This window comes from Janthinobacterium sp. UMAB-60, from assembly GCF_900095235.1.
In the GTDB taxonomy this organism is placed as follows: domain Bacteria; phylum Pseudomonadota; class Gammaproteobacteria; order Burkholderiales; family Burkholderiaceae_D; genus Janthinobacterium.
This window is the reverse complement of the sequence record NZ_LT607492.1, coordinates 22,119-134,280: the sequence shown is the minus strand read 5'-3', so window position 1 is coordinate 134,280 and position 112,162 is coordinate 22,119. Positions and strand designations below refer to the sequence as shown.

The following is a 112,162-nucleotide window of genomic DNA, read 5'->3' as shown; positions in this document are numbered from 1 at the left end:
TTGAATTTATTGCAATGGAGCTTCCGCTTCTGTTCGCTATTTCACTTTGCGCCATGAATGGGAGCGCAGAGGGGGAAGTGCAGTGCTTTTAGATGTCATTTTGAGATGCCGCGAGAGAAAGAATTCACTAGGGCAATATTTTTCACTTTCTTGCTTCTAATGTTCGTTAACGCACAGACCAGGGAAGAGCAGGGTGGCATTCTATGTCCAGACGCTCAGGATTCGTGGTGTTCTGGTATAAAAATTGCCAAGAACTTAACAATCCGGGCTACCGGCAATCGTTTAAAAGGAGTATTCAAATGCATGCAATGACTCAGTCTCACGTGAAGAGCGAATTAAAGGCAGCGCACCAGGAACTTCGTAGCCCCGAAAAAGGCTCGCAAATGGTAGAGCGCGCAGCACCCATCCCCCCGGAGCGCCTGAATCCCATTTCCATGGCACCGATCGAGCGCGTGCGTTCGACGTCGGCCACCCTGCGCCGCATCGAAAACATGCAAAAACTGATCGGCGAATTGTCGCTGCACGAGATGCTGGCCGATGAAATCGCCTGGTTCCTCAAGTTTTCGCCATCGGGCGCCCGCAAATACATCCGCGACTTGCGCGAAGCGGGCGTGATCGAATTGGCTCGCTACATCGAAGGCACCGCCACCTACCTGGGCAAGGCAGTGTACCAGCTGACGCCGGACCCTGAGCGCGTGCGCGCCTTCCTGGCCGCCATCGTCCAGCCGAAACGCGAAGGCGCGCCACCGCGCAAGGACCGTCCCGGCCTGCGCGAGCAAAGCATGGCAGGCAGCGGTCGTCACTTCCACATCCTGGCCGATGACACGCATTACGCCATCCGCGTCAACCGCGGTCCCGTGACGCGCGATCCGCTGGTGGCGGCATTGTTTGGCGCGCCGCAGCAAAAATCGGCCGAGTAAAACCTATCGGTTTTGTCAGGCGTTGTGACGTTGTAATGAAAGCCGGGTTACGCCCCGGCTTTTGGCGTTGAAGCTCGCCCTTTGATCCTGGCGGATTGAAAAGATGTTAATCAACCCCATGTGGGCTGGACTGCCCGCCCGTTCCGATGCGGGTTCATTCGAAGGAGCTTGTCCTTGTCTGCCTACACCGTCTCCCTTGGCCTGATTGCCATCGCTGTCCTGAAACGGGCCGCCGCATGAATCCGCTGCTGTGGATCGCCCTCGTCACGGCCGCCATCGTCTTGTCGCTGTGGTTTCCCCGCTGGCGCTTGAAGCGGGCCTTGGCCCGGCCCTTGCCGGCCGAAGGCCTGGCCGTGCTGGAAAAGAATATTCCCGTGTATCCCCGCATGCCGGCCCCGCTGCAGGAGCAGTTGCGTCGTCTCGTCGTGCAATTCCTGTACCAGAAGAAATTTGTCGGCTGCGGCGGCCTGGAGATCACGGACGAGATGCGCTATACCATCGCCGGCCAGGCCTGTTTGCTGCTGCTCAATCGCCAGACGCAGGTGTATCCCGAACTCGACACCATCCTCGTGTATCCCACGGAATTCATCGTCACGCGCAATGAAGTGGGACCGGGCGGCGTGGTCACGCCATCGGCCAACGGTTTATTGGGCGAGTCCTGGGGCGACGGCCGCGTGGTGCTGGCCTGGGATCACGTGCAGCGGGGCGCGGCCGACTGGACCGATGGCCACAATGTGGTGCTGCATGAATTCGCCCACCAGCTCGACAGCGAATCGGGCGCCGCGAATGGCGCGCCGTACCTGCCCAGCGTGTCGAGCTACCGCAGCTGGGCCACCGTGCTGTCGCGCGACTTCGACAACCTGCGCCATGACGCCATGCTCCAGCAGCAAAGCGTGATGGACCATTACGGCGCCACGAATCCCGCCGAATTCTTTGCCGTGGCCACGGAAACCTTCTTTGAAAAGCCATACCAGATGGCCGAGCACCACGCAGAACTGTATGCGCAATTCTTGCAGTACTACAAGGTCGACCCGCGCGACTGGATGGCGCCACCGGTGGAACCCGAACACATGGCCTCGCCATTTCCCAACTTTGCCCGGCACTGGTAAGCGGGGACTTCAGCCCAGCAGCCGTTGTTTCAGCGCGGGATAGCTGCTGCGCGAGACGGGGATGCCCGTGCTGGTCTGCGTGTCGAGCGCGTATTTGCCGCCCGCGCCGATCTGCAGCCGCTTGAAGCCCAGGCTGTTGACGATGTAGGAGCGGTGCACGCGCAGGAAGTGGGGCGGCAGCAGGGCCATGAGCTTGTCGATAGGCAAGTCATGAAAGCACTGTTCGCCGCTGCGCAGCACGATGTTGCTGTAGTGGCCATCGGCTTGCACGTAGTCGATCTCGGCCATGGTGATCCATTCCAGCGCGCCCCGTTTCTTGACGGCCAGCGAGGCCGCTTGCGTCTGTCGTTCCGTATAGCGCTGCAGCGCCTTGTGCAGCCGTTCGCGGCTGAAAGGCTTGGCAACGAAGTCGAGCACGCCAAACTCGAAGGCCGTGATCGAGCGTTCCGCATGGGCCGAGATGATGATGGTCTGCAACGGGGCCTTTTTGACCAGGCGCAGCAGGTCATAGCCGTCCGCGCCGTGCAAATTCAAATCCAGCAGCAGCAAGTGGACCTGCTCTTGGCCCTGCTCCTGCGCCAGGGCGGCCAGGGCTTGCGGCACATTGTCATGCAGCGCCAGCGCCGTCAGGCGCGCGCCGAAATGTGCGCGCACCTCGCGTTCCAGGCCTTGCGCGATCAACGGTTCATCTTCCAGTATCAACACATTCATGGCGCCGCCGGCAAGGTAAAGGTGAGACGCCAGCCTGCCTGATGCTGTTCGCTGGCATAGTGGGCCGCATCGCCGAACACGGCGTGCAGGCTGGCGCGGATGTACTGTTCGCCCACGCCGCCGCCCGCATGGGCGCGCGCTTCGCCTTCGGGCAGGACCAGGGTGAGCACTTGCGTTTGCGCAAGCCTGGCGCTGTGCAGCACGAAGTGGGCGCCGTGGCGGTAGCGGTTGTGGCTGAACGCATTTTCCAGTGCCGTCAGCAGGATGGCAGGCGGAACGGTGACGCCCGCCGCCTCGCCATCGAGCTGCAAACGGCACGGCTGCTGCAGCCGCGTGCTCATGATGCTCAGGTAATTCTCGCACAGGGCCAGTTCCTGCGTCAGGGCAATGCTCGGTTGTTGCGCAAACTCGTTGAGCATGCGCAACTCGGTGCCCAGTGCCTCGACGAAGGTTTCGGCCGCCTGCGGCGATTGCGCATTGAGTTCGCCGATCAGGCTGAGGGAATTCATCAGGAAATGCGGCTGCATGCTTTTGCGCAAGAGCTGGGTTTCCAGCTGCCGGGCGCGCGCCGCCTTGCCGCGTTCGCTCAACAGCTGCGCCAGCAGTTGCGCGCACAGGGGCAGCAGCAAGAAGCACACGACGAGGGCGAAACCGCCTTCGGCAAACTGGCTGCCCGTCAGCAGGAACAGGGCGCACGAAGCCAGCGCGATCAAGGTGCCGCCGCGGCTGCCCGGCAAGCGGCGCCACAGGGCGCCCAGGTTCAGCAGCAGGCTCGCTGCCAGGCCCGTTAAAAACATCAGCCAGCAGCGCGTGTCGAAATGCGCGGGCAGCGCGCCGGCCAGCGCGACGCACGCCAGCAACACCACCGCCGCCAGCGGCCAGCGGGGCAGGCGCCAGGCCGTATAAAAATACAGGGGCAGCAGGGCGGAAAACAGCCAGGTCAGGGCGCTGACGGCGTACAGGCGCGGCAAGTGCCAGGGGTAGGCGTAGCCGGTCACGCTGCGCCAGAGTTCCACCACCAGCAGCAGCGCCGCCACCAGGCACAGCGCGGCAAACATGGCCCAGTGCCGCTGCCGCTGATACAGCACCGTCAAGGCGAGGAAGAGCAGGGCGACGGCGCCCAGCGCCCCGGCCAGCAGCAGCGGCGGCAGCCGGTGCCAGGCCAGCGCCGCGCGGTAGTCTTGCCGGTCGACCAGATACAGCGCATAGAATGGCGACGCCAGGCGGGCCGGCGCCTGCTGCGTCGACAGCAGCAGACGCAGATGGTGCTTGCCGACGGTCAATTGCTGTGGCGTCAGGTGGATGGCGAAATCGATGTCGCCCGCGCGCTCCCCGCTGGCCTGGCGGGCCGGTTGGCCATTACTGCCGATCAAGTGGCCATCCAGCCACAGCTCGCTGGAAGCCAGCGCCGACAGCACCAGCAGCTGCGTCGACGTCGGCGTGGCGGCCAGGGTGACAGCGCGCTCGACGCACAGCAGCTGTCCCGGCCGGAGCAACTGGTGCAGCGCGGCGGCGGGCGCGGCGGCACTGGCGCCGCAGGCGCGCCAGCCCTCGTCCAGCGATAGCCGGTCCATGCCCATGGCGAAACAGGGCAAGGCCAGGCAGCAAGCGAGGCAGTACCGCAGCAGGTAGCGGAAGAGGGAGGACATGGCGGGCATTGTAGCTGCTCATTTGCCAACCCTTTGCAACATTTTCATCAACTTCGGTGCCATTCGTGCGAGCCACGTGCATTTCGTGCACGGCCCGCCAAAAGTGTGTAAAAGACACTTACCATGCGTCAGCGCCGTGCTGTGCACATGGCCCTTACCATGGAATAATGACTATGCAAAGCAGCAAATACTACGCTTTCGCCGGCGCGCTGGCGCTGTTCTGCGGCGCGGCGCAGGCCGCCTCCGCTCCCGCTGTTGTTCCCGCTCCTGCGCTGGCCGCGCGCCTGGCGGACTTCGACGGCTGGGTTGCCCGGCGCATGGGCACGCAGCGCATCCCGGGCGTCACCATCGGTTTCAGCCAGGGCGAGGTGGAATGGGTAAAAGGCTATGGCTATGCGGACCTGGAAAACCGCGTGCCGGCCACGGCCCGCTCCAGCTACCGGCTGGCGTCCGTTACCAAGCCCATGACGGCGGTGGCCATTTTGCAACTGGTGGAACAGGGCAAGGTCGACCTCGACGCGCCCGTGCAAACCTATGTGCCGTATTTCCCCGTCAAAGCGTTTCCCGTGACGGTGCGCCAGCTGCTGGGCCACCTGGGCGGCATCGATGCCTACCGCGACAGCAAGGCGGAACAGCATTTCAAGGAGCACAAGGATACGCGCCAGTCCATCGCCGTCTTCGAGCAGTTCGACCTGATCGCCGAACCGGGCACGCGCTTCCGCTACACCAGCTATGGCTATAACCTGCTGGGCGCCGTCATCGAGGGCGTTTCTGGTGAAAGCTATGGCGGCTACATGCGGCGCCACGTATGGGGGCCGCTGGGCATGGACACCATCGTGATGGACGACCCGGACGCCGTGATCGCCCACCGCGTGCGCGGCTACCGGCTCGACGGCCAGACCTTGAAAAACGCGGAATTCGTCGACATCAGCAGCCGCTTTTCCGCCGGCGGTACGCGCGCCAGCGTGCCCGACATGCTGGCGTTCGGCAGGGGCGTCCATGCAGGCAAGATACTGTCGGCGGCCAGCGTGGCCGCCATGGTGCAGCCGATGGCCACGCGCGCGGGCCGCTTGACGGACTATGGCATGGGCTGGGAAGTCCTCCCGACGGGCGGGCGCTATGCCATCGCCCATAGCGGCCAGCAGCCGGAAACCGTCACCTATCTGTATAGCTTTCCCTCGCGCAAACTGACCCTTGCCGTCGCCGCCAATCTCGAGCGCATCAATCCGGAAGCGTTCGTGCAGCGCCTGTTCGAAGTGGTCACGGGCGAGCCGTGGCAGTTGCACACGTATATCGCCGATGCGGGCGCGCAGCGCGCTTACCAGGTGGCGCAAGGCATGTTCGAGGAGGGCAGGGCCTATGCCGAGCGCACGGATCAAACGTATGCCGATGCGGCGGCCACGCGAGTAGCCTTTACCCAAATCAACGGGCAAGCGCTGACGCCCGATGCCACGGCGGCGCGCGCCTACATCGAAGCGGCCCGCCATCCCGCAGGCGGCCGCGTTTTCCTGGCGGCCGGCGCCAGCATGGCCGGGGCGCTGCGCCGGTCGGGCGTCGACCTGAACACTTACTCGCGCGGCGGTGCGCTGGCGTTTGCGCGCGACTATATTCTGTTGTCACAAGGCACAAAGGCGGGCGCCTTGCCCCGCTTCGCCCCCGCCTTCGAGCAAGCCATCGTGACCCTGGCCGCCAGCTGGGACCACACGGTCGCCATCGCCTGGCCGATGGGGCCTGTGCGCATTCCTGAGCTGGATAGGAAGCTGCGCGCCGCTTTCCTCGGCCAGCGCGCGTATCCCGATTTCGTGTCCGAGCTGCAGGAGCTGGCGCAAGCGTCGGCCGCGCGCGGCGAGACCGAGGCGGCGCTGGCGGCCAGCCGCCTGGCCGTGGAACTGTATCCGCTCAGCGACGGCGCGCATGCGCTGCAAGGCTTGACCTTGCTGCGCGCCGGCAAGACGGAGCCTGCCCTTGCCGCCCTGCGCCTAGCGCTGGCCCGCGATCCGCTGGGCGCGGCCAGTCCGGCGGCGCTGAACCTGGAAGCCTACCGTTTGAAAGGCAGCGGCGCCGTGGCGCAAGGCATGGCCGTGCTGCAGGCGGCCGTGAGCCTGCATCCGCAGAACGCGAATCTGCACGATAGTCTGGCCGAGTTTTATGTGGAGCAAGGCTTGCGTCCGCAGGCGGTGGCAGCCTATCGCCAGGCGCTGCAGCTCGACCCCAGCTATCCGGGCGCCGAGGGGGCCAAGGCGGCGATCATCCGCCTTAGATGAATTCTTTATAAGCAAGGCTGAAAAGATTCCTTTTTGGAAATATGGGCGCTGCGGTCTAATGGCGGCATTCATTATCCACCAGAGGAATCCCATGCAGACCCGCCTTTATTTCGCCGCCCTGTTATTGACCAGCATCGCTTTCACGCAGGTGGCGCAAGCGGACCAGCTGGCAGCCATCAAGGCGAAAGGCGAGCTGGTCTGCGGCACCCTGGGCACGGACGAACCAAACAGTTTCATCGACGCCAAGTCGCGCCAGCTGGTCGGCTATGAAGTGGACCTGTGCCGCGCCATCGCCCAGGGCCTGGGCGTCAAACCAGTCGTGAAACAGCTGGCCGTGGCTGCCCGCATTCCCGAACTGCAGCAGGGCCGCATCGATATCCTGACGGCATCCTTGACGCACAACAAGGAGCGCGAAGCGCTGATCGATTTCTCGCTGTCCACGTTCTACACGGGCCAGCGCGTGCTGGTCAAAAAAAGCAGCAATATCACGACGGTCGCCGGCCTGGCCGGCAAGAAAGTGCTGACCGTCAAGGGCGGCACGCAGGAACCGAATCTCCGCAAGGCCGTGCCCGGCGTGGAGGTGGTGACGTTCGAGACGGCGGGCCAGGCGTATCTGGGCTTGCAGCAAGGCAAGGGCATTGGCTATGTCGACGATGAGGTCTCGCTGCTGAACAACTACGCCAAGCTGGGCGCCGCGCAAAACGATTACCTTGTGCTGCCGCAAAACATCAGCCAGGAAGTATTTGCCTTCGGCATCCGCAAGGGCGAGACGGGCGTGAAAACGGCCGTCGACCAGGTGCTGCGTGGACTGGAAAAATCGGGCGAGGCGGAAAAACTGTTTTTCAAATGGTATGGCCCGACGAGCAATGTGAAGTTCCAGAAACGCACATTTAAAATTGAATCGGACAAGATCGACGCCTGAACCTTGCCTGACGCTTCCACATGTTTGATCTGAACTTTTTGCTGTCCGGCGACTACCGTGACTGGCTGGTCTCCGGCTTGCTGCTGTCCCTGCAACTGATGGGCATCACCTTGTTGCTGGCTTTGCCGCTGGCGTGCGGCGTGGCCATGCTGCGCCTCGCGCCGTCGCGCCTGCTCAACGGCCTGGGCGCCGCGTACGTCGAGCTGATCCGCAACGTGCCCTTGCTGGCCCACTTCCTGTTCTGGTATTTCGGCGCGCCCGAACTGTTGCCCGACTCTTGGAAGGAGCGCTTGTATGCCGGCAATATCGAAGCGGCCAGCGCCATCGCGGCCCTGACTTTATATACGGCCGCCTACATGGCGGAAGACATCCGCAGTGGCATCCGCGCCATTCCCGCACAGCAATTCGAGGCGGGCCGGGCGCTGGGTTTGAGTTTTCTCGCCACCATGCGCCTGTGCATCGTGCCGCAGGCGCTGCGGCTGGCCGCGCCGCCGCTGCTGTCGCAAACCCTGACCCTGTGGCAAAACACCAGCATCGCCACCGTCATCGGCGTGGCCGAGCTGATGTACCAGACGCAACGCGTGGAAGCGGCCTCGTTCCGCAGCGTCGAGGCGTTCGTCTTCGCCAGCGCGGCTTACCTGGCCGTCTCGCTGCTGATCGCCGGCCTGGCGGCCGTGCTGCAAAGGAAGGTGTCCTGATGCTGGAACTCCTCCACGATTACTGGCTGTATTTTCTTGTGGGCCGCTATCCCGAGGGACCGCTGGGCGGCCTGGCGCTGACGGTCGTGCTGGCCAGCCTGGCGCTGGTGCTCAGCCTGCCGTTCGGCTTGCTGCTGGGGCTGGCGCGCCTGAGTCCCTGGCGCCTGCTGCGCTGGCCCGTCGCCGCGCTGATCCACGTGGTGCGGGGCATCCCCTTGCTGCTCGTCATCTTCTGGGCGTATTTCTTCTTGCCCAGCATCACCGGGCATGAAAGCGGGCAATTCGGCACCATGCTGACGGCCCTCGTCATCTTCGACGGCATTTATCTGGCCGAGATCGTGCGCGCCGGCGTGCAAGCCGTGCCCACGGGCCAGGTGGAGGCGGCCCGTTCGCTGGGCTTGAACTATCTGGACAGCATGCGCTCAGTGGTGCTGCCGCAGGCGCTGCGCCACATGCTGCCGTCCTTGGTGAACCAGTTCGTCTCGACCATCAAGGAAACCTCGCTCGGTTATATCATCGGCCTGGCCGAAGTGTCGTTCATCGCCTCGCAAGTCAATGGCCTGGTGCTGACCAAGCCCGTGCAAGTGTATTTTTTGCTGGGCATGACGTACTTTGTTTTATGTTTCAGCCTGTCGCGCGCTGCCTTCTGGCTTGAGCGGCGCCAGGCGCGTCTTTTGAAAGCGGCAGCATGATCACCTTTGACAACGTCAACAAATACTATGGCGACTATCACGCCTTGAGCGGCATCAATGAACACGTCGCCAAGGGCGAGGTGCTGGTCGTGTGCGGGCCGTCCGGTTCCGGCAAGTCGACCCTGATCCGCACCATCAACCGCCTGGAGGCGATCGCTTCGGGCCGCATCACGGTGGCGGGCCAGGATATTTATGCGCCGGGGCTGGAAGTGAATGCCTTCCGCTCGCACATCGGTTTTGTATTCCAGCAATTCAACCTGTTTCCCCATTTATCGGTGCTGGACAATTGTGCGCTGGCGCCGCAGCGCTTGCGCGGCCTGACCCGGCGCGAAGCCGAGGAACGGGCGCTGGCCCTGCTGGAACGGGTGGGGCTGGCGCACAAGGCGCGCGCCATGCCGGCGGCCTTGTCGGGCGGCCAGCAGCAGCGCGTGGCGATCGCCCGCGCGCTGGCCATGCAGCCGCCGCTGATGCTGTTCGACGAGCCGACCAGCGCACTGGACCCGGAAATGGTGGGCGAGGTGCTGCAAGTGATGCGCGACCTGGCGCAGGGCGGCATGACGATGGTGTGCGTGACGCACGAGATGGGCTTTGCGCGCGAAGTGGCGGACCGCGTCTGGTTCATGGATCACGGCCACGTGCTGGAGCGGGCCACGCCCGAGGATTTCTTTGCGCGGCCGCAACATGCGCGCGCACAACAATTCCTGTCCGATATACGCAGCCCGTTTGGCGTATCCGCATGATTGAGCACATGAGTGGGCGTGAGTGAGCGGCTGTGTGCGTAATCGAACGGTATTTCGCGGTGCTCAGGCGCACGCTGGAACGGTGGCGCACGGTGCGCCCGCAGCCGACCAGGAGGGCCGTATCATGTCACGCATCATCGCAGGTCATTTTCAGTTGCAGGAACAGATAGACGCCGCGCGCGCCGCCCTGAACCAGGCGGGTTTTTCCGACAGCCGCATCAGCGCCTTCTTTGTCAACCAGCCGGGGCAGCACGACTTGCACGCGCTCGGCGGCGACCGCGACATCTCGCCCGGCGCCAAAGAGACGCCGGAAGGCGTGGTGGAAGGCGTGGCCGTCGGGGCCGCCGTGGGTGCGGGCATCGGCGCGGCCACCACCCTGGCGACGGGGCCGCTCGGTCCCGTCGTCGGCGCGCTGGTGGGCGCCCACGTGGGCTCGCTCTACAGTTTCAATAAAATGAAGGAGGCGGGCGAGTCCGAAAAACATGGCGAAAACAATGGCGAAAACCGCCGCCAGCCACGCCATCCTGGCATGCTGATCGCCGTCGCGCTGGGCGGCCTCGACGAGCGCGAACGGGCGCTCGAGGCGCTGCACCGGCTGGGCGCCGAGCATATCGAGGAAGCGGAAGGCACGATCGCCAATGGCGACTGGCATGATTTCGACCCGCTCAGCATTCCCGTGCTGGTGGCGTGAACCGGCGCGCCCGCCGCGCAACATGCATAAATGCCGCGCTGCATGCAATTTTAGGTATGATACTTGTTAGTATTGGTAATTATTGGTAAACAATGCCGACAGGGATAGTTTCCGCGCGCCCGTAGTGACACTGGACCAAGGTGACTGCCTGTAGTACTTGCCTCGCATGCTAACGAGTATGAATAGGAGGGCGCGTCATGACACAGGCATGGTTCATTCTGACACGGGCCGATGGGCGCGACATCTGCGCGCCCTCGCCGGCACAGCTGGCCGATGCGCTGGCCGAGGTCTACCGCGGCGCCACACCGGACGGCAGCCCGGCCGCCGTCTTGTTGCGCTTTGGCTACGACGACGGCTTGATGTATCAGGTCGAGGTCGCTAGCGGAGGCGAAGTCACTTTCGAGGAATGGTCGGACCGCGATTGCGAAATCGCCCTGGCCAGTCCGCGCCATATGTCGGCCCTGCCGCAGGGCGACGCGCTGCAGCTGTGGCAGTGGCTGGCGCAGCGCCAGGTGGCGAAGATCCGCAGCCAGCCCTGGCAGGGCGGCTAGTCCGCCGTTCGCAACAGGCCTTAGTGCGCCATCAGCACGGGAATCGTCATGCTCTGCAAAATCGTGCGCGTGACGCCGCCCAGGATGGTTTCGCGCAGGCGCGAATGGCCATACGCTCCCATCACCAGCAAGTCGGCCGACAGGTCGGCGGCCTGCGACAGCAGCGCTTCGCCGATATCGCCGCGCCGCACGCCGCCGCCATCGAGCAGATGCAGCCGCGCTTCCACGCCGTGGCGCGCCAGGTAGTGCGTCAGCTCGGCGCCCGGCTGTTCGCCGTGCTCGGCGGCATGCACCTGGGCATCGAAGATGGCGACGTGGACTTGTCCGGCGCGCTGCAGCAGAGGCAGGGCGGCGCTCACGGCGCGGCTCGCTTCCTTGCTGGCGTTCCAGGAAATGAGCACATTGCGCGCGGCCGCCGGCGGCGACAGCAGGGGCAGCGGCGGCGCATATGGCACGATCAGCACGGGGCGGCCAGAATGCAGCAGCACATAGGCGGGAAAGTCGCGCATCACGGACGGCGATTTATCCTTGGCATTGTATTGGCTGATGACGACCAGGTCCGCATAGCGGGCCAGCAGGCTGATGCCGCCCGCCGCCTCGTCGTCGAGCACGCGCTGTTCGAACGAGGCGACGCCGGCCGCGCGCACCTGTTGCTCGAAACCGTCGAGAGCGCGCGTCGCCCGTTCGCGCAGGAAGTTCAGATGCAAGCTCAGGTTCGGGTCGGCATCGAGGTCGGGCTGGTTCTGGTACAGCAGGCGCGACACGCCCGTCAGCGCCACGCCCGTCAGGTGGCCGCCGCATGCCTGGGCGATGCTGGCTGCCGCTTCGATGCGGGCGGCGCGCCCGGCGCTGTCGTCGATGTGGAGCAATACGGTTTTATATGTCATGGCCTGTCCTCTCGCTGTGCGGTAGCGGCCATTCTGGCACAGTCCGGGGTGCCGGGCGCGCACGACTGCATCAGGCTGAGCGCTTGATCTGGCGCAAAGCCGACAAGAAAAACTGCTCCTACACTTGATCCCACGCAGAACAACCATAACAAGCGGGGAGAGACAGCAATGAAGGAACAAAAGGTAGCACTGGTCACGGGCGGCATGGGCGGCCTGGGCACGGCCTTGTGCCGCCGCCTGCATGCGGCGGGCTTTGCCGTCGTGGCGGCGCATACGCCGGGCAATGCGCGCGTGGCCAGCTGGCTCGACGAGCAACAGGCGCAGCAGTATTATTTTCACCCGCTGGCCATCGACGTGAGCGATTTCGCTGCCTGCAGCGAAGCCGTGGCAAGCGTGCTGGCGCAGTTCGGCCGCATCGACGTGCTGGTCAACAATGCCGGCATCACGCGCGACCAGAGCATGCGGAAGATGGAATTGGCGCACTGGGCCGAGGTCATGCGCACCAATCTCGACAGCCTGTTCAACATGAGCAAGCAGGTGCTGGAACCCATGCTGGAAAAAAAATGGGGTCGCATCATCAATATCTCGTCCGTGAATGGCCAGAAGGGTGCGTTTGGCCAGTGCAACTATGCGGCCGCCAAGGCGGGCGTGCATGGCTTCAGCAAGGCGCTGGCGCTGGAAGTGGCCCGCCACGGCATCACCGTCAACACGGTCTCGCCCGGCTACCTGCGCACGCAGATGGTGACGGCCGTGCCGGCCGATATCCTGGAAACGAAGATCCTGCCGCAGATTCCCCTGGGCCGCCTGGGCGAGCCGGACGAGGTAGCGGCCCTGGTGGCTTACCTGGCGTCCGACGAGGCGGCGTTCGTCACGGGCGCGAACATCGCCATCAATGGCGGACAGCACATGAGCTAACCAAGGTACAGCTGGACACTTGAAGCAGGGCAATGGCAGTAGAGGAGACCCGTCCACCCAGCCGGCACGCACGATGCTGGCGGAGGACGACAGGCAACATGGTAGTCACGCTGGAAAACAGGGGGCAGGGCAGCGATGCCTTGCCCTTTGTTGTTGCGCCGCCGTCATGCTCGCGTCATGCCGCGCCGCGCCGGGCTTTTTCCAGCCGCGTCTGGCAATCGATGCACAGGCGCGCTTCGGGGCGCGCGTTCAGGCGCGACAGGCCGATGGCTTCGCCGCAGTTGTCGCACAGGCCGTAGCTGCCATCGGCAAACTTGGCCAGCGCGTGCCGGATGATGGCCAGCTGCGCCAGGTTGTGCTCGGCCGCTTCGCTGACGAGGGCGTTCAAGGTGCGCACGCTGGCGTTGTCGGCCGGCGAGGCTTCGATTTCATTGAGCAGCGAGGCGCGCGCATCGGCTTCGGCCGACTCGTTCTCGATCTGTTCCTGCAGCGCCAGTTTGCGTTGCTCCAGCACGCCTTGCAGGCGTTGCAGCTGGTCTTGCGGCAATCCATTCATGGTTGTCACCCGGTAGAGGTTACTTCCATTATGGTAGTCCAAGATTGGCCACTCTGCTTGCGCTACTACCCGCGCCGCGTTTGACGCGGCGCAGGCAGGCATGGGCCGTTCTATGCTGGCTCCTTCAGGCAGTTGACCATCCAGGCGACGCCGAACTGGTCTTTCAGCATGCCAAAGCGCTTGGCCCAGAACGTTTCTTCCAGGGGCATCTGGATATTGCCGTCACGCGCCAGCGCGTCGAAGGCCCGTTCCGCTTCCTCCGGCGTGTCGAGGGTCAGGCAGACCGAGCTGCCGCTCATGCCCTTGGCGCCATCTTCCTGGCAGCCGCCGTCCGAGCCCATCAGCATGGTGGGGCCCAACTGCACGGAGCCGTGCATGATCTTGTCGTACCAGTCTTCCTTGACCTGCTGCTGGCCCGGCGAGCCACGAAACGGCATCAGGCACAGGTCCGTGCCATGCAGGTGCTGGCGATAGTATTCCAGCGCTTGCGCGCAATTTCCATTGAATTGCAAATACGGTTCGATACGCATATTGGCCTCCTCTGGTGGTCCCGCGGGCACGATTGCCATGCGGGGACGTCCCAGTATAGGCGCTCGCCGGCCAAATTCAATCAGTCCGGCGCCATCTCTTGCAGCCGCTCACGCACCTTACCCAGGGTGCTGAGAATGCGCTCGGGATTGCGGGCGAGGACGGCGCTGCCCAGGTGCAACAAGCTCGTCGCCAGGCTGATCCAGTGCCGCACGTCGTCGTTGCGGGCGATGCGCAGGCGCACCGTGTCGAGCAGGCCACTGAGCTGGCGTTGCGCCGTTTCCAGGCCGGCGACCGTATGCCCGGCGGCATCGGCATACAGCTGGTTGGCTTGCTGGCGCAAGGCCACTTCCAGGGCGAAGACGGCTTGCGCCTGACTGTGGCTGATACCGTTTTCTCCCTGGCTGGCGCGCTTGCGGATGGCGCGCATGACGGCGCCGTGCAGGGTGATGGCTGCCTGCGACAGGCTGTCGGCCAGTTGCTCCACGCGCATGGCGCTGCTGAGAGCTGCTTCGCGGCGTTCGCTGCCTACCGATCCGTCCATCTTGCCTCCGTGGTGGTGAGGGTGGCAGCGAGCTGGGCGTGTTCACGCCCCAGTGCCGCCAGTTGCCGGCGCGCCAGGGTATGGCGCAATCCAAGCAGCCGATATTCCTCGGTTTTGCTTTGTTGCATGTTTTTCGCCAGCACGGCCAGCAGGCGCTGTTGCGGCGTGTCCGCATAGGCGATTTCCACGTCCAGCAAGCCGAGCACCATGTCGCGCTCGTTGTCGCCGCTCTTGTCGTACAGCGCCAGCAAGCTGTCGAGTGCGGCCAGCAGGGCTTGCAGCGGCGCATCGCCGTCGTGCAGTACCTGCGCCAGGTGCGCCTGCTGGCTGGCCGCGCCGCCCAGGCGTGAGAGTTGCTGCAGCAGCAAGGTGTAGGCGCTGACATGCCGGTCATCGATGCCGCTGCCCGGCCAGGCGCGGATGGCGACGCCGGCACTGGCCAGTTCGGGCTGCACGTCGTATGCATCGGCTTGCGCCAGCCGGCCCAGCGCCTGCAGGTACAGGCGCACGGCTTGCGCCAGGCGCGCGACGTCCGCTTGCGCGGCACGGCGCTGGGCATCGAGCAGGCGTTCGCGCGCGTCTTCGGCCGGCGACAGATAGGGACGCGCGCGCTGGTAGCTGTCCACGTGGCGCTGCGCCAGTTCGCTGAAGGCGTTCAAGGCATCGCTGCCGGCGGCCAGGGCGCGCACCTGCGCCAGGTCGGTGCGTGGAGTGGCGCAGCCGCACAGCACGGCAGCCAGGAAGAGGCTCAGGTGCAGGTTCAGGCCAAGGGCGCGGCCATGGCGGGCGGGCAGGGCGGACACGTCACCTCTCGACAGGAAGTACTGTATGGAAAGGTATTGTCGTGCCGGCCTGCGCTGTCCGCCTTGTGCGGGCGCAAGCGTGCTGCGATCAGGCGCCCGTCAATTGATCGCGCCAGCCCAGTCCGGCCACGGTATCGCCCTTGGGACGGTATTCGCAGCCGACCCAGCCTGCGTAGCCGACCTGGTCCAGCAGCTTGAACAGATGGCGGTAGTTGATTTCGCCCGTGCCCGGTTCGTGGCGGCCCGGCGTGTCGGCGATCTGGATGTGGCGGATCAGGGGCAGCAGGGCGCGGATGGTGTTGCTCAGTTCGCCCTCCATGCGCTGCATGTGATAAATGTCGTATTGCAGGAAGATATTGCTGCGCTGGCAGTCGGCGATGATGTCGGCCGCCTGCTGGCTATGGTTCAAAAAGTAACCGGGCATGTCGTAGCGGTTGATGGGCTCGATCAGCACGTGGATGCCGTGCGGACGGCAGGCGTCGGCCGCATATTGCAGGTTGCCGATCAGGCTTTGCCGCGCCCGTTCCAGGCTCATGCCGGGTGGCACGATGCCGGACATGCAATGCAGCTGTTTTGCGCCCAGCGCCAGCGCGTAGTTGAGCGCCAGTTGCACGTTGCTGCGGAATTCTTCGCCCCGGCGCGGATCGCAGGCGATGCCCCGTTCGCCGTGTTCCCAGTTGCCGGGCGGAAAATTGAAGACGGCCAGCTGCAGATGGTGGCGTTCCAGCCGCATGGCGATCTGGCGCGCCTCGACGACATAGGGAAACAGGAATTCGACGGCATCGAAGCCCGCTTCCCTGGCGGCGGCAAAGCGGTCGAGGAAGGGCAGTTCGGTAAACATCATGCTGAGGTTGGCAGCGAAGTTCGGCATGGCGGCACGCAGGTGAGGATGATGGACACTATCCTAGCCCAAATCGGCAATCGGTGGCGTGCATGAAAAAACCGTTCCAGAAACAAGTCCTGGAACGGTTTTTAGCGTTGCGATACGCGCTTGCCAGCGTGTATTAGCGGCCGCGGCCGCCAGATCTGTGGTTGGCTGCCGAACGCGGCGCATTGCCGGAACGGTTGCCGCCGCCGCCACCGCCGCCCGCCGGGCCGGCGCTGCGTGGCTTGGCGCCGCTGCCGCCGGTTTTCACGCGCACCACAGCGCCCGCTGGCGCGCGGCTGTTGTTGCGGTGACCGCCGGTGCCGCTGCGCAATTGCACAGGCTGGGCGCGGGCGTTCAGGTCCGGCTCGAAGCCTTCGATGACTTCGCGCGGCAGGGTTTGCTTGATCAGCTTTTCGATGTCTTTCAACATTTCGTGCTCATCCACGCAGACCAGCGACACGGCTTCGCCCTTGGCGCCGGCACGACCCGTACGGCCGATACGGTGCACATAGTCTTCCGGGATGTTCGGCAAGTCGTAGTTGACGACGTGCGGCAACTGGTCGATATCGATGCCGCGCGCGGCGATGTCGGTGGCGACCAGCACTTGCAGGGTGCCATCCTTGAACTCGGACAGGGCGCGCGTGCGCGCCGACTGGCTCTTGTTGCCGTGGATGGCCAGAGCGCCAATGCCGTCCGCGCCCAGTTGCTCGACCAGTTTATTGGCGCCATGCTTGGTGCGCGTAAATACCAGTACTTGCGTCCAGTTGTTCGACTTGATCAGGTAGGACAGCATCGGGTGCTTCTTGTCGCGGTCGACCGGATGGATCTTTTGCTGGATCACTTCCACGGTCGAATTGCGGCGCGCTACTTCGATCATGGCTGGCTTGTTCAGCAAGCCGTCGGCCAGGGCCTTGATCTCTTCCGAGAACGTGGCCGAGAACAGCAGGTTCTGGCGTTTCGGCGGCAGCACGGCCAGCACTTTCTTGATGTCGCGGATGAAGCCCATGTCGAGCATGCGGTCGGCTTCGTCGAGAATCAGGATTTCCACTTTCGACAGGTCAACCGTGCCCTGGCCCATGTGGTCCAGCAGGCGGCCCGGCGTGGCGACGAGCACGTCGACGCCGTGTTTGAGCTGCTTGATTTGCGGGTTGATGCCGACGCCGCCGAAGATCACGGTGGAGTTCAGCTTGGTGTATTTGCCGTAGGTGCGCACGCTTTCCTCGACCTGCGCGGCGAGTTCGCGCGTCGGTGCCAGGATCAGCGCGCGGATCGGGCGCGTGGACGTGTTGCTGGTGATGGCTGCGCCATTCGCGTCAGTCGACAGGCGGTGCAGCAAGGGCAGGGTGAAGCCGGCCGTCTTGCCGGTACCGGTTTGTGCGCCGGCCAGCAAATCGCCGCCAGCCAGCACGGCGGGAATCGCCTGCGTCTGGATGGGGGTCGGCACGGTGTAGCCGTGTTCGGTAACGGCACGTACGATAGCGTCGGACAATCCGAGGGAGGAAAAGGACATGGTAACTTTATTGTGAGATCGGCCTGTCGCCATCGGGGGGCGCCAGTCGCAGGCAATCAGATTAGGGGTCGAAAGACAGCGGCAAGGGGACTGGTCATATGTGCCGCACACGCGAAGTATAACAGCATGGCAAAAAAGCGCCGGGTTTGTTTCAGGTACGCAATGCCACAGGTAAAGGAAATGCGTGGCTAGGGCGCGCTCCGGATTGGCGTTATTCACTACTATTGCCTGTAGCACTCCATGCGCGGGACTCACCGTGGCGCCGGGGTGTTCATTCCTGGAGGAATATCATGCGTATCGCCGATCTTCGCATCGCCACCCGCCTGTATGGCGGTTTCGGCACCATCGTCCTGTTGCTGGCCGCCCTGGTCACCGTCGCCACGCTGAATGTCTCGCGGCTGGCCGACGCCAATGCCATCAATACCCACACTTACCAGGTGCTCGCTGAAAACAGCGCGCTCCTGGAAAGCCTGATCAACGTGGAAACGGGCCAGCGCGGCTACGTGATCACGGGCGCGGAGGCGTCGCTGGAACCGTACAAGGCGGGGCAGGCCGCGTTTGGCACGCACCTTGCAGCTGCGCGCGGCTTGACCAGCGATAACCCTGCCCAGCAGGAGCGCCTGACGAAGCTCGATGCTGCCAAGCAAGCCTGGTTGGCTGGTGCGCTCGATCCCGTGATCGCCATGCGGCGCGCCGTGGCGCAGGGCACGGCGGCCATCGAGCCCGTGCTGGCGCTGGAGAAGGAAGGCCGGGGCAAGCAGGGCATGGATGCCATGCGGGCACTGCTGGGCGAGATCGGCCAGGCGGAAACGGTGCTGCTGGCCCGGCGCTCGGAAGCGGCGGCGGCCTTGCAGGCGCGCACGCACTGGACCTTGCTGGGCGGCGGCGCGGCTGCGCTGATCCTGGCCGCCCTGATCGCCTGGTGGCTCGCCCACAACATTTCCGGCCCGCTGCGCGCGGCGATCGACGTGGCCAGGCAGGTGGCGCACGGCGACTTGACGGTGCAGGTGGACGTGCGCTCGAAGGATGAGACGGGCGAGCTGATGCAGGCATTGAAAGACATGACGGCCAACCTGCTGCGCATCGTCACCGAAGTGCGCGGCGGCACGCAGGCCATCGCCACGGCCTCGCGCCAGATTGCCTCGGGCAATATCGACCTGTCCGCGCGCACGGAACAGCAGGCCAGTTCGCTGGAAGAGACGGCGTCCTCGATGGAGGAACTGACCAGCACGGTACAGCGCAATGCGCAGAATGCCAGCGAGGCCAACGGCCTGGCGGCGTCGGCCTCCGCCGTGGCCGGCAAGGGCGGCGCAGTGGTGGCGCAAGTGGTCGACACCATGGGCTCGATCAACGACTCGTCGCGCAAGATCGTCGACATCATCGGTGTGATCGACGGCATCGCCTTCCAGACGAATATCCTGGCCCTGAATGCGGCCGTGGAGGCGGCCCGGGCGGGCGAGCAGGGGCGCGGCTTCGCCGTCGTCGCCACGGAAGTGCGTAATCTGGCCCAAAGATCGGCTGGCGCAGCGAAGGAAATCAAGGCCCTCATCAACGACTCGGTGGCGCAGGTGGAGAGCGGCGCGCGCCTGGTTGACGAGGCGGGCCACACCATGCGCGAGATCGTCGACAGCGTGCACAAGGTCAGCAGCATTGTCGGACAGATCTCGGCCGCCAGCGACGAGCAGCGGGCCGGCATCGAGCAAGTCAACCAGGCGATCGGCGAAATGGACCAGGTGACCCAGCAAAACGCCGCACTGGTGGAAGAGGCTGCCGCAGCGGCGGAATCCATGCAGGAGCAGGCCGCCCGGCTGGCCGATGCGGTGAGCGTGTTCAGGACCGCGCAGGTGGATGCCATTCCGGCACTCGCGTCCCGGCCCGCCGCGCGCCGGCCGGTGCCGCTCAAGGTGGCGCACGCGCCTGCCCGCGTGAGTGGCAAGCCGGTGGTGCGCCATGCGCCGCAAGTTCCGGCCGGCAAACAGCGCTCGGGGGAAGATGAGTGGGAAGAGTTTTAAAACGGGCGTTTTAATGCATGCGACAGATGTCGCGCGTAGTGCTTGCGTTCGTGTGACTGTTGTCGCATAATTGTGTCAACAGTCACTGAAAGGAATCTCCATGAGCACGCCCTCCGTCACCGAACTATCGTTATTGAAAGCCTTGTGGAAAGACCATCCGCTGTCCGCGCGTGAATTGCACGCCAGGGTGGAAGACGAGCTGGGATGGTCGTTTTCGTCCACGCGCAAGACGCTCGAACGCATGCTGGACAAGGGCATGCTGCTGCAGCGCAGCGTGCATGGCGTGCTCGTGTATGAGGCGAACGTGGACAAGGTGGCCACCCTGGCCGCGTTTGCCCACGACTTTGGCCGGCGTGTGATGGAAATCGACAGTCCCTTGCCGGTCAGTATGTTTACGGGCAGCAAACTGGTGGACCAGCAGGAACTGGCGGCGCTGGAACAGCTGCTGCAGGACTGGCCGCTCGAGGGAAAGGAATAAGCGATGCTGCTGTTTTCTCTCACGCTGTTGCAGGCCAGCGCCGCCTGTCTCGTGACCGGCCCACTGCTGTGGGCAATGCTGAGCCTGGCGCAGCGGCGCTGGCCCGCGCTGGCGGCGCAGCGCAGCGTGTGGCTCGGCGCCCAGCTGGTGCTGGCCGCCGTGTTTGTGCTGCCGCTGCTGCCAGATACGCGGCAGCTGAGCTTGGTGCCCGAGGTGAGCGTGCCCGTTTTCCTGGCCAGCGCAGCACCCGACGCGCCAATGGCCATGGCTGCGCCAACTGCCGGGCTGCCATCCGCTGCTTCGTGGCTGGCCCTGGTGTCCTCCGCCTGGGGCCTGATCTATCTGCTGGGCGTTGCTTGCGCTGTCTGGCGCTGGCAGCGTGGCCACGCCATGTTGCGGACCTTGCTGCAGCTGGCGCGGCGTCGCCGGCTGCATGGCATGGATGTGCTGGAAGTGGATGCGCCGATTTCGCCGATGCTGGTGGGCGTGTGGCGGCCGCGTTTGCTGTTGCCGGTGCACCTGGCGCAATTTACGCCGGAACAGCGGCAGTTGGTGATCGCCCATGAGCTGACCCATGCACGCCGGCGCGACCCCTTGCTGCTGCTGCTGGCCAGCATGCTGCAGGCGCTGCTGTGGTTCAATCCGGCCGCGCGCTGGCTGGCCGGCAAGCTGGCTTGGGCGCAAGAGCTCGGTTGCGACCGCCAGGTCCTGGCCCGCCGCGCTCCGCGCCAGCGCCAGCAATATGCGGTGGCCCTGGTCAAGCAGCTGGGGCTGCAGACGCAGGCGCTGCCTGGGCTGGCCTTTGGCGGTGGCCGTATGGCCGAGCGCCTGCTGTGCATGCGTGATGGGCAGCGACGCCCACCTCGGGCCTTGCGGGTGCTGATGGCGCTGCTGCTGTGCGCGATCGGCGCGGCCAGCCTGGCGCTGCAGCCGGCACTGGCGTGGGCTGTGGCAGCCACGCCGGCAGCCACGCCGGTAGCTGCGCTCACTGGGCCGGCGACGGCGCCAGCTACCTGGCGCAATCCTTTGGACAGCATGCGTGTGACCGGCTTCTTTGGCGTGGTACGCCAGATGACGCCACAAGGTCATAGCGGCATCGATCTGGGTGCCAGGCGCGGTACGCCCGTGCATGCGGCGGCCGACGGCATCGCCAGCGTCAGCGAAGATGCGCGCCTTGGCAAGGCCGTCCGCATCGACCATGGCGCTGGCATCGAGTCGCTGTATGCCCATCTCGATCGGGTCACGCTTACTACCGGCATGGCCGTCACGACAGGGCAGGCCATCGGCACGGTGGGGGCCACAGGTCTGGCGACGGGGCCGCATTTGCATTTCGAGGTCACCCGCGACGGGCGCTTGCAGGATCCGCGACAGTGGCTGGCCGGCCTCGATGCCACCGCCACCGCGCGCGCCCTGCGCCTGCGCAAGGAACAATTCGGCCATTAGCGTGAGCCGACCGCAAGCCGACACCACCACAGACCTTTCAGGATTCCCCATGCGATTGAGTATTCTATTGTGCAGCCTTGCGCTGCCGTTGACGGCGCACGTCCATGCCGCAGACGTCCTCCCTTCCGTGACGGTCAATGCCGGCAAAGTGGATCAGCGCCGCAACGACACCGTCGCCGCCATCGTCGTCGGTCACGAGGAACTGATACGCCAGGGCGACCGCGTCCTGGCCGATGCTTTGAAGCGCTTGCCCGGCATTTCCATCGGTGCGCCAGCCGGCACGGCTTCGGGCACGACTGGCGGGCAAATCCAGCTGCGCGGGCTGGGCCAGGGTTATACCCTCATCATGCTCGACGGCGTACCCGTGCCGCCCGGTTTTTCGCTCGACTCTCTGGATCCGGAACTGGTCGAGCGCGTGGAAATCATGCGCGCCGCCACGGCGCAATTTTCCGCCCAGGCGATCGCCGGCTCCATTAATATCGTGCTGAAAAAATCGGGCAAGCGGCGCGAGCGCACCTTCAAGCTGGGGGCGTCCGGCAGCCATGGCATGCCCGCCGGCAGCGCCACCGTGCAGTGGGCGGACAAGGACGGCCGCCTGTCTTACGCGCTGGCCGGCACGCTCGCGCACACGGGGCGCCAGGGCTTGCTCGATGAATGGAACCGCGCATACGATGCGGATGGCAGACCCACGGTGGTGCGCCATATGCCGCTGACGGAACGCGTGACGAGCGCTACGTTGGAGCTGGCGCCCCGTTTGCAATGGGCGCTGGCGGGCGAAGACAGCCTGGCCTGGCAAAGCCTGGTCACCTGGCGCCGCCTGGCCAGCCGCCGCCAGGTGGTGGAAACGTCTTACCTGGGCGGCCATACCGACTATCCGGACAATGACGCCACCTTCAGGCAGGACAGCGGCACCGTGCGCAGCGATCTGCACTGGCTGCGCAAGCTCGGACAGGGGGCCAGCCTCGAAATGAAACTGGGCCTCGATGTCAACCACCGCGGCAGCGATTATCTGTTCCAGGGTGTCGGCGCCGCGCCCGGGCCGGCGAATGTGCGCCGGGTCGATGCGGGCGTGGACGAGGTGGGCGTGCAGACCAGCGGCACCTATCGGCGGACGCTGGGCGAGGGGCACGCACTGGCGGCGGGCTGGGATGCGGGGCACCGGCGGCGCGCGGAATTTCGCCGCGAGCGCCAGCTGTCGCCGGGCGGGCCGCCTGTGCTGCCGGACGAAGACTATGCGATCACGGTGCGGCGCCTGGCCCTGTTCGCGCAGGATGAATGGGAGCTCTCCGCGCGCTGGTCGCTGTATCTGGGGCTGCGCTGGGAAAGCTGGCGCACGGCCAGCGCCACCGGTGGCGCCGGCCCCGTCGACGTGCGCGCGCAGGTATGGAGTCCCGTGCTGCAAAGCCTGTGGAAGCTGGCCGGCAAGGATCAGCTGCGCCTGGCCGTCACGCGTACTTACAAGGCGCCGCAGATTTTCCAGCTGATCCCGCGCCCCTACCTCAACGACAACGGCAATAGCCCCGTGAACCCCGACAACCAGGGCAACCCGGCGCTGCGTCCGGAACTGGCGTGGGGCCTGGACGCGGCCTACGAATACTATCCTGCGGAAGGCGCCATGCTGGGCGCCAGCGCCTCGCTGCGGCGCATCGGCGACGTGATGCTGGACCGGCTGTATCAGGACAAGGGGCGCTGGGTGGCCACGCCCGTCAATCAGGGCAGGGCGCAGGTGCGCGGCATCGAACTGGAAGCGAAGCTGCCGTTGGCGGCGCTGTGGGCGGGCGCCCCCGCGCTGGACCTGCGGGCGAACGTGGCGCGCAACTGGTCGACGGTGGACGCCGTCGCCGGCCCGGACAACCGCCTCGATGGCCAGCTGCCGTGGAGCGCCAACCTGGGCGCCGATTACCGGCTGGCCAGCAGGCCGTTGACCCTGGGCGGCAATCTGCATTACCAGGGCGGTGGACCGTCGCGCGAGTCAAACCAGCTGCTGGCCTGGCAGGGCGCCCGGCGCGAACTGGATCTGTACGCGTTGTGGAAGTTCAGCGACCAGCTGCGCTTGCGCGTGTCGGGCGCCAATCTGCTGCGCCAGCTTGAGCGCACGCGCAGCCTGTATGCGGATGGCGCCGGCAGCCTGCTGCGCACGGTCGATGCGGGCAGCTACCGCACGCTGCGCGTCATGCTCGAAGGCTCCCTGTAGGCTCCATTTAGTCGTCGATCTCTTCGACGGCGTAGCGCACGCCCTGGGCATCGAGCCAGGCATGCAGGGCGGCCAGGCCGTGCCAGGGATCCGGGCGCAGGTGCTGGCATATATACAGGCCGGCGTCCGTCAGCCTGGCTTCGGTATCGGGCCTGGCGCTGCCGGGCGGGCGCGGCGCCGGCGCCGCCAACTCTGGCAGTTGTGCAAGGTGCTGGCGCTGTTCCTGCGTCAGGCTGGCCGTGATCCTGAATTCAAATCCCATGTTTTCTCCTTGATGTGCGGGTTGCTGTTGCGTATATTTCGTATCATCGAAAAAATTGCATATAGCTTGGCATTCTTTCCGTTTTTGTTTTCAAAGTATCTCGTTCATACTGCATAGCACTGGCCCGGCACACACAACGTGAGGCAAGGGAAACAGCAGAAACACCGTACAACGACATCCTTTTTTATATTCAATTATTTTCACTAAGGAAAACATCATGCCTGTCGCTACCGCCCAAGCCGCACAAAAACTGCTGACCCCGAACGATCATACCCTGATCATGATCGACCACCAGTCGCAGATGGCGTTCGCCACCCGTTCCATCGACCTTGCCCTGCTGCGCAACAATGCGGCCCTGGTGGCCAAGGCGGCGTTTGAATTCAAGGTGCCGACGATTTTGACGACGGTGGCCGCCAAATCGTTCTCCGGTCCGATCTTCGATGAAATCCAGTCCGTCTTCCCCGAGCAGGCGCCGATCGACCGCACCAGCATGAACACCTGGGAAGATGCGCGCATCGCCGACAAGGTGAATGGCTACGGCAAGGGCAAGATCGTGCTGGCTGGCCTGTGGACATCCGTCTGCATCGTCGGCCCCGCGCTGTCGGCGCTGGAGCAGGGCTTCGAGGTCTACGTGATTGCCGACGCCAGCGGCGACGTCTCCGACGAAGCCCATGCGATGGCCATGCAGCGCATGATACAGGCGGGCGCGCAGCCGCTGACGTCCGTGCAATACTTGCTGGAATTGCAGCGCGACTGGGCCCGTGGCGAAACCTACAACGAGACGGTGGCGACGGCCGTGGCGCACGGCGGCGGCTATGGCCTGGGCCTGATCTACGCCAAATCCATGTTCAACGCTAGCGAAGGCCATTGATTTTCTACTGATACCCCGGCTCCGCCGCCCGCCGGCGGGGCTGTGTTTTCATTCGATTCGGGAGTTTCCATGCACGCACACACGATCTTGCTCAATGGCCGTTTTCACACGGTCGACCGGACGCAGCCGCTGGCGTCCGCCGTCGCCATCGCCGATGGCAGATTCCTCGCCGTGGGCGACGTTGAAGACGTGATGCGCCATCGTGGTCCCGCCACGCAGTTGATTGACCTGGCTGGCCGCACGGTCATTCCCGGCCTGAACGACTCGCACCTGCACCTGATTCGGGGCGGCTTGAACTACAACCTGGAATTGCGCTGGGAAGGCGTGCCCTCGCTGGCCGACGCCTTGCGCATGCTGAAAGAACAGGCGCTGCGCACGCCGAATCCGCAATGGGTGCGCGTGGTGGGCGGCTGGACGGAGTTCCAGTTTGCGGAAAAACGCATGCCCACGCTCGATGAAATCAACGCGGCCGCGCCCGATACCCCTGTCTTCATCCTGCACCTGTACGACCGTGCCCTGCTGAACCGCGCCGCCCTGCGCGCCGTCGGCTACGATAAAAATACGCCGAACCCGCCGGGCGGAGAAATCGTGCGCGATGCGGCCGGCAACCCCACCGGCTTGCTGATCGCCCGGCCGAACGCCATGCTCTTGTATGCGACCCTGGCGCAAGGCCCGAAGCTGCCGCTCGACTTGCAACTCAATTCCACGCGCCAGTTCATGCGCGAACTGAACCGGCTCGGCATCACCAGCGCCATCGACGCGGGCGGCGGCTTCCAGAATTATCCCGAGGATTACTCCGTCGTCGACGAGCTGGCGCAAAAAGAGCAGCTGACCATCCGCATCGCCTACAACCTGTTCACGCAAAACAAGGGCGCGGAACTGCAGGACTTCCAGAAGTGGACCGGCATGATCAAGCCCGGCGACGGCACGGATTACTATCGGCATAACGGCGCCGGCGAAATGCTGGTGTTCTCGGCCGCCGACTTCGAGGATTTCCTCGAGCCGCGCCCGGAGCTGGCGGCCGGCATGGAGGATGAACTGGAAAAGGTCGTGCGCCACCTGGTCGAGCAACGCTGGCCGTTCCGCCTGCACGCCACCTATGACGAATCGATCAGCCGCATGCTCGACGTGTTCGAAAAGGTCAACCGCGACACGCCGTTCGCCGGCTTGCACTGGCTGTTCGACCACGCGGAAACCATCAGCCCGAAAAATATCGACCGCGTCAGGGCGCTGGGCGGCGGCATCGCCATCCAGCACCGCATGGCCTTCCAGGGCGAATATTTTGTCGAGCGCTATGGCGCCGATGCAGCCAAGGCCACGCCGCCCGTGCAGCGCATGCTGGACGCGGGCGTACCTGTCGGCGGCGGCACGGATGCCACCAGGGTGGCCAGCTACAACCCGTGGACGGCGCTGTACTGGCTGGTTTCGGGACGCACCGTGGGCGGCCTGGCCCTGACGGAGGCGGCGGGTAGATTGTCGCGCGACACGGCACTGGAGTTGTGGACGGCGGGCAGCGCCTGGTTTTCCAGCGAGCAAGGCAAGAAGGGGCGCATCCGCGAGGGCATGCTGGCCGATCTTGCCGTGTTGTCGGCCGATTATTTCGCCGTGCCGGAAGAGGCGATCAAGTCCATCGACTCCGTGCTGACCATGGTGGGTGGCAAGATCGTCTACGGCCAGGGGCCATTTTCCGCCCTGGCGCCGCCCCCGATTCCCGTGCTGCCCGAGTGGTCGCCCGTGCGCGCGGTGCCCGGCCACTACCGGCCCGCGGCCAGGCCGGCGCAAGCCTTGCTGCCGCACCAGTGCGCGGGCGCCTGCGGCGTGCACGCCCACGCCCACGACCGGGCGCGCAAGTCGGCCGTGCCGATCAGCGATTTTTCCGGTTTCTGGGGCACCTTGGGCTGCAGCTGCTTTGCCTTCTAGCCGATGGCCATGCCTTATTTGGAAATGCGCAGGATGGCCGAGGCGAGCCGCGTGAAGCAGGGGCTCAGGTCGCTTTCGGTGGCCGCGTAGCAGTACAGGCCCATGGGTTCGGCCGGCTTGCGGCAACGCGTAGGCGCATCGCTCGTATTGGCCATGCAGCGCAGCAAGTCTGCGCCCAGTTCATTATCCGGCCCCTCCGGCGTGATCAGCGATGCGCCCATGCCCAAGGTGAAGACGAAAATGCCTTCCTGGCGCGACTTGGCTGCGATGGCTTCGGCCAGGTTGCGCGAGGCGCGGTGCACATTGCTCCACTGGTCCTGCGACGAGGATACGGATGCCGTCACGGGGCGCGGCGTACTGGTCACGATGGGAAATTCGCGTGCATTCGGATCGTTGGGCAGGGTCTCCAGGTTGTTCGCGTTATACCAGAGGGGGAGGGAAGTAATCGTGCCGGAGTCGCAAATACTTTTCAACAGAGTGTTGGTGGTGCGCATCTGGTACAGGCCGGCCAGCGCGTCCGATTGAAATTTGGTGTAGGTGGCGAGTCCGCCGGCGATCGTGCATTTATTGCCCGAGTTCGGAAAGTACCCGGAAAAGGCGGCCGGCGAACCATCGGAAAAAAACACGATGACGCGCAGGCTGGAGCGGTTGAGCGGGCTGATGTCTTTCAGCTGCTTGCGCGCCTGCCACATGCCTTCGGCCGAATTGGTGCCGCCTTCAAAGGAAAAACTCTTGATCGCCGCCGTGGTCGTGGTGCGGTTGAAGCCGCGCGTAATGGGATTGATGGCCAGATCGACTTGCGCATCCGAGGCGAAATGCAGCAGGCCTACGCGGTCCACGCTGGAATTGAATTTATTCAGGAAGGAGTTGCCTGCCGCCCGCACGGCAGTGGCATTGCCAGACAGCGAACCCGAGGTATCCATCACCAGCACCATGTCGAGGTCCTTGCGGATGGTTTGCGCGGCGGCTGCCACGTTCAGGGTCTTGAAGCCGAGTATGCCCATCAGCGAGACGGGCAGGGAGGCGGTGGCGGAGACGTCGATGGTGACGGTGCCCTTGTCGAAGGTCACACCGACGGGGTTGAGTACGGGCGTGGAGAGCAGGAATTTGTCGGGATAGTTGATGTCAAAAAATTCCTTGGCCGATTGGCGCGCGTTGGCCGCCTGCGCTGCCTGTGTATCGCCCAGGGTCACGCCGCGCGCCGCCGCCAGGCTGGCCGAATCGACTGCCGCGTTGAGCTTGGCCTTGACGAAATAGCCGAGCGCCGAATCGATGGCCAGGCCCGCCGAGGCGATCAGGACGACGGCCGACAGCGCCACCATGATCAGCACTTGGCCGCTTTGTCGCTTGTGTGGAATGCGCATCAGAATACCGTCATCGAATAAAGGTTGGGGCCGAGGACAGGCGTCGTGCTGTCGCCAATTTTTAACGTGCCAAACAGCATGTCGAAATTATAGAAAGTCTCCACGGCATAAATCAGTTCGCCATCGGACAGCTGGCCCGACATCAGTGACACTGCGGGGGCACTTTCGGCCTGGGCGATATTGGTGCACGTGCCATTGCTCCAGCTACCGCATTGCCACACCTGGCTGGCGGGCAGGTAGCCGCTGGCCTTCGCGCCGGCGTCCCAGCGGTACTGTTCCAGCACGATATTGCGCAAGCCGCTCTTCGCCGTGTAGCCCATGATCTTGGTAATGTAGATCATGCCGCGCTTGTTCATGTCCAGCGGCGGCGTGCTGGCGGCCAGCGCATTCATGATGGTCTGGCTCGATCCGCTCAGGTCGGTGGTCGAGCGCGAGGCCAGGTTGGCGCCTTCGCGGCTGATGTTGAGCAGGATGATCTTGGCCTGGATGGCGCGCGACAGGTCGACCACCATGAACAGCAGCAGGGCCAGCAGCGGCAGCACGATGGCAAATTCCACGGCGGCGATGCCGCGCGCGGCGCGCCGCGCAGGAGAGTGGGAACGCATCATAGACCGCCAAAGCTTTCATTGCGCATGGTGGCGGCCACCACGTAGGGCGCCTTGCCGTCCTTGTAGAAGGCGGCCATCATCGGCGTGGCGAATGTCCAGTTGTATGCGACGGAGATCACGACGATATCGCCCGCGTTGCCGAACATGCCGGCACTGGTGCCGCTGACGCCGTTCACCGTGATGACGGGATTGACCTTGTCGTAGATACCCATCGAACTATCCTTCATTTTTTGAATGACGGCCTGGTAGCGCTGCTGGTTGCTGCTGGCGGGATCGAGATCGCTGTTGCCCGTCACGGCATAGCGCGCCCCCTCACGCACCGCATGCTGCATGGTGAGATTGGCGAAATATGCCATGCTCAGTTCGATGATGCCTATCATGAACAGCAGGAAGACCGGTGCGATGATGGCGAACTCGACGATGGCGGAGCCGCATTGCCTGAATTTGCCTTGCGGGGACCGGAAGGGTGTGGCCTGGTTGAGCATCATGTCTGGTATCCGTATCAAGGCTCGCGCCGGCATCGGTGTGATGGCGGGCCTGTTGCCCATGGGTCACTCTTCATTGTATCTCGCTTCGAGTGCGCAAGGGTGGCACCAAAGTGCATATAAATCAAGTTTCTTGCAATAAATGTAGTTAATTGATTACTCCATACCCCTGAGTAACGTTCCTGAGAGTAAGATGCGGAGGCTTAATAAATTAAAGAATAATCAACCATTGTCCTGGTGATCCAGCCGATGGTGTTTTTGAAAAGTGAATAAATCAGCATGCCGCAACAGCAACAACTGCAAGAGGAACCAAATGCCGATACGGCATTGCCAATGGTCGATCATGCAGACTTGATCATGATCTCTGGCATGCGCCTGCTGCTGTCGGTGACGGCCTTATTAACGCTGATCATCAACCCGGGCAAGCTGGGTGTGCCGAATCAGCTGGCCTGGTTGATCCTGTGTTCATACGTTCTGCATAGCGCAGTGCTGTTTGTTTTTCTTTATTTCAAGCATCCGGTAGTGCATGGCAAGGTGATATGCTGGCTCGACGTGCTGTGGTGCGGCCTGATCGTGTATGGTACCGGCGGCGCCGAAAGCTATTTTTTCCCTTTCTTTTTCTTCGTTATCCTGGCGGCGTCGTTTCAGCGCGGACTCGATGAAGGCGCGCGCATCACGCTTGCCTCCTGTGTTCTGCTGGTGCTGGCATCGGTGGCGTCGACCCCTGAGCTGATCATTTCGCACCTGTTGCTGCGCACCACCTTTGTCATGGCGCTCGGCTACATGATTGCGTACTGGGGCGGCCTGGGGCTGTTGCAGAAGCGCCGCCTGGCGTTGTTGCGCGAGGTCAGCCAGCAATCGAATCCCCGCTTTGGCGTCGACCACACGGTGGCGTCGGTCTTGCAGAAAGCGCGTGCCTTTTTTGACGCCAGCAGCTGTATCCTCGTCATGCGCGAGGGCGATGGGGCGCAGTGGCAGTTGCGCACGGCGCTCGAAGAGAGAGGCGGACACGCGGGGCGTGTCAGCCAGCTGAGCGAAGCCGCGGTGGCGCCGCTGATGGTGTTCGGTGCCAGCCAGAGCGTGCTGTACGCGCCGTCGTTGCGCGCGCGCCTGGGACTGGCGAGCGTGCTCACGGGAGTCGAACGCGGCAGTGCGAAGTGGCAGCGGCTCGATGCGCATGGGCCGCAGGGCACGGCGCTGGCCGAACTGCTCGATGCGCGCTCCTTCATCAGCGTGCCCCTTCCTTTGCATAAGGGACTGGGCCGCATCTACGTGATCTCCGCGAAGAACCGGCTGACCCGGGCCGACGCCAGATTCCTGCTGCATATCGTGGCGCAAGTGTTCCCCCTGATTGAAAACATCGCCATTCTCGACAAGCTGGCCTCCGGCGCGGCGTACCGCGAGCGGCAAAAGATTGCGCGCGACTTGCACGATTCGACCATCCAGCCGTATATCGGCCTGCGCCATGGCTTGAGCGCCTTGCGCGCCAAGGCGGCTGCCGACAGCCCCTTGCTGGCCGATCTCGACCAGCTGATCGACATGAGTGGCCAGGTGATTGGCGACCTGCGCCGGATGGCGCAGACGGTGCGCGGCGGCGCGGAGCGGGAACAGGTGACCTTGCTGGTGGCGTTGCGGCGCCAGGCGGAGCAGTTGAAGAAGTTTTTTGGCATCACGATCGAGATCGTCTCGGACAGCGCGTTTGATCTCAGCGACCGGCTGGCAGCCGAAGTATTCCAGATCGTAAATGAAGGCATGAGCAATATCCGCAAGCACACCACCGCCCGCGAGGGCCGCGTGACACTCGTCTGCGATGCGCATGCCTTGTCGATATCGATAGAGAATGCCGGCGAAACGTCGTCCCGCGTCGAGTTCATGCCTGCCTCCATTGCTGAACGCGTCATGGCGCTGGGCGGTCGGGTGCAGGTCAGCCAGGGCGCTGATGGCGCCACCACCGTGCATATTGAAATTCCAGTCTGACGGCAAGAGCGTCACGGCTGCCCCGTTAAAGGCCATCGTATGTCAAGTCTGCATCCCATCCGCGTCATGCTGGTTGATGATCATAAAACCATGTTGTGGGGACTGGAAAAACTGCTGGAAGAGGCGCAACCGGCGATGCAGGTGGTCGCCAGCACCAGTACGATAGGCCGCGCGCTGGAGCTTGCCGAGAGCTTGCGCCCCGATATTGTCGTGCTGGACGTGGACCTCGCCGGCGTGTGTTCCGTCGATTTCATCCCCGCGCTGTTGGCCAATGGCGTCACGCGGGCGGTGATGTTCAGCGGCACGCGCGACCAGGAGGTGCTGGGCCGCGCCGTGCGCAGCGGCGCGCGCGGCGTGATCGGCAAGGAGGCGGCGGGGGAGCAGGTGATCGATACCATTGCCAGGGTACATCGCGGCGAATTGTGCCTGGACCAGGCCTTGCTGGGCAGTCTGCTGGGAGCGCTGATCAAGCCGGCGCCAGCACCGGCGCCGCCCGATCCCGAAATGGCGCGCATTGCCCAGCTGACCCTCAAGGAGCGCAAGATAGTCGCCATGATGGTCGAAGGCAATGGGGCACTCAACAAGACCATCGCGCAGCGCGCCTTCATTTCCGAACAAACCTTGCGCAATCACTTGACATCGATTTACAGCAAGCTGGACGTTGCCAACCGCCTGGAACTGTATGTATACGCGGTGAAGAACGGGCTGGCGGCGCCCCAGGAATGCTGATGCCATTACAAATGTACTGATGCCGTGTAGGAAAATAGGCTCTTTTGTACTGGCAATAAAATGACTTTTGTCTGATTAGTATCAATGTGTCTTTCCATACAATACCGTTATCAGCAATCGGTGATTGTCGCTGAGTTAGCCAGACTGAAAATGCGAACGGTGACAGGAGCTGGAAATGCGCTTGAACGATGGTGGGACGGGTGAGCTTGCGTATTTCTTGCAAGATCAAAGTGGTAACTCATTTTTCGAACATGCTTTGCTGCTGTCGCTGATGGCCGTAGTGTTCCTGCTTGCGCTGCTGGCTATATGCAAGGGTTCATAAGTGAGCAATTTACTGCTTGCATCAGCAGTCCCACATGACGTTGTTAACACTTACTCTGAATGGATTAATCATGAATTTCATCAAAAATTTTATCGCTGAAGAAGATGGCGTTACCGCAATCGAATACGGCCTGATCGCTGCGCTGATCGCTGCCGTGATCGTTTTGTCCGTGACTTCGATCGGCACCAACCTCTCGACCGTGTTTACCAATATTGCCAAAAAGATTGCCGGAACTCCTTAAGCATATGCATCAGGGCAAGCCGCACGCCAAGCGTGTACTTGCCACTGTGATGGCCCGGATCATATTGCATGGCGCCGGGCCATTTTTGTTTGTACCGAGTCCTTGTCCTTCCTGTGCCGGATAATTCATGTACACCGATCTTTTCCTGAGCTGGTTGCCGGCAGTCCTGCTGGCCGTTCTGCTGCTGCTGGCCGTGTACCACGACGTGCGCAGCCGCCGCATTCCGAACCGCCTGGTGTTGGCCGGTGCGCTGGCCGGACTCTTGCTCAATACGCTGTTGCCGCCCGGTGCAGGACTGTTGACGGCCGCGCCCGGCGCGCTCGGCTTCTGGCCGGCCCTGGGTGGCCTGGCCCTGGGCCTGGCGCTGCTGATGCCGATGTACGCGCTCAAGGCGCTGGGCGCCGGCGACGTGAAACTGATGGCGATGGTGGGCGCTTTTGTCGGCCCGCACAGCGTCTTCTTTTGCCTGCTGAGCAGCCTGCTCGCGGGCGGCGTGCTGGCGCTGGCCGTGGCGGCGTTCCACGGCACGCTGCGCCAGGTTGCGAGCAACAGCTATTACCTGGTATTGAATAGCCTGATGCGCGCCATCGCTACGCAACGGCCCGATATCGATGCGCCTGCCAAGCCCAGCGGCCAGTTGCCCTATGCCATCGCCATCGCCAGCGGCACCTCGCTCTACCTGCTGCTGGCCGCCAGCGGCCAGCTGGGAAGGTTCGCATGATCCATGGCGTCTTCTGTACCTGTGCCCATGCCTGCTGATCTGCTTGCCGCGCCAGCGGCCCAGCGTGCCCCGCGCACCGTCGAAGAGACAGGCTTGCCCTTCTTTTTCCTGGTCGAACTGCTGGTGAAGGTGCTGTTCCAGCGGGGACAGCTGCACCTGCCCGAGTTGGCCAGCTACGTCAAGCTGGGCCTGGGCGTACTCGATCCCGTGATCGTTTTCATGCGGCAGGAAAAAATGTGCGAGGTCATGCGTCGCGGCGCCAGCGGCACGGATGCCGACATCCACTACCAGTTGACGGACAGCGGCCGCCAGCGCGCCCTCGAGTGCCTGGCGCGCAATGCCTATGCGGGCCCATGTCCCGTGCCGCTGGCCGCCTACAACGCGCAGGTGGCGGCGCAAAGCGTGGCCAACATGCATGTCACGCGCCCGCAGGTACAGGCCAGCTTCGACGGCGTGGTCGTTAATCCTGCCGTGCTCGACCAGTTGGGCGCGGCCATGAATTCCGGGCGCGCCATTTTCATCTACGGTGCCGCCGGCAGCGGCAAGACGTATCTGGCCGAACGCCTGCAAGACTTGCTGCAAGGGGCCATTGCCCTGCCTTACGCCATCATGGTCGATGGCGAAGTCGTGCCCTTTTATGACCCGGTGCTGCATCTGCCGGCGGCGCAGCAGCAGGAAGCGCCGGCCGGCATCGAGCGCGCCGTGCAGCTCGACGCGCGCTGGGTACGCGGCGTGCGCCGTCCGGCCGTGCTCACCGGCGGTGAGCTGACCCTGGAAATGCTGGACCTGCGCTTCGACAGCGTGACGCGTTTGTACCGCGCGCCGCCGCACCTGAAGGCCAACAACGGCATTTTCATCATCGACGACCTGGGGCGCCAGCGCTGTTCGCCGCTGGAACTGATGAACCGCTGGATCGTGCCGATGGACCGCGCCATCGATTACCTGTCGCTGCACAACGGCCACACCTTCCAGGTGCCGTTCGACGTGGTGGTGGTGTTTTCCTCGAATTTTCTGCCCGAGCGCCTGTCGGATGCGGCCTTCCTGCGCCGCCTGGGCTACAAGATCGAAGTGCCGGCGCTCAGCGCAGCGCATTACGAAACCGTATTTCGCCAGACCTGTGCCGCCTACGGCATGGAGTTCGATGCGGCCGCCTTTGCCTTCCTGCTGCAGCGCCATGCGCGCGGCGCGACGCCCTTGCTGGCCTGCTATCCGCGCGACCTGCTGCGCCAGGTACGCGACCTGGCCCGCTACGAGGGCACGGCGGCGCAACTGAACGAGCAGGTGCTGGACTGGGCCTGGAACAATTATTTTGCCGGCGCGAATCAGCGCCAGGGCGCCGATGACATGGCCGTGCAAGAGCGGCGTGAACCGAAATCAAGCTGAAGTCAGAGGAAAAACGATGCGAAATACCCGTGCTTTACTCATGTTGCTGCTGGCCCTGGTGCTGGCTGGTGCCGCCGTGCTGACGGCGGCGATCTGGATGGGCGGCCAGAGTACGCCGTCGAACCAGAAGATCGTCGTGGCCCTGGTCGATATCGGCGTGGGCACGAAGATCACTCCGCTCATGTTGCGCAGCATGGACTGGCCCGCCGGCGCGCAGCCGCCCGGTGCCTTTGCCGACAGCAAGGCGCTCGACGGGCGCATCACGCGCACGGCCATCAGCCTGGGTGAACCGGTGCTGGAAAGCAAACTTGCACCGCCGGGCACGAGCGGTGGCCTGTCGTCCATCGTGGCAGACGGCAAGCGCGCCATGACCGTACGCGTCAACGATGTGGTGGGGGTGGCGGGCTTTGCCTTGCCTGGCAACTTTGTCGACATCCTCGTCAATACCCAGGACGACCGCGCCAAGGCCAGCGGTGGCGCCGAACTGGCCATTTCCAAGATCGTGCTCGAACGCATCCTGGTGCTGGCCGTGGCGCAGGAATCGAACCGCGATGACAACAAGCCCAAGGTGGTCAATGCGGTGACCCTGGAATTGACGCCGGACCAGGTGGAAAAGCTCGATCTGGCGCGCAGCGTGGGCACCTTGTCGCTGGTGCTGCGCAACCAGATCGATCCGGCGCCCGTCAACACGGGCGGCGCCACCAAGGAATCGCTGCTGGGACTCAAGCCGCTGGTGCCGGTCGCCGCGCCGCGCGCGGCTGCGCCAGCGCCAGTGCGGCAGGCGCCGCGTGCTCCCGCACCACCGGCCGAGAGCGTCAAAGTGATCACGGGCATGGACACGCGTGTCCAGCAATTTTAAAAATTTCAGAACCAGGGATAGTTGATGACCTCATTTCGTACCCGTATCGTCAGGCCCCGCTTGACCTTGGCCCTGGCCCTGAGTGGCTTGACGGCGAGCTTGCTGTGGCAGCCCGGCGCCAGCGCCGCGCCCGCCGTGCGCAAGGTGGACGCCGTCAGCCAGGCGGCCCCGTTGTCGCTGGGGGCCGATATCGCCCGGCTGGGTCCGCCGATCCGCTTGTCCGTCGGCAAGTCGACCTTGCGCAGCCTGACGCGTGCCGTCTCGCAGATCGCCGTCAATGATCCGAAGGTGGCGGGCGCCAGGCTGCTGGGCAGTTCCAGCGAGCTGTATATCTGGGGCCTGGCACCGGGCAGCACCAATCTGATTCTGTGGGACAAGGATCACCGTCCCGTGATCGTCGATATCGAAGTCGGTGTCGATGCCGACGGCTTGCAGGCGCAACTGGCGCTTGTGTTCCCGCGTGAAACAGATCTCAAGGCCAGCTCGGCCGGCGGCGCGATCGTGCTGACGGGCATGGTATCGGATGCCGTCAAGGCCAGCCAGATCATGGCCATGGCCACTGCGTTCGCACAGCGGGGCGCCGGCGAAGCGGCGGCGCCCGTTGCGACAGCGGGTGTGATGCCAGCGCCCGCTGCCGCTGCTGGCGGTGCCGCCGGTGCTGGCGCGGGCGCCGCGGGCGTGAGCGTGATCAATATGCTGACCATCGCCGCGCCGCAGCAGGTGATGCTGGAAGTAAAAATTGCCGAGGTCTCGAAAACCCTCGTCGACCAGCTGGGCGCCAGCATCGGCGCGCGCGCCAGCAGCGGCAACTGGACCTACAGTTTCCTGTCGAACTTGTTGAGTGGCAATCCCAGCATGATCGATGGCTTCAACGGCAAAAACGGCAATTTCCTCACGCTCGATGCGCAAAAGCGCGACGGCCTCGTGAAAGTGCTGGCCGAACCGAACATCATGGCCATCAGCGGCCAGGAAGCCAGCTTCCTTGCCGGCGGCAAGATCTACATTCCCGTCTCGCAAGACAGCGCCACCAACAAGATCACCCTGGAAGAAAAGGAATTCGGTATCGCCGTCAAGTTCACGCCCACCGTGCTCGATGGCGGGCGCATCAACCTGAAGGTGGCGCCGGAAGTGTCGGAACTGAACAAGGACGGCATCGGCATCACCACGGGCGGCACCGCCGGCAGCGCCATCCTGCCGGCGTTTACCACGCGGCGCGCCACCACCACGGTGCAATTGTTCGACGGCCAGAGCTTCGCCATCGGCGGCTTGATCAAGAACAACGTGACCACGAATATCAAGGCGCTGCCGATGCTGGGCGAGATTCCCGTGCTGGGCGCCTTGTTCCGCAGCAGCGATTTCCAGACCGACCGCACCGAACTGGTGTTCATCATCACGCCGCACCTGGTCAAGCCGCTGGCCGGCGACTACGTGCTGCCGACCGATGCCTATGTGGCGCCCAGCCGCGCGCAATTCTTCCTGCAAGGGAAGATGGAAGGCAATCCCAAGGCGCCGCCAGCGGCCGACAAACAACCGGGCGCCGCAGCGGCGACCGGCTTCGACCTTCAATAGGAGAGTGAGCATGCAGCGTCCTCCATTCCTTCCCCTGCTGTGCGTGCTGCTGGCGTCGTTTGCCGCCAGCGGCTGCACCACCACGCCGCACTTCGACCGCAACTTTGGCCGCAGCGTCGATTTGCTGCGTGCCCAGCAAGTGATCAACCCGCAGGCGGGACTGAACCGCGACCCGGTGACTGGCCTCGATGGCAAGGCGGCGGTGGCGGGCTATAACGCGTACCAGAAGTCGTTCAGCGCGCCGGTGCCGCAATCGGGCGCCATGACGATCAGCCTCGGACGCCAATGAACATGTCACCGTTACCACAGAACAGGCAAGGCATATCGTGAAAATCGCCATCATATCCCGCGACGAAAAAGCATTGGCCGAGCTGGGCCGCCTGGTCGGCAACCGCAATCCGGCGGACGACGTCGATGCCCGCAGCGGACCGCTGGAGCAACTGTATTCGGCGCAAGAGCTGCCCGATGTGCTGATGTTCGACCGGCCCGGCAACGATGGCGCCGACCTGGCCGCCATCGAGCGCCTGAGCAATCAGTTTCCGCGCCTGGCCGTCATCCTGCTGTGTCCGCAGCATTCGCCCGAATTCCTGCTGCAAGCCATGCGTGCCGGCGTGCGCGAAGTGTTGCCATCGCCGGCCGCCGCCGCCAGCATTTACCCGGCGCTCGAGCGCATCGAGGAAAAACTCGAGCGGCGCGACAATGGCAATGGCAAGGTGCTGGCCTTCATTTCCTGCAAGGGCGGCAGTGGCGCCACCTTCATCGCCACCAACCTCGGCTATGCCTTGGCAGCCAGCGGCCACAAGCGTGTTGCCCTGCTGGACCTGAACCTGCACTTCGGCGATGCCTCGCTGTTTGTCTCCGAGAGCAAGCCGCTGGCCACCCTGTCCGACGTGACGCGCGACATCCACCGCCTGGACCCGTCGTTCCTCGCTTCGAGCATGCTCAATGTGCTGCCCAATTTCAGCGTCCTGGCGGCACCGGAAGACCCGGCCCACGCCAGCGAAGTGCTGCCTGAACATATCGACGCCATCATCAAGCTGGCGCGGCGCCAGTACGACTTCGTGGTGCTCGACGTGGGGCGCAACCTCGATGCGGTCAGCGTGCGCGCGCTCGACCACGCGGACCTGATTTTCCCCATCCTGCAAACGACCTTGCCATACATCCGCGATGGCAAGCGCCTGCTGGGCATGTTCCGTTCGCTGGAATACGACAAGGACAAGGTGCGCCTGATCGTCAACCGGCACGACAAGGGCGGCGAAATCCGCTTGCAGGACCTGGAGGCGGCGTATGGCACCACGATCGACCGCACGGTGCCGAATCATTATGCGTCGGCCGCCGCATCGGTCAACCAGGGCATGCCGATCTTGCAGCTGGATAAGAACAGCCCCATCACGCGCTCGCTGCAGGAGTTTGCCGCCAGCCTGACGGGCGTCAGCGTCGAAGCCGTGCCGCAAGGCTGGCTGAGCCGTATGCTGCGGCGCGCCTAACACCACTCGAACAGGAATTCTTTTATGGCAACTTCTCCCGCCCCCAGCCTGTCGATCCGCGAGCGTCTCGGTAACGGCAAGATCGCTACCCTGACGCCGCAGCGCGCGCCGGCCATCGACAACCGCAGTTACCGCGAGCTGAAACAGCGCATTCACGCGCTGCTGCTTGAGCGCGTCGATCTGGAAAGCATGCAGCGGCTGACGCAGGAACAGATCCGCGACGAGTTGCGCGGCCTGGTCGAGCGCCTGCTCGACGAAGAAGCCGTGGTCATCAATGATGTCGAGCGCAAGAACCTGACGCGCGACATTCGCAACGAGATGCTCGGTTTTGGTCCGCTGGAAACCTTGTTGTCGGACCCGACCGTGTCGGATATCCTCGTCAATGGCCACAAGCAAGTGTATGTCGAGCGGCGCGGCAAGCTGGAATTGACCGATGTCGTGTTCAATGACGATGCCCATCTGATGAAAATCATCGACAAGATCGTCTCGCGCGTGGGCCGCCGCATCGACGAATCGAGCCCCATGGTCGATGCGCGCCTGCCCGATGGGTCGCGCGTCAACGCCATCATCCCGCCGCTGGCCATCGACGGACCCGTGATGTCGATCCGGCGTTTTTCCGTCGATCCCCTGCGCCTGGCCGACCTGGTCGCCTACACCAGCATGACGGCCGAGATGGCCGAGGTGCTGCAGGGCCTGGGCAAGGCGAAGATGAATATCCTCATTTCCGGCGGCACGGGTAGCGGCAAGACCACCATGCTGAACGTGATTTCCGGCTTTATCGGCCATACCGAACGCATCGTCACGGTGGAAGACGCGGCCGAGCTGCAATTGCAGCAGCCGCACGTGGTGCGCCTGGAAACGCGCCCGCCGAATATCGAAGGCAAGGGGGAAGTGTCGCAGCGCGCGCTGGTGCGCAATGCCCTGCGGATGCGTCCCGACCGCATCATCCTGGGCGAGGTGCGCGGCGCCGAAGCGCTCGACATGCTCGGTGCGATGAACACGGGCCATGAAGGCTCGATGGCCACCATCCACGCCAACACTCCGCGCGACGCCATTACGCGACTGGAAAACATGATCAGCATGGCGGCCGCCAACCTGCCAAGCAAAGCCATCCGCCAGCAGATCAGCTCGGCCATATCGGTGGTGGTGCAAGTGTCGCGCCTGATCGACGGCAAGCGCAAGGTCACGTCGATCCAGGAAATCACGGGCATGGAGGGCGATGTCATCACGATGCAGGAGATCTTCAGTTTCAAGCAGACGGGGGTGGGGGAGAGCGGGGCGGTCGTCGGGTATTTCTCGGCCAGCGGCATCCGTCCCCATTTCCTGGAACGCCTGAAGAGTTTTGGCATCGGCATTTCCAGCGCGGTCTTCGAGCCGACCGGCAGCGGGCGCTGACGCGGCATGGGCTATCTCTCGTATCTGGTGTATCTGCTGATCTTCCTGGCGGTCATGCTGCTGGTCGGCGCCGTTTACTTCAACCTGCAGTCGCGCGGCGCCGGCGCCGGGCGCGTGGCGCGCCGCTTGCTGGCGATGAATACGGCCAGCGACGACGCGCAGAAAACCGTGTCGATCACCAAGAACCGGCAGCTCAGTTCGCATGCGGGCGTACAGGGCTTGCTGGAGGCACTGCCCGGCGTGCAATGGCTGGACCGCTTGCTGCTGCAGTCGGGTAAGAACTGGAACGTGGGCAAGCTGCTCGGCTATTGCCTGTTGGGCTTGCTATTCGGGCTGCTGCTGGGCAGCCTCAGCCCCTTGCCCTGGTATCTGCGTCTGCTGCTGAGCCTTGCCTGTGCGGCGCTGCCGTTCTTGCTCGTGATGCGCGCCAAGGCCAGCCGGCTGGTGCGCATCGAGCAGCAGTTGCCCGACGCCCTGGACATGATGAGCCGTGCCATGCGTGCCGGCCACGCCTTTCCCACGGCCCTGAAAATGGTCGGCGACGAGATGACGGGTCCCCTGGCCGATGAATTCCGCGCCGTGTTTGACGAAGTCAATTTCGGCGTGGCGATGTCCGATGCCCTGTCGGGGCTGGCGGCGCGCGTGCCCAGTACGGACCTGCGCTATTTCGTCATCGCCGTGCTGATCCAGCGTGAAACGGGCGGCAACCTGACGGAGTTGCTGAACAGTATCAGCGCCATCATCCGCGACCGCCTTAAATTGATGGGCCAGGTGCGCGTGCTGTCGGCTGAAGGGCGCATGTCGGCCTGGGTGCTCGGTTCGCTGCCCTTCGTCGCCGCGCTGATGATGCAGGTGATTAACCCGGATTTCCTCGCCGTGTTGTATACGGACAGCGGCGGTCGCAAGATGGTCGGGGGCGCCTTTGGCATGCTGGTAGCGGGCGTCTTTGTGATTCGCAAGATTATCCGCATTCGCGTGTGAGGCCATGAGATGAGGCAGTTGACTATACGGAAGGTGGCGCGATGAGCGGCATGCAGATAGGCTTGTTGGTGGTGCTGTTCCTGATCGTGTTCGGTATCGTCCTGGTGCTGGCGCGTTTGTTTGCGGGCAACGCGGTGCAAATGCGCCTCGATACCCTGGACGTGCAGAAAATAGATACCGGCAAGGCCGGCCGGATGAACCAGCGCTGGCTGGGACACCTGATCAGTCTGACCCGTCCGCTGGTCAAGCTATCCTTGCCTGAAGAGGGTTGGGAAGTGTCGCCCATCCGCATCCGCTTCATCAATGCGGGCTGGCGCAAGAGTACCGCACCAGCGCTGTTTTATGCGGCCAAGACGGGGCTGACCCTGCTGTTTCCGCTGCTGGCATATCTGCTGCTGCGCCATGGCGACCACCAGCTGTTCCTGTGGCTGGTGCTGGCCGCCGCCCTCGGCTATTACCTGCCCGACTTCTGGCTCAAGCATTGCCTGCAAGAGCGGCAGCGCGAAATCTTCGAAACCTTTCCCGATGCGCTGGACTTGATGACCGTCTGCGTCGAGGCGGGCCTGGCGATGGATGCGGCGCTGGCACGCGTGGCGCAGGAAATCGGCATGAAAAGTGAGATCCTGGCCGAGGAGTTGCAGCTGGTGACGCTGGAGCTGCGCGCCGGCAGCGCCAAGGACAAGGCCTTGCGCAACCTGGCCCTGCGCACGGGCGTGGAAGACGTCGATGCGCTGGTGACCCTGCTGATACAGGCGGAGCGTTTCGGTACCAGCATCGCCGCCTCCTTGCGCGTGCAATCGGACCAGCTGCGCACCAAACGGCGCCAGCGCGCCGAGGAAACGGCGGCGAAGATTGCGCTCAAGCTGCTGTTCCCCCTGATTTTCTTCATTTTCCCGTCCTTGCTGGTGGTGCTCATGGGGCCTGCCCTGCTGCAGATCCGCCGCGCCCTGCTGCCAGCGATGGGGGCGGTATGAGGCTGCCATTCAGCCGGTTTGGGATGGCAGGCTTGTATATGCTTGCATTCCTGCTGTTGTCGGGCTGCACAGCCAGCCATGCTCCGCCGCAGTGGCAAGTCCAGGGCGTGCAGCGCATCAGTCATTCCGCCGGCCAGAATGCCGCCACGTATTTTGAACTGGGCAAGTTTTACCAGGAGCGGGGCCAGCTTGCGCTTGCCGCCGAAGCCTTTGCCGCCTCGATCGCCCTTGATCCGCAGCAGCTGGGCGCACGTAATGCGCTGGCCGTGCTCGACGCGCGCCAGGGCCGGCTTGAACAGGCTGCCACGGCGCTGCTGGCGCTGGTGCGCGACTTCCCTGCGGCTGCCCAGCCCCTGAATAATCTCGGCTATGTGTATTACCTGCAAGGGGAGCTGGCGCAAGCGTCCAGCATGCTCGAGCAGGCCATGGCGTGCGATGGCGGCACGGCACTGGCGCGCAATAACTTGCAACTGGTGCAGGCGGCGCAGCTGGCGTTGGTGCCGGCCGCGCCAGCCGCGCCAGCCGTGGCCGTCGCGCCGGAGGCGCCGGCCGAGATCGAAATCATCAATGGCAATGGCATACGCGGCATGGCGGCGCAGATGCGCTTGCGCGTGCAGGCGCGGGGCATGGCGGTCAGCCGGCTGCGCAATCAGCCCGGTTTTCGCCAGGAGCGCAGTCAGATCCTGTACGCGCCCGGCCACGCACGCCAGGCCGATGCCTTGCGGCAAGCCCTGGCGCAGCGGGGGGAGGCCATGCCACTGGTGGCCGTCGCCAGCCTGGGGCGCGGCGCCGGCATCCGCCTGATCCTGGGGCGCGACCAGGCTTGAACAAGATAGCAGTAACACATGATCAGCAGCAAAATAACAGGGAGAAGTACATGTCTGGATTGATGAGTAGCGGTGTGTCGGCGCGCTGGGCGCTGTGTCTGGCTGCCGGCACGGCAGTGACGTTGCTGGCCGGCTGTGGTGGGGGCGGTTCCGGCAGCAGCGATTGCAGCACCTTGGACCCGAGCCGCAATCCGAACCTGCCCGGCTGCGTGGTGCCGCCCGTCACGCCGGTGGTTCCCGTGACACCCGTCGTGCCGTTGCCGGCGACCCTGGCGCTGAGCCTGAAAGACGGGGCCGGCAAGGCGACCACCTCGGTCAGCCCCGGCAACAGCGCCACCGTGCAAGCCGTCGTGAAGGATGGCAGTGGCGCCGTGCTGCCGGGCGTCTTGCTGATCTTGAACAGCAGCGACAAGAGCGCCAGCTTCACCCCGGGCGCGGCCAGCGCCCTGACGGATGCGAACGGCGTGGCCAGCATCGTCATCGCTGCCGGCAGCCAGAGCGGCGCTTTTGCGCTGACGGCCAGCGCCACGGTGAATGGCAGCGTGTTGACGTCGAATATCAATTACACGGTGGTTTACCCGACCCTGACACTGGGCGGCGTGGGCGTCGTGCCGGCGACCCTGTCGGCGGGCGGCACGGCCGGCCTGAGCGTGACGGTGATGAATGGCGCGGCCGTGTATGCGCCGGTGCAGTCGGTCGTCTTCAGCTCGCCTTGCGCCAGCGCCGGCAAGGCGGTCATCAGCAGCCCCGTGAATACGGTCAATGGCGTGGCCAGCACCTCGTACATCGACAAGGGCTGCGGCGCGCCGGACGTGATCACGGCCAGCACCGTCTTCAATGCCACCACCTTGAGCCAGGCGGGCACCCTGACGGTGCAGACGGCCGCTGCCGGCCAGATCGGCTTTGTCTCGGCGCTGCCGCAAAACATCGCCCTGAAAGGCACGGGCGGTGCGGGCCGGCAAGAGTCATCCATCGTCACCTTCAAGGTGCTCGACAGGAATGGCAATCCCGTCAGTGGCCATGTGGTTGACTTTTCGCTGAACACCACGGCTGGTGGCCTGAGTCTCAATCCGGCGCAATCGACCAGCGGCGCCGATGGCAGCGTCAGCACCACGGTGGCCTCCGGCACCGTGAACACGCCGATCCGCGTCACGGCCACCTTGCAAGGCACCAGCCTGTCGACGGTGTCGGACCAGCTGGTGGTGTCCACCGGCGTGCCCGAGCAGGACAGCTTTACCTTGAGCACGTCCATGTTCAATACGGAAGGCCGGGATTATGCCGGCTGCACCGCGCCGACGGGGGCTACCATCACGGCGCGCCTGGGCGACCACTTCCACAATCCCGTGCCCGATGGCACGGCCGTCAGCTTCACGGCCGAAGGCGGCACCGTCGATGCTTCCTGCCTGACGGGCCTGGTCAACACTACCCTGACGGACGGTACGGTGATCACGCAGAAGGGCATACCGGGTTCGTGCAGCGTGCGTTTCTGCCCCGGCAACCCGCGTCCGCTTGACGGCCGCGTGACCATCCTGGCATACGCCTTGGGCGAGGAAAGTTTCGCTGATACGAATGGCAATAATCTGTTCGACAGCGGCGAGACGTATGTCGACCTGGGCGAGCCGTTCCGCAATGACCGCGCCATCGTTGGCAACAATGCCAATTTCAAGGATGACGCCTACAGCACGGGCAATGCCGTGCGCGCCGATGGCGAACCCATTATCGATTCGAACGGCAACGGAAAATGGGACGCGACGGGCGACAAGCAGTACAACGGCGTGCTGCGGTCGGCCTCCAGCGTCAACACCACGGCGGCCAATACCGTGCATATACGTCAGGCACTGGTGCAGGTGCTGTCGGGCAGCACAGCGCGTTTCACGCCGCTGGGCGCTGCCACCATTGATCTGGACAAGTGCGTCGATGGCACTGTGTTCGAGAACAAGGTTCACACCTTCCAGCTCGCCATCCGCGACGACAATGACACCGTGTTTGTGATCAATGGCAAGGATGTCACCAAGCGGGCGTTTGACTTGCCTGGCAATCCGCTGCCGGCCGGCACGACGATCAGCTTCTCGGCGAGCAATGGCAGCATCGTCAGCGGCGCCAGCTTCGTCGTGCCGAGCATGGACAGCGCCAGTTCCGCCAACTGGATCTATCCCGTGCAGATGATCAGCGACGTGACCCAGATCGGCACCGCGTGCCAGCCGAACAGCGTGCGCAACGGCCTGTTGACGGTGACGGTACGTACGCCGAATGGCATCCTGACGTCGGCGTCGTATGCCGTCAGCGACTGATCGCTATACCTGCGGGCAATAAAAAAGCTGCCGGAGTTTCCTCCGGCAGCTTTTTTTACATCAGAGCGCGTCTGGCGATCAGGCGAAAGGCGTCAGCAGGGTGATCATCTGGCCAAAGATCTTCGGGCTGGCGGCGATGACGTCGCCCTTGTACAGGTAGTCCGATTCGCCGGAAAATTCACCGACGATGCCGCCCGATTCCGTGATCATCAGGGCGCCGGCGGCGATATCCCAGGGCTTCAGGCCTTTTTCGTAGAAGCCGTCCAGGCGGCCGCAAGCGACGTAGGCCAGGTCCAGCGCGGCCGAGCCGGCGCGACGCACGCCCTGGCTGCGTTCGCCCATGATCGCGTACATCTTCAGGTATTCGTCCAGCGCGCGGGCGCTGCCGGCCACGTAGCCGGTGCCCAGCAGGGCGTTCGAGATGCGATCGAGCTTGGTGACGCGGATGCGTTTTTCGTTCAGGTAGGCGCCGGCGCCCTTGGTGGCCGTGAACAGGTCGTTGCGTACCGGATCGTAGATGACGGCTTGCGTGACGACGCCGCGATGCGCGAGCGCGATCGAGATGCAGTACTGCGGGAAGCCGTGGATAAAGTTGGTGGTGCCATCGATCGGGTCGATGATCCACTGATATTCATTCTCGTCGTGCGAGTTGGCGGAAGCTCCCGATTCCTCAGCCAGGAACGCGTGGTCCGGGTAGGCTTTGGACAGCACCTCGATGATGGCTTGTTCGGCCGCCTGGTCGACGTCGGTGACGAAATCGTTATGTTGTTTTTCCGTGACGACGACGCGGTCGAGGTCAAAAGAGGCGCGATTGATGACGGCGGCGCCGCGGCGGGCGGCTTTGATCGCCGTGTTGAGCATTGGGTGCATGTGAGCTTCCGTTAAAAGCACGCGACCGCCCATGGCCGCCTTGCGGCGCCGGTACGATAGAGTGCAAGAATGAATTAAAGAGCGGAGCGGTGCCGAAGTGGTTAAAATCCCGGCCTGGCGTCAGCGTTTTGTGACTCCGTTTCCCGAAATTTCCTGTATCGATACCGCGCAATAGCGCTATTTTAAATGAATCTGCCCGAAATCAACACGTCTCTTTTCACACGCTTGCGATTTATTCTTGTCGAAACTAGTCGTCCTGGCAACATTGGCGGCGTCGCGCGCGCCATGAAAACGATGGGGTTTTCCGATCTGGTGCTGGTCAACCCCCGCTTCCCCGATGCCTTGACGGATGCGGAAGCGGTGGCCTTTGCCAGCGGCGCGCAGGATATTCTGTCCGGCGCGCGCATCGTCGGCTCGATCGCCGAGGCGCTCGAAGGCTGCAATTACGCGGCGGCCGTGTCGGCCCGTCTGCGCGAATTCTCGCCGCCCGTCACGGCCCCGCGCGCCATCGCGGCCCAGCTGGCGGCCGGCGAAGACTTGCACGCGGCCGTCATCTTCGGCAACGAGCGCTTCGGCTTGCCCAACGAAATCGTCGAGCAGTGCAATGTGCTGATCAACATCCCCGCCAATCCCGCGTATTCGTCGCTGAACCTGTCGCAGGCGGCGCAGGTCGTGGCCTATGAATGCCGCGTGGCGGCCCTCGGCGATGGGCAGCTCGCCAGCCCCGTCGGTTTCCATGGCGACGCGGCCAGCCTGGCGCAGGTCGACGGCATGTACGATCACTTGCAGCAGGCGCTGGTCGCCATCGATTTCCTCGATGCCGACAACCCGAAAAAGCTGATGCCGCGCTTAAAACGCCTGTTTTCGCGCACGGGGCTGGAGACGGAAGAAGTCAACATCTTGCGCGGCATCGCGCGCCATATCCTGGCGGTCGCCAAAAAAGGCCCATGATCGAGACGCGGCTGCTGCGCCAGTTCATCGCCGTCGCCGAGGAACTGAACTTCCGGCGCGCGGCCGAACGGCTGCACATGGCGCAGCCGCCGCTGTCGCAGGCGATTTTGCGGCTGGAAGACTTGCTGGGCTACCCCGTATTCGAGCGCACGAACCGCAAGGTCAGCCTGACGCCGGCAGGGGATGCTTTCCTGGCCACGGCGCGCCAGGTGCTGGCCAGCCTGGAAGAGGGCGTGGCCGCCACGCGCCGTGTGGCGCAGGGCATCGAGGGGCACTTGCGCCTGAGTTTCATCCACATCACGCCGTATGCCCACGTATTGCATGCCTTGCGCGCCTTCCGCGCCGCCTCGCCCGCCGTGCAATTTACCTTGCGCGAAGCGTCGACGCAGCAGCAGGTCGAGTGGCTGGAAAAAGGCGAGGTCGATATCGCCCTGCTGCGCGCGCCGGGCCGCAGCACGCCGGGCTTGCGCTTCGAGCGCCTGTCCGGCGAAGACATCGTGATCGCGCTGCCGTTCAACCACCGCTGCGCGGGCCAGGCGCGGGTGGACCTGCTTGACCTGGCCGATGACGATTTCGTCGCCTCGCCGCGCGACCTGGGCCAGGGTTTCCACGACCAGCTGGCCAGCCTGTGCCTGCATGCGGGCTTCGTGCCGCGCGTGGCGCAGCAGGCGCGCCGATTGCAAACGGTGCTGGGCCTGGTGGCGGCCGGTTTCGGCGTGGCCCTGCTGCCGGCCAGCCTCGCCGCCTGCGCGCCAGCCGGTGTCGTCATGCTGCCGCTGCACAGCGATGCGCCCGAGGCGCTGCGCCAGCTCGACCTGTACATGGCGTGGGACCCGCAGCGCACGTCTCCCGTGCGCGAGCGTCTGCTGGCGCAGCTGCGGCTGTCCGCCACTCAATGGGACTTAAATTGAGACGTCAAGCGTCTCGTTTCAAGATAAATAAGATATTTTACAGATGACGGCCCAAGGGCCAGCATGGCGTTTTTGATTGTCGGGAATTGCCATGTCCATCGTTTCATCGCGCAGCCGTGCGCTGCCTCCCTCTATTTATTGGCTGTCGCTGTGCAGCTTTGCCTTCGGCCTGTGCGAATTCATTGCCGCCGGCCTCTTGACTCCCATGGCGCGCGACTTGCACGCCAGCGTGGCGGCGGCTGGTGGCGCCATCGCCGCGTATGCGCTGGGGGCGGCCATCGGCGCGCCCGTGTTGACGGCCCTGCTGGCGCGCCGCCCCACGCGCCAGATCCTGGTGGCCACCATGCTCGTGCTGGCGGCCGGCAGCGTGGCCATGGCGGGGGCGCCGGCACTGGGCGCGCTGCTGTGTGTGCGCTTTGCCGTCGGTCTGGCGCATGGTGTGTTCATGGCCGTCGCTTCGCACGCGGCCACCAGCCTGGTCGACCCGTCCCGCGCGGGCAGGGCGCTATCCATCGTCTGGCTGGGCCTGACCCTGGCGCTGGCCGGCGGCGTGCCGCTGGGGACGTGGCTGGGCGCCGTCTCGTCGTGGCGCTGGGTGTTTACGGCCATCGGCGTGCTGGCCCTGTGCGGCGGCGCCGGCTTGCGCTGCGCCATGCCGGCCGCGCGCCAGCCGGCCGCCGCCACGCCGGCCCTGGCCAGCCTGCGCGCCATCCTGCAGCCGCCCCTGCTGCTGGCGGCCGGGGTGGCGGCGCTGGTCAGCGTGGCCACCTTCAGCTTTTTCACGTATGTGTCGCCCTTCCTGCTGCAAGTGGGCGGGCTCAATGCGGGCTGGCTGAGTGCCGCCATGCTGTGCTTTGGCGCGTGCGCCATCGGCGGCAACCTGCTGGGCGGCTGGTGCGCGGATCGCCCTTCCGCGTTGCGCGCCACCGTGCTGGCCATGGCCGCGCTGGCGCTCAACCTGCTGGGCTTTTATGTGCTGCGCACGCATCCGTTTGCCATGCTGGCCCTGTGCGGCACTTTGGGCATGCTGTTCTTTGCCCTCGTGACCCTGTCGACCATGCGCCTCCTGCGCCTGGCGCAGCGGCATTGCCCGGGCAGCGACGCGGTGGCGGCGGGCCTGAATATCGCCGCCTTCAATGCGGGCACGGCCACCGGCGGTGCGCTGGGCGGTGTGCTGATCGTCGCCTTCGGCTTGCCCGGCATCGCCATCGGCGGCGCGCTGGCGGCGCTGCTGGCCATGCTGCTGCTGTGCTTCCAGTCGCGCAAACTAGACGCGCCGCTCTAGTTTTTGCGTTCAAATGCCCACTGCCTTTGGCGTACACTGGCCTGCAAAAGGCCGTACAAAACAAGGGGACACATGGGATTGCAACGCAGATCGTTTCTGAAACTGGGCGTGCTGGGCGCCTGTGCGCTGGCCGCCGGCGGCGCCGCCTACCGCGCCGTACGTGGGCCGGCGCCGCCGGGTCGCTTCGTGCTCGATGGCGCGGCGCGCGCGGCGCTGGCGGCCATCGTGCCGGCCATGCTGGGCGAGGCCTTGCCGCACGGGGGCGATGCGCGCAGCAAGGCCCTCGACGGCGCCATCGCTGGCGTGGACACGGCCATCCATGGCTTGCCCCTGGCGGCGCAGCAGGAAGTGCAGGATTTGTTTGGCTTGCTGGCGCTGGCGCCTGCGCGGCGCTTCGTCGCCGGTGTAAAAGATGGCTGGCGCGAAGCCGATCCCGTCCAGGTGGCCGCCTTTCTGCAGGCATGGCGCACCCACCGCCTGGCCACCCTGCAGACGGCCTACCTGGCCCTGCACGACCTGATCCTCGGCGCCTGGTACGCCGATGCCGCCCACTGGGCAGCCATCGGCTATCCGGGACCGCTGCCCGAACTGAGCGCATAAGGCATCCATGAGCACATCCCCCATACCCGATCCCATCGCCATCGGCGTGGCCAGCGGCTGGAACGTCACCGACGCCAGCACCCTGGCCGCCGACCGCAGCTTCGAGGCGGACGTCGTCGTCATCGGCAGCGGCGCCGGCGGCGGCGTGACGGCGGAAATCCTCGCGCTGGCCGGCCTGAAAGTCTTGATCGTCGAGGAGGGCGGCCTGAAGTCCTCGAAAGACTTCAAGATGCGCGAAGCGCAGGCCTATCCCGCGCTGTACCAGGAATCGGCCGCGCGCAAGACGCGCGACAAGGCGATCAACATCCTGCAGGGGCGCACCGTCGGCGGCTCGACCACCGTCAACTGGACCTCGAGCTTTCGCACGCCGCCCGGCACCCTGGAATACTGGCGCCAGCATTTTGGTTTGTCCGGCTATTCCGTGGACGCCATGGCGCCGTGGTTCGCCATGATGGAAAAACGCCTGCACGTGAGCGACTGGGCCGCGCCGCCCAACGAAAACAACGATTTGCTGCGCCGTGGCGCCACGGCGCTGGGCATCCCCACCGCCGCCATCCGGCGCAATGTGAACGGCTGCTGGAACCTCGGTTACTGCGGCATGGGTTGCCCGACCAACGCCAAGCAGTCGATGCTGGTGACGACGATCCCCTCGGCGCTGGCGCTGGGCGCGGGCCTGCTCGTGCATGCGCGCGCCGAGCGTTTCACCTTCAAGGGCGAGCGCATCGACAGCCTGCAGGTGACGGCGCTGGACGCTGCCGGGCAAGTACCCACAGGCGTGCGCCTCACCTTGCGCGCCAAACACTTTGTGCTGGCCGGCGGCGCCATCAACTCGCCGGCGCTGTTGCTGCGCTCGCAGGCGCCCGACCCGCACGGTTTGCTGGGCCGGCGCACCTTTTTGCACCCGACGGTGATCTCGGCCGGTCTGTTTTCCCAGCGCGTCGATGCCTATGCGGGCGCGCCGCAAACGATTTATTCCGACCATTTCCTGCACACGGCGCCCATCGATGGCCCCATCGGCTACAAGCTTGAGGCGCCGCCTTTGCACCCGCTGCTGATGGCCACCACCATGGGCGGCTTCGGCGATGAACATGCGCGCACCATGCGCGAATTCCCCCATGCGCACGGTTTGCTGGCGCTGCTGCGCGACGGCTTTCACCATGAGGCGGCGGGCGGCAGCGTGTCCATCGACAGTTTCGGCGCGCCCGTGCTCGACTATCCGCTCACGCCCTTCATCTGGGATGGCGCGCGGCGCGCGCTGCTGTCGATGGCGGAAATCCAGTTCGCCGCCGGCGCGAACAGCGTGTATCCCGTACACGAGCTGGCCAGCCACTACACCAGCTGGGCGCAGGCGAAACAGGCCATCGGCGCGCTGCCGATGAAGGCGCTGCTGGCGCGCGTGGTGTCGGCCCACGTGATGGGCGGCTGCGCCATGTCGGACGATGTGCGCCTGGGCGTGACGGGGGCCAATGGCCGCTACCACGGCGTGCGCAACCTGTCCGTGCACGACGGCTCGCTGTTCCCCACCTCGATCGGCGCCAATCCGCAACTGACCTTGTATGCGCTGGCCGCGCGCCTGGCCAGCGGCCTGGCGCAGCAGTTGACGGGCAAGCCGGCCCCCGTGCCCGCCCCGGCCACTGCATGATCGCGCGCATCCTCAAGTGGCTGATGCTGCTGCAGGTGCTGGCCGTGCTGGGCGTGGCGTACCTGGCCATGCAGGCGTGGGGCGTCGCCTCGCCGGTGCTGGCCGTGCTGCTGGCGCTGGCCATGTTGCTGGCCGTGCGCGCGCTGATCGTGGCGCGCAATTTTTGGGAAAGCCGGCGCCTGGGCAACCCGGTACCGCTTGAATATCAACTGGGCGCCATGGGCGCCGCGCGGCTGTTTTTCGGCGAACTGCGCGCCACCCTGTGGACCTCGTCGTGGGGCATGCTGCGTCCGCGCCTGCATGCGGCCGATACCATCATTGGCCAGGGGCTGCCGGTGCTGCTGGTGCACGGCTATGTGTGCAACCGCGGCTACTGGACGCAGCTGAGCCGGCAACTGGCGCAAGCCGGCATCGCGCACGACGGCGTCGACCTGGAGCCGATAGGTGCCGACATCGAGGACTTCGTGCCGCAGGTCGAGCAAGCCATCACCGAGCTTTGCGCCCGCACGGGCAGCGACCGCGTGATTCTCGTCGCGCACAGCATGGGCGGCCTGGTGGCGCGCGCCTGGCTGCGCCATTACGGCGCGGCCCGCGTGGCGCGCATCATCACCATCGGCACGCCGCACCACGGCACGGCGCTGGCCAACCTGGCTGCGGGGACAAATGCGCACCAGATGAGCCGTATCGGTGGCGCGCCCAGCGGCTGGCTGGCGCAGCTGGCCGCCAGCGAGGCACCTGAAACGCGCGCCCTGATCACCTCGATCTATTCGCACCACGATAATATTGTCGCGCCGCAATGTTCCGCGCACTTGCCCGGCGCGCGCAATATTGCCTTCGGCGCCATCGGCCACGTGGCGCTGGCCAGCGATGCGCGCGTGCTGCGCCAGCTGCTGGCGGAAATCACTATCAAGTACGAAGTCGCCCAGTCCCCGTCTGGCCTCCATTTTTCCTGAATTCTGTTGTGTTTTATCAGCATGGCAAGACTGTCTCTTTTGACTCTGCTGTTGCCCATGTTTAACAGGTGCTGGCCCAGAAAATGCTGTTTTCCACTGGCGTACTGTATTAAGCTAGCATCACGAAGGTGACGGTCAGCAATGATTGCCGAGACCGTAGATGGCGCGCCACGGCGATCCGCATGCGAGATATTTGCGGGGATGCAGGGCAGGATGTCGTAGGATTAGCATGTTGCCGCGCAAGCGGAAAGATGAGTGCAGGCAAAAAATGAGTTTATGCAGTTTTCATGGGGGTGCTAATTGTCCGCACGTATCCTGATTATCGAAGATAACGCCACCAATATGGAATTGATGGTGTACCTGTTACGTGCCTTTGGGTACACGCCGTTGGCCGCCTATGACGGCGAAGAGGGCGTGCGCATGGCGCGCAGCGAATTGCCGGACTTGATCATCTGCGACGTGCATTTGCCCAAGCTCGATGGCTATGGCGTGGTGGCCGAGCTGAAGAAAGACCCGCTGCTGCGCAAGATTCCGGCCCTGGCCGTGACGGCGCTGGCCATGGTGGGTGACCGCGAACGCCTGCTCGAAGCGGGTTTCAATGGCTATATCGGCAAGCCGATCGAGCCGGACCTGTTCGTGGCGGAGCTGGAATCTTTTTTACCCGGGGCGCCGTCGACGCCAGTTAAAAACGACATAGCTACCATCTTGATCGTTGACGATCATGTGCTGAACCGCGAATTCCTGACCGCACTGCTGGGCTACGGCGGCCACCGCCTGCTGGAGGCGGCCAATGGCGCCGACGCGCTGGAAGTGCTGCGCACCGAGCGGCCGGACCTGATCATCTCCGACATCCTCATGCCGAACATGGACGGCTACGAATTCGTCACGCGCGTGCATGCCGATCCCGCGCTGACCGACGTGCCCATCATTTTTTATACGGCCACCTACCGCGAGCAGGAAGCGATCTTGCTGGCGCAGGCATGCGGCGTGCGCTGGGTGTTGCCCAAGCCGTCCGATCCCGAAGTCATCGTGCGCACGGTCAACGAGGCGCTGGGACTGATGCCGGCGGCCGTCCAGGCGTCCGTTCTGCCGGGCGCGGGCGGTGCTGCGGGCCTTCCCGCCACTGGCAAGCTGGCCGCCATCGATCACCAGGTCAGCGGCTACCTCGACGAAGTCGAGTCCAGCAGCCAGCAGATTTCGCAGCTGGCCAGCCAGCGCGAAGGCCATGCCGCCATGCCCGAAGACCTGGGCATCATGACGGAGCGTTTGTCGCGCTCTCTGTCGAGCCTGCAAGCGGTGAGCCTGCGCCTGACGGCCCTGATCGAGCTCGGTATAGAGCTGGGCGCCGAACGCGATCCGCGCGCCTTGATCGAAGCGGGCTGCAAGGTGGCGCAGAATATCTGCGTCTCCAGGTACGCCTGCATCGGCGTGCTGGAAGAGGGCGCCGAAAAGCTCAGTTATTTTTCCTCCTGCGGCGCCGAGAAAGACCTCGAGCGCATTGCCAGCGCGCCGCGCACGGGCATCCTGAACCGCTTGCTGGAACAGCGCCAGCCCTACCGTGTCAATGGCTTGAAGGGCGACCCCGGCGCGCTGGGCCTGCCCGACACGCACCCGCCCGTGCACTCCTTCCTGGGCGTCGCCATCGCTTCGCGCGAGCGCAGCCACGGCTGGCTGTACCTGGTCGACAAGCTGGGGGCGAACGAGTTTTCCGAAGTCGACGAGCGGGTCGCCGCCACAGTGGCGGCGCAGATCGCCGTCGCCTACGACAACCTGCTGCTGTACGACGAGATCAAGCGCCACCACGAGCAGCTGACCCTGGACATGGCGGCGCGCATCCGTCTCGATGAAGACTTGCGCCGCTTCCGCCTGGCGATGGATGCCACGGCTGACGCGATTTTCCTCGTCGACCGCGCCGGCATGTGCTTCGTCGACGTCAACCAGACTGCCTGCCGCATGCTGGGCTTTGAACGCGAGGATTTCCTGCGCGTGGGGCCGGGGCGCGCGAGCGAGGGCGAGACCCAGCTGGAAGAACTGTACAACAAGCTGCTGGCCGGCGATCAGGGTGGCCCGATGACGGAATTGCAGCTGCAGCGCAAGGACGGCTCGCCGCTGTCGGTGGAAGTGCAGCGGCGCACCCTGCGCTCGGGCCAGAGCTGGATCCTGGTGGCCGTGGCGCGCGACATCACCGAGCGCAAGGATGCCGAGCAGCGCCTGATGAAGCTGGCCCATTTCGATACCTTGACCGGCTTGCCGAACCGCAGCCAGTTTTACGCCTCGCTGACCCATTCGCTGTCCCAGGCGGCCGAACATCAGTGGGCCGTGGCCGTGCTGTTCATGGACATCGACCGCTTCAAGAATATCAACGACACCCTGGGCCACACCCTCGGCGACGACCTGCTGCGCCAGTTTTCCAGCCGCCTCGTCGATTGCCTGCGCGTGCGCGATACCATCGGCCGCTTCGGCGGCGATGAATTCGCCACCATCCTGGTGCTGCCGGAAGGCATCCAGCATGCCGTGGGCGTGGTCGACAAGATCCGCGAAGCGATGCGCAAGCCCTTCGATTTGCAGGGCCACGAGGTGACGGTGACGGTCAGCATCGGTATTTCCGTGTTCCCCGAAGACGGCCTCGATGCGGACACCCTGATTCAGTATGCCGACACGGCCATGTACCGTGCCAAGGAGGCCGGACGCGATGCCTTCCGCTTCTTCACGGCGGAAATGAACGCGCAATCGATGGCGCGGCTGGACATGGAAAATGCCCTGCGGCGTGCCATCGACAACGAGGAATTCGTGCTGTTCTTCCAGCCCAAGGTGAATATCATCTCGGGACGCATCAGCGGCGCCGAGGCGCTGATACGCTGGCGCCGCCCCGGCCACGGCATGGTCTCGCCGGCCGTGTTCATCCCCCTGCTGGAAGAAACGGGGTTGATCGTGCGCGTCGGTAACTGGGTGCTGGACGAAGCCTGCAAGAAGATCAGCGAGTGGGGCGCCAGCAGCATCGGCCCCGTGCACCTGTCGGTGAATGTGTCGGGCATCCAGTTTTTCGTCGGCGGCCTGGAAGAAGAGGTGCTCAAGGCGATCAGCAAGCACGATATCGCGCCCGACCTGCTGGAACTGGAGCTGACGGAAAGCTCGCTGATGTCGAATGCCGAGGAAACCATCGCCGTGCTGCGCAACCTGAAGGCGCTGGGCATCCAGATTTCCATCGACGATTTCGGCACCGGTTATTCCAGCCTGGCCTACTTGAAGCGCTTCCCCATCGACAAGCTGAAGATCGACATCGCCTTCGTGCGCGAAGTGACCAGCAATCCCGATGACGCGGCCATCGTGCTGGCCATCATCAGCATGGCACACAGCATGAAGCTGGAAGTGATCGCCGAAGGCGTGGAAAACGATGCGCAGCTGGCTTATTTGCGGCGCCACGGCTGCGACGAGATGCAGGGCTATTATTTCAGCCGCCCCGTGCCGCAGGAAGAATTCGAGCAGATGCTGATGGCGGGCAAGCTGCTGCAGGCGCCGCACGATGATGGCAGCGAAGAGCAGCAAACCTTGCTGATCGTCGACGACGATGTCTTCATGCTCGACGTGCTCAGCGACTTCCTGGCGCAGGACGGCTACCGCATCCTGACGGCGCAGACGGCCGCCGAGGGCTTCGACATCCTGGCGCGCCACAAGGTGCAGGTGATCCTGTGCGACCAGTGCATGCCGCTCATGAGCGGCACTGAATTCATGGAACGGGTCAAGCACCTGTGCCCCGACACTTTCCGCATCATGTTGTCGGCTTTTGCCGACCTGACGCCCATCATGGCGGCCATCAACCGCGGCGCCGTCGACCGCTTCTATACCAAACCGTGGAAAGGCGCCGTGCTGCGCGAGAACATCCGCGAAGGCTTCCGCCTGCACAAGCTGCTGCATGGCCCGGTGAAAGCGGCCGCCTAGGCGCTTGCCATGCCGGTCGCTGTGTGCGCTGGCGCACGTTGAGAAGCAGCTTTCCATCGAATTAGACTCCCGTCTCTAGTTTTGCTCTCTAGAATAAAAAGCATCCATGAAGTGGCATGGCCTTTCATATGACGGGAGCGGGCGATGGTGAAGAAATTGAAGGAGTTGGCGGAAGACAATGAATTGGCGAGCGCCGTGCGCTCGTCCGCGCAGCAGATCTGGCAAGCGGGCCTCGGTGCCTTCGCCAAGGCGCAGGAAGAGGGCGGGCGCGTGTTTTCCAAGCTCGTCAAGGAAGGCACGGAATTCCAGAAGCGCGCCGAAGACAAGGTGGCCGATGTCGGCGACAGCGTCGGCAAGCTGGCCGATGGCGTGGGCAAGCAGGCCAGCGGCTCCTGGGACAAGCTGGAACAGGTGTTTGAAGAGCGCGTGGCGCGTGCCCTGGCCACCATCGGCGTGCCGATGCAAAACGATATCGCCGCGCTGCACGCCAAAATCGATGCCTTGAGCTTGCAGGTGGCGGCGCTGTCCGCCAAGGCCGCGCCGGCGGCCAAGCCGAAGGCGGCACCGAAAGCCGCACCGAAGGCGGCCGTCGCCAAGGCCCCGGCCAAGCCGGCAGCCAGGGCCGCGCCGCGCGCCGCAGCCAAGCCAATAAGCAAGCCAATAAGCAAGCCGGTGAGCAAGCCAGTGAGCAAGCCCGCCGCCAGGCCGGCGGCGAAGAAAAAAGCGCCGGCCGCTTGAGCTGGCGCAACATCCCTCCAGCCTGCTCGCGCAGGCTTTTTTTTGCCTGCGCTTTTCGCCGGTGCCGTGGGGCGTAGTGTTTCATTACGGCTATCTTAGGTGGTATGCTTGAGGCAGAACACAGAGAGATTGCCCGCCATGCTACAAAAAGCACCACGCCGTACCCGCGAACGCATCCTGGAGTTGTCGCTGCGCCTGTTCAATGAGTTTGGTGAGCCGAATATCACGACGACCGTGATTGCGGAAGAGATGAATATTTCGCCGGGAAACCTGTATTACCACTTCCGTAACAAGGATGACATCGTCAACTCGATTTTCGTCCAGTTCGAGGCGGAAATCGAACGCATCCTGACCGTGCCTGACGGACGCCGTTCGAATATCGAGGATGTCTGGCTGTATTTGCACCTGATGTTCGAACTGATCTGGCGCTACCGCTTTTTCTATCGCGACCTCAATGATTTGCTGTCGCGCAACCGCAAGCTGGAACTGCACTTCAAGCTGATCCTGGCGCACAAAATCAAGGTGGCCACGCAGCTGTGCGAAGATTTGCGCAGCGAGCAGTCTTTGGAAGCGTCGGACATGGAAGTGGCCGCGATGGCGACGAATATGGTGGTCGTCGCCACCTACTGGCTGTCGTACGAATATGTGCGCAATCCGCGCAAGTACAGCGAGCAGCAATCGATGTCCGATGCGCTGGCACGCGGCTGCTACCAGGTGTTGTCGCTGATCGGGCCTTATTTGCGCAATGAAACACATTTGCTGTTTCGTAAACTGTCGGAAGAGTATGTGACCAAACTCAAGAACGACTGACGCGGCTGCTGGCGCCACGTCGTCATTTACAGGAGAGAGAGATGGCTTGGAAACAATTCCCCTATCCGGACGCAGCCTATGTCTATACGCCGCAGACCCTGGAAGCGGCCTGGGCGCGCCTGCATGCGGGCGATGTGGAACCGTTTCCCACGCACCCGGCGCTGGTGCAAGCCTGGCTGGCCTTCCACGCGGGCGACTTCGAACGCGCCGTGAAGCTGGGCCTGGCCGTCGGCGTGCCCGGCTATGCGGTGGCGCACAAGGCGACCTGCATCTATGCCACGCACCTGGAAGTGGACGACCGCCAGAAACTCGATATGTACGAGGAAGTGGCGGAGCGCTGCGAGCGCCAGCAGAGCGAACAGCCGGACAACCCGGCCGGCTACTACTGGCATGCCTATAGCCTGGGCCGCTACGCGCTGGGCACCTCCGTCGTCAAGGCCCTGGCGCAAGGCATGGGGGCGCGCGTGCGCAACAGCCTGGACCGCACGATGACGGTGGCGCCCATGCATGCGGAAGCGCATATTGCGTTTGGGATTTATCATACGGAAATTATCGACAAGGTCGGCGCCATGATCGGCGGCCTGACCTACGGCGCCAACAAGGAAGATGGCTATCAGCACTTCAAGACGGCGCTGGCCCTGACGCCGTATTCGGCGCTGGCGCACAGCGAATATGCGCGCGCATTGAATATGCTTGACGGAAAGAAAAAGCTGGCGGAAGCGCTGGCACTGTATGAAAAGGCGGCCGACTGCGCGGCACTGGACGCCAAGGAACGCCTCGAGGTCGAGGCGGCGATCGATGAATTGAAAGGGTAGGGATTACTGTGATCAAGGCTTTATGTGTGTACTGCGGCGCCAACGCGGGCGTCTCGCCCGACTATGCGGTGGCGGCGCGCGAACTGGCGCGCGTGCTGGTGGCGGAAAATATTTCGCTGGTGTATGGCGGCGGCAAGGTCGGCCTGATGGGCGTGATCGCCGATGAAGTGCTGCGCCTGGGCGGCGAGGTGACGGGCGTGATTCCCACCCAACTGGTTGAACGCGAAGTGGGCCACATGGGCTTGACGCGCCAGTTCATCGTGAAGGACATGCATGAGCGCAAGGCGATGATGGCCAGCCTGTCCGACGCCTTCATCGCCATGCCCGGCGGCTATGGCACCCTGGAAGAGCTGTTCGAGATGCTCACATGGGCCCAGCTGGGCTTGCACGCCAAGCCCATCGGCTTGCTCAATGTCGACCGTTTCTATGATGGCTTGATTGCTTTCGTGCAAAACGGCAAGGAACAGGGCTTCATCCGCCCGCAGCACGCGGCCTTCCTCAATGCCGACGCCGATCCCGCAGCGCTGGTGCAACGCCTGAAGGAGTGCGCGCCGTAGGCTCTGGTAAGTGCTTGAGCGCCGCGCCTCACGACCACAGGCGCTGGCCTGACAGGTCGAGCTGGGTCAGGTACAGGCGCACGTCGAATTCGTACTGGTGGTATTGCGGTTCCATATACGTGCACAGCTTGTAGAACGGCTTGTCGTGCTGCTTTTCTTTTACATGCGCCAGTTCGTGCACGGCGATCATGCGCAGAAATTCCAGCGGCACTTCCTTGAACATGGTGGCCACGCGGATTTCATGCTTGGCCTTGAGCTTGCCGCCCTGCACGCGCGAGATCGAGGTATGCAAGCCCAGCGCATGCTGGATCACGTGGATCTTGCTGTCGAACGCCACTTTGTTGATGGGTTCGGCATTGCGCAGGAATTCATTCTTCAAGTCTTGCACGTACTGGTACAACGCCTTGTCGTTGCGCACATCGTGCGCATGCGGGTAGCGTTTTAACAGGACTTCGCCCAGCTTGTCCTGCGCGATCAGTTGTTGTACTTGCGCTTGCGTTTGTTCGGAATAGGCGCTCAGGTATTTCAGGGATGGCTGCATGCGGGGAAGGGCGGGGCGGGGCGCGAATGTGTCAGTAAGGCGAGAATACCATACCGCCGCGCCCCACGCTGTGCCAGCCCCGGCACGGGGCTGCCAGGGCCGCCCCGCGCCGTCGTCAAGCCGCGTGCCAGATCAGCCAGGTCAGCCCTTGTCGTCTTCGTCCTTGTTGCCCTGCCGGCCAGCCTTCGACTGTTGTTGCTCGGCGCCGCCGCCGCGTGCCGCCGTGCTGCCGCGGCTTTCATTGGCGCGCTGGGCCGATTGCCGGCTTTCGCCGCCCTTGCGGCCGATTTCGGCCATGTGTTCGCGGTTACGGCTGACGGCTTCGCCGCCTTTCTGTCCGGCCCGGCGTGCTTCTTCCGAGTCGAATTCATGCGCCGTGCCCTTTTGATGGGCTGCCTGACCGCCCTTGCTGGCGATTTCGCGTTGCTGCTCTTCGTTCATGGCGGCGAAACCGCGCTTGCTCGTGCCTTTGGCGCTGCCCGCTTCGCCGGCTTTCTGGCTGCTGCCAGCGCCCTTGCCCTGTTCATTACCTTGATTGCTAGCCATGTCGCTCTCCTTGCTGTCGAGTGGGGGTGTTCAATGTGCCTGATCGGATTGCCGGCTGCTCTCGCGACCGCGGGCTACACCGTCGCTGCGGCCCGTGGCGTGCATTTTTTCGATCATGTCACGCTGGCGCTGCGTGGCTTTTTCTGTTTCTTCGGCCGTCTTGCGCACTACTTCGTCAGCGAAGGCCACGGCCGTGCGGCTCGTTTCGGGCAGGTGGTTCTCTGCCGTGCGGTTCATCTCGACATTGGCGCTGGCGACGAGATTGCCGAGTTGCTGCTGGTATTGGTGCAGCTTGTTGCTGCCCGGCTGCAACTGGGCGGCGGCCAGCGACATGAACTCGCCCGTGTCGCGCGCGGACAGCAGTTGCTGGCTGGCGTTGCTCCATTCCTGCAGCAAGTCTTGCGCCAGCCGCAGATGCAGCTCGCTCAGTTGCTGCGCCGTATCGAACAGCTTGCGCGATAGTTCTGTGGCGAAATTGCACTGGGCCTCCAGGTGGGACTTCAGGGCGGGGCTGAGACTGGGGGAAATACTGTTTGTGAACATGTTCTACCTCAATGAAAATCTGGTCCGAGAAACACCCGGTGTACCGGATGCGACGTGTGCTGAAACAAGCAAAGAGATAGACGCCGGACGGCGTGCCAGGTTCCACGCGGGAGGCGGGTTTGGCGCGAGAATGGCGCCTGGCAGATGGAAAAACGCGATGGCTTTGTGCCAGATCAAAGGAACGTCAATCAGCTTGCCGCTGCGGGCAGCCACGCTGCTTGTGTGGAAAATGCAGGTTTACAGGCCCGGCCGTGCGACAATAGCCGGCTCGCGGCAGCGCAGCCGATGGCCGGCGCGCGTGGCTGAGCCGAGCATAGCCCTATTTTTTGCCTTATTCCGCGACCATGACGCATCCCGAATACATCCTGACCCTGTCCTGCCTGGACCAGCGCGGCATCGTGCACCGCGTGTCCGGCTTTCTGGCCGAACACGGCTGCAACATCCTCGATTCCGCCCAGTTCGGCGACCAGGAATCCCAGCTGTTCTTCATGCGCGTACATTTCGCGCTGGAAGACGGCGCCGTCAGCGACGCCCAGTTGCGCAGCGACTTCGCCGACCTGTCGCAAGTCATGCAGCTCAATGGCCAATTCCATGGCCAATTGCACGATGCACGCGTCAAGCCGCGCGTCATGCTGATGGTGTCGAAGATCGGCCATTGCCTGAACGATTTGCTGTTCCGCTACAAGAGCGGCTTGCTGAACGTGGAAATCCCCGCCATCGTCTCGAACCACATGGAGTTCTACCAGCTGGCGGCCAGCTACAATATTCCCTTCCACCACCTGCCGCTGGCGGCCGGCGCGCCGGAAGCGGCCAAGCTGGCGCAGGAAGCGAAGATCATCGAGCTGATGGACACGCACAAGATCGACCTAGTGGTGCTGGCGCGCTACATGCAAATCCTGTCGCCCGGCCTGTGCCAGGCGCTCGACGGCCGCGCCATCAATATTCACCATTCATTCCTGCCCAGCTTCAAGGGCGCCAAGCCGTATGCGCAGGCGCACCACCGCGGCGTCAAGCTGATCGGCGCGACGGCCCATTTCGTCACGGGCGACCTGGACGAAGGCCCGATCATCGAGCAGGATGTCGAGCGCGTCGACCATGCGATGGATGCCGACACCCTGACGGCCATCGGCCGCGACGTCGAGTGCGTGGTGCTGGCGCGCGCCGTGAAATGGTTCGTTGAGCACCGCATCCTGAAAAATGGCGACAAGACGGTGGTTTTCCGCTGATACCGACTTCACTATTCACTTTACCGAGACAGAAACACGATGGCCCTCAAAGCAACAATTTTCAAAGCCGATCTGCAGATCGCCGACATGGACCGCAATTACTACCAGGATCACGCGCTGACCCTGGCGCGCCACCCGTCCGAAACGGATGAGCGCATGATGGTGCGCCTGCTGGCGTTCGCCATCCACGCCGACGAGGCGCTGACCTTCACCAAGGGCTTGTTCGACACGGAAGAGCCCGACCTGTGGCAGAAGGACCTGACGGGCGCCATCCAGCTGTGGATCGAAGTGGGCCAGCCCGACGAAAAGCGCATCCTGAAGGCGTGCGGGCGTTCGGAACAGGTCATCGTGTATAGCTACGGCGCAACCAGCCACATCTGGTGGAAGCAGATCGCCAACAAGCTGGAACGGGCGAAGAACTTGACCGTCATCAACCTGCCATCCGAGGCGGCGCAAGACATGAGCAAGCTGGCACAGCGCAACATGCAGCTGCAATGCACGATCCAGGATGGCCAGATCTGGCTGACCGACAGCGTCAACACGGTCTTGATCGACCGCGAACCGGTGAAGCCGGCGCGCTGATGTTGACTGTTTGAAACGCAAAAAGCCCGGAGCGCTCCGGGCTTTTTGCGTTGCGGCACCGCTTTTATGGGGCCGCGTCTTCGTCGTTGCTGACGATCACCAGCAACTGCGCCTGCTGTGCGCCGATGCTGCGCGTGCGATGCGGAATCAGGGCGTTGAAATACACGGAGTCGCCCGTGTGCAACTGCACGGTTTCCTGGGGAAATTCGATTTCAATCGTGCCCTGGTGCACGAACAGGAATTCCTCGCCGGCATGTTCCTTGAAGGCGGAGGCGACGAAATCGGGCGCCGGATAGACCATGAAGGGCAGCATTTTCTTCGGTGCCACGCCGGCCGCGATGCTGGCGAAATGCGGCAGCGGCGGCATCGCGCCCGCGCTGGCCGGATCGCCGGCGCGCGTGATGGTGACGGCCGCCTGCCGGTGGCTGTCGCTGAACAGCTGCTCCACATCCACCTGCATCGCGTGCGACAGTTTCAGCGCCACGGCGATCGAGGGCACGCTCAGGCCCCGCTCCACCTTGGACAGGTAACTCTTCGTCAAGCCGCTTTTTTCCGCCAGCTGTTCCAGGGTCCAGCCCTTGTGTTTTCTCAGCAGTTTCAGACGCATAGCCATGGTTGCATCGGTCGATTTAAAAAAACTATTGTACCTCATGACACAAAGTGTCCTAAAATACACTCAGTTTCCTTGGATTGGGTTGCGCGGCCACTGCCGTGCATGCCGGGAAGCGTAGTCAGCATGAGTGAAGGATCAACGATGCAGCAAAATACTCCGTATGAAGTGGCCGCCCCGGGCGCCAGCCTGGCCTTGTCGAAAGACGCACTGGTGGCCATCGCCGAGCGGCGTCTGGCCAGCGTCACGCAGGACAGCCCGTGGTCGGCGCGGCAAACCCTGGCGCTGGCCTGCCGCATCCTGTTCGATGGCGGGCATGATTCCGGCCTGGCAGGGCAGATCAGCTGCCGTGGCGGCCAGGACGGCACGTTTTACACGCAACAGCTGGGCCTGGGCTTCGATGAAATCACGGCCAGCAACCTGATCGAGGTCGACCACGACCTGCGCGTGGTGCACGGCGAGGGCATTCCCAACCCGGCCAACCGTTTCCACAGCTGGATCTACCGCCAGCGCCCGGACGTGGCCTGCATCATCCACACGCATCCCACGCACGTGGCGGCGCTGTCGATGCTGGAGCAGCCGCTGATCGTGTCGCACATGGATACCTGCCCCCTGTTCGACGATTGCGCCTTCCTGCCCTCGTGGCCGGGCGTGCCGGTAGGAAATGAAGAGGGCGAGATCATCGCCAGCGCCCTGGGCGACAAGCGCGCCATCCTGCTGGCCCATCACGGCCAGCTGGTGGTGGGCCGCACGGTGGAAGAGGCGTGCATGCTGGCCTTGCTGATGGAACGGGCAGCCCGCCTGCAATTGCTGGCCATGGCCGCCGGCACCATCCTGCCGCTGCCGCCGGCCCTGGCGCGCGAGGCGCACGACTGGATTTCCACGGCGCGGCGCGACAGCGTGACCTTCGCCTATTACGCGCGGCGCGCCCTGCGCCAGCATGCCGATTGCCTGGCTTAACGACATTCACTGGAGGACACCACATCATGCAAACCTTATTTCAAGGCATCATTGCCTACCCTGTCACCCCATTCACGGCCGACGGCGGCGACGTTGACTTGCCGCGCCTGCGGCAATTGATCGAGCGCCTGATCGCCGACGGCGTGCACAGCATCGCCCCGCTGGGCAGCACGGGCGAGAGCGCCTACCTGCAGGACGGGGAATGGGATGCCGTCGCCGCCACCTCGCTGGCCGCCGTCGCCAGGCGCGTGTCCACGGTGGTGGGCATTTCCGACCTGACCACGGCGGGCGCCATGCGCCGCGCCCGCTTTGCGGAAAAGCAGGGCGCCGACGCCGTGATGGTCTTGCCGGTGTCGTACTGGAAACTGAGCGAGGAAGAAATCGTGCGCCACGTGGCGCGCATCGGCGCTGCCGTGGGTATTCCGATCATGCTGTACAACAATCCGGCCACCAGCGGTATCGACATGTCGCCCGAGTTGATCGTGCGCATCTGGCGCGAGGTGCCGAATGTGACGATGGTCAAGGAAAGCACGGGCGACATCCAGCGCATGCACCGGCTGGCGCAGCTGAGCGGGGGCGAGTTGCCGTTCTATAACGGCAGCAACACCCTGGCCTTCGCCGCGCTGGCGGCCGGCGCCCGCGGCTGGTGCACGGCCGCGCCCAACCTGCATGCGGGCTTGCCGCTGGCCCTGTATGCGGCCGTGCAGGCGGGCGACTTGCCACAGGCGCGCGAACTGTTCTTCCGGCAATTGCCATTGCTGCAATGCCTGATGAAAGGGGGCTTGCCGCCCACCGTCAAGGCGGGGCTGGCGCTGCGGGGCTTTGATGTGGGTACGCCGCGAGCGCCGCTGCAGCCGCTGGGCGAGGCGGCCACGCGCGAGCTGGCCGCCGTGCTGGACAGCCTGACGGCCTAATTCGGCGCGCCACCCAGGCGCTTGATGCTGCTTGAGCGCTGCATGCTGCGGCTGATGCGCGGGTCGCCGTAGTAGCTCACTTCGCCCGAGCCGCCGATGCTGATGCTCAGGTCTTCCTTGGCCCATACTTGCGCCTCGCCCGAGCCGCCGATGCTCACCTGCACCTCGCGCGCGGCCAGGCGGCCTGCCTGGATATTGCCCGAGCCGCCGATCGACGCCGTCAGCTGCTCCGTCTTGCCGCTGGCCTTGAAGTTGCCGCTGCCGCCGATGGCCACAGCCACCTGGCGGCTGTCGAGCTCGCGCGCATCGATGGAGCCGGAACCGCCCACGTCGAAGCGCAGCTTCTCGGCGCGCAAGCCCGTTGCCGTGATGCTGCCCGAGCCGCCCACGCTGATGCGTTCCACCTGGCGCGCCTGGATGACGATGGTCAGGTTGCTCTGGCGGAAAAACGTATTGCGCCTGGCGGGGCGGATGCGCAGGGTACCGTTTTCCACCACCGTCTCGATCAGCGGCAGGATATTGTCGTCGGCCTCGATGGTGATGCTGTCCGTGTTGCCAATACGCAATTCGACCGTGCCCGGCACATTCAGCGCCACGCCATGGAAGCTGCCCACTTCGCGCGTCTGTTTTTGCAGCTTGCCGCTGCCCTGGATGCCGTTGCTGGAGATCCAGTCGAGCGGCGACGCCAGCGCCGGCGCGGCCGGGATGGCCAGGGCGCAAACGGCCAGCAGCAGGGCGGTGGCGGCGCCAGCGTGGCGGCGGTGGCACGGGTGGAAAAGTGGCTGTGTCATTCTTGCTCCCTGTTTTGAATTGGACTGCAGGCATGGTATGCCAGCCGGTGGCGCCCGCGGACCGCGCTGCGACAGACTGCGCCGGCAGCGGCATGGAATGCAGGAGGATGCGACAGGATGGCATGAGGTATCATGCCGGTATTGGACATACGACGAGCGGTACGCGCCGCTCACACTACTGGAATTACATGCTGATCATCACCATCAAACAGGGCAAGGAAAAGAGCTTGCTGGGCCAATCGTGGATTTACGCGTCCGCGATTGAAAAAGTCGAAGGCAAGCCGCAGGAAAAAATGAAGCCTGGCTCGACGGCCATCGTGCAGAGTTCTTCGAAGCAATTCATCGCCCGCGCCGCCTACAATTCGAAGTCGCAGATCCGCGCGCGCATCTGGAGCTTCAAGGAAGACGAACCGGTCGACCACGCGCTGATCAAGCGCCGCGTCAAGGCCGCCATCGAGAAAAAACTGCCGGCCATCAAGAAGGCGGGCGAAAACCAGCTGCTGACCCTGATCAAGGGCGAAGACGAGGGCTTGCCGGGCCTGGTGGTACAGCTGTTCGGCGGCGTGCAAGGCTATCTGATCTGCGAATTCAACGCCGGCGGCGTCGACGCGTGGAAAGTGGCCATCGTGCAATCGCTGATGGCTTCCACGGGCTGTGCGAACGTGTATGAGCGCTGCGACGACCTGATGCGCAAGGGCGAAGGCTTGCCCCTGATCGACGGCGCCCTGGCCGGCGAGGAGCCGCCCGATGAAGTCATGCTGACGGACAACGGCGTGCGCTATGCGCTGGATCTGAAAACGGGACATAAAAGCAAGTTCCGTTGAGAACGACTGCCTGACAAGAAAAAAGCCGGCGCGAGCCGGCTTTTTCATGTCTGCTACTCCAGCGGCACGCTGCGGTACTTGTTTACCTCCAGCGCCGACACCGCCGGAGCATCATTGCCCCACGACGCGCGCAGATACGTCACCACGGCCGCCACTTCCGCGTCATCCATGACGGGGCCGAACGGCGGCATGCCGTAGGGGCGCGGGTTGCCGCTGGTGCCGGGCGCAAAGCCGCCGTTGAGCACGAGGCGGATGGCGTTCACGGCCGAGTCCGTCGTCAGCGCGCGGTTGCCGGCCAGCGGCGGGTAGCCGGGCGGCACGCCCTTGCCGTCGGCCTGGTGGCAGCTCGCGCATTGCGCCTCATACAATTTCGCGCCCAGCGCCAGTTGCTGCCGAACTTGCTCCGAGGTGTCGCGCGGCACCTTTTTCGCCGCTTGCGCAGGGCCGGGCAGGCTTTTCAGGTACACGGCCATCGCCTGCACGTCGGTGGTGCCCATGTGCTGCAAGCTTTGCCGCACCACCTCGGCCATCGGGCCGAAGACGGTGGCGCGCGGCGAGACGCCCGTTTGCAGCAATTCCACGATATGCGCCGTGTCCCAGTCGCCCAGGCCCGCTTCCGCGTCCGACGTCAGCGAGGGCGCATACCAGCCCAGCACGGGGATCAGGCCGCCGGACAGGCCGTCGTCGCTGCCGCCCAGGGTGGTGCGGCTGCTATGGCAGGCGCTGCAGTGGCCCAGGCCCTGCACCAGGTAGGCGCCGCGGTTCCACTCCATGCTTTTACTGGTGAGCGGCTGGTATACGCCCGGCTTGAAATACAGCGCGCGCCAGGCGGCCAGCGCGAGTTGCTGGTTGTAGGGAAAGCGCAGCGCGTGCGGCGCGTTCGCTTGCCGGTGCGGCGGCACGCTCTGGAAATACGCGTACAGGGCGTCGCTGTCCTCGCGCTGCACCTTGGTGTAGCTGGTGTACGGAAAGGCCGGATACAGCAGGCGGCCATCCTTCGACTTGCCGTTGTGGATGGCGCGCCAGAAATCGTCGGCCGTCCAGCTGCCGATGCCCGTTTCCCTGTCGGCCGTGAGGTTGGGCGAGAGCACCTTGCCGAACGGCGTCTGCAAGGCCCGTCCGCCCGCGTAGGGCACGCCGCCGCGCGTCGTGTGGCACGCCATGCAATCGCCCGCCTTGGCCAGGTAGGCGCCGCGCGCGACCAGCTGTTGCTGGCTCAGGGTGCTGGCAACGGCGGGCGGGCCGATGTCGTCGTCCGGGTACAGCAGGAACTTGGAGCCGCCGGCGATCAGCACCAGGCCGGCCGCGATCATCCATTTCTTCATGGCGCCACCTGCGCGGCAGAACCCGGCACGCCGCCGCAGTGCAGCGGCAGGGGCAGGGCGATGTCGCTGGCGGGGCGCGCGTCGGCGCTGGCCACTTGCGTGCCCAGCCAGGCCGAGACGGCGCCCACGTCCGCGTCCGACAGGCGCTGCGCCACTTGCGCCATGCAGTCGGGCGCATGGGCGCGGCGGATGCCGTTCTTCCAGGCGCCCAGTTGGGCGTTGATGTAGTCGCGCGGCAAGCCCAGCAAGCCGGGGATGGCGGGCGCCACGCCGGCCAGCTTCTCGCCATGGCAGGCGATGCAGGCGGGAATCTTTTTCCCGCTGTCCCCGTGCAGCACCAGCTGTTTGCCGCGCGCCAGGGCTGTCGTGCCGGCGTTGCTGGGCTGGCCCGGCGGCGGGGCGGGGTGCTGCGCCGCAAAATACTCGGCGATTTCGCGCAGGTAATCGTCCGGCAAGTGCTCGACCATGTAGTTCATCATCGGATACTGGCGCCTTCCCTCGCGGAAATTGAGCAACTGGTTGTACAGGTAGCCGGCCGGCTTGCCGGCGATGCGGGGGAAGAAGGCGTCGTGGCGTTCCTTGGGCGCATGGCAGGCCGTGCACGCCTTGATGCGCTGTTCCAGGCTGTCGTGGCCGGCTGGCACGCTGGCCGGTGCGGCCAGCGCCATGCCGGGCAAGGCGCAAGCCAGGGCCAGCACCAGTACGAGGGGGGAATGCGGTAGCATGGAGAGTTGCATGGGAAAGTAACCTGTCTCGTCGGTCGGTGGCATGCCGGTGTTGCTGCCCGGATGTTGTTACCCTAGCATATAACGGGCGCTGTCACTGTGACAGGATCAGTTGTGCAATAAAAATACGGATCAGTTTGAGGAGCAAGGTTGAAACGATATGAGGAATTGGCGGAAGAAGTCGCCGCCATGATCAGCACGCAGCTGTTGCTGCCTGGTGATAAGTTGCCTTCCGTGCGCCAGCAGCATGCGCGGCGCGGCGTGAGCCCGTCGACGGTGTTCCAGGCGTATTATTTGCTCGAAGCGCGCGGCATGATCGTCTCGCGGCCCCGCTCCGGCTATTACGTGGCGCCGCAGCGCGCCGCGCTGGCGCCCGAGCCGGACAGTTCGCGCCCGCTCGACGCCAGCACCACCGTCGACGTCAGCGACCTCGTGTTCGAGGTGCTGGGCGCCGTGGGCGCGCGCGATATCGTACCGTTCGGCTCGGCCTTTCCCAGCCCGCATCTGTTCCCGATGGAACGGCTGGCGCGGGCCGTGTCGGCCAGCATGCGCCGCCTCGATCCGTGGAGCACGGTCACGGATTTATCCCTGGGCAATGCGGAATTGCGCCGCCAGATCGCGCTGCGCTACCAGCTCGACGGCGTGCTTGTTTCCAGCGACGACATCGTCATCACGAATGGCGCGCTGGAAGCGCTGAACCTGTGCCTGCAAGCCGTCACGCGGCCCGGCGACACGGTGCTGATCGAGTCGCCCAGCTTCTATGCCTGCCTGCAGGCGCTGGAGCGGCTGGAACTCAAGGCCGTCGAGATCGCCACCAGCCCGCGCGACGGCGTCGACCTGGCGGCGCTGGAAGAGTTGCTGCAACGCCACCAGCCCAAGGCGTGCTGGCTGATGACGAGTTTCCAGAATCCGCTGGGCAGCCTGATGCCGCCGGAAAAGAAGCGCGCATTGGTGGAACTGCTGGCGCGCCATGGCGTGCCGCTGATCGAAGATGATGTGTATGGCGAGCTGTATTTCGGCAAGCAGCGCCCCGGCCTGACGAAAAGCCATGACAGCGCGGGCATGGTCATGCATTGCAGCTCGTTTTCCAAGACCCTGGCGCCCGGTTTCCGCCTGGGCTGGGCCGTGGCGGGCCGCCATGCGCGCCAGGTCGAGCGCCTGAAGCTGACGACGAGCCTCTCGGCGCCGATACCGCTGCAGATGGCGCTGGCCGATTACCTGGCGCACGGCGGCTACGACCGCCATTTGCGCCAGTTGCGGCTGACCCTGGCGGCGCAGCAAAACACCATGCTGCAAGCCATCGCCGTGCATTTTCCGCCCGGCACGCGGGTCACGCGGCCGCAGGGCGGCTATTTCGTCTGGGTGGAAATGCCGGTGGGCATCGATGCGCTGGCCTTGCACCGCAGCGCGCTGGCGGCCGGCATCAGCATCGCGCCCGGTCCCATCTTTTCCGCCACGCGCGCGTTTCGCCATTGCATCCGTCTCAATTACGGCCACCCGTGGAGTCCGCAGCTGGAAGAAGCCATCGCCACGCTGGGGCGGCTGGCGTTGGCGGCGGCAAGCGCCGCATGAAAAAAGTCCCTTGCGGCAGCAAGTGTTTCATTTCAAAAAGAAATATTACTGTTATATTGATGTATCTATAACTAATGATGGGAATGATAATGGATAACACGCAGCCGGAAGTGGGTCGTACGCAAGATACGACGATCGCCATCCTGTCCCATATTGGCGGCCTGTTCACCAGCTGGGTGGCGCCGCTGATCATTTATTTGATCAAGAAGGATGATGCGGATAAATTTTCGGCTGAGAACGCCCGCGAAGCGCTGAATTTCCAGATCACCCTGATCATCTGGTACGTCGTCTGCTTTATCCTGACTTTCGTCATCATCGGCATTTTTATGTTCTGGCTGGTGGCGCTGGGCAATCTGGTGTTTTCCATCATTGCCGCCGTCAAGGCCAGCAATGGCATCACTTACCGTTATCCCTTGACCTTGCGCCTCGTCAAATAAGCTTGCGTCGGCCGCCGTGTTTCATCCCGGACGGCCGGGCAGGACCAGGAAGGCGGCAAAGTCGGGCGCCACCGTGCTGGTGGCGCCTGTTTCGTGCGACCACAGCACGACCACCGGTTCACCGGTGGGCCCCGTTTGCGCATAATCAAAACAATAGTAATCGCCTGTGCCGAACTGGGCAAAGGGCAGCAGGGAAGCGGCATCGCTGTCGTTCGCGCCCACATTCTCCAGCCATTCCTGCCAGCTCGTGCGGTAATGGCGCTCTATCGATTCCCACGTCTTGCGCGCATAGTCCGCGTCGTAGACGGGAAACACGCTCAAGGCGCCCAGCGCGCGGCCATTGTTGACCAATAACCATTGTACGTAGGACGGGGGCAGCGTTCGCCCCAGCGCCTGTTCGGCGGCGGCGATCGCGTCAGGCGTGGTGCCGATGGACTTGCTCTTGCTCATGTTACAGAAAGGCGCCTGGCTCAGGCGGCGACTGGCGGCGTGCTGGCGCGCGGGGCTTTTTGCGGCGCGACTTTACCGCCGTCGGCGATCCAGCGGCGGTACACGCGCAGGGCCACTTGCGCATCGTCGGCCGCGTACAGGATCTGCTTTTCCGTCAGGCGCGAGGTGGCCCAGTTGGTGGTGGAGATCTTTTTCGATTTCTGCAGGTGCAGGCCGAAGAACTTGGCCACGGCCGTCTTGGCGCCCAGGTCGTTGCGCTGGCCGCCGCGCAGGGCGACGGACAGGTCCAGCACCTGCGCTGGCGCAATGCCCAGCTTGTTGCGCAGGCGCTTGACGTCGTCGGACAGGCCAAAGCCCACCTTCAGAGTGGTGGTCGATTCGAGGATGGCCTTGAGTTCGGCCAGGGCCGGCGCCGGTGTGCTGCCCACCTGGAACAAGTAGGCGATGTCGTCGGTGGCCAGCTGGATCAGGTGCGGTCCCGTGGAGGACTCGCCCTTGACGAACGTCGGCTTCGATTCCGTGTCGAAGCCGATGGCATCGGCGGCCAGCAGGGCGGCCATGGCTGCCCTGGCATCGTCACTGGTGCGTACCAGTTTGACGTGCTCGAGTGTAATGCCTTGATACGGGGGCAGTGGCGGTGCGGCAGCTGTGTCCATGAAACCGGATCAGCCTTTGCGCGAGAATTTCGCGGTCAGCTGATTCAGTTTTTCCAGGCGCAAACGGTTCGCTTCTTCGGCGGCGGCCGCGTCGCGTTCGGCTTTCTTGCGCTCGGCTTCTTTCTTGAAGCGCTGCTGCAATACTTGCGTGGCGTGGTCGCGGTGGGTTTGCGTCACTTCCGCGCCGGCCGTGCCGTCGAGGTCGTAGCGGATCTTGGCTTTTTCCATCATGCGCAGGTAGCGCAGCGAACCCGTGTGGATGCCCAATGCCGTGCGCATCAGCTTGCGGTCCAGGTCCGGCAGGCGCGCCAGGATCTGCTTGTCGATACCGATCGACAAGGGCAGGCAATCGCGGAATGGCGGGAATTGCTCCTGGAACTGCTTCAGCAGGGCGCGTGCGGTCAGGCCGGCAGGCGCCGGCGTGGTCGCTACGGCCGGTGCCGCCGCTGGGGCTGCATCGACTGGCGTGTCAGGAGTGGTGGCTTGCTGGTCTGGCGTGGAGCTGGTCATCGACATCATTGGTTGGGCTATAAAAGGGGAGCATAGCACGCGCCACAGGCAAGTGCATTGTCTTTTTTGGCAACTTGCACAGAGATAAGCGGGTCCGTACTACAGTGCCCGCAGCGCGAAATGCGGGAAATGTGTATAATGTCGGCTTGCGCTGATGACTGGACCGCGTGTTTGACGGTCTGGCTCAGGTGTGCAGGGGATAGGAGCAGTGCGGTGCAGGGCCTCAATTATTAGTATTTTTGATATCGGATATTTTGCTTATCAATTATCCAGATAACTGGCCTTCGTGCATAATCTTGCTCTCCGCTGTGTCTTCACTGAACAACAATAGATTCAAGCCCGTTCTGGTACGGGCTTTTTTTCATTCCGCAATGTACATCGCTTATTTATCTGATCCGGCTTCGGCCCCGCCGCCCTCATTACGGGATGCGCGGGCTTTGAGCGCCCTGATAAGCAGGCGCCGCTGCCGTTAACGGCAGCCGCAACAATACGCTCCATCGAGTCCGGTTTCGCAGGCTTAGGTGGAATCATTCACTTCGCGCCGACACCATCTGGTCTCGCATTAAGAGATATCTCATGAAGAATACGCCAAAAACTTTAACGTTGTCCGCCAAGGCGCCACGCCCAGCCGCGGCACCACTTGCCGTACCCAAAACGACTTTATCTTACTTCATCGATAATGCGCAAGCGAATCCGGAAGCCACCGTCACGACGGCGCCCACCGTCGTGACGGTGGTCAAGAAAAGCCGTTCGCGCCTGGCCGCCGTGCCACCGGCCGAGTCGGCTGCCGAAGCGCCAGCGGCGGCTGTCGAAGCCGTTGCCGAAGTGACCGAAGTGGCCGACGCTGCAGCGGTCAAGACGCCGAGCGTGAAGATCGCCCCCGGCGCCAAGGCCCCGGCCGCGCCGCGCAAGGTCAGCGAAAGCGCCGCCACGAACAAAGTGGTGACGGCAGCCCGTTCGAAAGTCGTGCGCGCCAAGCCTGAAGCGGCGCCCGTGACCATCATCACCGGCGCGCAAGTGGTCAGCAAGACCACGGACGCCGATGCCCTGGCCGCCATCGATACCTCGAATTACTTCTTGCCGACCGTCAAGGTGCCAGGCCGCCGTGGCCGCAAGCCAAGCGAATTCACGCCGGAAAACGATGAAGTGGCAGCACTGAACGCCGTCGAACGGGCCGAATTGAAGGCCGTGTCGAAAGCGCGCGATCGCAAGGCCAAGGGCGGTCTGGCCGATGCGCTGGGCGATCCGGAAGCGTCGGCAGCGGACCTGGAACGCCGCCGCAAGCAGATCACGGGCTTGATCAACATGGGCAAGGAACGCGGCTTCCTCACCTATGCCGAGATCAATGACCAATTGCCGGAAAACATCATCGACCCGGAAGCGATCGAAGGCATCATCGCCACCTTCAACGACATGGGTATCGCCGTCTACGAGCGCGCCCCTGACGCGGAAAGCCTGTTGTTGACCGACAACGTCGCCACCGTCACCAGCGACGATGAAGTGGAAGCGGCTGCCGCGACCGCCCTGTCGACGGTCGACTCCGACTTCGGCCGCACCACCGACCCCGTGCGCATGTACATGCGTGAAATGGGCGCCGTGGCGCTGCTGACGCGCGAAGGCGAGATCGAGATCGCCAAGCGCATCGAAGGCGGCCTGAAGGACATGATTCAGGCCATTTCCGCCTGCCCCACCACCATCGGCGAAATCGTCGCCTTGTCGCAGAAGATCGCGCGCGACGAAATCAAGGTCGATGAAGTGGTCGACGGCTTTGTCGACTTGAACGAAAGCAATGCCCCGGCACCCGCCGCCGCTCCCGCGCCCGCCGCCGCCAGCGGTGACGACGAGGAAGAGGAAGAAGAAGCCGAGGAAGAAGACGGCGACGCCAATGGCGGCGCGGCCGGTTTCTCCAGCGAACAGCTGGCCCAGCTGAAAAAGAATGCGTTGGAGAAATTCAACGTCATTTCGACGCAGTACGACAAGATGCGCAAGGCGCCCGAGGGCTACAACTCGAAAGCCTACATCAAGGCGCAGGAAGCCATCTCGCAGGAATTGCTGGGCATCCGCTTCACGGCCAAGGTCGTCGAAAAGCTGTGCGACACCCTGCGCGGCCAGATGGAAGAAGTGCGCCACATCGAGCGCGCCGTGCTGGAACTGTGCGTGAACAAATGCGGCATGCCGCGCGCCCACTTCATCAAGGTGTTCCCGGGCAATGAATGCGACCTGGAATGGGTCGACCGCGAAGTCGATTGCAAGTATCCGTACAGCGCCATCCTCAGCCGCAACGTGCCTGCCGTCAAGGAACTGCAAAAGAAGATGATCGACCTGCAAGCGCGCGTGGCACTGCCATTGGCTGACTTGCGCAAGATCAACAAGCAGATGGCCGCCGGCGAAAAGCGCGCGCGTCACGCGAAACGCGAAATGACGGTCGCCAACTTGCGTCTGGTGATTTCGATCGCCAAGAAATACATCAACCGCGGCTTGCAATTCCTCGATCTGATCCAGGAAGGCAACATCGGCCTGCTGAAGGCGGTCGATAAATTCGAATACCGTCGCGGCTACAAGTTTTCGACCTACGCCACCTGGTGGATCCGCCAGGCCATCACGCGTTCGATCGCCGACATGGCCCGCACCATCCGCGTGCCGGTGCACATGATCGAAACGATCAACAAGATGAACCGCATCTCGCGCCAGATCATGCAGGAAACGGGCAGCGAACCGGACCTGGCGACCCTGGCCGTCAAGATGGAAATGCCGGAAAACAAGGTGCGCGAGATCATGAAGATCGCGAAAGAGCCGATTTCCATGGAAACGCCGATGGGCGAAGATGGCGATTCGCAACTGGGCGACTTCATCGAAGACAACACGACGTTGGCGCCGCTGGACGCCGCGCTGCATGCGTCGATGCGCAACGTGATCAAGGAAGTGCTCGATTCCCTGACGCCGCGCGAAGCGAAAGTGCTGCGCATGCGTTACGGCGTGGAAATGTCGAACGACCACACGCTGGAAGAAGTGGGCAAGCAGTTCGACGTGACGCGCGAGCGCATCCGCCAGATCGAGGCGAAAGCCATGAGCAAGCTGCGCCAGCCTTCGCGTTCGGACAAACTCAAGACTTTCCTCACGCAAAACTAAGCGTAGGGCAAGCACACAAAAAAAGAGGCGCAAGCCTCTTTTTTTTCGTCCATCCGTAGCGTTGGCTTACATGAAACGCGTGCGCGCGCCCAGCAGGCCCATGCGATAGTTGCGCTGCAATTTGTACAGCACCACGCCGCTGGCGGAGATGAGGATGGTGATGAGCAGCCAGTCCAATGGATTGCTGCGCTGTGGTGCGGGAGCCGCTTGCGACGGTACGGCGAAGGCCTGGAATTTGTGCCCCGTGTAGATGGCGCCGACCACCAGGCCCGCATCGGTGATCTTGTTGGTCAGGTACAGGCCGTCGTCGCGGCGGCGCACCGTCATCACGCCTTCCTTATAGACAAAAGTCATCGGTTCAAAGCCTTTGATGCTGACGCTGCCGACGACGTGTCCGGCCGCGTTGACTGCCGTGGCGTAGCTGTCGCCCTGGCCGATCAGGGCGCCCAGGTCGAGCATGCGCTTGCCGTCCCAGGCAAACGCGTGCCAGCGGCGCTTCTCCGTTTCCGACGCGCCCACGACCAGGCCGGCGTCATTGATGGCGGTGGCCGAACTGATGCGTCCGCCGGGCAGGGTGCCGATTTCCTGTATGCCCGCGCCGGGGCGGTAGACGAAGGCGCGGCGGTAGCCGTCGCCGCGCTGCGCCGTGCCGACCACCACGCCATGGCTGTTCAGGCCGCTGGCATAGCTGCTGGCGCCGCCCAGGGTACCCAGGTCCTGCAGGCTGTGGTCGGCGTTCGTGACAAAGGCGTGGAAATCGCCGGCGCTGGTGTCGGCATAGCCGGCGATCATGCCGTCGCGCGTGATGGCCGTGGCATAGCTGCTGGTGCCGCCCAGGGTGCCCAGGTCGCGCATGCCGCCCGCCGCGTCGTAGCGGAAGGCGTGCCAGGCGCCGGCGGCCGTCTGCGCCGAGCCCACCACCACGCCATGGGTATTGATGGCCTTGGTGAAACCTTCATTGCCACCCAGGGTGCCCAGCTCGCGGATGCGGCCATGCTGATAGGTCACGGCGCGGCGCCGTCCTGCTTCTTCCATGATGATGCCGGCCACCAGGCCGGCCGGGTTCAGGTCGGAGGCGATGCTGCCATTGCCATCCCTTTCACCAAAGCCGCGTTCGGCATAGATGGTGGCGCTGGCGGTGGGGATGGCGGCCAGCAGGAGCAGGCCGAGCAGTGGGGCGGGGAAGCAGGCGAACCGTGGCGGCATGATAGTTTCCTCAAAGAAAAAACTTACTATACTTTTTTATGCCGCAAATGCATACTTAATTTACTACTGTTTTTGCTAATTTTTGTGTTTTGGCATGATCGGCACGCTGCTGGCCTGCCTGCTGGGGCAGGTGGATGGCCAGCGCCGTGCCGCGGCCCGCCTGGCTGTCGATGCGCAGTTCGCCGCCCAGCGCATGGACACGTTCGCGTATGCTTTTCAGGCCGAAGGCGGCCCGCTTGCCGTGGTCGCCCGGCTGCATGCCGATGCCGTTGTCGCTGATGCGCAGCACGATGGCGTCGGCATCTTGCGTCAGCGCCACTTCCACTTCGCTGGCCTGGGCGTGGCGCACGATATTCGACAGCGATTCCTGCAGCACGCGGAAGATGGCCGATGTCTGGCGCTCGTCCAGGCCCAGGTCGGGCGCCTCGCTGTCGAGCGTGAGCCGGTAGCGGATGGCGCCGCGGCTCTCCATCTGGCGGATCAGCCACTCGGCCGCCGGGCCCAGTCCCAGCTCCAGGGTGCTGGGATGCAAGTCATTGATGATGGTGCGCACGGAGCGGATGGTGGCGTCGATGGTGTCGAGCACGCGCTGTGCGTGGCGATGCAGGTGCGGGTGGGTGGTGGCCGTGCGCGCGTGCAGCAGCGACACATCGATGCGCAGCACCATCAGATTCTGGCCCAGGTCGTCATGAATATCGAGCGCGATGCGGCGTCTTTCCTGTTCCTTGATGGTTTGCTGGTGGTCGCTCAGTTCGCGTAATTGCGCCAAGGTGCGCTCCAGGTTTTCCTCGTTGCGCTTGCTGTCGGTGATGTCGACGGCCATGGCGATGATCATCTGCGGCCGGCCTTCCGCGTCAAACACGGGTTTCTTGTGCGTCTGCACCAGGCGATTTTCCTGCAACTGCGCGTTCCATACCAGTTCTTCGCGTATCACCACCTGACGGCTGGCAAACGCTTCCTGGTCGGCCGCATGGAAGCCCGCGTTCTGTTCTGCGGGAAAGTGTTGCAGGTCACGCCCTTCGGCGATGTCTTGGTGGAGCACGCCCCATTGCTGCTCGCAGGCCTGGTTCATCAGCACGATGCGCGAATCGGCATCTTTCAGGAACAGCGACAGGGGCATCATGGAAATGATGTCCTGCAGCCGCTCTTCGCTGCGCGCCAGGGCCGCTTCCGTTTGTGCGCGCATGGCGATTTCCGCGGAGAGCTGGAGATTGACATCGAGCAATTGGGCAGTGCGCAGGGCCACGCGGCTTTCCAGCTCCGCATGGGCCAGGCTCAACGCGTGTTCGGCCCGCTTGTGTTCGGTGATGTCGCTGGCCAGCACCAGTGCGCCCGTCACAGTGCCGTGCTGGTCGTACAGGCGCCGTCCGCTGAGCATGGCCCAGCGCTGCGTGCCATCGCCATGCTGGTATTGCAGTTCGCCCATGCAGCTATCGCTCGCCGTCTGGCGTAGCGGACACAGGCGCAGCAAGGTGGCCTCGTCATGGAATTCCTCCATGGTGTGGTACAGCAGCTGCCCGGCGGGGACGCCCAGCATGTCGCACAGGCGCTGGTTGACGTACAGGATACGGCCTTGCGCATCCGTTTGCCACATGCCGTCCTGCGCCGTTTCGCTCAGGTGATGGTAGCGCAGGAGGCTATCGTCCAGTTGCGAACGCGTGCTGGCGAGGTGGGCGCGCAGCCTGCGCATCAGCCACATGGCCGTGCCAGCGGCGGCCGCAAGCAGCAGGGTCAGCCAGACATGCTCCCAGAAGTCGAGCGCCGGCCAGGCCGCGCCCGCCAGCCCGCCCAGCATGAGCAGGATGAGGGCGGCGCAGGCCGCACTCAGCGTTTCAATCGACCATTTGCTCATCCGCGTCCCTGGCGTCATGGTTGGCCGCTGCGGTGTGCATGGGGCCGAAGTGAGGAAGGTGTCTACCGCTAGTGTAATACTAATTGTTGTTTTATTGAGAATATTTTGCAATTGGGCAAGCAAAAGGGCCGGCCCTTGCGGTGCCGGCCCCTGCCTGCCAAAGGCAGCCTGGCGCGATCAGCCCGTGTTGCGCAGACCGGCCGCCACGCCGTTGATCGACAGCTGGATGCCGCGGTGGACGCGCTCGTCGATCTTGCTTTCCGCCGACAGGGCGCGGTTGCGCTTGATCAATTCCACTTGCAAGTGGTTCAGCGGGTCGAGATAGGCGAAGCGGTTCTGGATCGAGCGGGCCAGCAGCGGATTGCCCGCCAGGCGCTCCGTGTTGCCGGTGATCAGCTCCAGGCAGCGCAAGGTGTTGCCATGCTCGTCCGTGATGCGCTTGTAGATGCGTTCGCGCAATTCCTGGTCCGCCACCAGTTCCGCATAGCGCGAGGCAATCGCCAGGTCCGTCTTGGCCAGCACCATGTCCATGTTCGACAGCAGGGTGGCAAAGAATGGCCATTCGGCGTACATGGCGCGCAGGGTGGCGACCCTGTCATCTTTCGATGCTGGCTCGCCATCGTTGATCCAGGCCTCGATGGCGCTGCCGAAACCGAACCAGCCCGGCAGCAGCAAGCGGCACTGGCCCCAGGAAAAGCCCCACGGAATGGCGCGCAAGTCTTCGATGCGCTGGTTGGCCTTGCGCGAGGCGGGGCGCGAACCGAGGTTCAGCTCGGCGATTTCCGCAATCGGCGTGGCCGAGAAGAAATACTCCGTAAAACCCGGCGTTTCATACACGAGGTGGCGGTAGGCGTGATAGGCGAGGTCCGACAGCTGCGCCATCACGGCTTCGAACTGCGCCAGCTCGCTTGCGTGCGCCGGGCTGGCTGCCTGCGGCGCCAGGCTCGCTTCCAGGGTGGCGGCCACCAGCAATTCCAGGTTGCGCCGGCCGATTTCCGCGTTGGAAAACTTCGAGGCGATGATTTCGCCCTGTTCCGTCAGGCGGATCTGCCCGTTGACGGTGCCCGGCGGCTGGGCCAGGATGGCTTCGTAGCTCGGTCCGCCGCCACGGCCCACGGTGCCGCCGCGGCCATGGAACAGGCGCAGCTTGACGCCGGCCTTCTGGAAGTCGGACACCAGCGCCAGTTCCGCCTTGTACAGTTCCCAGTTCGAGGTCAGGAAGCCGCCATCCTTGTTCGAATCGGAATAGCCGAGCATGACTTCCTGCAACTGTCCCTGCTTGGCGATCAATTGTTTGACCAAAGGCAAGGCCATGACCTCGCTCATGATGCCGGCCGCGCGCTGCAGGTCGGGGATCGTCTCGAACAGGGGGATGACCATCAGCTCGCAGCTGCTGTCGCCAGCTTGCCAGTCGGTGCGCAGCAAGCCCGTTTCTTTTTGCAACAGCAACACTTCCAGCAGGTCGGACACGGTTTCCGTGTGCGAGATGATGTAGTTGCGAATGGCCCGCGCGCCGTAGCGCTGGCGGATGTCGCGCGCCGCGCGCAGGATCGCCAGCTCGGAATCCGTTTCCGTGGCGTAAGCGATGTAGGGCGAGTACAGCAAACGCGGCTGGGCCAGTTCGCTCAGCAGCAATGCCTGCTTGTCTTCCTCGGACAGGGACGTGTAATCGGCGGCCACGCCGCTCTTGGCGAACAGCTCGGCCAGCACGCGCTCGTGCACGTCGGAGGTCTGGCGCATGTCCAGCGATGCCAGGTGGAAGCCGAAGATGTCGGCCGCGCGCGCCAGCGTGGCCAGGCGCGGGCGCACGAGGGCCGCGCCGTGGTGCGATTCGAGCGAGGCGACGATGGTGCGCAAGTCGGCGACAAAGGCGGCCGCGTCCTGGTAGGCGGCGGCCGCGCCCACTTCCTTGCGCAGGATGTTGGTGGCGCCCAGCGCGCGGGCGGTGGCGGCCAGGCGCGCATAGATGCCGATCAGGGCGCGGCGGTACGGTTCGTCGCTGCGGTGCGGCGAGGCATCCGGCGACTGGTCGGCCAGTGCCTGCAGTGCGGCGCTCACGCCCACCATCAGCGTCGAGACGGACAATTCCGCGCCCAGCGCGTGCACTTCGTCGAGGTAAAAGTCGAGGATGGTGGTGGCGTGGCGCGCCAGCGCGTGCTGCATGGTGCCCGCGTTGACGTTCGGGTTGCCGTCGCGGTCGCCGCCGATCCAGCTGCCCATCTGCACGTAGGCGGCATTGATCGGCTCGATCGTGCCGTCGCCGTTCGGGTATTCGGCGGCGATATCGTCCTCGATGTCGTCATACAGGCCCGGCAGTTCGCGCAGGAAGGTGATGCGGTAATAGGACAGGGCGTTTTCGATCTCGTCGGCCACCGTCAGCTTCGAGTAGCGCAGCATGCGCGTCTGCCACAGCGTGGAGACGCGCGAGCGCAGCAGCTGCATGTTGGCGTGCCGCTCTTTCGGCGTCTGCGGCAGGTCGCGCTCGGCCAGCAGGCGGGCGATGTCGTGCTCGGCGTCGAGGATGCTCTTGCGCTGCACTTCCGTCGGGTGGGCCGTCAGCACGGGGGCGATCAGCGCGTCCTGGAAGAAGGTGTCGACCGTCTTGCGCGGCACGCCGGCGGCGCGCAGTTTTTTCAGCGCGAAGCTGACGCTGCCCTTTTGCGCCGGCGAGCCGGCCAGCAGGTGGGCGCGGCGGCGGCGGATGTGGTGTTGATCTTCGGCAATGTTGGCCAGGTGCGAGAAATAGGAAAAGGCGCGCACCACGGAAATCGTCTGTTCGCGGCTCAGTTGTTTCAGCATGGCGTCGAGTTCCAGCGCGGCGTCCGCGTCCGCTTCGCGGCGGAAGCGCACGGAGGTCTGGCGTATGGTTTCCACCACATTGAAGACGGCGTCGCCTTCCTGTTCGCGCAACACGTCGCCCAGCAGGCGGCCCAGCAGGCGGATATCTTCTTTCAGTGGCGCGTCCTTGTCGGAGCCGGCCGCTGGAACTATTTCTGGTGCTACTGCGTCATTGAGCATAATAAAGAACCAAAGTAAGTGTAAAAGCAAGGGAATGTGGATCGCACCGGGCGTTTGGCCGCAGAGGGGAGGGGCGCATGATAAAATTTGTGGTCTTCAACATGGACGCTAGCCTGACTTGGCCTTCTAGGCTAAGGGATAACGATTATAGCGATGCCGGGCGCCATTCCGATACAAATTGATATCGGGCAGGCGAATTGGCAACGACAACGACAGCCACAGCGAAAGAACTTGTTTTGAAAGCATCCGAATTGACCCAAAATATTCCTGCCCGCCTGGTGATCGCCACGCGCGAGAGCCGTCTTGCCATGTGGCAAGCTGAACACGTGCGTGCGCGCCTGGCCGCCCTGTATCCGCAGTGTAGCGTTGAAATTCTCGGCATGACCACACGCGGCGACCAGATTCTGGACCGCGCCTTGTCCAAGGTAGGCGGCAAGGGCCTGTTCGTCAAGGAGCTGGAAGTGGCGATGGAAGAAGGCCGCGCCGACCTGGCCGTGCATTCGCTCAAAGACGTGCCGATGGAGTTGCCAGAAGGCTACAGCCTGGCCGCCATCCTCGAGCGCGAAGACCCGCGCGACGCGTTTGTGTCGAACGACTACGCCAGCCTGGCCGAGCTGCCGCACGGCGCCGTGGTCGGCACCAGCAGCCTGCGCCGCCAGTCGCTGATCGCCGCGCGCTACCCGCACCTGACGATTCTGCCCCTGCGCGGCAACCTCGATACGCGTTTGGGCAAACTGGACCGTGGCGACTACGCCGCCATCATCCTGGCCGCCGCCGGCCTGAAACGCCTGGGCCTGGCGTCGCGTATCCGCGCCGTGCTGGCGCCGGAAGACAGCCTGCCGGCCGCAGGGCAGGGCGCCATGGCCATCGAGATCCGCAGCGGCCGCGTCGACGGCGCCGACCTGGTGCGCCTGCTGGCGCCGCTGAACCACACGGCCACGGCGCAAGCCGTCACGGCCGAGCGCAAGGTGTCGAAGATTTTCGGCGGCAGCTGCCAGATTCCGCTGGCCGCGTTCGCGACCGTCGAGGGCGAACAGATGCGCCTGCGCGCCATGGTCGCCACGCCGGACGGCGCGCGCATGGCCAGCGCCGACGTCAGTGGCCTCGCCAGCGCGCCCGAACTGCTGGGCGAACAGGTGGCCGAACTGCTGCGCGGCCAGGACGCCGCCGGCATCCTCGCCTCGTGCGCCGTTACCCCCGACAACCATGAAGGCCTGGCACCGCATGCCTGACAGCGTGGTGATCACGCGGCCCGCGGCGCAAGCGGGGCCGCTGGCCGCCCGGATCGCGGCGCTGGGCTGGCGCGTGACCCTGCTGCCGCTGCTGGAAATCCACGCGCTCGATGGCGACGATGAATGCGCGCAGCTGCAAGCCGTGCTGGCGCGCCTGATGGAATACGACCTGGTGGCGTTCGTTTCGCCCAACGCCATCGACTGCGTCTTTGCGCACCTGCCCGCCTGGCCGCCTGGCGTGCCGCTGGCCGTGGTGGGCGAGGGCAGCAAGATGGCCTTGGCCGCGCATGGCGTCACGGATGCCAACGCCAGCATCACCAGCCCGTTTGACACGGCGCGCAGCGATTCCGAACATCTGTTGCTGGCGCTGGACTTGCCGGCCCTGCGCGGCAAGCGCGTGCTGATCGTGCGCGGCGACGGCGGACGCGACTACCTGGCTGACGGCTTGCGCGCGGCCGGCGCCGAAGTCGAGTTCGTCACAGCCTATCGCCGCCAGGTGCCCAAGCTGACGCCGGCCTTGCGGGCGACCCTGGAAAACCTGTTGCAGCATAATAATGACTGGATCATCACCAGCTCGGAAGCGCTGCGCGGTTTGCTGGCGCTGCTGGGCGAAATGGGCGATGAAAAGATGGTTGTTGCAAAAATGCAACAGCAGCATTTGATCGTGCCGCACGCGCGCATTGCACAAACGGCGGCGGCCCTGGGTTTTGCCCGTGTCACCTTGACAGGATCAGGCGACGCGGGCGTGCTCGCCGCGTTACAATCACGACCATGAACGAAATGCCTACACTCTCCGAACCGAATGCAACGCCTGGCAGCACCGTGAAGACGGCGCCGCAGGCGGCCGACCAACCTGCCGGCCGCGCGCCGACCTTGCTGGAACAGCTGCAAAAGCCCATGAGCATCGCCGTCATCGTGCTGGCCGTGCTGCTGGCTGCGCAAAGCTGGTCGACCAGCAAGCAGATCCGCAACCTGCGCGAAGAAGTGGCCAAGCGCCTGCAAAAGGGCGATGTCAGCAACGCCGAAACGGGCGTGCTGGCGCGCAACGTGCAAGAAGGCACGAAAGAGCTGCAAATCAAGGTGGGCGCGCTGGAAAACCGCCAGAGCGAAACGCAAAGCCAGCAGCTGGCGCTGGAACAACTGTATAACGACTTGTCGAAGAACCGCGACGAGTGGGCGCTGACGGAAATCGAGCAAGTGCTGTCGACGGCCAGCCAGCAGCTGCAACTGGCCGGCAACGTGCCCGGCGCGCTGATCGCCCTGCAAAACGCCGACCGCAGCCTGTCGCGTTCCGACAAGCCGCAATTCATCACCATCCGCCGCGCCATCGGGCGCGACATGGAAAAACTCAAGGCCCTGCCCAGCGTCGATTCGACGGGCGTGGCCCTGCGCCTCGATGCCGTGATCGCCCAGATCGACGCCTTGCCGATGTTGTCCGACGAAACGCCGGCCTTGCCGGCCGCGCCGGAAAAACCGGGCAAGGCCAAGGCCGGGGCCAAGCCCGTGCGCGATGCCAGCGGCAAGCTGGTCGGACCGCCGGCGCCGGAACCGCTGCTGCAAACAGTGCGCGACGGCTTCAATACCTGGAGCGGCGACATGTGGAATGACGTGCGTCAATTGATCCGCATCCGCCGAGTCGATACGCCGGAAGCGCTGATGCTGTCGCCGACGCAATCGTATTTCTTGCGGGAAAACGTCAAGCTGCGCCTGCTGAATGCCCGCATGGCCTTGTTGTCGCGCAATGAAACGGCGTTCAGGAATGACCTGATCGCCGCCCAGGATGCGCTGGCCAAGTATTTCGACACCCGCGCCAAGAGCACGCAGACGGCGCAAGCCTTGCTGCGCCAGGTGCAGGGCAGCAACCTGGCCATCGAAATGCCAACCTTGTCCGACAGCCTGACGGCTGTGCGCAACTACAAAGCGAAGTCCTGAGCCCATGCGTCTATTTCTCTGGTTACTCGCCCTGATGGCCGCGGCGATCGGTATCGCCGTGACGGCCCGTTTTAATCCCGGCAACGTGGTACTGTTCTATCCGCCGTACCGCATCGATTTGTCGCTGAACTTCTTCCTGCTGCTGCAGGTCGCGCTGTTCGTGCTGCTGTACCTGCTGGTGCGCGCCGTGCGCGCCACCGTGCGCATGCCGGCGCAAGTGGCGGCCTACCGCCAGCGCAAGCGTGAGCGCGATGGCAACAAGGGCTTGCGCGAAGCCTTGAAAGCCCTGTTCGAAGGCCGTTTCGGCCATGCCGAGAAGGCCGCCCTGCGCGCCGCCGAGCTGGAAGAAAATGCCGGCCTGGCCGCGCTGATCGGCGCGCGCGCCGCCCACCGCATGCGTCAGTCCGAGCGCCGCGACAGCTGGCTGGCCCGTGTCGAGGGCGATGCCAGCCTGAAAACGGCCCGTTTGATGACGGTGACGGAATTGCTGGTCGACGACCACCAGCCGGAAGCGGCCCTGGCGGCCGTGCGCGAACTCAATGCCAGCGGCACGCGCCACATCCACGCGCTGCAATGGTCGCTGAAGGCCGAACAGCAGGCGAAGAACTGGCCGGAAGTGCTGCGCCTCGTGCGTTCGCTCGACAAGCACCGCGCCCTGCATCCGGCCCTGTCGTCGCGCCTGCGCGAGCTGGCCTATGACCATTTGCTGTCCGACCCCTCGCATGACGCCGAATCCTTGATGCGCGTCTGGTCCACCGTGCCCAGCAGCGACCGGATCAAGCCGTATATCGCCTGCCGCGCCGCCACGGCCCTGAATGCGCGCGGCCTGCACGATGAAGCGCGCCTCGTGTGCGAAGAGTCGCTGGCCGCCGACTGGGACGAGCGCGTCGTGCGCGCTTACCGCGAAGCGGCGGCGCCGGCCGGCACGCCGGCCCTGCTGTTGCAGATCGAGCATTGCGAACAATGGATGAAACAGCGTCCGCTCGATGCGGAACTGGCGCTGACCCTGGGCACCCTGTGCCTCAAGCAAAAACTGTGGGGCAAGGCCCAGCGCCACCTGGAGCAGGCTTTGTCCGACGCGAACGATCCGCAGATGGTGCGCGACGCCCACCTGAAGCTGGCGCAGATGCACGATGCCTTGCAGCAGACGGAACAGGCCGCCGCGCATTACCGCCAGTGCGCGCTGGCGACCATCCTGTAAGCTATTTCATCAGACGTAAAAAAGCCGTTCAGTGCAGACTGAACGGCTTTTTTTATAGGCGCACTCCATGGAAGAGTGCGTTGTTACTTTACTTCTTCGGGATGGTCGTGCCTTCGGGCAAGGCATACGCGATCAGGGTATCGCTCATCTTGGTGCCCAGCGAACCGTGGCCGCCAGCCATGACGACGACGAACTGGCGTCCCGACTTGTTCGACACATAGCTCATCGGCGTAGCCTGACCGCCGGCTGGCAGGCGGGCTTTCCAGATGACTTTACCGTTGCTGACGTCATAGCCGCGGATGTAGTAGTCGAGCGTGCTGCTGAGGAAGGTTACGCCGCCACCGGTGGTGACCATGCCGCCCAGGCTGGGCACGCCCAGTGGCAAGGGGATCGGCACGGGGCCGCTGTCGCGCGTGGTGCCGTTCTTGTGCATCCACACTTTTTTCATGGTGCGCAGGTCGACGGCGGCCACATAGCCCCACGGCGGTGCCTGGCATGGGAAGCCCAGCGGCGACAGGAAGGCCTTGATTTCCACGGCGAACGGGACGCCCGTCTGTGGTTGCAAGCCCATTTCGCCGCCCGTGCCGCCCTTGGCCGTCGTTTCCGCGCGCGGTACGAGTTTTTCCAGGAAGCCCATGTAGTCAGGGTTGACGATCAGCAACTGACGCACGGGGTCGATGGCCGCGCCGCCCCATTCGAAGATGCCGAGCGGGCCCGGCGAGATGACGGCGCCCTTGCCGGCCGTTTGCGGCGTGAACGGGCCTTCATAGCGGCGTTCCTTGAAGATGATGCGGCAGGCGAGCTGGTCGAACGGCGTGGTGCCCCACATGTCCGCTTCGCTGATGTTGCGTTCAGGCAAGAAGGTCAGGGCCGAGAACGGCTGCGTGGGCGACAGGGTGTCGCCAGCGGCAGGATTGCTCGTCGGCACGGGTTTTTCCGGCGCCGGCACGACCAGGCTGCCGTCGCGGCGGTCGATCACATAGATATCGCCCCGTTTTGTCGTGGCGACCACGGACGGCACTTTGCCTTTCGGCGTGTCGATGTCGACCAGCGAAGGTTGTCCGCCGATATCCATGTCCCAGATATCGTGGTGCACGGTCTGGTAGACCCAGCGTACCTTACCCGTCGCCAGGTCCAGCGCGACGATGGCGCTGTTGAATTTCTCGCCATTCTTGTTGCGGTTACCGCCCCAGGTGTCGGGGGTTTCATTGCCCATCGGAATGTAGACCATGCCCAGCTTTTCATCGATGCTGGCCACGCCCCACGAGTTGGGCGAGTTGTTGGTGTAGTTCTTGCCTTCAGGGAATGGCTTGGTATCTTCCGGTGTGGCCGGGTCCCAGTTCCACAGCAGCTTGCCCGTGACGGGATCGTAACCGCGGATTACGCCTGACGGTTCTTCCGTCGAATGGTTGTCCGTCACGCTGGCGGCGATCACGGCCACGTTTTGCGCCACGGCTGGTGGCGACGTGGGCATCAGGAAGCCGCGCTTGATCATGGCCATGTTTTTATACAGGTTGACGACGCCGTTGTTGCCAAAGCTCTTGCACGACTCGCCCGTATCGGCATTCACGGCGATCATGGTGCCATCCATGGTCGGCGCCAGGATGCGGCGCGGGCATTCCATGCCAGCCGCCTCGGGGGCGGGGTTGTTCTTGGCGCGGCCCGCGTTGACGTCCCAGTAGGCGACGCCACGGCAGATCATGTGCTGGTAGCTGGCCGCGTCGCGGTTGATCTTCGGATCGTGGCGCCAGATTTCCTTGCCCGTGTCGGGATTCAGGGCGATGACGATATTGTGCGGCGTGCACAGGTACAGCATGTCATTGACCTTCAGCGGCGTGACTTCGTTGGCGATTTCGCCTGGGTCATTCGGGCCCTTGAAGTCGCCCGTGTGGTAGGTCCAGGCTTCTTTCAGACCGGAAATATTCGCCGGCGTGATCTGCGCGGCCGGGGCGTAGCGGTCGCCATAGCCGGAGCGGCCATACGCGGACCAGTCGTTGTGCTCGACGCCGGGCGCCAGGTCGCCGCTGGCGGTGGCGGCCATGTTTTCGGCCGGCACGTCGCCATGCAGGTCATGGTAGTCCTGGAACAGGGCGATGACGCCGGTGATGACGGTCAGGGCCACGGCGGCGGACAGGGCTGTCTTGCCCGCTTGCCCCTGTTTCGCTGCGGCGGGTGGCGCCAGGCGGCGGCTGACGAAGGGCAGCAGCAGCCAGACGGCGGCGGCAAACCAGATATCGAGGCGCGGCAGCAATTGCCACCAGTCGAATTTCACTTCAATCACGGACCAGATGAGGGTGGCGAGCAGCAGCAGCGCCATGAATGGTTGCGCATTGCGCTTGCCTTTGAAGACGAGCACGCCTGCGACCAGCATGCCTATGCCGGCCAGCAAGTAGTACCAGGAGCCGCCGAGCGTGGCCAGCCAGATGCCGCCGCCCAGCAGGGCGAGGCCGAACAGAATGAAAATAACGCCGGTGACCTTTAATAAAGGACCGGGCCGGAAAGAGGGAATCATCATATTCCTTTTTGCAAGGATTTATCGGTGGCGCGTTGATGCGTCATATTGAATTCAGGGAAGGCGTCGATTGCAGAATATACAAAGTTTGGAATCACCAGAATTTGACAGTTTATCAGAATTGATGATTGTCTTCCGGTCGCGCTATTTTTTGGCTGGGGCACTATTTGAATCAAATACATGCTTCAAATAAGCGCAAATATTATGCTGGAAGAGTGGATTGTCGGGCTGCGTAGACGTTCGGCGTAGCATATTGAAGCGCTTGCGTCATTATGCGAAGACATCGCGGGATGAATGACAATAAAATTGTTGTTATAAACTGCTGCAATAAATGCAATTAGTCTTATAATAACCATGCCTGCTGCAGGGTGATATTGAAATGAAAATACACAGGTATTCAAGGTATTATCTCTGGACTGGTCGTAGTATTACTTAAGTGTTTATACTTATTGTTGTCGATGGTCTGTTTATTTTCTCTGTGGCAGGCCGCGCGCGCTGGCGGGCCGTGCCTGCCACTGTTGTTGGCTGGATGCGCAAAACGCGGGCGGGCCGCTGCTGCATCGCACAAGCCGCCTGTACTTCGCTATAATTACGCGGTTAAAACACCATCCGCTAATGAGGAACCCCATGAGTTTGAATAAAGTCTCTTCCGGCCGCGACCTGCCGAACGATTTCAACGTCGTCATCGAAATTCCGATGAATGCCGATCCGATCAAGTACGAAGTCGACAAGGAAAGCGGCGCGATCTTCGTTGATCGCTTCATGGGTACCGCCATGCATTACCCGTGCAACTACGGCTATGTGCCGAACACCCTGTCGCCGGATGGCGACCCGGTTGACGTGCTGGTCATCACCCCGTTCCCGCTGATCCCGGGCGTGGTCGTGCGCTGCCGTCCTATCGGCGTGCTGAAAATGACCGACGAGTCGGGCGAAGACGCGAAAGTGCTGGCCGTGCCAGTCGACAAGGTCCTGTCGATCTACAGCCACTGGCAAAAGCCGGAAGATCTGAACGAACTGCGTTTGCGCCAGATCCAGCATTTCTTTGAACACTACAAAGATCTGGAAAAAGGCAAATGGGTCAAGATCGACGGCTGGTATGGCCCTGACGTGGCCAAGGAAGAAATCCTGAACGGCGTCGCCGCCTACAAGGCAGATGCCGCAAAAGCCTAACTGCACCAGTTAAAAAACGCTCCCCGCCAGCCATGGCCGGGAGCGTTTTTTTATGCGCGAAACGGGCTGTGCTCGTTCAATTCATCGAGGTAGGCATCGATGCCGCCCCGTTCGCGTTCGAGGAAGCGCTGCACGGCGTCGGCAAAGGCCGGGTGCGCCAGCCAGTGGGCGGACCAGGTCTTTTGCGGCAGGAAGCCGCGTGCCATCTTGTGCTCGCCCTGGGCGCCCCCTTCGAAGGTGGCGATGCCGTTGGCGATGCAAAACTCCAGCGGCTGGTAGTAGGCCGTCTCGAAATGCAGACAGGGTACGTGCTCGAGCGCGCCCCAGTAGCGGCCATACAGGGTGTCCTTTGTATAGATCACCAGCGAGGCGGCAATGGCCCGGCCTTCGCGCTCGGCGATCACCAATAAAATGTTCTGCGGCATGCTGACGGCTATGCGCCGGAAGAAGTCCAGGCTTAAGTACGGCGACGAGCAGTGTTCCGCATAGGTATTGCTGTAGCACCGATGGAACAGCTTCCAGTCGGCATCAACAGCATCGACGCCGCGTACCTGGCGCATGGTCACGCCCGCTTCCTGTACCTTGCGCCGCTCGGCGCGGATATTCTTGCGTTTCTTGTGTTCCAGGGTGGCGAGGAATTGCTCGAAATCCGTGTAGCCGGGATTGAGCCAGTGAAATTGCACGCCACTACGCATCAGGTAGCCGGCTTCTTCCAATTGGCGCGCTTCGCTTTCCGGCGGGAACAGGATGTGGCAGGACGACACCTCGCTGGCTTGCTGCTGCGCCTGCAAAAAGGCCAGCAGGGCCGCGCGCGCCTGGCCATCGCGGGCCAGCAGGCGCGTGCCGCTCACAGGCGTAAACGGGATCGCCGACAACAGTTTCGGGTAATATTCCAGGCCATGCTGCTGATACGCGTCGGCCCAGGCCCAGTCGAACACATATTCGCCATACGAGTGCGTTTTGAGGTACAGGGGCAGGGCGGCGGCCAGGGTCTCGCCTTGCCACAGCACCAGGTAATTCGGCTGCCAGCCCGTGTCCGCGCTGGCGCAGCCGGACTCGTGCAGCGCATGCAAAAAGGCGTAGGACAGGAAGGGCGTGGCGTCCGCCTGGCTGGCCAGCAGTTCAGACCAGGCCGCTTCGCCAATTTCAGCCAGGGTAGAGACGATAGCCGTGCGATAATTCATTGTTGTAGTGTGCATTCATCACTCTCGGGGCGCCGCCGTCGGCCTGCGCGCCCCTGTCTTGTTTAATAGAACGAAAATATCCATCATCATCATGACAGTCAAAGTCGCAATTGCTCAAATGAATAGTACGGTCGGCGATCTGGCCGGCAACCGTGCCAAGATCTTCGACCTTTCCCGCCGCGCCTTTGAAGCGGGCGCCGATATCGTGCTCACGCCGGAACTGTCGCTGGTCGGCTATCCACCCGAGGACTTATTGCTGCGCAATGCATTCTACGCAAAAACGCAGCAGGCGTTTGCCGAGCTGGCCCGCGACCTGGCCCAGTTCAAGGATATGCACGTGGTGGTGGGCTTGCCGTTGCAAGACGAAAAGGGCGTGCGCCACAACGCCGCCTCCGTGCTGCTCAATGGCGAAGTGCTGGGCACCTACCGCAAGCATGACTTGCCGAACACCACCGTTTTCGATGAAAAGCGTTACTTCACGTCGTCGGACCAGGCTTTCGTGTTTGGCGTGAAGGGCGTGCGTTTCGGCATCAATATCTGCGAAGACACGTGGTTCGAGCATGCACCGATGCGCGCCCGCGCGGCCGGCGCGCAAGTGCTGCTGGTGCCGAACGGCTCGCCTTACCACATGAACAAGCAGCATCTGCGCTATGAAACCATGCGCAAGAACGTCAGCGCGCAAGGTATGGCCCTCGTGTACGCCAACCTGGTCGGTGGCCAGGATGAGCTGATTTTTGACGGCGACTCGTTCGTCATGGATGCGGCCGGCACCATTTGCGCCCAGTTGCGCCACTTCGAGGAAGACTTGCAGCTGGTCGAGTTCGACGGCGCCACGCCCGTGCCGCAGGCCCTGGCCGCGCCGTTGACCACGGAGGCGCAGGTGTACCAGGCGCTGGTGCTGGGCGTGCGCGACTATATCGGCAAGAACGGTTTTCCTGGCGTGCTGATCGGCATGTCGGGCGGCGTCGATTCCGCGCTGACCCTGGCCATCGCCGTCGATGCGCTGGGCGCCGACAAGGTGCGCGCCGTGATGATGCCGTCGCAGTTTACGGCCGATATCTCGTGGATCGATTCGCGCGACATGGTAAAACGCCTCAATGTGCGCTACGATGAAATTCCGATCAAGCAAACCTTCGACGCCTTCCGCACCACCCTGGCGGACGAGTTCGCCGGACTGGCGGAAGACGCGACGGAAGAGAACATCCAGGCGCGCATCCGTGGCACCCTGCTGATGGCCTTGTCGAACAAACATGGCAGCATCGTCTTGACGACGGGCAACAAGAGCGAGATGGCGGTCGGCTATTGCACGCTGTACGGCGACATGGCGGGCGGCTTTGCCGTGATCAAGGATATCGCCAAGACGCTCGTGTACCGCCTGTGCGCCTGGCGCAACAGCGTGTCGGATGTGATTCCCGAGCGCATCCTGACGCGCGGACCGTCGGCCGAGTTGCGCGCCGATCAGCTGGACCAGGACTCCTTGCCGCCGTATGAAATACTCGACGGCATCATGCAGCTGTACATGGAAGAAAACCGGCCGATCGCCGAGATTATCGAGGCTGGCTACCCGCCGGCCGATGTGGCCCGGGTCACGCGCCTGATCAAGATCAATGAATACAAGCGGCGCCAGTCGCCGGTGGGCATCCGCGTCACGCACCGTGGCTTCGGCCGCGACTGGCGTTACCCGATTACCTCGAAATTCTACGAATAAGCAGCCATCTGTCCACAATCCAACAATTTTAAGGAGTAGCCATGAAACAGATTACCGCCATCATCAAACCATTCAAGCTCGACGAAGTGCGCGAGGCCCTGGCCGATGTGAACGTGACGGGCTTGACCGTGACGGAAGTGAAGGGCTTTGGCCGCCAGAAGGGTCATACCGAGCTGTACCGTGGCGCCGAGTACGTGGTCGACTTCTTGCCGAAAGTCAAAGTCGAAGTGGTGGTGGACGACAGCGTGTCGGAACTGGTGGTCGACGCCATCATCAAGGCGGCCCGCACGGGCAAGATCGGCGATGGCAAGATCTTCGTGCGCAACGTGGAGCAGGTCATCCGCATCCGCACGGGTGAAACGGGTCCGGACGCGGTGTAAGCCCAAGCCAACGATGTTGTCGGATTACGGCTCTTCGAGCCTAATCCGACCTTCCGCCTGATATACGTCGATACGCGTAGGTCGGGTTAGCGCGCCAGCGCGTAAGCCGACGCTGCTGAGCCAGCAAAGCTGTTGGATTGCGCTCAACGCCCCAGCCGCATGTCGAATTTCCAGCATATCAGGCGCAGAATCGTGATGCCGCTGGCGCTGGTCCACAGCGCGAAGTCGTGCTGTGCGCCGAAGTGCATCTGCAATAAATAAGCCCAGCAGCCGAAAAAGGCGCAGATGGCGTACGGTTTGCCGTCGCGAAACACCATCGGCACTTCGTTGCAGACGATGTCGCGCATCACGCCGCCAAAGATTCCCGTAATCACTCCCATCATCGAGGCGATAAAGATCGGCATGCCGGCGCGCATCGCTTCAGCGACTCCGGCGATGGCGAACATGCCCAGGCCGATGGCGTCGGCGATGACGATCAGGCGTTCCGAGACGATCTGGCGCAAATGCTGGATCAAGGGCGCGGCCGTCAGGGCCAGCACGAAGATCAGAATCGCGTATTCCTGGTGCGAGACCCAGAACAGGGGCCGTTTGTCGAGCAGGATGTCGCGCAGGGTGCCGCCGCCGAACGCCGTGATGAAGGCCACGACGAATACGCCGACCAGGTCCATGCGCTTGCGGCGCGCTTCGATGAAACCGGAAAACGCACCCACCAGGATGGCGATGACCTCAATGATCTTGATCAGCGAGCCAGGCGGCAGTTGGGGAGGCATCATGGGTGGAGCGCTTGAGCAGGAAATAATTGTCACAGGTTAACATGACACGGCCCCGAATGGTGACAAACGGGGCCGTGTGCGAGGGCTAACTTGTTACTGAATTGTAATATCTTGCTGTCAAGGCTAACGAATGGGCTGCAGCGCCGCGGAAAGCAAGACCACCAGCGCGCCATCGCCCCCTTCGGAGCGGCGTGCCTGGCAAAAGGCGATGACTTCATCCTTTTGCACGAGCCAGCTGTGCACCATCGATTTCAAGACCGGTTCCTGGCCTTTCGAGCCAAAACCCTTGCCGTGGATCACGCGCACGCAGCGCAGCTTGCGCCGCGTCGCCTGGTTCAGGAAGGCGCCGATGCCGTCGCGCGCCTCGTCGCGGCGCAAGCCGTGCAAGTCCAGCTCATCCTGGATGGGCCAGTGGCCCTTGCGCATCTTTTTCACCACGTCCGGCCCCACGCCGGGGCGGGCGTAGTTCAGGGCCGGATCGTTTTCCAGGTAATGGTCGACCTCGAACAAGTCCGACAGCGACTCGCGCAGCACGGCCGCATGGTCCTCTTCCTGCGTCAGCTTGCGCGCCGGCTGCTGGGCCGCCATGGCGCCTGCCTTGGGCACGCTGGGCACGTAGCGGTCCGACTCGGGCAGGCGCTTGACGCCGCCGATGCTGGCCTTGAACAGATTGCTCTCCACGGCTTGCACCTTGACCTGCTGGGCGCGTTCAGCCGCGGCTTGCGCGCGCGCATCGGCCTGCTCCTTGAGCTGCTTGCTGACCGCTTTCAGGTCGGCAAAGTCTTTCATCGACGCCATGCGACGCTTACTCCTGGCCTTCCAGGTAGCGCTGGGCGTCCAGTGCTGCCATGCAACCCGTACCGGCGCTGGTGATCGCCTGGCGGTAGATATGGTCTTGCACGTCGCCGGCCGCGAACACGCCCGGCGCGCTGGTGGCGGTGGCCATGCCTTCCAGGCCCGTCTTGGTCTTGATGTAGCCGTTGTGCATTTCCAGCTGGCCTTCGAAGATGCCCGTGTTCGGCTTGTGGCCGATGGCGATGAACACGCCATGCACGCTCAATGCTTCGACCTTGCCGTCGATGGTCGACTTGATGTTCAAGCCCGTCACACCGCCTTCGTTGCCCGTCACTTCGTCCAGGGTGTGGTTATATTTCAACACGATCTTGCCCTCGGCAACCTTGGCGTTCAGGCGATCGATCAAAATCGCTTCGGCGCGGAACTTGTCGCGGCGGTGGATCAACGTGACTTTATTGGCGATGTTCGACAGGTACAGCGCTTCTTCGACGGCCGTGTTGCCGCCGCCGACGACAGCCACTTCCTGGTTGCGGTAGAAGAAGCCATCGCAGGTGGCGCAGGCGGACACGCCCTTGCCCATAAAGTGCGCTTCGGATGGCAGGCCCAGGTATTGCGCGGATGCGCCCGTGGCGATGATCAGCGTGTCGCACGTGTATTCGTGGCTGTCGCCCTTCAGGCGGATCGGCTTTTCGTTGAGGAAGGTGGTGTGGATGTGGTCAAACACGATTTCCGTATTGAAACGCTCGGCGTGCTGCAGCAAACGCTGCATCAGGTCGGGGCCTTGCACGCCCATCGGGTCGCCGGGCCAGTTTTCCACGTCCGTGGTGGTCATCAACTGGCCGCCTTGTTCCACGCCGGTGACCAGCATCGGGTTCAGGTTGGCGCGGGCGGCGTAGACGGCGGCGCTGTAGCCGGCTGGGCCGGAGCCGAGGATCAAAACGCGGGCGTGTTTGGTAGTGGTCATGGGAGGCTTCTCTATGAGTGGGGTCTGTCCGAATTGGGGGCATACGCGCGAAGAACAAGGGCGTATTGCGCTTGCGCAAGCAATCCACGATTATAGACCAAGCCGCCTGTAGCGACGAATCGTGGGGCCGTCCGGGGCATATATGGCTTAGAATACTTCCTTATTATGGGAAATTCCCTTTCAGAAACATTTATCACCTTGCAGCGCTTCCCAGAATGACTAAACCAGCCCAGGCCAATCAAAATAGCTACACCCGTAAACCGGTCGAACGCCGGCCTCTGCCGAACCGGCTGGTACGGCTGCTGTCCGAGGCGCGCTGGTTCGCGCTGGCCGCGTTTGCCCTGTATTTTGTGCTGATACTGGCCAGCTTCAACAAGCTCGACCCGGGCTGGTCGCATGCGACCTCCGTCGACAAGGTGGCCAACCTGGGCGGCAAGCTGGGTGCGACCTTCTCCGATTTGTTGCTGTATATCTTCGGCTTTTCCGCCTGGTGGTGGTGCGTCTGGCTGCTGCGCACGGTATGGAATGGCTATCGCCGCCTGAGCAAGCGCTTCCTGCTGGAAGAAGAGGACGTGGAGCGCGAGCACCATGTCGAGATGCTGATCCGCATCGTCGGCTTCTCCATCATGCTGATCGGCAGCATGGGCCTGGAATATCTGCGCATGGCCAAGAGCCTGCACGTGCAGCTGCCGCGCGAGCCGGGCGGCGTGCTGGGCCAGCTGGTGGGGCACTCGGCCCACGTGGCCTTCGGCTTCACGGGCGCTACTTTATTACTGTTGCTGCTGTTTGGCCTCGGTTTCAGCCTGTTCTTCCACGTTTCCTGGCTGCAAGTGGCTGAACGCATCGGCGGCGCCATCGAAGATGCGTTCAACTGGTTCGTGCTGCGCTACCAGGATCGTGAAGACCGCCGCCAGGGCGAAGTGGCTGCCGTGCGCCGCGACGAAGTGGTGGTCATCGAACGGGCCAAGCATGTGGAAAAGCATGTGGCCGCGCCGCCCGTCAAAATCGAGCCGCAGGTTGTGACGGTGGTGAAATCGGAGCGCGTGGAAAAGGAGCGCCAGGCGCATCTGTTTGAAACCCCCGGCGACGGCAAGCTGCCGCCGCTGTCGCTGCTCGACGAGGCGCCGCCCGTGGTGGAAACGGTCTCGGTGGAAACGCTGGAATTCACGAGCCGCCTGATCGAAAAGAAATTGTCCGACTTTGGCGTCGATGCCAAGGTAGTGGTCGCTTACCCCGGCCCTGTGGTGACGCGCTATGAAATCGAGCCGGCCACGGGCGTCAAGGGCAGCCAGATCGTGGGCCTGGCGCGCGACCTGGCCCGTTCGCTGTCGCTGACCTCGATCCGGGTGGTGGAAACCATTCCCGGCAAGAATTACATGGCGCTGGAACTGCCGAATAGCAAACGCCAGATCGTGCGCCTGACGGAAATCCTCGGCTCCAAGGTCTACAACGATGGCGTGTCCAGCCTGACGATTGCGCTGGGCAAGGATATCGCCGGCAAGCCCGTCGTGGCCGATCTGGCCAAGATGCCCCACTTGCTGGTGGCCGGCACGACCGGTTCCGGTAAATCCGTGGGCATCAATGCGACGATTTTGTCGCTGCTGTACAAATCCGACCCGCTCGACGTACGGCTGATCCTGATCGATCCGAAGATGCTGGAAATGTCCGTCTACGAAGGCATTCCGCACTTGCTGGCGCCCGTCGTGACCGACATGCGCCAGGCGGGCCACGCGCTGAACTGGGCCGTGAACGAGATGGAGCGCCGCTACAAGTTGATGAGCAAGATGGGCGTGCGTAACCTGGCCGGCTACAACGCGAAGATCGCCGACGCGAAAAAGCGCGAAGAGCACATCCCGAATCCGTTCAGCCTGACCCCCGATTCGCCCGAGCCGCTGGAGAAACTGCCGACCATCGTCATCATCATCGACGAGCTGGCCGACCTGATGATGGTGGTGGGCAAAAAAGTCGAGGAATTGATCGCGCGTATCGCGCAAAAGGCGCGCGCCGCCGGTCTGCACTTGATTCTGGCCACGCAGCGCCCATCTGTAGACGTGATCACGGGGCTGATCAAAGCGAACATCCCCACGCGTATCGCCTTCCAGGTCTCGTCGAAGATCGACTCGCGCACGATTCTCGACCAGATGGGCGCGGAAGCGCTGCTGGGCATGGGTGACATGCTGTACATGCCGCCCGGCACCGGCTTGCCGATGCGCGTGCACGGCGCGTTTGTGTCCGATGAGGAAGTGCACCGTGTTGTCAGCTATTTGAAGCTGCAGGGCGAACCGAATTACATCGAGGGCATCCTCGAAGGCGGCACCCTGGAAGGCGATGGCGCCGAAGGCGGCGCGCCGGGCGAGGGTGGCGGCGAGGCCGATGCCCTGTACGACCAGGCGGTGGCGGTGGTGCTGAAAAACCGCCGCGCCTCGATTTCGCTGGTGCAGCGTCATTTGCGCATCGGCTACAACCGCGCCGCCCGTCTGCTCGAGCAGATGGAGCAGAGCGGGGTGGTATCAACCATGCAATCCAATGGCAACCGGGAAATCCTGGTGCCGGCGGCGAGTAGTGAACAAGGGTAAACAGCATGAAGAACACGACTTTCGCAACAAAAATGATCATCGGCGCGGCCAGCGTCGCCTGCAGCCTGCTGTTCGCCGCCAGCGCCTCGGCCAGCGCGCTGGAACAGTTCAAGAGCTTTGCCGCCGGCACCAAGTCGGCCAAGGGCGAGTTCGTGCAGCGGCAAGTCAAGAAGGCGGACGCCAGCGGCAAGGCGAAAGTGTCGACGCCAGCCAGCGGCACGTTTGAATTCGCCCGTCCGGGCAAATTCATCTGGACCTATCTGAAGCCATACGAGCAATTGCTGCAGGCGGATGGCGACAAGCTGTATATCTACGACAAGGATTTGAGCCAGGTGACGGTCAAGAAACTGGGCGACGCACTCGGTTCCTCGCCAGCCGCCATCTTGTTCGGCAGCAACGACCTGGAAAAGAATTTTACGTTGGCCGAAGCGGGCACGCGCGACGGTCTGGAGTGGCTGAAAGCCACGCCGAAAGCCAAGGACACGACGTTCGACGAAATCACCATCGGCCTGCGCAACGGCGTGCCGGAAGCGATGGAATTGCGCGACTCGTTCGGCCAGACCTCGGTGCTGGCGTTCAAGAATTTCCAGAAGAATCCGGCCTTGTCCGCCAATCACTTTAAATTTGTCATGCCCAAGGGCGCCGACGTCATTAATAATTAAGACTGTCGCGCCTTGCGTATGAGCCGGCCTCGCAGCAATGCGGGGCTTTTGCATTCTTATTAGGTACCTCATTATGGCGGATCTCTTTTCCACCGCACCGCGCCAGCCGCTGGCCGAAGCCTTGCGGCCTGCTACCCTCAACGAAGTCATTGGCCAGACGCATCTGCTGGGCGTGGGCAAGCCGCTGCGCCTGGCGTTCGAGGCGGGCAAGGCCCATTCGATGATCTTGTGGGGGCCGCCCGGCGTGGGCAAGACGACCTTGGCGCGCCTGATGGCGAACGCCTTCGACAGCGAATTCATCGCCTTGTCGGCCGTGTTTGCCGGCGTGAAAGATATCCGCGCAGCCATGGACCAGGCCCGTCACAGCCTGGACCAGTTCGGCAAGCACACTTTATTGTTCGTCGATGAGATCCACAGGTTTAATAAATCGCAACAGGACGCCTTGCTGCCCTTCGTCGAGTCGGGCCTGGTGACGTTCATTGGCGCCACGACGGAAAACCCCAGCTTCGAAGTCAATTCGGCGCTGCTGTCGCGCGCGCAAGTGTATGTATTGAAATCGCTCAACGAAGACGAGATGAAGCTGCTGCTGGCCAAGGCGCAGTCCACGGCCCTGACGCATCTGACGTTTGACGAGGCGGCGGCCGATACCCTGATCGGCTACGCGGACGGCGATGCGCGGCGTTTCCTGAACTTGCTGGAACAGGCCGATACGGCCGCCAGCTCGACGGGGACGACGAAGATCGACGCGGCCTTCGTCGACAATGCGCTGACCCTCAATTCGCGCCGCTTCGACAAGGGTGGCGATAATTTCTATGACCAGATTTCCGCGTTGCATAAATCCGTGCGCGGCTCGAACCCGGATGCTGCCCTGTACTGGTTTTGCCGCATGATCGATGGCGGTGCCGACCCGCGCTACTTGTCGCGGCGCATCGTGCGCATGGCCTGGGAAGACATCGGCCTGGCTGACCCGCGCGCGCTGACCATGGCCAACGACGCGGCGGCAACCTATGAGCGCCTGGGTTCGCCCGAAGGCGAGCTGGCGCTGGGGCAAGCCGTGATCTACCTGGCCATCGCCGCGAAAAGCAATGCCGGCTACAACGCCTTCAACACGGCCATGGCGTTCGTCAAGAAAGATAAATCGAAGGAAGTGCCCGTGCACTTGCGCAATGCACCGACCAAACTGATGAAGGAACTCGGCTACGGCCACGCCTACCGCTACGCGCACGACGAACCCGATGCGTACGCGGCCGGTGAAACCTACTTCCCGGACGGCATGGCGGAGCCGGGCTGGTACCAGCCCGTGCCGCGTGGCCTGGAAAGCAAGATCGCCGACAAGCTGGCCTGGCTGCGCGAGCTTGACCGCAAGGCCGGCAAGGGCTGAGGCTACAGGCCCAGCAAGCTAAAACCGTCGTCCTGCGGCGCGTAACCGACCAGCCGGCGCGTCGCTTCGATGGATAGCCGCTTGTAGCGGTTGTCCGACACCCCATGCACGACGTGGTAGCCGGCCGGCACGTCCGCCGCCACGCAGCAGGCCAGCAGCTGCACCACGTCGCGCTCGCTGATGAAGGCGGCGATGTCGCGCGCGCTGTGCTGTTGACCTGGCGCAAAGTGGGCCACGTTGGCGATGCGCACGGCGATCGCCGTCATGCCATGTTGGTGCGCGAATGCTGAGGCCACGCCTTCGCCAAAGGCCTTGCTGGCGCCATACATGTTCGCCGGACGCACCGGCATGCTTTCGTGCACTTGCACGTCCAGCGGATAGCCTTCGATGGCTTGCGCGCTGCTGGCAAACACCACTCTGTTCACTCCCTGCGCCTGTGCCGCGCGGAAGATGTTGTGCGTGCCGATGATGTTCGGCTGCAGCAGTTGCGCATCGAAATCGGCGCTGGCGTGCGGCACGCCGGCCAGGTGCAGCACCACGTCGATGTCCATGCAGGCGGCCAGGCAGGCGGCGTAGTCGCTCACGTCGAGTTGCATGGACGGGCAGGGCGCTTCAGCCAGCTTGCCTGTGTGCAGGTCGGCCAGGCGCAGGGAGAATTCCCCGTGCCGGCGCTTCCAGAAAGCGGTGCCGATGATGCCGGCGGCGCCCGTGACGAGGACGCGCAAAGGTGGTGACTGAATCATGTATTCCTTGTGATTAATGTTTGGGGGCGGTGCCGATGCAGCCAGCGCAGCAGGGCGGGGCGCGGTGCGGCCGTCCCATGCACGCGGATGCGTCCGCTACCCACGGCTTCGACCAGCACCAGGCCGTCATTCGGTATCGTGTAGCGTTCGCCGCTGCGCAGCACGCAATCGTCGAACTGGGCGTAGGCCGTGATCCACGCCGTGCCGGACAGGCATTCGATGACCCTGGCGTGCGCTTTTTCCAGGCGCAAAGGCCGTTCGGTGCGTAATTCGTGGTCGGTATGCATGGCATCGCTCCTGTTGTGCTGACAGGAATAGCTTAGGCGCTTGGCTTGAACCATGACAGATGCAGGAAAACGAAATTGTGATGTATACAGTGTCCCTTGTCGTACACTGTGCTTGTCAAAAAATCGGGCAACTGTATCTGTGCGTGCCGCGCGCGGCGGCCGCATACTGAAGGGATGAACATGAGCGCGCATTTGAATCTGTACGAGCACCTGGCCAACGAGCTGGGCGCCTTGATCGACGCGCGCGTGTTTGCACCCGGCGACCGCCTGCCGTCGATCCGCCACCTGGCGCAGCAAAAGCGCATTTCCGTCAGCACGGTGATGCAAGCCTTGCGCCTGATGGAAGACCGGGGACAGGTCGATGCGCGGCCCCAGTCCGGCTATTTCGTGCGCCACCGGGCGCCGCGCCGCGCGTGCAGTGCCGACGCCCAGCATTTGAAGGAGCCGGCCTTTGTCGGCATCAACAATCTGTTGATGCGCGTGCTGAAGGACAACGAAACATCCGATATCGTGCAGCTGGGCACAGCCTGGCCGCCCGATGAAATATTGCCCATCAAGCGCATGCAGCGCACCATCAGCGCGGTGGCGCGGCGCGAACCCGCCTTGTTGAGCAAGGTCAGCTGCTACGACGTCAGTGAAGGCAATTTCCTGCGCCAGGTGACGCGCCGCGCGCTGGATTGGGGCAAGCTGGACCCGTACGAAATCGTCGTGACGAATTCCTGCACGGAAGCGATCAGCCTGTGCCTGCGCGCCGTGGCCAAGCCGGGCGACACCATCGCCATCGAATCGGCCACGTATTTCGTGCTGCTGCAGATGATAGAAAGCCTGGGCATGAAGGCGCTGGAAATCCCCACCGACCCGAAGACGGGGCCGTCGCTCGACGCGTTGGAGCTGGCCCTGCGCGCCGGCCTCGTGCAAGCGTGTCTGTTCGTGCCGAATGCGAACAATCCGCTCGGTTGCGTTATGCCGGAAGCCAACAAGAAGCGGCTGGCGGGCCTGCTGTCGGAATTCAATATTCCGCTGGTGGAAGACGATGTGTATGGCGACCTGTGCTTTGCACCGCAGCGTCCGTGGCCCGTGAAGGCTTACGACACGAGCGGCAACGTTTTATTGTGTTCCTCGTTTTCCAAGGCGATTACGCCCGCCTCGCGCGTGGGCTATGTGCTGGCCGGGCGCTTCGCGCAGGAAGTGGCGTTGCTGAAAACCGTGTCGAGCGGCGCCACCAGCCATTTCTTCCAGGCCGTGCTGGCCGACTTTTTGGAAGGCAGCAGCTACGACCAGCAGCTGCGCAAGATGCGGCGCACCCTGGTGCAGCGCATCGCCCGCATGTCCGACGCCGTGGCGGCGAGCTTTCCGGCGGACTGCATGCTGTCCGAGCCGCAGGGCGGTTTTGTGCTGTGGGTGCAGATGCCGTCGCAAGTCGATGCGCTGGCCCTGCACGGCCAGGCCATCGCGGAAGGCGTGGCGTATATGCCGGGCCAGCTGTTCTCGGCCTCGGGCAAGTTCGGCAACTATCTGCGCCTCAATTGCGGCAATGCGTGGACGCCGCGCATCGAGCAGGCGATTGGACGCCTGGGCCGCCTGGTGCATGAGGCCTTGTAATTATTGTCTGCGTCTCAGTCCCTGTTTTTCACCGTTCGCTCCCTGTTTTTCGCCGCTGGTCGCAAGCCGGTGGCGTTGTTTGTCGCCGTTGGCTAAAGTACCACCATACCAGCAGCAGTCAACTACACAAACCAACCAGGAGTTACATCATGCACGCACTGAAAAACATGGAAATCACCTTTGTCGCCGCCGCCATCATCGCTATCGGCGCCAGTTTCGCCAGCGCCGGCGCGAATACCGTGGAAGTGAGCGCCAGCAGCACCGTGATCGCCCAGGCTGCCGACAGCACGATGCCCGTCGTCACCGTCAGCGCCCGCCGCCTGACCGCTGCTGAAAAAGCCGCCTTTATTTAAGCATCAGCCATAAAGCGGGCGCGAGTGCCCGGCCATGCCGCCATGACGATGGTGGACCGTGCGCAAAACTCATCGAAGTGAACAGGGTCTTGGTACAATGAGTGCTTTCGATACATCGGCACCGCCATCCACCCATGATAGATATCCAACTTCTCCGTAAAGACATCGCCAACGTCGCAGAACGCCTGGCGACGCGCAAATTCCAGCTCGACGTGGCAGGTTTCAATGCCCTCGAAGCCGAACGCAAGGCGATCCAGACGCGCACCGAGGAACTGCAGGGCAAGCGCAACGCGCTGTCCAAGCAAATCGGCATGTTGAAAGGCAAGGGGGAAGACACCTCGGCCGTGATGGCGCAAGTGGCCGGCCTGGGCGATGAACTGAAAGCCGATGAAGCGGCGCTGAGCGTAGTGCAAGCCAAGCTGAGCGACTTCATCATGGCTGTGCCAAACTTGCCGCACGAATCGTCGCCTGTAGGCACGGACGAGTCGGGCAACGTGGAAGTGCGCAAGGTCGGCACGCCGCGCACGTTTGATTTCGAGGTCAAGGATCACGTCGACGTGGGCGCTCCGCTGGGCCTCGATTTCGAAGTGGCCACCAAGCTGACCGGTTCGCGCTTTTCCGTCATGAAGGGCGGCATCGCCCGTCTGCACCGCGCGCTGGCGCAGTTCATGCTCAACACGCACGTGGACGAGCACGGTTACACGGAATGCTATACGCCGTACATGGTCAACGCCGATTCGCTGCGCGGCACGGGCCAGCTGCCGAAATTCGAAGCCGATCTGTTCTCGGTGAAAAAAGGCGGCGTGGAAGGCGAGGGCGAGACCTTCTACCTGATCCCGACGTCGGAAGTGTCGCTGACCAACATCGCGCGCGATGAAATCCTGGCGCTCGATCAATTGCCCCTGAAAATGACGGCCCACACGCCATGCTTCCGCTCGGAAGCGGGCAGCTACGGCCGCGACACGCGCGGCATGATCCGCCAGCACCAGTTCGACAAGGTGGAAATGGTGCAAGTGGTGCACCCGGACACGTCGTACCAGGTGCTGGAAGAAATGGTCGGCCACGCGGAAACGATTTTGCAACGCCTTGGTTTGCCATACCGCGTGATGTCGCTGTGCACGGGCGACATGGGCTTTACGGCCAGCAAGACCTTCGACCTGGAAGTGTGGCTGCCGGCGCAAAACACTTACCGCGAAATTTCGTCCCTGTCGAATACGGAAGCCTTCCAGGCCCGCCGCATGCAGGCGCGTTTCCGCAACGCCGCCGGCAAGCCGGAACTGGCGCACACCCTGAACGGCTCCGGCCTGGCAGTGGGCCGCACCCTGGTTGCCGTGCTGGAAAACTACCAGCAAGCAGACGGCAGCGTCGAGATTCCGGCCGTGCTGCGACCGTATATGGGTGGCCTGACGCATCTGAAGGCTTAAAAATAGTCCTTTTCTTTTTGTTGCGGGCTGCTATAATCTTGCCTTCTCGCAGCAATGCGGGAAAAGACCGCAGTAAATGGAGAGGTGGCAGAGTGGTCGAATGTACTTGACTCGAAATCAAGCGTACGTTAAATCGTACCGTGGGTTCGAATCCCACCCTCTCCGCCAGAACAAATAGAAAAAGCTCCCGCAAGGGAGCTTTTTTTATTTGTGGCGGCGGAAAGGAGCAAGGCGCCTGCGCGCCTTGCGTGTGGGATTCGAAGACGAGCGCGTACTCGCGCGAGGCTCCCCGAATCGCCCAATTGGTTTTTCGGTTTGGCGGCCAGCATTGAGTTGCAAATCGCCAATAAACCCCTACCCAACCCAACAACACCCATGCTAAAATAGCGCCTCGTTCAAACCGGCACGCCAGTTTGAATGAATAGACCGCAGTAAACGGAGAGGTGGCAGAGTGGTCGAATGTACTTGACTCGAAATCAAGCGTACGTTAAATCGTACCGTGGGTTCGAATCCCACCCTCTCCGCCAGAATATATAAAGGAAGCTCCCGCAAGGGAGCTTTTTTTATTCCCGCAAGGTCAAAAAACCACCAGCGCATCAAGCCCAGGTAGAAAAAAAACCGCCCAAAGCGCGCAGCGCAAGGCGTTTTTTCCTCCATTCAGGCCTTGAAAGCCAGCGCCGCCATTAACGCAAGCTAGTGCACCAGCCGTGCCACCGCAAACGCCACGACCGACATGGCAATCATCGTCCCCACGCACCATAAAATCATGACCGATCTGGCCGCAGCCACGTCGCTTTTGGTCGCGTAATCGGCATGCTCCATTTTCATATCCGCCGTATTCCGCTCCTGTGTGTCGCCCCGTCCGCTCATGACCGCATCTCCTCGTTGCGCACTCCATGCTCCGCGCTTTTTTCAGTGCTGTCAAACCGTGTCCCGAGGGTATCGTGCACGGTCCGGCTATTGCGCTGTTGCATATCTGCCTTCGACACCGCCGCCCACCTTGACCCCGCTCAGCCTATGGTAATCTACCCCCTCCCATCCTGCCCCCATACCAAAGCAAAGCAATGAGCCGATTCTGGAGCAACATCGTCAGCGAGCTGACCCCCTACGTCCCCGGCGAGCAGCCGAAACTGCCCGACCTGGTCAAACTCAACACCAACGAAAATCCCTACGGCCCATCGCCGCAGGTGCTGGCCGCGCTGCACGACGCCAGCAACGACAGCCTGCGCCTGTATCCCGATCCCACGGCCAGCGAACTGAAGCAAACCCTGGCCGACTACCACGGCTTGAATAGCGCGCAAGTGTTCGTCGGCAATGGTTCCGACGAAGTGCTGGCGCTGGCCTTCATGGCCTTGCTCAAGCACGATGCGCCGCTGCTGTTCCCCGACATCAGCTACAGCTTCTATCCCGTGTATTGCAAGCTGTACGGCATCGATTACCGCACGGTAGCGCTCGACGACACCATGCGCATCCGCCCGGAAGACTACCGGGGGCCGTGCGGCGCCATCATCTTTCCGAATCCCAACGCGCCGACCGGAGTGGACTTGCCGCTGGCCGGCGTGGAAACCCTGCTGCGCGCCCATCCCGACGCCGTGGTCGTAGTCGATGAAGCGTATGTGGATTTCGGCGGCGAGAGCGCCGTGGCCCTGGTCGAGCGTTATCCAAACTTGCTGGTGGTACAGACGTTCTCGAAATCGCGTTCGCTGGCGGGCTTGCGCGTCGGTTGCGCCTTCGGGCATGCGGACCTGATCGAAGCGCTGGAAAGGGTGAAGAACAGTTTCAACTCGTATCCGCTGGACCGGCTGGCGCTGGCTGGCGCCGTCGCGTCGCTGCACGACGAAGCGTATTTTCAGCACACGCGCCAGGCTGTCATCACCAGCCGCGAACAGCTGATGGCGGATTTGACTGTGCTGGGCTTCGAGGTGCTGCCTTCGGTGGCCAACTTCGTCTTTGCCCGCCACCCGCAGCATGACGCGGCGCAACTGGCGGCCGGCTTGCGCACGCGCTCCGTGATCGTGCGCCATTTCAATATACCGCGCATCAGCCAGTATTTGCGCATCAGCATAGGCAACCCGGCCGAGTGTGCGGCCTTGATGGCCGCATTGCGCGAAGTGCTTTGATCTTGCGTAAGGTAATGCAACAATAATCGGATTCACACATCGACAGGACGGACAATATGGCAAAAGTGGCATTCATCGGCTTGGGCGTCATGGGTTTCCCCATGGCAGGTCATCTGGCGGCGGGCGGGCATGACGTCACCGTGTACAACCGCAATCCGGCCCGCGCGGCCGCCTGGCTGGAGCAACACAAGGGCAGCAGCGCCGCCACGCCTGCCGCCGCGGCAGCGGGTGCCGAGTTCGTGTTTACCTGCATCGGCAACGACAATGATCTGTATCAAGTCATCCTGGAAGAGGGCGGCTTGCTGTCCGCCATGGCGCCGGGCAGCATCCTGATCGACCATACGACGGCGTCCGCCGAAGCGGCGCGCACGATCCACGCGGCGGCGCAAGAGCAGGGCGTGTTCTTCCTCGACGCACCCGTGTCCGGCGGCCAGGCGGGCGCGGAAAACGGCAAGCTGACGGTGATGGTGGGCGGCGACGCCGAAGCGTATGCGCGCGCCGAACCCGTCATCGCCCTGTTCGCGCGCGCCGTCACCTACATGGGCGCCTCCGGTTCGGGGCAACTGACGAAGATGGTCAACCAGATCTGCATCGCGGGCCTGGTGCAAGCCTTGAGCGAAGGCATCGCCTTTGCGGAAAACGCGGGCCTCGATGCGGCGCTGGTGGTGGATGTCATTTCCAAGGGCGCGGCGCAGTCGTGGCAGCTGGAAAACCGGGGCAAGACCATGATCGAGCGCAAGTTTGACTTCGGTTTCGCCGTCGACCTGATGCGCAAGGACCTGGGCATCTGCCTCGCCGAAGCCAAGCGCAACGGCAGCGACTTGCCCGTGACAACCTTGACGGACCAGTTCTATGGCGAAGTGCAGCAGGCGGGCGGCAGCCGCTACGACACGTCCAGCCTGATCACCCGCCTGAACAAAAAGTAACTCTTTAACTCGCAAACAAACAGCGGCGCGTCCCTGCCCAGGGCCGCGCCGCTCGTCGTTTGCGGGGGGTGCAAAATAAAAACCGTCAGTTTCCGGAACATCCGGTTTCGATTTTCATGGAAAAGCATGGACTTCGCTAGATCATCGTGTATTATTAAAAAACGAGATGAAATGTCCCAATTTTTAAAACATTATGAGCGGACCAGCATGAAAACTAACTCCTCAGCGATAACGCGCGTTGTCGACAAGAACATTCCCTACCTGTCTTCCGCCGTTGCCATCTGGCGCCCCCGCGCCGTGCTGCGCAGCTGGCCCGGCGTGGCCATCGCGCTGGTGATCGCCCTGTCGGCGACCTTTATTTCCAGCAATTACGGCGGCCCCCAACTGCTGTACGCGCTGTTCTTCGGCCTGGCTTTCCACTTCCTCGCTTCCGACCCCACCTGCAAGCCCGGCATCGAGTTTTGCAGCAAGGTGCTGCTGCGCACGGGCGTGGCCCTGCTGGGCGCGCGCATCACTTTCAACCAGATCGCTTCGGTGGGCGTGACGCCGTTATTGATCGTCGTGGGCGGCCTGGTGGCCACCTTGGGCTTCGGCTACCTGCTGGCCAAATGGCTGAAACGCCCCATCACGGAAGGCATTCTGTCGGGCGGCTCCGTGGCCATCTGCGGCGCCTCGGCCGCGCTGGCCATCTCGGCCGTGCTGCCGCAAACCAAGGAAAACGAAAAGTTCACCTTGCTGACGGTGGTGGGCGTGACCTCGCTGTCCACCCTGGCCATGATCGTCTACCCGCTGCTGGTCAAGCTGCTGGGCTTTGACCCGACCGAGGCGGGCGTGTTCATCGGCGGCACCATCCACGACGTGGCGCAAGTGGTGGGCGCCGGCTATCTGGTGAGCAACCATACGGGCGACGTGGCCACCTTCGTGAAACTGACGCGCGTCGCTTGTCTCGTGCCCGTCGTGCTGGGCCTGTCGATCATGTTCAAGCGCAAGGATGGCAAGAGTGAAGTCGATGCGCCGCCGTTAGTACCGTTCTTCCTGATCGGCTTTGTCTGGCTGGTGATTACCAACAGCCTGGGCCTGATCCCGCAGGAAGTGAATGGCTGGATCAATAATGCCTCGCGCGCCTGCCTCGTCATTGCCATTGCCGCCCTGGGCGTGAAGACGTCGTTCCAGTCGCTGGCCTCGCTGGGCTGGCGTCCCGTCATCATGCTGGTGATGGAAACGGTGTGGATCGCCGCCTTCGTCGCCATCGCCGTGCTGCTGACGCGCTGAGCGCTGGGCATTCGCCATGAAGATCCTTGTCCTCGGCGCCGGCGTGGTCGGCACGGCATCGGCCTGGTATTTGCGCCAGGCGGGCCACGACGTGCGCGTGCTCGAGCGCCAGGCGGGCGCCGCGCAGGAAACCAGTTTCGGCAACGGTGGGCAGATTTCCGTTTCGCATGCGGAGCCGTGGGCCAATCCCGCCACCCTGCGCAAAGTCCTGACTTGGCTGGGCAAGGACGACGCGCCGCTGCTGTTCCGTCCCCGCCTGGACCCGCTGCAATGGCAGTGGGCCTTGCATTACCTGCGCGAATGTTTGCCGTCGCGGGTAGCGCGCAATATGCGCCAGATCGTCGCCCTGGCCGAGTACAGCCGCCAGAGTCTGCAAGCCTTGCGCCGCGAGACGGGCATCGCCTATGACCATCTGGAACGGGGCATTTTGCATTTCTATACGGACCAGCAGGAGTTCGACAAATCGCAAGCGGGCGCCGCGCTGTTGCGCGAACTGGGCTGCCCGCGCAATACCGTCAGCGCCGATGAAGTGATACGGCTGGAACCGGCCCTGCGCCACGCGCGCAGCCGCATCGTGGGCGGCGATTTTACGGCCAGCGACGAATCGGGCGATGTGCATTTGTTTACCACGGCGCTGGCCGCGCGCGCCGCCAAGGCTGGCGTGGATTTTCAGTACGGCACGACCGTGACGCGGCTGCTGGCGGAGGGCGAGCGCATCACGGGCGTGGAATGCATCGACGCGCAGGGCCGCCACCGCCTCGAGCACGCGGACGCCGTGGTGGTGGCCATGGGCAGCTTTTCCGCACCGCTGTTGCAGCCGCTGGGCATCCGCTTGATGCTGTATCCAGGCAAGGGTTATTCGGCCACCTATCCGATCATCGACCCCGTCAGCGCGCCGTCCGTATCGCTGACGGACGACGGCCATAAACTGGTGTTTTCGCGCCTGGGCGAGCGCCTGCGCGTGGCGGGCACGTGCGAGCTGAACGGCTACACGCGCGAATTGAACCCCGTGCGCTGCGCCGCCATCACGCGCCGGGTACAAGCGCTGTTTCCCCATGCCTGCGATTACGGCGCCCCCGTCTACTGGGCCGGCCTGCGCCCCCTCACACCGTCGAATGTGCCCTACATCGGCGCCACGCGCTACCGCCAGCTGTTCCTCAACACGGGCCACGGCACCCTGGGCTGGACCATGGGCTGCGGCGCGGGCAGGGCGATCGCCGACCTGGTGTCGGGACGGCGGCCCGACGTCGATTTTGCGTTTTGCGGGGAAACCCAAGGAAAAAGGCTGGGGTCGGTCCCACCGGGAGCGGAATGTGGCCCATTGGGCCACGTTCCCCCTCAGGGTCCGACCCCGGATTTTGCTTCTGGTTTAAATGAATTGCACAGGAGATCACGATGAGAGACGCCACCACCCCCAGCCAATCACCCGGCGGCCTGACCCTGGCCGGCACCACCTATCAGTCGCGCCTGTTGGTGGGCACCGGGAAATACAAGGATTTCGAGGAAACGCGCCTGGCCATCGAGGAGAGCGGCGCCGAGATCGTCACCGTCACTATCCGCAGGGTCAACATTGGCCAGGAGAAGGGCGAGCCGAATCTGCTCGACTTCATTCCACCGTCGAAATACACGATCTTGCCCAACACGGGCGGCTGCTACAACGCGCGCGACGCCGTCTACACCTTGCAACTGGCGCGCGAACTGCTGGGCGGGCACCCGCTGTGCAAGCTGGAAGTGCTCGGCGATGAAAAGACCCTGTTTCCGAACATGCCGGAAACGCTGAAAGCGGCAGGGGAGCTGGTGCGCGACGGCTTCCAGGTGATGGTGTATTGCAGTGACGACCCCATCCAGGCGCGCATGCTGGAAGACCTTGGTTGCATCGCCGTCATGCCGCTGGCGTCCCTGATCGGCTCGGGCATGGGCATTCTGAATCCGTGGAATCTATCCTTGATCATCGAGCAAGCCCGCGTGCCCGTGCTGGTCGACGCCGGCGTGGGCACGGCGTCTGACGCGGCCATCGCCATGGAACTCGGCTGTGACGGCATCCTGATGAATACCGCCATCGCGGCGGCGCGCGAGCCGATCCGCATGGCGCGCGCCATGAAATTGGCAGTGCAGGGCGGACGCGAGGCTTACCTGGCCGGACGCATGCCTCGGAGAGCGGGCGCCATGAGCGCTGCGCCCTCGTCGCCGATGGCCGGGCTGATCGCCTGAGCCAGATTTGTAGCAAGGTAGTTGATTATCGTTTCAAGCGTTTATAAAAACCACAATACCTGGAGATGACATGAAACACACACTCGTAGCGGCGGCCGTCCTGGCCGCACTCTTTGCCGGCGGCGCCAGCGCCCAATCGTCCGTCACCGTGTACGGCTTGCTCGACGCGGGCCTGACGTCCGAACACGGCGGCGCGGAAGGTTCCGTCACCAAGCTGGCCACCGGCGTGCAGTCGGGCAGCCGCATCGGCTTCAAGGGCACGGAAGACTTGGGCAACAATCTGAAGGCTAATTTCTTGCTGGAAAATGGCCTCGACCTCGATACTGGTGCGTACCGCCAGGGCGCCTTGTTCGGGCGCAAGGCCTATGTGGGCTTGTCCGGCAGCTTCGGCGCCGTGAATATCGGCTTGCAGCACAACCCGCTGTTCACCGCACTGGACAATATCGATCCCTTCGAGACGGGTCTGACGGGCGCCTCGCTTAACCTGATGAGTGTGGCCAGCCTGCGCACGAAAAACTCCATCATGTACGAAACGCCGAAGGTGAACGGCTTGTCGGCCGCCATCATGGTTGGCCTCGGCGAAAAGCCGGACAGCGCCAGCCTGGGCCGCACCATCGACTTTTCCATCGACTACGCCAACGGTCCGGTGGTGCTGACCCTGGCGCACGACAACCGCAAGGATAGTGAGCTGAACACAGCCAAGGTGACTTTGCTGGGCGGTACCTACGACTTCGGCCCCGCCAAACTGCACGCCGCGTATGAAACGGACAAGGACGATGCGGGCACGGATTTCCGCAACGTCATGCTGGGCGTGTCCGCGCCGGTCAGCGCGGCGGGCAGCGTGATGGCGTCGTACATCAAGAAGGATGACCGCACCAGCGCGCGCCGCGGCGGACGCCAGCTGGCCATCGGCTACACGTATGCCTTGTCCAAGCGCACCAATCTGTACACGTCGTACGGGCGCATCAGCAACGATGGCGCGGGCACCAACTTCGTTGGCGACGCTTCCAGTGGCGGCAGCGTGCCCTTGCCTGGGCATAATTCCAGCGCCTTCACGGCGGGCATGCGCCTGAAGTTCTAAGGCGTAGCGCGGCAGGTATCGATGGCGGGCTATCTGTTGCGGATAGCCCGCCATTGTTGTTTCAGGAGTGGGGCAAAGTCACGGATTCCGGATTCAGGAATGAAACAGTCCAATTTTTCATGAATTTTCATTGACAGCGCATTTCGCAACAGTTAAATTGAATACGTATTTCAAATATCGGAACAAAATATACCGATTTTTCATAAAACTGTAAGGAGACTGAGCCATGACTGA

General features: G+C 63.5%; 104 protein-coding genes and 2 tRNA genes. 71 read left to right on the top strand and 35 right to left on the bottom strand.

The features are described from left to right. The first annotated feature begins 383 nt into the window (after window positions 1–383). Window positions 384–920 (top strand): winged helix-turn-helix domain-containing protein, encoded by a 537-nt coding sequence (locus K0F86_RS18005; RefSeq protein ID WP_099760033.1) that lies wholly within the window; start codon window positions 384–386, stop codon window positions 918–920. 236 nt (window positions 921–1,156) lie between these two features. After that, window positions 1,157–2,029 (top strand): zinc-dependent peptidase, encoded by an 873-nt coding sequence (locus K0F86_RS18000; protein WP_219135672.1) that lies wholly within the window; start codon window positions 1,157–1,159, stop codon window positions 2,027–2,029. 9 nt (window positions 2,030–2,038) lie between these two features. Here the strand turns inward: K0F86_RS18000 and K0F86_RS17995 are convergent, their stop codons facing one another. Both K0F86_RS17995 and K0F86_RS17990 read right to left on the bottom strand, forming a co-directional pair. Then, window positions 2,039–2,740, bottom strand: a complete 702-nt coding sequence (locus K0F86_RS17995) for a LytTR family DNA-binding domain-containing protein (RefSeq protein WP_219135671.1) — start codon at window positions 2,738–2,740, stop codon at window positions 2,039–2,041. After that, a complete protein-coding gene (locus K0F86_RS17990) occupies window positions 2,737–4,389 on the bottom strand; it encodes a histidine kinase (RefSeq protein WP_219135670.1) in 1,653 nt (550 codons plus the stop codon). The genes K0F86_RS17995 and K0F86_RS17990 overlap by 4 nt, the downstream gene beginning before the upstream one ends. Before the next feature lie 173 nt (window positions 4,390–4,562). On the opposite strand from K0F86_RS17990, the gene K0F86_RS17985 reads away from it, so the two are divergent. The 7 genes from K0F86_RS17985 to K0F86_RS17955 all read left to right on the top strand — a co-directional run bounded on the left by K0F86_RS17985 (window position 4,563) and on the right by K0F86_RS17955 (window position 10,947). Further along, the gene (locus tag K0F86_RS17985; protein ID WP_219135669.1) at window positions 4,563–6,653 is read left to right on the top strand and encodes a serine hydrolase; all 2,091 of its coding nucleotides are present in this window, start codon (window positions 4,563–4,565) and stop codon (window positions 6,651–6,653) included. Window positions 6,654–6,744: 91 nt separating this feature from the next. Then, window positions 6,745–7,575: a transporter substrate-binding domain-containing protein gene (locus K0F86_RS17980; RefSeq protein ID WP_219135668.1), complete on the top strand. Its 831-nt coding sequence runs from the start codon at window positions 6,745–6,747 to the stop codon at window positions 7,573–7,575. Between the two features lie 20 nt (window positions 7,576–7,595). Continuing rightward, the gene (locus K0F86_RS17975; protein WP_219135667.1) at window positions 7,596–8,273 is read left to right on the top strand and encodes an amino acid ABC transporter permease; all 678 of its coding nucleotides are present in this window, start codon (window positions 7,596–7,598) and stop codon (window positions 8,271–8,273) included. Further along, window positions 8,273–8,965: an amino acid ABC transporter permease gene (locus tag K0F86_RS17970; protein ID WP_219135666.1), complete on the top strand. Its 693-nt coding sequence runs from the start codon at window positions 8,273–8,275 to the stop codon at window positions 8,963–8,965. The genes K0F86_RS17975 and K0F86_RS17970 overlap by 1 nt, the downstream gene beginning before the upstream one ends. Continuing rightward, on the top strand, window positions 8,962–9,705 hold the full coding sequence (locus K0F86_RS17965) for an amino acid ABC transporter ATP-binding protein (RefSeq protein ID WP_219135665.1): 744 nt from the start codon (window positions 8,962–8,964) through the stop codon (window positions 9,703–9,705). Before K0F86_RS17970 ends, K0F86_RS17965 begins: the two co-directional genes overlap by 4 nt. Before the next feature lie 124 nt (window positions 9,706–9,829). Then, window positions 9,830–10,396 carry a glycine zipper domain-containing protein gene (locus K0F86_RS17960; RefSeq protein ID WP_219135664.1) on the top strand — a complete coding sequence of 189 codons (567 nt, stop codon included), beginning with the start codon at window positions 9,830–9,832 and terminating at the stop codon, window positions 10,394–10,396. A gap of 197 nt (window positions 10,397–10,593) precedes the next feature. Further along, window positions 10,594–10,947 carry a hypothetical protein gene (locus K0F86_RS17955; protein ID WP_071078622.1) on the top strand — a complete coding sequence of 118 codons (354 nt, stop codon included), beginning with the start codon at window positions 10,594–10,596 and terminating at the stop codon, window positions 10,945–10,947. Between the two features lie 20 nt (window positions 10,948–10,967). Here K0F86_RS17955 and K0F86_RS17950 read toward each other — a convergent pair whose 3' ends face one another. Next, window positions 10,968–11,834, bottom strand: a complete 867-nt coding sequence (locus tag K0F86_RS17950) for a universal stress protein (RefSeq protein WP_219135663.1) — start codon at window positions 11,832–11,834, stop codon at window positions 10,968–10,970. A gap of 168 nt (window positions 11,835–12,002) precedes the next feature. Here K0F86_RS17950 and phbB point away from each other — a divergent pair, with 168 nt between their 5' ends. Continuing rightward, window positions 12,003–12,749: an acetoacetyl-CoA reductase gene (gene phbB, locus K0F86_RS17945; RefSeq protein WP_219135662.1), complete on the top strand. Its 747-nt coding sequence runs from the start codon at window positions 12,003–12,005 to the stop codon at window positions 12,747–12,749. 175 nt (window positions 12,750–12,924) lie between these two features. On the opposite strand, the gene K0F86_RS17940 is transcribed toward phbB, so the two are convergent. The 6 genes from K0F86_RS17940 to K0F86_RS17915 all read right to left on the bottom strand — a co-directional run bounded on the left by K0F86_RS17940 (window position 12,925) and on the right by K0F86_RS17915 (window position 17,558). Next, entirely contained in the window at window positions 12,925–13,305 is a 381-nt protein-coding gene (locus K0F86_RS17940; RefSeq protein ID WP_219135661.1) for a TraR/DksA family transcriptional regulator, read from the bottom strand. Window positions 13,306–13,415: 110 nt separating this feature from the next. Next, on the bottom strand, window positions 13,416–13,835 hold the full coding sequence (locus tag K0F86_RS17935) for a VOC family protein (RefSeq protein WP_219135660.1): 420 nt from the start codon (window positions 13,833–13,835) through the stop codon (window positions 13,416–13,418). A gap of 80 nt (window positions 13,836–13,915) precedes the next feature. Beyond that, a complete protein-coding gene (locus K0F86_RS17930) occupies window positions 13,916–14,377 on the bottom strand; it encodes a hypothetical protein (protein WP_219135659.1) in 462 nt (153 codons plus the stop codon). Beyond that, a complete protein-coding gene (locus K0F86_RS17925) occupies window positions 14,362–15,180 on the bottom strand; it encodes a hypothetical protein (RefSeq protein WP_219135658.1) in 819 nt (272 codons plus the stop codon). The genes K0F86_RS17930 and K0F86_RS17925 overlap by 16 nt, the downstream gene beginning before the upstream one ends. Before the next feature lie 88 nt (window positions 15,181–15,268). Next, window positions 15,269–16,051 carry a 2-oxo-tetronate isomerase gene (gene otnI / locus K0F86_RS17920; RefSeq protein WP_219135657.1) on the bottom strand — a complete coding sequence of 261 codons (783 nt, stop codon included), beginning with the start codon at window positions 16,049–16,051 and terminating at the stop codon, window positions 15,269–15,271. A gap of 133 nt (window positions 16,052–16,184) precedes the next feature. Then, entirely contained in the window at window positions 16,185–17,558 is a 1,374-nt protein-coding gene (locus tag K0F86_RS17915; protein ID WP_219135656.1) for a DEAD/DEAH box helicase, read from the bottom strand. 290 nt (window positions 17,559–17,848) lie between these two features. On the opposite strand from K0F86_RS17915, the gene K0F86_RS17910 reads away from it, so the two are divergent. The 4 genes from K0F86_RS17910 (at window position 17,849) to K0F86_RS17895 (ending at window position 23,685) form a co-directional block, all read left to right on the top strand. Beyond that, window positions 17,849–19,570 (top strand): methyl-accepting chemotaxis protein, encoded by a 1,722-nt coding sequence (locus K0F86_RS17910; RefSeq protein ID WP_219135655.1) that lies wholly within the window; start codon window positions 17,849–17,851, stop codon window positions 19,568–19,570. 100 nt (window positions 19,571–19,670) lie between these two features. Next, window positions 19,671–20,048, top strand: coding sequence for a BlaI/MecI/CopY family transcriptional regulator (locus K0F86_RS17905; protein WP_034758847.1), 378 nt, complete (start codon window positions 19,671–19,673; stop codon window positions 20,046–20,048). A gap of 3 nt (window positions 20,049–20,051) precedes the next feature. Continuing rightward, window positions 20,052–21,491 carry a M23/M56 family metallopeptidase gene (locus K0F86_RS17900; protein WP_219135654.1) on the top strand — a complete coding sequence of 480 codons (1,440 nt, stop codon included), beginning with the start codon at window positions 20,052–20,054 and terminating at the stop codon, window positions 21,489–21,491. Window positions 21,492–21,540: 49 nt separating this feature from the next. Beyond that, window positions 21,541–23,685, top strand: coding sequence for a TonB-dependent siderophore receptor (locus tag K0F86_RS17895; RefSeq protein WP_219135653.1), 2,145 nt, complete (start codon window positions 21,541–21,543; stop codon window positions 23,683–23,685). A gap of 7 nt (window positions 23,686–23,692) precedes the next feature. Here the strand turns inward: K0F86_RS17895 and K0F86_RS17890 are convergent, their stop codons facing one another. Then, complete coding sequence (locus K0F86_RS17890; RefSeq protein WP_219135652.1) at window positions 23,693–23,947, bottom strand: hypothetical protein; 255 nt, start codon at window positions 23,945–23,947, stop codon at window positions 23,693–23,695. Window positions 23,948–24,164: 217 nt separating this feature from the next. Between K0F86_RS17890 and K0F86_RS17885 the strand changes: the two genes are divergently transcribed. Beyond that, window positions 24,165–24,818, top strand: coding sequence for a hydrolase (locus K0F86_RS17885; RefSeq protein ID WP_219135651.1), 654 nt, complete (start codon window positions 24,165–24,167; stop codon window positions 24,816–24,818). Window positions 24,819–24,887: 69 nt separating this feature from the next. Then, window positions 24,888–26,738 carry an amidohydrolase gene (locus K0F86_RS17880; RefSeq protein WP_219135650.1) on the top strand — a complete coding sequence of 617 codons (1,851 nt, stop codon included), beginning with the start codon at window positions 24,888–24,890 and terminating at the stop codon, window positions 26,736–26,738. A gap of 14 nt (window positions 26,739–26,752) precedes the next feature. On the opposite strand, the gene K0F86_RS17875 is transcribed toward K0F86_RS17880, so the two are convergent. From K0F86_RS17875 to K0F86_RS17865, 3 genes are read right to left on the bottom strand one after another with little or no spacing between them, the layout of a single operon-like run. Then, window positions 26,753–28,102 carry a VWA domain-containing protein gene (locus K0F86_RS17875; protein WP_219135649.1) on the bottom strand — a complete coding sequence of 450 codons (1,350 nt, stop codon included), beginning with the start codon at window positions 28,100–28,102 and terminating at the stop codon, window positions 26,753–26,755. Then, a complete protein-coding gene (locus K0F86_RS17870) occupies window positions 28,102–28,710 on the bottom strand; it encodes a TadE/TadG family type IV pilus assembly protein (RefSeq protein ID WP_219135648.1) in 609 nt (202 codons plus the stop codon). Before K0F86_RS17870 ends, K0F86_RS17875 begins: the two co-directional genes overlap by 1 nt. Beyond that, window positions 28,707–29,198, bottom strand: coding sequence for a TadE/TadG family type IV pilus assembly protein (locus tag K0F86_RS17865; RefSeq protein WP_257572216.1), 492 nt, complete (start codon window positions 29,196–29,198; stop codon window positions 28,707–28,709). The genes K0F86_RS17870 and K0F86_RS17865 overlap by 4 nt, the downstream gene beginning before the upstream one ends. 276 nt (window positions 29,199–29,474) lie before the next feature. On the opposite strand from K0F86_RS17865, the gene K0F86_RS17860 reads away from it, so the two are divergent. From K0F86_RS17860 to K0F86_RS17790, 15 genes are all read left to right on the top strand, one after another. After that, complete coding sequence (locus K0F86_RS17860) at window positions 29,475–31,172, top strand: sensor histidine kinase (protein ID WP_219135647.1); 1,698 nt, start codon at window positions 29,475–29,477, stop codon at window positions 31,170–31,172. Between the two features lie 39 nt (window positions 31,173–31,211). Further along, complete coding sequence (locus K0F86_RS17855; RefSeq protein WP_257572215.1) at window positions 31,212–31,901, top strand: response regulator transcription factor; 690 nt, start codon at window positions 31,212–31,214, stop codon at window positions 31,899–31,901. Between the two features lie 175 nt (window positions 31,902–32,076). After that, on the top strand, window positions 32,077–32,223 hold the full coding sequence (locus tag K0F86_RS17850; protein WP_165829357.1) for a hypothetical protein: 147 nt from the start codon (window positions 32,077–32,079) through the stop codon (window positions 32,221–32,223). 70 nt (window positions 32,224–32,293) lie between these two features. Continuing rightward, window positions 32,294–32,464 carry a Flp family type IVb pilin gene (locus K0F86_RS17845; protein ID WP_219135646.1) on the top strand — a complete coding sequence of 57 codons (171 nt, stop codon included), beginning with the start codon at window positions 32,294–32,296 and terminating at the stop codon, window positions 32,462–32,464. Between the two features lie 127 nt (window positions 32,465–32,591). Next, the gene (locus tag K0F86_RS17840; RefSeq protein ID WP_257572214.1) at window positions 32,592–33,185 is read left to right on the top strand and encodes a prepilin peptidase; all 594 of its coding nucleotides are present in this window, start codon (window positions 32,592–32,594) and stop codon (window positions 33,183–33,185) included. A 27-nt stretch (window positions 33,186–33,212) separates the two neighbouring features. Continuing rightward, window positions 33,213–34,568, top strand: a complete 1,356-nt coding sequence (locus K0F86_RS17835; protein WP_219135645.1) for an ATP-binding protein — start codon at window positions 33,213–33,215, stop codon at window positions 34,566–34,568. A gap of 16 nt (window positions 34,569–34,584) precedes the next feature. Beyond that, window positions 34,585–35,427 (top strand): Flp pilus assembly protein CpaB, encoded by an 843-nt coding sequence (gene cpaB / locus K0F86_RS17830; RefSeq protein ID WP_219135644.1) that lies wholly within the window; start codon window positions 34,585–34,587, stop codon window positions 35,425–35,427. Window positions 35,428–35,451: 24 nt separating this feature from the next. Continuing rightward, window positions 35,452–36,996: a type II and III secretion system protein family protein gene (locus K0F86_RS17825; protein ID WP_219135643.1), complete on the top strand. Its 1,545-nt coding sequence runs from the start codon at window positions 35,452–35,454 to the stop codon at window positions 36,994–36,996. 10 nt (window positions 36,997–37,006) lie between these two features. Continuing rightward, window positions 37,007–37,285 (top strand): pilus assembly protein, encoded by a 279-nt coding sequence (locus K0F86_RS17820; protein WP_219135642.1) that lies wholly within the window; start codon window positions 37,007–37,009, stop codon window positions 37,283–37,285. Between the two features lie 37 nt (window positions 37,286–37,322). After that, window positions 37,323–38,483, top strand: coding sequence for an AAA family ATPase (locus K0F86_RS17815; RefSeq protein WP_219135641.1), 1,161 nt, complete (start codon window positions 37,323–37,325; stop codon window positions 38,481–38,483). Between the two features lie 48 nt (window positions 38,484–38,531). Next, complete coding sequence (locus K0F86_RS17810; protein WP_374197303.1) at window positions 38,532–39,878, top strand: CpaF family protein; 1,347 nt, start codon at window positions 38,532–38,534, stop codon at window positions 39,876–39,878. Window positions 39,879–39,884: 6 nt separating this feature from the next. After that, the gene (locus tag K0F86_RS17805) at window positions 39,885–40,859 is read left to right on the top strand and encodes a type II secretion system F family protein (RefSeq protein WP_219135639.1); all 975 of its coding nucleotides are present in this window, start codon (window positions 39,885–39,887) and stop codon (window positions 40,857–40,859) included. A 41-nt stretch (window positions 40,860–40,900) separates the two neighbouring features. Next, on the top strand, window positions 40,901–41,833 hold the full coding sequence (locus K0F86_RS17800) for a type II secretion system F family protein (protein WP_219135638.1): 933 nt from the start codon (window positions 40,901–40,903) through the stop codon (window positions 41,831–41,833). A gap of 38 nt (window positions 41,834–41,871) precedes the next feature. Then, the gene (locus K0F86_RS17795) at window positions 41,872–42,660 is read left to right on the top strand and encodes a LytR C-terminal domain-containing protein (protein WP_219135637.1); all 789 of its coding nucleotides are present in this window, start codon (window positions 41,872–41,874) and stop codon (window positions 42,658–42,660) included. A gap of 50 nt (window positions 42,661–42,710) precedes the next feature. Beyond that, window positions 42,711–44,951 carry an Ig-like domain-containing protein gene (locus tag K0F86_RS17790; protein ID WP_219135636.1) on the top strand — a complete coding sequence of 747 codons (2,241 nt, stop codon included), beginning with the start codon at window positions 42,711–42,713 and terminating at the stop codon, window positions 44,949–44,951. A 78-nt stretch (window positions 44,952–45,029) separates the two neighbouring features. Here K0F86_RS17790 and K0F86_RS17785 read toward each other — a convergent pair whose 3' ends face one another. Further along, complete coding sequence (locus K0F86_RS17785; protein ID WP_035826389.1) at window positions 45,030–45,812, bottom strand: inositol monophosphatase family protein; 783 nt, start codon at window positions 45,810–45,812, stop codon at window positions 45,030–45,032. Between the two features lie 195 nt (window positions 45,813–46,007). On the opposite strand from K0F86_RS17785, the gene K0F86_RS17780 reads away from it, so the two are divergent. The 11 genes from K0F86_RS17780 (at window position 46,008) to K0F86_RS17730 (ending at window position 59,022) form a co-directional block, all read left to right on the top strand. Next, window positions 46,008–46,772, top strand: a complete 765-nt coding sequence (locus K0F86_RS17780; protein ID WP_219135635.1) for an RNA methyltransferase — start codon at window positions 46,008–46,010, stop codon at window positions 46,770–46,772. Then, window positions 46,769–47,683, top strand: coding sequence for a LysR substrate-binding domain-containing protein (locus K0F86_RS17775; protein ID WP_219135634.1), 915 nt, complete (start codon window positions 46,769–46,771; stop codon window positions 47,681–47,683). Before K0F86_RS17780 ends, K0F86_RS17775 begins: the two co-directional genes overlap by 4 nt. Window positions 47,684–47,774: 91 nt before the next feature. Continuing rightward, window positions 47,775–48,968 carry an MFS transporter gene (locus K0F86_RS17770; protein WP_257572213.1) on the top strand — a complete coding sequence of 398 codons (1,194 nt, stop codon included), beginning with the start codon at window positions 47,775–47,777 and terminating at the stop codon, window positions 48,966–48,968. 72 nt (window positions 48,969–49,040) lie between these two features. Next, window positions 49,041–49,568 carry a hypothetical protein gene (locus tag K0F86_RS17765; RefSeq protein WP_219135633.1) on the top strand — a complete coding sequence of 176 codons (528 nt, stop codon included), beginning with the start codon at window positions 49,041–49,043 and terminating at the stop codon, window positions 49,566–49,568. Between the two features lie 7 nt (window positions 49,569–49,575). Continuing rightward, on the top strand, window positions 49,576–51,210 hold the full coding sequence (locus tag K0F86_RS17760) for a GMC family oxidoreductase (protein ID WP_219135632.1): 1,635 nt from the start codon (window positions 49,576–49,578) through the stop codon (window positions 51,208–51,210). Next, a complete protein-coding gene (locus tag K0F86_RS17755) occupies window positions 51,207–52,163 on the top strand; it encodes a triacylglycerol lipase (RefSeq protein WP_219135631.1) in 957 nt (318 codons plus the stop codon). The genes K0F86_RS17760 and K0F86_RS17755 overlap by 4 nt, the downstream gene beginning before the upstream one ends. A gap of 300 nt (window positions 52,164–52,463) precedes the next feature. Beyond that, on the top strand, window positions 52,464–56,102 hold the full coding sequence (locus tag K0F86_RS17750; RefSeq protein WP_219135630.1) for an EAL domain-containing protein: 3,639 nt from the start codon (window positions 52,464–52,466) through the stop codon (window positions 56,100–56,102). 144 nt (window positions 56,103–56,246) lie between these two features. Continuing rightward, window positions 56,247–56,840, top strand: coding sequence for a phasin family protein (locus K0F86_RS17745; RefSeq protein WP_219135629.1), 594 nt, complete (start codon window positions 56,247–56,249; stop codon window positions 56,838–56,840). Between the two features lie 138 nt (window positions 56,841–56,978). After that, window positions 56,979–57,650 carry a TetR/AcrR family transcriptional regulator gene (locus K0F86_RS17740; RefSeq protein WP_034758777.1) on the top strand — a complete coding sequence of 224 codons (672 nt, stop codon included), beginning with the start codon at window positions 56,979–56,981 and terminating at the stop codon, window positions 57,648–57,650. A 41-nt stretch (window positions 57,651–57,691) separates the two neighbouring features. After that, the gene (locus tag K0F86_RS17735) at window positions 57,692–58,465 is read left to right on the top strand and encodes a hypothetical protein (protein WP_219135628.1); all 774 of its coding nucleotides are present in this window, start codon (window positions 57,692–57,694) and stop codon (window positions 58,463–58,465) included. 11 nt (window positions 58,466–58,476) lie between these two features. Beyond that, window positions 58,477–59,022 carry a TIGR00730 family Rossman fold protein gene (locus K0F86_RS17730; RefSeq protein WP_046682536.1) on the top strand — a complete coding sequence of 182 codons (546 nt, stop codon included), beginning with the start codon at window positions 58,477–58,479 and terminating at the stop codon, window positions 59,020–59,022. Window positions 59,023–59,050: 28 nt separating this feature from the next. Here the strand turns inward: K0F86_RS17730 and K0F86_RS17725 are convergent, their stop codons facing one another. From K0F86_RS17725 to K0F86_RS17715, 3 genes are all read right to left on the bottom strand, one after another. Further along, window positions 59,051–59,563: a YgjP-like metallopeptidase domain-containing protein gene (locus K0F86_RS17725; RefSeq protein ID WP_100876278.1), complete on the bottom strand. Its 513-nt coding sequence runs from the start codon at window positions 59,561–59,563 to the stop codon at window positions 59,051–59,053. A 141-nt stretch (window positions 59,564–59,704) separates the two neighbouring features. Then, window positions 59,705–60,109 (bottom strand): KGG domain-containing protein, encoded by a 405-nt coding sequence (locus K0F86_RS17720; RefSeq protein WP_219135627.1) that lies wholly within the window; start codon window positions 60,107–60,109, stop codon window positions 59,705–59,707. A 30-nt stretch (window positions 60,110–60,139) separates the two neighbouring features. Then, window positions 60,140–60,652, bottom strand: coding sequence for a phasin family protein (locus tag K0F86_RS17715; RefSeq protein ID WP_219135626.1), 513 nt, complete (start codon window positions 60,650–60,652; stop codon window positions 60,140–60,142). A gap of 344 nt (window positions 60,653–60,996) precedes the next feature. On the opposite strand from K0F86_RS17715, the gene purU reads away from it, so the two are divergent. Both purU and K0F86_RS17705 read left to right on the top strand, forming a co-directional pair. Beyond that, the gene (purU, locus tag K0F86_RS17710; protein ID WP_219135625.1) at window positions 60,997–61,878 is read left to right on the top strand and encodes a formyltetrahydrofolate deformylase; all 882 of its coding nucleotides are present in this window, start codon (window positions 60,997–60,999) and stop codon (window positions 61,876–61,878) included. A gap of 39 nt (window positions 61,879–61,917) precedes the next feature. Beyond that, on the top strand, window positions 61,918–62,460 hold the full coding sequence (locus K0F86_RS17705) for a YaeQ family protein (RefSeq protein ID WP_034758748.1): 543 nt from the start codon (window positions 61,918–61,920) through the stop codon (window positions 62,458–62,460). A gap of 64 nt (window positions 62,461–62,524) precedes the next feature. Here the strand turns inward: K0F86_RS17705 and K0F86_RS17700 are convergent, their stop codons facing one another. Continuing rightward, on the bottom strand, window positions 62,525–63,073 hold the full coding sequence (locus K0F86_RS17700) for a helix-turn-helix domain-containing protein (protein ID WP_219135624.1): 549 nt from the start codon (window positions 63,071–63,073) through the stop codon (window positions 62,525–62,527). A gap of 141 nt (window positions 63,074–63,214) precedes the next feature. Between K0F86_RS17700 and K0F86_RS17695 the strand changes: the two genes are divergently transcribed. Both K0F86_RS17695 and K0F86_RS17690 read left to right on the top strand, forming a co-directional pair. Next, the gene (locus K0F86_RS17695; RefSeq protein WP_219135623.1) at window positions 63,215–64,030 is read left to right on the top strand and encodes an aldolase; all 816 of its coding nucleotides are present in this window, start codon (window positions 63,215–63,217) and stop codon (window positions 64,028–64,030) included. Window positions 64,031–64,056: 26 nt separating this feature from the next. Beyond that, window positions 64,057–64,944: a dihydrodipicolinate synthase family protein gene (locus tag K0F86_RS17690; RefSeq protein WP_219135622.1), complete on the top strand. Its 888-nt coding sequence runs from the start codon at window positions 64,057–64,059 to the stop codon at window positions 64,942–64,944. On the opposite strand, the gene K0F86_RS17685 is transcribed toward K0F86_RS17690, so the two are convergent. After that, window positions 64,941–65,735, bottom strand: a complete 795-nt coding sequence (locus tag K0F86_RS17685; protein WP_219135621.1) for a head GIN domain-containing protein — start codon at window positions 65,733–65,735, stop codon at window positions 64,941–64,943. The genes K0F86_RS17690 and K0F86_RS17685 overlap by 4 nt on opposite strands. A 188-nt stretch (window positions 65,736–65,923) precedes the next feature. Between K0F86_RS17685 and K0F86_RS17680 the strand changes: the two genes are divergently transcribed. Beyond that, window positions 65,924–66,559: an SAM-dependent methyltransferase gene (locus K0F86_RS17680; RefSeq protein WP_034758744.1), complete on the top strand. Its 636-nt coding sequence runs from the start codon at window positions 65,924–65,926 to the stop codon at window positions 66,557–66,559. Between the two features lie 53 nt (window positions 66,560–66,612). Here K0F86_RS17680 and K0F86_RS17675 read toward each other — a convergent pair whose 3' ends face one another. Together K0F86_RS17675 and K0F86_RS17670 are read right to left on the bottom strand one after the other, a co-directional pair. Then, window positions 66,613–67,884, bottom strand: a complete 1,272-nt coding sequence (locus K0F86_RS17675; protein WP_219135620.1) for a cytochrome c — start codon at window positions 67,882–67,884, stop codon at window positions 66,613–66,615. Then, a complete protein-coding gene (locus K0F86_RS17670; protein ID WP_219135619.1) occupies window positions 67,881–68,609 on the bottom strand; it encodes a c-type cytochrome in 729 nt (242 codons plus the stop codon). Before K0F86_RS17670 ends, K0F86_RS17675 begins: the two co-directional genes overlap by 4 nt. 150 nt (window positions 68,610–68,759) lie before the next feature. On the opposite strand from K0F86_RS17670, the gene K0F86_RS17665 reads away from it, so the two are divergent. Beyond that, on the top strand, window positions 68,760–70,181 hold the full coding sequence (locus K0F86_RS17665) for a PLP-dependent aminotransferase family protein (protein ID WP_219135618.1): 1,422 nt from the start codon (window positions 68,760–68,762) through the stop codon (window positions 70,179–70,181). A gap of 89 nt (window positions 70,182–70,270) precedes the next feature. Continuing rightward, window positions 70,271–70,618: a DUF4870 domain-containing protein gene (locus K0F86_RS17660; protein ID WP_219135617.1), complete on the top strand. Its 348-nt coding sequence runs from the start codon at window positions 70,271–70,273 to the stop codon at window positions 70,616–70,618. Between the two features lie 21 nt (window positions 70,619–70,639). Here the strand turns inward: K0F86_RS17660 and K0F86_RS17655 are convergent, their stop codons facing one another. From K0F86_RS17655 to K0F86_RS17645, 3 genes are read right to left on the bottom strand one after another with little or no spacing between them, the layout of a single operon-like run. Beyond that, window positions 70,640–71,068, bottom strand: a complete 429-nt coding sequence (locus tag K0F86_RS17655; RefSeq protein WP_219135616.1) for an SMI1/KNR4 family protein — start codon at window positions 71,066–71,068, stop codon at window positions 70,640–70,642. Between the two features lie 20 nt (window positions 71,069–71,088). Beyond that, complete coding sequence (locus K0F86_RS17650; protein WP_219135615.1) at window positions 71,089–71,724, bottom strand: 3'-5' exonuclease; 636 nt, start codon at window positions 71,722–71,724, stop codon at window positions 71,089–71,091. Window positions 71,725–71,733: 9 nt separating this feature from the next. Then, window positions 71,734–72,243: a ProQ/FINO family protein gene (locus tag K0F86_RS17645; RefSeq protein ID WP_219135614.1), complete on the bottom strand. Its 510-nt coding sequence runs from the start codon at window positions 72,241–72,243 to the stop codon at window positions 71,734–71,736. A gap of 567 nt (window positions 72,244–72,810) precedes the next feature. On the opposite strand from K0F86_RS17645, the gene rpoD reads away from it, so the two are divergent. Next, window positions 72,811–75,363, top strand: coding sequence for an RNA polymerase sigma factor RpoD (gene rpoD, locus K0F86_RS17640; RefSeq protein ID WP_219135613.1), 2,553 nt, complete (start codon window positions 72,811–72,813; stop codon window positions 75,361–75,363). A gap of 66 nt (window positions 75,364–75,429) precedes the next feature. On the opposite strand, the gene K0F86_RS17635 is transcribed toward rpoD, so the two are convergent. The 3 genes from K0F86_RS17635 to ppc all read right to left on the bottom strand — a co-directional run bounded on the left by K0F86_RS17635 (window position 75,430) and on the right by ppc (window position 81,439). Beyond that, entirely contained in the window at window positions 75,430–76,569 is a 1,140-nt protein-coding gene (locus tag K0F86_RS17635) for an HAF repeat-containing protein (protein ID WP_219135612.1), read from the bottom strand. Between the two features lie 55 nt (window positions 76,570–76,624). Beyond that, complete coding sequence (locus K0F86_RS17630) at window positions 76,625–78,421, bottom strand: PAS domain S-box protein (RefSeq protein ID WP_219135611.1); 1,797 nt, start codon at window positions 78,419–78,421, stop codon at window positions 76,625–76,627. A 177-nt stretch (window positions 78,422–78,598) separates the two neighbouring features. Further along, complete coding sequence (gene ppc / locus K0F86_RS17625) at window positions 78,599–81,439, bottom strand: phosphoenolpyruvate carboxylase (RefSeq protein ID WP_219135610.1); 2,841 nt, start codon at window positions 81,437–81,439, stop codon at window positions 78,599–78,601. Between the two features lie 236 nt (window positions 81,440–81,675). Between ppc and hemC the strand changes: the two genes are divergently transcribed. From hemC to K0F86_RS17605, 4 genes are read left to right on the top strand one after another with little or no spacing between them, the layout of a single operon-like run. Then, window positions 81,676–82,671 carry a hydroxymethylbilane synthase gene (hemC, locus tag K0F86_RS17620; protein ID WP_374197301.1) on the top strand — a complete coding sequence of 332 codons (996 nt, stop codon included), beginning with the start codon at window positions 81,676–81,678 and terminating at the stop codon, window positions 82,669–82,671. Further along, window positions 82,664–83,446 carry a uroporphyrinogen-III synthase gene (locus K0F86_RS17615; RefSeq protein WP_219135754.1) on the top strand — a complete coding sequence of 261 codons (783 nt, stop codon included), beginning with the start codon at window positions 82,664–82,666 and terminating at the stop codon, window positions 83,444–83,446. The genes hemC and K0F86_RS17615 overlap by 8 nt, the downstream gene beginning before the upstream one ends. Then, a complete protein-coding gene (locus K0F86_RS17610; protein WP_219135608.1) occupies window positions 83,443–84,603 on the top strand; it encodes a uroporphyrinogen-III C-methyltransferase in 1,161 nt (386 codons plus the stop codon). Before K0F86_RS17615 ends, K0F86_RS17610 begins: the two co-directional genes overlap by 4 nt. Window positions 84,604–84,607: 4 nt before the next feature. Beyond that, on the top strand, window positions 84,608–85,804 hold the full coding sequence (locus K0F86_RS17605) for a heme biosynthesis protein HemY (protein ID WP_219135607.1): 1,197 nt from the start codon (window positions 84,608–84,610) through the stop codon (window positions 85,802–85,804). Between the two features lie 88 nt (window positions 85,805–85,892). Here the strand turns inward: K0F86_RS17605 and K0F86_RS17600 are convergent, their stop codons facing one another. After that, the gene (locus tag K0F86_RS17600) at window positions 85,893–88,316 is read right to left on the bottom strand and encodes a membrane-bound PQQ-dependent dehydrogenase, glucose/quinate/shikimate family (protein ID WP_219135606.1); all 2,424 of its coding nucleotides are present in this window, start codon (window positions 88,314–88,316) and stop codon (window positions 85,893–85,895) included. A 627-nt stretch (window positions 88,317–88,943) separates the two neighbouring features. Between K0F86_RS17600 and ppa the strand changes: the two genes are divergently transcribed. Next, the gene (gene ppa, locus K0F86_RS17595; RefSeq protein ID WP_219135605.1) at window positions 88,944–89,486 is read left to right on the top strand and encodes an inorganic diphosphatase; all 543 of its coding nucleotides are present in this window, start codon (window positions 88,944–88,946) and stop codon (window positions 89,484–89,486) included. A gap of 50 nt (window positions 89,487–89,536) precedes the next feature. Here the strand turns inward: ppa and K0F86_RS17590 are convergent, their stop codons facing one another. Beyond that, window positions 89,537–90,670 carry a GNAT family N-acetyltransferase gene (locus K0F86_RS17590; RefSeq protein ID WP_219135753.1) on the bottom strand — a complete coding sequence of 378 codons (1,134 nt, stop codon included), beginning with the start codon at window positions 90,668–90,670 and terminating at the stop codon, window positions 89,537–89,539. Window positions 90,671–90,761: 91 nt separating this feature from the next. Here K0F86_RS17590 and K0F86_RS17585 point away from each other — a divergent pair, with 91 nt between their 5' ends. Next, window positions 90,762–92,378 (top strand): NAD+ synthase, encoded by a 1,617-nt coding sequence (locus tag K0F86_RS17585; protein ID WP_219135604.1) that lies wholly within the window; start codon window positions 90,762–90,764, stop codon window positions 92,376–92,378. Window positions 92,379–92,419: 41 nt separating this feature from the next. Continuing rightward, window positions 92,420–92,758: a P-II family nitrogen regulator gene (locus K0F86_RS17580; RefSeq protein WP_077401797.1), complete on the top strand. Its 339-nt coding sequence runs from the start codon at window positions 92,420–92,422 to the stop codon at window positions 92,756–92,758. A gap of 143 nt (window positions 92,759–92,901) precedes the next feature. Here K0F86_RS17580 and K0F86_RS17575 read toward each other — a convergent pair whose 3' ends face one another. The 3 genes from K0F86_RS17575 to trxB all read right to left on the bottom strand — a co-directional run bounded on the left by K0F86_RS17575 (window position 92,902) and on the right by trxB (window position 95,290). Next, window positions 92,902–93,531 carry a trimeric intracellular cation channel family protein gene (locus tag K0F86_RS17575; RefSeq protein ID WP_071078511.1) on the bottom strand — a complete coding sequence of 210 codons (630 nt, stop codon included), beginning with the start codon at window positions 93,529–93,531 and terminating at the stop codon, window positions 92,902–92,904. A 123-nt stretch (window positions 93,532–93,654) separates the two neighbouring features. Further along, a complete protein-coding gene (locus K0F86_RS17570) occupies window positions 93,655–94,329 on the bottom strand; it encodes a Smr/MutS family protein (RefSeq protein WP_219135603.1) in 675 nt (224 codons plus the stop codon). A 7-nt stretch (window positions 94,330–94,336) separates the two neighbouring features. Beyond that, window positions 94,337–95,290 carry a thioredoxin-disulfide reductase gene (trxB, locus tag K0F86_RS17565; protein WP_219135602.1) on the bottom strand — a complete coding sequence of 318 codons (954 nt, stop codon included), beginning with the start codon at window positions 95,288–95,290 and terminating at the stop codon, window positions 94,337–94,339. A gap of 215 nt (window positions 95,291–95,505) precedes the next feature. Here trxB and K0F86_RS17560 point away from each other — a divergent pair, with 215 nt between their 5' ends. The 3 genes from K0F86_RS17560 (at window position 95,506) to K0F86_RS17550 (ending at window position 99,909) form a co-directional block, all read left to right on the top strand. Further along, a complete protein-coding gene (locus K0F86_RS17560; RefSeq protein WP_219135601.1) occupies window positions 95,506–97,866 on the top strand; it encodes a DNA translocase FtsK in 2,361 nt (786 codons plus the stop codon). 5 nt (window positions 97,867–97,871) lie between these two features. Continuing rightward, window positions 97,872–98,528 (top strand): outer membrane lipoprotein chaperone LolA, encoded by a 657-nt coding sequence (lolA, locus tag K0F86_RS17555; RefSeq protein WP_257224860.1) that lies wholly within the window; start codon window positions 97,872–97,874, stop codon window positions 98,526–98,528. A 73-nt stretch (window positions 98,529–98,601) separates the two neighbouring features. Then, entirely contained in the window at window positions 98,602–99,909 is a 1,308-nt protein-coding gene (locus K0F86_RS17550; RefSeq protein WP_219135600.1) for a replication-associated recombination protein A, read from the top strand. A 2-nt stretch (window positions 99,910–99,911) separates the two neighbouring features. Here the strand turns inward: K0F86_RS17550 and K0F86_RS17545 are convergent, their stop codons facing one another. Both K0F86_RS17545 and K0F86_RS17540 read right to left on the bottom strand, forming a co-directional pair. Then, window positions 99,912–100,652, bottom strand: coding sequence for an NAD(P)-dependent oxidoreductase (locus K0F86_RS17545; RefSeq protein ID WP_219135599.1), 741 nt, complete (start codon window positions 100,650–100,652; stop codon window positions 99,912–99,914). Beyond that, window positions 100,649–100,939, bottom strand: coding sequence for a DUF2917 domain-containing protein (locus K0F86_RS17540; RefSeq protein ID WP_219135598.1), 291 nt, complete (start codon window positions 100,937–100,939; stop codon window positions 100,649–100,651). Before K0F86_RS17540 ends, K0F86_RS17545 begins: the two co-directional genes overlap by 4 nt. A gap of 180 nt (window positions 100,940–101,119) precedes the next feature. On the opposite strand from K0F86_RS17540, the gene K0F86_RS17535 reads away from it, so the two are divergent. From K0F86_RS17535 to K0F86_RS17515, 5 genes are all read left to right on the top strand, one after another. Further along, the gene (locus K0F86_RS17535; RefSeq protein WP_219135597.1) at window positions 101,120–102,541 is read left to right on the top strand and encodes a PLP-dependent aminotransferase family protein; all 1,422 of its coding nucleotides are present in this window, start codon (window positions 101,120–101,122) and stop codon (window positions 102,539–102,541) included. 149 nt (window positions 102,542–102,690) lie between these two features. After that, a complete protein-coding gene (locus K0F86_RS17530) occupies window positions 102,691–102,894 on the top strand; it encodes a hypothetical protein (protein ID WP_219135596.1) in 204 nt (67 codons plus the stop codon). A 134-nt stretch (window positions 102,895–103,028) separates the two neighbouring features. Further along, complete coding sequence (gene serS, locus K0F86_RS17525) at window positions 103,029–104,318, top strand: serine--tRNA ligase (protein WP_219135595.1); 1,290 nt, start codon at window positions 103,029–103,031, stop codon at window positions 104,316–104,318. A gap of 78 nt (window positions 104,319–104,396) precedes the next feature. Next, window positions 104,397–104,486 (top strand) — tRNA-Ser (locus tag K0F86_RS17520). 269 nt (window positions 104,487–104,755) lie between these two features. Next, window positions 104,756–104,845: transfer RNA gene (locus K0F86_RS17515), tRNA-Ser, on the top strand. A 166-nt stretch (window positions 104,846–105,011) separates the two neighbouring features. On the opposite strand, the gene K0F86_RS17510 is transcribed toward K0F86_RS17515, so the two are convergent. Further along, on the bottom strand, window positions 105,012–105,188 hold the full coding sequence (locus K0F86_RS17510) for a hypothetical protein (protein ID WP_219135594.1): 177 nt from the start codon (window positions 105,186–105,188) through the stop codon (window positions 105,012–105,014). 194 nt (window positions 105,189–105,382) lie between these two features. On the opposite strand from K0F86_RS17510, the gene hisC reads away from it, so the two are divergent. The 6 genes from hisC to K0F86_RS17480 all read left to right on the top strand — a co-directional run bounded on the left by hisC (window position 105,383) and on the right by K0F86_RS17480 (window position 111,928). Beyond that, window positions 105,383–106,438 (top strand): histidinol-phosphate transaminase, encoded by a 1,056-nt coding sequence (gene hisC / locus K0F86_RS17505; RefSeq protein WP_219135593.1) that lies wholly within the window; start codon window positions 105,383–105,385, stop codon window positions 106,436–106,438. A 56-nt stretch (window positions 106,439–106,494) separates the two neighbouring features. Then, entirely contained in the window at window positions 106,495–107,364 is an 870-nt protein-coding gene (locus K0F86_RS17500) for an NAD(P)-dependent oxidoreductase (protein ID WP_219135592.1), read from the top strand. A 207-nt stretch (window positions 107,365–107,571) separates the two neighbouring features. Then, window positions 107,572–108,636: a YeiH family protein gene (locus tag K0F86_RS17495; protein WP_096234667.1), complete on the top strand. Its 1,065-nt coding sequence runs from the start codon at window positions 107,572–107,574 to the stop codon at window positions 108,634–108,636. A 16-nt stretch (window positions 108,637–108,652) separates the two neighbouring features. Then, a complete protein-coding gene (locus tag K0F86_RS17490) occupies window positions 108,653–110,035 on the top strand; it encodes a D-amino acid dehydrogenase (RefSeq protein ID WP_219135591.1) in 1,383 nt (460 codons plus the stop codon). Then, on the top strand, window positions 110,032–110,847 hold the full coding sequence (locus K0F86_RS17485) for a thiazole synthase (RefSeq protein WP_219135590.1): 816 nt from the start codon (window positions 110,032–110,034) through the stop codon (window positions 110,845–110,847). Before K0F86_RS17490 ends, K0F86_RS17485 begins: the two co-directional genes overlap by 4 nt. A gap of 70 nt (window positions 110,848–110,917) precedes the next feature. Continuing rightward, window positions 110,918–111,928 carry a porin gene (locus tag K0F86_RS17480; protein WP_219135589.1) on the top strand — a complete coding sequence of 337 codons (1,011 nt, stop codon included), beginning with the start codon at window positions 110,918–110,920 and terminating at the stop codon, window positions 111,926–111,928. Window positions 111,929–112,162 lie beyond the last annotated feature (234 nt).

Bases quoted from the DNA above. Each gene is read 5' to 3' on its own strand.
- K0F86_RS17825 (WP_219135643.1), top strand. From the start codon at position 35,452: ATGACCTCATTTCGTACCCGTATCGTCAGGCCCCGCTTGACCTTGGCC.
- lolA (WP_257224860.1), top strand. From the start codon at position 97,872: ATGAAGAACACGACTTTCGCAACAAAAATGATCATCGGCGCGGCCAGC.
- K0F86_RS17775 (WP_219135634.1), top strand. From the start codon at position 46,769: ATGATCGAGACGCGGCTGCTGCGCCAGTTCATCGCCGTCGCCGAGGAA.
- K0F86_RS17740 (WP_034758777.1), top strand. From the start codon at position 56,979: ATGCTACAAAAAGCACCACGCCGTACCCGCGAACGCATCCTGGAGTTG.
- rpoD (WP_219135613.1), top strand. From the start codon at position 72,811: ATGAAGAATACGCCAAAAACTTTAACGTTGTCCGCCAAGGCGCCACGC.
- K0F86_RS17500 (WP_219135592.1), top strand. From the start codon at position 106,495: ATGGCAAAAGTGGCATTCATCGGCTTGGGCGTCATGGGTTTCCCCATG.
- K0F86_RS17675 (WP_219135620.1), bottom strand. From the start codon at position 67,884: ATGAAGAAATGGATGATCGCGGCCGGCCTGGTGCTGATCGCCGGCGGC.
- K0F86_RS17760 (WP_219135632.1), top strand. From the start codon at position 49,576: ATGAGCACATCCCCCATACCCGATCCCATCGCCATCGGCGTGGCCAGC.
- K0F86_RS17605 (WP_219135607.1), top strand. From the start codon at position 84,608: ATGCGTCTATTTCTCTGGTTACTCGCCCTGATGGCCGCGGCGATCGGT.
- K0F86_RS17630 (WP_219135611.1), bottom strand. From the start codon at position 78,421: ATGAGCAAATGGTCGATTGAAACGCTGAGTGCGGCCTGCGCCGCCCTC.
- ppa (WP_219135605.1), top strand. From the start codon at position 88,944: ATGAGTTTGAATAAAGTCTCTTCCGGCCGCGACCTGCCGAACGATTTC.
- K0F86_RS17880 (WP_219135650.1), top strand. From the start codon at position 24,888: ATGCACGCACACACGATCTTGCTCAATGGCCGTTTTCACACGGTCGAC.
- otnI (WP_219135657.1), bottom strand. From the start codon at position 16,051: ATGCCGAACTTCGCTGCCAACCTCAGCATGATGTTTACCGAACTGCCC.
- K0F86_RS17905 (WP_034758847.1), top strand. From the start codon at position 19,671: ATGAGCACGCCCTCCGTCACCGAACTATCGTTATTGAAAGCCTTGTGG.
- K0F86_RS17765 (WP_219135633.1), top strand. From the start codon at position 49,041: ATGGGATTGCAACGCAGATCGTTTCTGAAACTGGGCGTGCTGGGCGCC.
- K0F86_RS17900 (WP_219135654.1), top strand. From the start codon at position 20,052: ATGCTGCTGTTTTCTCTCACGCTGTTGCAGGCCAGCGCCGCCTGTCTC.
- K0F86_RS17695 (WP_219135623.1), top strand. From the start codon at position 63,215: ATGCAGCAAAATACTCCGTATGAAGTGGCCGCCCCGGGCGCCAGCCTG.
- K0F86_RS17990 (WP_219135670.1), bottom strand. From the start codon at position 4,389: ATGTCCTCCCTCTTCCGCTACCTGCTGCGGTACTGCCTCGCTTGCTGC.
- K0F86_RS17550 (WP_219135600.1), top strand. From the start codon at position 98,602: ATGGCGGATCTCTTTTCCACCGCACCGCGCCAGCCGCTGGCCGAAGCC.
- K0F86_RS17635 (WP_219135612.1), bottom strand. From the start codon at position 76,569: ATGCCGCCACGGTTCGCCTGCTTCCCCGCCCCACTGCTCGGCCTGCTC.
- K0F86_RS17850 (WP_165829357.1), top strand. From the start codon at position 32,077: ATGCGCTTGAACGATGGTGGGACGGGTGAGCTTGCGTATTTCTTGCAA.
- K0F86_RS17965 (WP_219135665.1), top strand. From the start codon at position 8,962: ATGATCACCTTTGACAACGTCAACAAATACTATGGCGACTATCACGCC.
- K0F86_RS17670 (WP_219135619.1), bottom strand. From the start codon at position 68,609: ATGCTACCGCATTCCCCCCTCGTACTGGTGCTGGCCCTGGCTTGCGCC.
- K0F86_RS17915 (WP_219135656.1), bottom strand. From the start codon at position 17,558: ATGTCCTTTTCCTCCCTCGGATTGTCCGACGCTATCGTACGTGCCGTT.
- K0F86_RS18005 (WP_099760033.1), top strand. From the start codon at position 384: ATGGTAGAGCGCGCAGCACCCATCCCCCCGGAGCGCCTGAATCCCATT.
- K0F86_RS18000 (WP_219135672.1), top strand. From the start codon at position 1,157: ATGAATCCGCTGCTGTGGATCGCCCTCGTCACGGCCGCCATCGTCTTG.
- K0F86_RS17910 (WP_219135655.1), top strand. From the start codon at position 17,849: ATGCGTATCGCCGATCTTCGCATCGCCACCCGCCTGTATGGCGGTTTC.
- K0F86_RS17770 (WP_257572213.1), top strand. From the start codon at position 47,775: ATGTCCATCGTTTCATCGCGCAGCCGTGCGCTGCCTCCCTCTATTTAT.
- K0F86_RS17495 (WP_096234667.1), top strand. From the start codon at position 107,572: ATGAAAACTAACTCCTCAGCGATAACGCGCGTTGTCGACAAGAACATT.
- K0F86_RS17865 (WP_257572216.1), bottom strand. From the start codon at position 29,198: ATGATGCTCAACCAGGCCACACCCTTCCGGTCCCCGCAAGGCAAATTC.
- K0F86_RS17805 (WP_219135639.1), top strand. From the start codon at position 39,885: ATGGGCTATCTCTCGTATCTGGTGTATCTGCTGATCTTCCTGGCGGTC.
- K0F86_RS17735 (WP_219135628.1), top strand. From the start codon at position 57,692: ATGGCTTGGAAACAATTCCCCTATCCGGACGCAGCCTATGTCTATACG.
- K0F86_RS17845 (WP_219135646.1), top strand. From the start codon at position 32,294: ATGAATTTCATCAAAAATTTTATCGCTGAAGAAGATGGCGTTACCGCA.
- K0F86_RS17680 (WP_034758744.1), top strand. From the start codon at position 65,924: ATGCTGATCATCACCATCAAACAGGGCAAGGAAAAGAGCTTGCTGGGC.
- purU (WP_219135625.1), top strand. From the start codon at position 60,997: ATGACGCATCCCGAATACATCCTGACCCTGTCCTGCCTGGACCAGCGC.
- K0F86_RS17800 (WP_219135638.1), top strand. From the start codon at position 40,901: ATGAGCGGCATGCAGATAGGCTTGTTGGTGGTGCTGTTCCTGATCGTG.
- K0F86_RS17895 (WP_219135653.1), top strand. From the start codon at position 21,541: ATGCGATTGAGTATTCTATTGTGCAGCCTTGCGCTGCCGTTGACGGCG.
- K0F86_RS17955 (WP_071078622.1), top strand. From the start codon at position 10,594: ATGACACAGGCATGGTTCATTCTGACACGGGCCGATGGGCGCGACATC.
- K0F86_RS17560 (WP_219135601.1), top strand. From the start codon at position 95,506: ATGACTAAACCAGCCCAGGCCAATCAAAATAGCTACACCCGTAAACCG.
- K0F86_RS17600 (WP_219135606.1), bottom strand. From the start codon at position 88,316: ATGATTCCCTCTTTCCGGCCCGGTCCTTTATTAAAGGTCACCGGCGTT.
- hisC (WP_219135593.1), top strand. From the start codon at position 105,383: ATGAGCCGATTCTGGAGCAACATCGTCAGCGAGCTGACCCCCTACGTC.
- K0F86_RS17960 (WP_219135664.1), top strand. From the start codon at position 9,830: ATGTCACGCATCATCGCAGGTCATTTTCAGTTGCAGGAACAGATAGAC.
- K0F86_RS17655 (WP_219135616.1), bottom strand. From the start codon at position 71,068: ATGAGCAAGAGCAAGTCCATCGGCACCACGCCTGACGCGATCGCCGCC.
- phbB (WP_219135662.1), top strand. From the start codon at position 12,003: ATGAAGGAACAAAAGGTAGCACTGGTCACGGGCGGCATGGGCGGCCTG.
- K0F86_RS17685 (WP_219135621.1), bottom strand. From the start codon at position 65,735: ATGACACAGCCACTTTTCCACCCGTGCCACCGCCGCCACGCTGGCGCC.
- K0F86_RS17780 (WP_219135635.1), top strand. From the start codon at position 46,008: ATGAATCTGCCCGAAATCAACACGTCTCTTTTCACACGCTTGCGATTT.
- K0F86_RS17755 (WP_219135631.1), top strand. From the start codon at position 51,207: ATGATCGCGCGCATCCTCAAGTGGCTGATGCTGCTGCAGGTGCTGGCC.
- cpaB (WP_219135644.1), top strand. From the start codon at position 34,585: ATGCGAAATACCCGTGCTTTACTCATGTTGCTGCTGGCCCTGGTGCTG.
- K0F86_RS17510 (WP_219135594.1), bottom strand. From the start codon at position 105,188: ATGAGCGGACGGGGCGACACACAGGAGCGGAATACGGCGGATATGAAA.
- K0F86_RS17545 (WP_219135599.1), bottom strand. From the start codon at position 100,652: ATGATTCAGTCACCACCTTTGCGCGTCCTCGTCACGGGCGCCGCCGGC.
- K0F86_RS17575 (WP_071078511.1), bottom strand. From the start codon at position 93,531: ATGATGCCTCCCCAACTGCCGCCTGGCTCGCTGATCAAGATCATTGAG.
- trxB (WP_219135602.1), bottom strand. From the start codon at position 95,290: ATGACCACTACCAAACACGCCCGCGTTTTGATCCTCGGCTCCGGCCCA.
- K0F86_RS17890 (WP_219135652.1), bottom strand. From the start codon at position 23,947: ATGGGATTTGAATTCAGGATCACGGCCAGCCTGACGCAGGAACAGCGC.
- K0F86_RS17485 (WP_219135590.1), top strand. From the start codon at position 110,032: ATGAGAGACGCCACCACCCCCAGCCAATCACCCGGCGGCCTGACCCTG.
- K0F86_RS17795 (WP_219135637.1), top strand. From the start codon at position 41,872: ATGCTTGCATTCCTGCTGTTGTCGGGCTGCACAGCCAGCCATGCTCCG.
- K0F86_RS17985 (WP_219135669.1), top strand. From the start codon at position 4,563: ATGCAAAGCAGCAAATACTACGCTTTCGCCGGCGCGCTGGCGCTGTTC.
- K0F86_RS17870 (WP_219135648.1), bottom strand. From the start codon at position 28,710: ATGATGCGTTCCCACTCTCCTGCGCGGCGCGCCGCGCGCGGCATCGCC.
- ppc (WP_219135610.1), bottom strand. From the start codon at position 81,439: ATGCTCAATGACGCAGTAGCACCAGAAATAGTTCCAGCGGCCGGCTCC.
- K0F86_RS17820 (WP_219135642.1), top strand. From the start codon at position 37,007: ATGCAGCGTCCTCCATTCCTTCCCCTGCTGTGCGTGCTGCTGGCGTCG.
- K0F86_RS17975 (WP_219135667.1), top strand. From the start codon at position 7,596: ATGTTTGATCTGAACTTTTTGCTGTCCGGCGACTACCGTGACTGGCTG.
- K0F86_RS17610 (WP_219135608.1), top strand. From the start codon at position 83,443: ATGAACGAAATGCCTACACTCTCCGAACCGAATGCAACGCCTGGCAGC.
- K0F86_RS17700 (WP_219135624.1), bottom strand. From the start codon at position 63,073: ATGGCTATGCGTCTGAAACTGCTGAGAAAACACAAGGGCTGGACCCTG.
- K0F86_RS17705 (WP_034758748.1), top strand. From the start codon at position 61,918: ATGGCCCTCAAAGCAACAATTTTCAAAGCCGATCTGCAGATCGCCGAC.
- serS (WP_219135595.1), top strand. From the start codon at position 103,029: ATGATAGATATCCAACTTCTCCGTAAAGACATCGCCAACGTCGCAGAA.
- K0F86_RS17875 (WP_219135649.1), bottom strand. From the start codon at position 28,102: ATGCGCATTCCACACAAGCGACAAAGCGGCCAAGTGCTGATCATGGTG.
- K0F86_RS17840 (WP_257572214.1), top strand. From the start codon at position 32,592: ATGTACACCGATCTTTTCCTGAGCTGGTTGCCGGCAGTCCTGCTGGCC.
- K0F86_RS17745 (WP_219135629.1), top strand. From the start codon at position 56,247: ATGGTGAAGAAATTGAAGGAGTTGGCGGAAGACAATGAATTGGCGAGC.
- K0F86_RS17715 (WP_219135626.1), bottom strand. From the start codon at position 60,652: ATGTTCACAAACAGTATTTCCCCCAGTCTCAGCCCCGCCCTGAAGTCC.
- K0F86_RS17995 (WP_219135671.1), bottom strand. From the start codon at position 2,740: ATGAATGTGTTGATACTGGAAGATGAACCGTTGATCGCGCAAGGCCTG.
- K0F86_RS17490 (WP_219135591.1), top strand. From the start codon at position 108,653: ATGAAGATCCTTGTCCTCGGCGCCGGCGTGGTCGGCACGGCATCGGCC.
- K0F86_RS17580 (WP_077401797.1), top strand. From the start codon at position 92,420: ATGAAACAGATTACCGCCATCATCAAACCATTCAAGCTCGACGAAGTG.
- K0F86_RS17785 (WP_035826389.1), bottom strand. From the start codon at position 45,812: ATGCTCAACACGGCGATCAAAGCCGCCCGCCGCGGCGCCGCCGTCATC.
- K0F86_RS17720 (WP_219135627.1), bottom strand. From the start codon at position 60,109: ATGGCTAGCAATCAAGGTAATGAACAGGGCAAGGGCGCTGGCAGCAGC.
- K0F86_RS17935 (WP_219135660.1), bottom strand. From the start codon at position 13,835: ATGCGTATCGAACCGTATTTGCAATTCAATGGAAATTGCGCGCAAGCG.
- K0F86_RS17970 (WP_219135666.1), top strand. From the start codon at position 8,273: ATGCTGGAACTCCTCCACGATTACTGGCTGTATTTTCTTGTGGGCCGC.
- K0F86_RS17535 (WP_219135597.1), top strand. From the start codon at position 101,120: ATGAGCGCGCATTTGAATCTGTACGAGCACCTGGCCAACGAGCTGGGC.
- K0F86_RS17790 (WP_219135636.1), top strand. From the start codon at position 42,711: ATGTCTGGATTGATGAGTAGCGGTGTGTCGGCGCGCTGGGCGCTGTGT.
- K0F86_RS17690 (WP_219135622.1), top strand. From the start codon at position 64,057: ATGCAAACCTTATTTCAAGGCATCATTGCCTACCCTGTCACCCCATTC.
- K0F86_RS17940 (WP_219135661.1), bottom strand. From the start codon at position 13,305: ATGAATGGATTGCCGCAAGACCAGCTGCAACGCCTGCAAGGCGTGCTG.
- K0F86_RS17480 (WP_219135589.1), top strand. From the start codon at position 110,918: ATGAAACACACACTCGTAGCGGCGGCCGTCCTGGCCGCACTCTTTGCC.
- K0F86_RS17980 (WP_219135668.1), top strand. From the start codon at position 6,745: ATGCAGACCCGCCTTTATTTCGCCGCCCTGTTATTGACCAGCATCGCT.
- K0F86_RS17725 (WP_100876278.1), bottom strand. From the start codon at position 59,563: ATGCAGCCATCCCTGAAATACCTGAGCGCCTATTCCGAACAAACGCAA.
- K0F86_RS17650 (WP_219135615.1), bottom strand. From the start codon at position 71,724: ATGGACACAGCTGCCGCACCGCCACTGCCCCCGTATCAAGGCATTACA.
- K0F86_RS17950 (WP_219135663.1), bottom strand. From the start codon at position 11,834: ATGACATATAAAACCGTATTGCTCCACATCGACGACAGCGCCGGGCGC.
- K0F86_RS17530 (WP_219135596.1), top strand. From the start codon at position 102,691: ATGCACGCACTGAAAAACATGGAAATCACCTTTGTCGCCGCCGCCATC.
- K0F86_RS17615 (WP_219135754.1), top strand. From the start codon at position 82,664: ATGCCTGACAGCGTGGTGATCACGCGGCCCGCGGCGCAAGCGGGGCCG.
- K0F86_RS17835 (WP_219135645.1), top strand. From the start codon at position 33,213: ATGCCTGCTGATCTGCTTGCCGCGCCAGCGGCCCAGCGTGCCCCGCGC.
- K0F86_RS17885 (WP_219135651.1), top strand. From the start codon at position 24,165: ATGCCTGTCGCTACCGCCCAAGCCGCACAAAAACTGCTGACCCCGAAC.
- K0F86_RS17855 (WP_257572215.1), top strand. From the start codon at position 31,212: ATGTCAAGTCTGCATCCCATCCGCGTCATGCTGGTTGATGATCATAAA.
- K0F86_RS17660 (WP_219135617.1), top strand. From the start codon at position 70,271: ATGGATAACACGCAGCCGGAAGTGGGTCGTACGCAAGATACGACGATC.
- K0F86_RS17585 (WP_219135604.1), top strand. From the start codon at position 90,762: ATGACAGTCAAAGTCGCAATTGCTCAAATGAATAGTACGGTCGGCGAT.
- K0F86_RS17590 (WP_219135753.1), bottom strand. From the start codon at position 90,670: ATGAATTATCGCACGGCTATCGTCTCTACCCTGGCTGAAATTGGCGAA.
- K0F86_RS17540 (WP_219135598.1), bottom strand. From the start codon at position 100,939: ATGCATACCGACCACGAATTACGCACCGAACGGCCTTTGCGCCTGGAA.
- K0F86_RS17860 (WP_219135647.1), top strand. From the start codon at position 29,475: ATGCCGCAACAGCAACAACTGCAAGAGGAACCAAATGCCGATACGGCA.
- K0F86_RS17645 (WP_219135614.1), bottom strand. From the start codon at position 72,243: ATGATGTCGATGACCAGCTCCACGCCAGACCAGCAAGCCACCACTCCT.
- K0F86_RS17570 (WP_219135603.1), bottom strand. From the start codon at position 94,329: ATGGCGTCGATGAAAGACTTTGCCGACCTGAAAGCGGTCAGCAAGCAG.
- K0F86_RS17930 (WP_219135659.1), bottom strand. From the start codon at position 14,377: ATGGACGGATCGGTAGGCAGCGAACGCCGCGAAGCAGCTCTCAGCAGC.